This is a genomic window from Pseudomonas marginalis, from assembly GCF_024169655.1.
Lineage (GTDB): Bacteria > Pseudomonadota > Gammaproteobacteria > Pseudomonadales > Pseudomonadaceae > Aquipseudomonas > Aquipseudomonas paraveronii.
Map to the genome: position 1 here is coordinate 4,429,811 of NZ_JALJWV010000001.1, position 115,343 is coordinate 4,545,153.

At 60.9% G+C, this 115,343-nt stretch carries 104 protein-coding genes, 1 pseudogene and 1 riboswitch (2 of these 106 running past the window's edge); of the genes and pseudogenes, 42 read left to right on the top strand and 63 right to left on the bottom strand.

The genetic code is table 11. The annotated features are described in order from the left end of the window. The 12 genes from fliS to J2Y83_RS20295 form a co-directional block, all read right to left on the bottom strand. Positions 1-224 carry the 5' portion of a flagellar export chaperone FliS gene (gene fliS / locus J2Y83_RS20240; RefSeq protein WP_017845372.1) on the bottom strand. 166 nt of this gene lie to the left of the window's left edge, so 224 of the gene's 390 nt are visible here — the first part of the coding sequence; its start codon is at positions 222-224; the stop codon falls past the left edge of the window. A 139-nt stretch (positions 225-363) separates the two neighbouring features. Then, the gene (gene fliD / locus J2Y83_RS20245; protein ID WP_253397717.1) at positions 364-1,731 is read right to left on the bottom strand and encodes a flagellar filament capping protein FliD; all 1,368 of its coding nucleotides are present in this window, start codon (positions 1,729-1,731) and stop codon (positions 364-366) included. Between the two features lie 83 nt (positions 1,732-1,814). Further along, positions 1,815-2,159, bottom strand: coding sequence for a flagellar protein FlaG (locus J2Y83_RS20250; RefSeq protein WP_253397718.1), 345 nt, complete (start codon positions 2,157-2,159; stop codon positions 1,815-1,817). A gap of 76 nt (positions 2,160-2,235) precedes the next feature. Next, positions 2,236-3,933, bottom strand: a complete 1,698-nt coding sequence (locus J2Y83_RS20255; RefSeq protein WP_253397719.1) for a flagellin — start codon at positions 3,931-3,933, stop codon at positions 2,236-2,238. A gap of 277 nt (positions 3,934-4,210) precedes the next feature. Then, positions 4,211-5,140, bottom strand: coding sequence for a ketoacyl-ACP synthase III (locus tag J2Y83_RS20260; protein ID WP_198717162.1), 930 nt, complete (start codon positions 5,138-5,140; stop codon positions 4,211-4,213). Positions 5,141-5,419: 279 nt separating this feature from the next. Continuing rightward, entirely contained in the window at positions 5,420-7,015 is a 1,596-nt protein-coding gene (locus J2Y83_RS20265; protein WP_253397720.1) for a flagellar hook-associated protein 3, read from the bottom strand. Positions 7,016-7,029: 14 nt separating this feature from the next. Continuing rightward, positions 7,030-9,075, bottom strand: a complete 2,046-nt coding sequence (gene flgK, locus J2Y83_RS20270) for a flagellar hook-associated protein FlgK (RefSeq protein WP_253397721.1) — start codon at positions 9,073-9,075, stop codon at positions 7,030-7,032. 10 nt (positions 9,076-9,085) lie between these two features. Then, positions 9,086-10,351: a flagellar assembly peptidoglycan hydrolase FlgJ gene (gene flgJ, locus J2Y83_RS20275; protein ID WP_198717165.1), complete on the bottom strand. Its 1,266-nt coding sequence runs from the start codon at positions 10,349-10,351 to the stop codon at positions 9,086-9,088. A 4-nt stretch (positions 10,352-10,355) separates the two neighbouring features. Next, complete coding sequence (locus tag J2Y83_RS20280; RefSeq protein WP_164887039.1) at positions 10,356-11,444, bottom strand: flagellar basal body P-ring protein FlgI; 1,089 nt, start codon at positions 11,442-11,444, stop codon at positions 10,356-10,358. A gap of 27 nt (positions 11,445-11,471) precedes the next feature. Then, entirely contained in the window at positions 11,472-12,167 is a 696-nt protein-coding gene (gene flgH / locus J2Y83_RS20285) for a flagellar basal body L-ring protein FlgH (protein WP_198717166.1), read from the bottom strand. A 53-nt stretch (positions 12,168-12,220) separates the two neighbouring features. Beyond that, positions 12,221-13,006 (bottom strand): flagellar basal-body rod protein FlgG, encoded by a 786-nt coding sequence (gene flgG / locus J2Y83_RS20290; RefSeq protein WP_198717167.1) that lies wholly within the window; start codon positions 13,004-13,006, stop codon positions 12,221-12,223. A gap of 67 nt (positions 13,007-13,073) precedes the next feature. Next, positions 13,074-13,814, bottom strand: a complete 741-nt coding sequence (locus tag J2Y83_RS20295; protein WP_198717168.1) for a flagellar basal body rod protein FlgF — start codon at positions 13,812-13,814, stop codon at positions 13,074-13,076. Between the two features lie 598 nt (positions 13,815-14,412). On the opposite strand from J2Y83_RS20295, the gene J2Y83_RS20300 reads away from it, so the two are divergent. Then, positions 14,413-15,195 (top strand): hypothetical protein, encoded by a 783-nt coding sequence (locus J2Y83_RS20300; protein ID WP_253397722.1) that lies wholly within the window; start codon positions 14,413-14,415, stop codon positions 15,193-15,195. Between the two features lie 40 nt (positions 15,196-15,235). On the opposite strand, the gene J2Y83_RS20305 is transcribed toward J2Y83_RS20300, so the two are convergent. Then, positions 15,236-16,822, bottom strand: a complete 1,587-nt coding sequence (locus J2Y83_RS20305) for a sigma-54-dependent transcriptional regulator (RefSeq protein WP_253397723.1) — start codon at positions 16,820-16,822, stop codon at positions 15,236-15,238. Positions 16,823-17,078: 256 nt separating this feature from the next. Between J2Y83_RS20305 and phhA the strand changes: the two genes are divergently transcribed. The 3 genes from phhA (at position 17,079) to J2Y83_RS20320 (ending at position 19,528) form a co-directional block, all read left to right on the top strand. After that, complete coding sequence (gene phhA / locus J2Y83_RS20310) at positions 17,079-17,870, top strand: phenylalanine 4-monooxygenase (RefSeq protein WP_253397724.1); 792 nt, start codon at positions 17,079-17,081, stop codon at positions 17,868-17,870. Between the two features lie 105 nt (positions 17,871-17,975). Next, on the top strand, positions 17,976-18,332 hold the full coding sequence (locus tag J2Y83_RS20315; protein WP_198718042.1) for a 4a-hydroxytetrahydrobiopterin dehydratase: 357 nt from the start codon (positions 17,976-17,978) through the stop codon (positions 18,330-18,332). Then, positions 18,332-19,528, top strand: a complete 1,197-nt coding sequence (locus J2Y83_RS20320; protein ID WP_253397725.1) for an amino acid aminotransferase — start codon at positions 18,332-18,334, stop codon at positions 19,526-19,528. The genes J2Y83_RS20315 and J2Y83_RS20320 overlap by 1 nt, the downstream gene beginning before the upstream one ends. A 67-nt stretch (positions 19,529-19,595) precedes the next feature. On the opposite strand, the gene J2Y83_RS20325 is transcribed toward J2Y83_RS20320, so the two are convergent. Continuing rightward, a complete protein-coding gene (locus J2Y83_RS20325; protein WP_198718044.1) occupies positions 19,596-20,405 on the bottom strand; it encodes a UDP-2,3-diacylglucosamine diphosphatase in 810 nt (269 codons plus the stop codon). Between the two features lie 137 nt (positions 20,406-20,542). On the opposite strand from J2Y83_RS20325, the gene J2Y83_RS20330 reads away from it, so the two are divergent. From J2Y83_RS20330 to J2Y83_RS20340, 3 genes are all read left to right on the top strand, one after another. Beyond that, a complete protein-coding gene (locus J2Y83_RS20330; protein WP_253397726.1) occupies positions 20,543-21,295 on the top strand; it encodes an AraC family transcriptional regulator in 753 nt (250 codons plus the stop codon). Between the two features lie 96 nt (positions 21,296-21,391). Further along, complete coding sequence (locus J2Y83_RS20335) at positions 21,392-22,276, top strand: DMT family transporter (RefSeq protein ID WP_253397727.1); 885 nt, start codon at positions 21,392-21,394, stop codon at positions 22,274-22,276. Between the two features lie 127 nt (positions 22,277-22,403). After that, positions 22,404-22,685 (top strand): hypothetical protein, encoded by a 282-nt coding sequence (locus tag J2Y83_RS20340; protein ID WP_253397728.1) that lies wholly within the window; start codon positions 22,404-22,406, stop codon positions 22,683-22,685. A gap of 44 nt (positions 22,686-22,729) precedes the next feature. On the opposite strand, the gene J2Y83_RS20345 is transcribed toward J2Y83_RS20340, so the two are convergent. Continuing rightward, a complete protein-coding gene (locus J2Y83_RS20345) occupies positions 22,730-23,014 on the bottom strand; it encodes a SelT/SelW/SelH family protein (RefSeq protein WP_198718048.1) in 285 nt (94 codons plus the stop codon). Positions 23,015-23,098: 84 nt separating this feature from the next. Between J2Y83_RS20345 and J2Y83_RS20350 the strand changes: the two genes are divergently transcribed. Next, positions 23,099-25,288, top strand: coding sequence for a patatin-like phospholipase family protein (locus tag J2Y83_RS20350; protein ID WP_253400423.1), 2,190 nt, complete (start codon positions 23,099-23,101; stop codon positions 25,286-25,288). 83 nt (positions 25,289-25,371) lie between these two features. Here the strand turns inward: J2Y83_RS20350 and J2Y83_RS20355 are convergent, their stop codons facing one another. Then, entirely contained in the window at positions 25,372-25,806 is a 435-nt protein-coding gene (locus J2Y83_RS20355) for a MarR family transcriptional regulator (RefSeq protein ID WP_198718050.1), read from the bottom strand. Between the two features lie 121 nt (positions 25,807-25,927). Beyond that, the gene (gene recQ / locus J2Y83_RS20360) at positions 25,928-28,054 is read right to left on the bottom strand and encodes a DNA helicase RecQ (protein ID WP_198718051.1); all 2,127 of its coding nucleotides are present in this window, start codon (positions 28,052-28,054) and stop codon (positions 25,928-25,930) included. Positions 28,055-28,328: 274 nt separating this feature from the next. Between recQ and J2Y83_RS20365 the strand changes: the two genes are divergently transcribed. The 3 genes from J2Y83_RS20365 (at position 28,329) to J2Y83_RS20375 (ending at position 32,923) form a co-directional block, all read left to right on the top strand. Further along, on the top strand, positions 28,329-28,916 hold the full coding sequence (locus tag J2Y83_RS20365) for a YecA family protein (RefSeq protein WP_253397729.1): 588 nt from the start codon (positions 28,329-28,331) through the stop codon (positions 28,914-28,916). A 20-nt stretch (positions 28,917-28,936) separates the two neighbouring features. Then, the gene (locus tag J2Y83_RS20370; protein ID WP_198718053.1) at positions 28,937-29,320 is read left to right on the top strand and encodes a YbaN family protein; all 384 of its coding nucleotides are present in this window, start codon (positions 28,937-28,939) and stop codon (positions 29,318-29,320) included. 132 nt (positions 29,321-29,452) lie between these two features. Then, complete coding sequence (locus J2Y83_RS20375; protein WP_253397731.1) at positions 29,453-32,923, top strand: hybrid sensor histidine kinase/response regulator; 3,471 nt, start codon at positions 29,453-29,455, stop codon at positions 32,921-32,923. Between the two features lie 55 nt (positions 32,924-32,978). Here J2Y83_RS20375 and rmuC read toward each other — a convergent pair whose 3' ends face one another. After that, positions 32,979-34,343, bottom strand: coding sequence for a DNA recombination protein RmuC (gene rmuC, locus J2Y83_RS20380; RefSeq protein WP_198718061.1), 1,365 nt, complete (start codon positions 34,341-34,343; stop codon positions 32,979-32,981). Between the two features lie 175 nt (positions 34,344-34,518). Continuing rightward, complete coding sequence (locus tag J2Y83_RS20385) at positions 34,519-34,842, bottom strand: sel1 repeat family protein (RefSeq protein WP_253397733.1); 324 nt, start codon at positions 34,840-34,842, stop codon at positions 34,519-34,521. A 457-nt stretch (positions 34,843-35,299) separates the two neighbouring features. Here J2Y83_RS20385 and J2Y83_RS20390 point away from each other — a divergent pair, with 457 nt between their 5' ends. The 4 genes from J2Y83_RS20390 to J2Y83_RS20405 all read left to right on the top strand — a co-directional run bounded on the left by J2Y83_RS20390 (position 35,300) and on the right by J2Y83_RS20405 (position 38,453). Further along, positions 35,300-35,605, top strand: a complete 306-nt coding sequence (locus tag J2Y83_RS20390; RefSeq protein ID WP_253397735.1) for a hypothetical protein — start codon at positions 35,300-35,302, stop codon at positions 35,603-35,605. A 443-nt stretch (positions 35,606-36,048) separates the two neighbouring features. Further along, positions 36,049-36,273, top strand: coding sequence for a hypothetical protein (locus J2Y83_RS20395; protein WP_007898912.1), 225 nt, complete (start codon positions 36,049-36,051; stop codon positions 36,271-36,273). 280 nt (positions 36,274-36,553) lie between these two features. Next, positions 36,554-37,036, top strand: coding sequence for a hypothetical protein (locus J2Y83_RS20400; RefSeq protein ID WP_253397737.1), 483 nt, complete (start codon positions 36,554-36,556; stop codon positions 37,034-37,036). A 145-nt stretch (positions 37,037-37,181) separates the two neighbouring features. After that, positions 37,182-38,453, top strand: coding sequence for an OmpP1/FadL family transporter (locus tag J2Y83_RS20405; protein WP_253397739.1), 1,272 nt, complete (start codon positions 37,182-37,184; stop codon positions 38,451-38,453). A gap of 65 nt (positions 38,454-38,518) precedes the next feature. Here the strand turns inward: J2Y83_RS20405 and J2Y83_RS20410 are convergent, their stop codons facing one another. From J2Y83_RS20410 to cobO, 14 genes are all read right to left on the bottom strand, one after another. Beyond that, positions 38,519-39,070 (bottom strand): glutathione peroxidase, encoded by a 552-nt coding sequence (locus J2Y83_RS20410; RefSeq protein WP_198718059.1) that lies wholly within the window; start codon positions 39,068-39,070, stop codon positions 38,519-38,521. Between the two features lie 34 nt (positions 39,071-39,104). Beyond that, positions 39,105-39,227 carry a hypothetical protein gene (locus tag J2Y83_RS29625; protein WP_269816499.1) on the bottom strand — a complete coding sequence of 41 codons (123 nt, stop codon included), beginning with the start codon at positions 39,225-39,227 and terminating at the stop codon, positions 39,105-39,107. Continuing rightward, the gene (locus J2Y83_RS20415) at positions 39,224-40,423 is read right to left on the bottom strand and encodes an MFS transporter (RefSeq protein ID WP_253400424.1); all 1,200 of its coding nucleotides are present in this window, start codon (positions 40,421-40,423) and stop codon (positions 39,224-39,226) included. The genes J2Y83_RS29625 and J2Y83_RS20415 overlap by 4 nt, the downstream gene beginning before the upstream one ends. Positions 40,424-40,486: 63 nt before the next feature. Next, positions 40,487-40,891, bottom strand: coding sequence for a MarR family winged helix-turn-helix transcriptional regulator (locus J2Y83_RS20420; protein WP_247405041.1), 405 nt, complete (start codon positions 40,889-40,891; stop codon positions 40,487-40,489). Between the two features lie 42 nt (positions 40,892-40,933). Next, a complete protein-coding gene (locus J2Y83_RS20425) occupies positions 40,934-41,662 on the bottom strand; it encodes an adenosylcobinamide-GDP ribazoletransferase (RefSeq protein ID WP_253397741.1) in 729 nt (242 codons plus the stop codon). 2 nt (positions 41,663-41,664) lie between these two features. Next, a complete protein-coding gene (gene cobC, locus J2Y83_RS20430; RefSeq protein WP_253397743.1) occupies positions 41,665-42,240 on the bottom strand; it encodes an alpha-ribazole phosphatase family protein in 576 nt (191 codons plus the stop codon). After that, a complete protein-coding gene (cobT, locus tag J2Y83_RS20435) occupies positions 42,237-43,292 on the bottom strand; it encodes a nicotinate-nucleotide--dimethylbenzimidazole phosphoribosyltransferase (protein ID WP_253397745.1) in 1,056 nt (351 codons plus the stop codon). The genes cobC and cobT overlap by 4 nt, the downstream gene beginning before the upstream one ends. Then, positions 43,289-43,810 (bottom strand): bifunctional adenosylcobinamide kinase/adenosylcobinamide-phosphate guanylyltransferase, encoded by a 522-nt coding sequence (gene cobU, locus J2Y83_RS20440; RefSeq protein ID WP_253397747.1) that lies wholly within the window; start codon positions 43,808-43,810, stop codon positions 43,289-43,291. The genes cobT and cobU overlap by 4 nt, the downstream gene beginning before the upstream one ends. 85 nt (positions 43,811-43,895) lie before the next feature. Further along, positions 43,896-45,347: a cobyric acid synthase gene (locus J2Y83_RS20445; RefSeq protein WP_253397749.1), complete on the bottom strand. Its 1,452-nt coding sequence runs from the start codon at positions 45,345-45,347 to the stop codon at positions 43,896-43,898. Continuing rightward, positions 45,344-46,333, bottom strand: a complete 990-nt coding sequence (gene cobD / locus J2Y83_RS20450) for a threonine-phosphate decarboxylase CobD (RefSeq protein ID WP_253397751.1) — start codon at positions 46,331-46,333, stop codon at positions 45,344-45,346. The genes J2Y83_RS20445 and cobD overlap by 4 nt, the downstream gene beginning before the upstream one ends. Beyond that, positions 46,326-47,234, bottom strand: a complete 909-nt coding sequence (gene cbiB / locus J2Y83_RS20455; protein ID WP_253397754.1) for an adenosylcobinamide-phosphate synthase CbiB — start codon at positions 47,232-47,234, stop codon at positions 46,326-46,328. Before cbiB ends, cobD begins: the two co-directional genes overlap by 8 nt. Further along, entirely contained in the window at positions 47,231-47,881 is a 651-nt protein-coding gene (gene bluB / locus J2Y83_RS20460; protein WP_253397756.1) for a 5,6-dimethylbenzimidazole synthase, read from the bottom strand. The genes cbiB and bluB overlap by 4 nt, the downstream gene beginning before the upstream one ends. Further along, positions 47,878-49,245 carry a cobyrinate a,c-diamide synthase gene (locus tag J2Y83_RS20465; protein ID WP_253397757.1) on the bottom strand — a complete coding sequence of 456 codons (1,368 nt, stop codon included), beginning with the start codon at positions 49,243-49,245 and terminating at the stop codon, positions 47,878-47,880. Before J2Y83_RS20465 ends, bluB begins: the two co-directional genes overlap by 4 nt. After that, positions 49,242-49,853, bottom strand: a complete 612-nt coding sequence (gene cobO, locus J2Y83_RS20470; protein ID WP_253397759.1) for a cob(I)yrinic acid a,c-diamide adenosyltransferase — start codon at positions 49,851-49,853, stop codon at positions 49,242-49,244. Before cobO ends, J2Y83_RS20465 begins: the two co-directional genes overlap by 4 nt. Before the next feature lie 79 nt (positions 49,854-49,932). Further along, positions 49,933-50,176, bottom strand: a riboswitch (cobalamin riboswitch). 99 nt (positions 50,177-50,275) lie between these two features. On the opposite strand from cobO, the gene J2Y83_RS20475 reads away from it, so the two are divergent. Then, on the top strand, positions 50,276-51,589 hold the full coding sequence (locus J2Y83_RS20475; RefSeq protein ID WP_253397761.1) for a PQQ-dependent sugar dehydrogenase: 1,314 nt from the start codon (positions 50,276-50,278) through the stop codon (positions 51,587-51,589). A 77-nt stretch (positions 51,590-51,666) separates the two neighbouring features. Here J2Y83_RS20475 and J2Y83_RS20480 read toward each other — a convergent pair whose 3' ends face one another. The 5 genes from J2Y83_RS20480 to J2Y83_RS20500 all read right to left on the bottom strand — a co-directional run bounded on the left by J2Y83_RS20480 (position 51,667) and on the right by J2Y83_RS20500 (position 56,257). Continuing rightward, the gene (locus tag J2Y83_RS20480) at positions 51,667-52,203 is read right to left on the bottom strand and encodes a C40 family peptidase (protein ID WP_253397763.1); all 537 of its coding nucleotides are present in this window, start codon (positions 52,201-52,203) and stop codon (positions 51,667-51,669) included. A gap of 144 nt (positions 52,204-52,347) precedes the next feature. Next, on the bottom strand, positions 52,348-52,977 hold the full coding sequence (locus tag J2Y83_RS20485) for a C40 family peptidase (RefSeq protein WP_253397765.1): 630 nt from the start codon (positions 52,975-52,977) through the stop codon (positions 52,348-52,350). A 214-nt stretch (positions 52,978-53,191) separates the two neighbouring features. Further along, complete coding sequence (gene hda, locus J2Y83_RS20490; protein WP_247406650.1) at positions 53,192-53,896, bottom strand: DnaA regulatory inactivator Hda; 705 nt, start codon at positions 53,894-53,896, stop codon at positions 53,192-53,194. 203 nt (positions 53,897-54,099) lie between these two features. Beyond that, a complete protein-coding gene (locus J2Y83_RS20495; protein ID WP_253397767.1) occupies positions 54,100-55,173 on the bottom strand; it encodes an AI-2E family transporter in 1,074 nt (357 codons plus the stop codon). A 43-nt stretch (positions 55,174-55,216) separates the two neighbouring features. After that, positions 55,217-56,257 carry a DUF2066 domain-containing protein gene (locus tag J2Y83_RS20500; protein WP_253397769.1) on the bottom strand — a complete coding sequence of 347 codons (1,041 nt, stop codon included), beginning with the start codon at positions 56,255-56,257 and terminating at the stop codon, positions 55,217-55,219. Between the two features lie 356 nt (positions 56,258-56,613). On the opposite strand from J2Y83_RS20500, the gene purM reads away from it, so the two are divergent. The 4 genes from purM to J2Y83_RS20520 all read left to right on the top strand — a co-directional run bounded on the left by purM (position 56,614) and on the right by J2Y83_RS20520 (position 59,544). After that, a complete protein-coding gene (gene purM, locus J2Y83_RS20505) occupies positions 56,614-57,672 on the top strand; it encodes a phosphoribosylformylglycinamidine cyclo-ligase (protein ID WP_247397040.1) in 1,059 nt (352 codons plus the stop codon). After that, complete coding sequence (gene purN, locus J2Y83_RS20510; RefSeq protein ID WP_253397771.1) at positions 57,672-58,322, top strand: phosphoribosylglycinamide formyltransferase; 651 nt, start codon at positions 57,672-57,674, stop codon at positions 58,320-58,322. The genes purM and purN overlap by 1 nt, the downstream gene beginning before the upstream one ends. A gap of 8 nt (positions 58,323-58,330) precedes the next feature. Then, positions 58,331-59,044 carry a DUF3108 domain-containing protein gene (locus J2Y83_RS20515; RefSeq protein ID WP_253397773.1) on the top strand — a complete coding sequence of 238 codons (714 nt, stop codon included), beginning with the start codon at positions 58,331-58,333 and terminating at the stop codon, positions 59,042-59,044. A 311-nt stretch (positions 59,045-59,355) separates the two neighbouring features. Continuing rightward, complete coding sequence (locus J2Y83_RS20520) at positions 59,356-59,544, top strand: hypothetical protein (protein ID WP_247397035.1); 189 nt, start codon at positions 59,356-59,358, stop codon at positions 59,542-59,544. Between the two features lie 91 nt (positions 59,545-59,635). Here J2Y83_RS20520 and J2Y83_RS20525 read toward each other — a convergent pair whose 3' ends face one another. The 8 genes from J2Y83_RS20525 to J2Y83_RS20560 form a co-directional block, all read right to left on the bottom strand. Further along, positions 59,636-60,181 carry a DUF2058 domain-containing protein gene (locus tag J2Y83_RS20525; RefSeq protein ID WP_247397034.1) on the bottom strand — a complete coding sequence of 182 codons (546 nt, stop codon included), beginning with the start codon at positions 60,179-60,181 and terminating at the stop codon, positions 59,636-59,638. Between the two features lie 25 nt (positions 60,182-60,206). Continuing rightward, positions 60,207-61,040 carry a nucleoside triphosphate pyrophosphohydrolase gene (gene mazG, locus J2Y83_RS20530; protein WP_253397775.1) on the bottom strand — a complete coding sequence of 278 codons (834 nt, stop codon included), beginning with the start codon at positions 61,038-61,040 and terminating at the stop codon, positions 60,207-60,209. A gap of 153 nt (positions 61,041-61,193) precedes the next feature. Then, positions 61,194-63,437, bottom strand: coding sequence for a GTP diphosphokinase (gene relA, locus J2Y83_RS20535; RefSeq protein ID WP_253397777.1), 2,244 nt, complete (start codon positions 63,435-63,437; stop codon positions 61,194-61,196). Between the two features lie 134 nt (positions 63,438-63,571). Next, positions 63,572-64,924 (bottom strand): 23S rRNA (uracil(1939)-C(5))-methyltransferase RlmD, encoded by a 1,353-nt coding sequence (gene rlmD, locus J2Y83_RS20540; RefSeq protein WP_253397779.1) that lies wholly within the window; start codon positions 64,922-64,924, stop codon positions 63,572-63,574. Then, positions 64,924-65,826, bottom strand: coding sequence for a cysteine synthase CysM (gene cysM, locus J2Y83_RS20545; RefSeq protein ID WP_253397781.1), 903 nt, complete (start codon positions 65,824-65,826; stop codon positions 64,924-64,926). Before cysM ends, rlmD begins: the two co-directional genes overlap by 1 nt. A gap of 107 nt (positions 65,827-65,933) precedes the next feature. Further along, positions 65,934-71,801: an NEL-type E3 ubiquitin ligase domain-containing protein gene (locus J2Y83_RS20550; protein ID WP_253397783.1), complete on the bottom strand. Its 5,868-nt coding sequence runs from the start codon at positions 71,799-71,801 to the stop codon at positions 65,934-65,936. Positions 71,802-71,872: 71 nt separating this feature from the next. Further along, complete coding sequence (locus J2Y83_RS20555; RefSeq protein WP_253397785.1) at positions 71,873-72,463, bottom strand: tRNA-uridine aminocarboxypropyltransferase; 591 nt, start codon at positions 72,461-72,463, stop codon at positions 71,873-71,875. 6 nt (positions 72,464-72,469) lie between these two features. Then, the gene (locus tag J2Y83_RS20560; protein WP_253397787.1) at positions 72,470-73,363 is read right to left on the bottom strand and encodes a LysR family transcriptional regulator; all 894 of its coding nucleotides are present in this window, start codon (positions 73,361-73,363) and stop codon (positions 72,470-72,472) included. Between the two features lie 149 nt (positions 73,364-73,512). Between J2Y83_RS20560 and speB the strand changes: the two genes are divergently transcribed. From speB to J2Y83_RS20580, 4 genes are read left to right on the top strand one after another with little or no spacing between them, the layout of a single operon-like run. Continuing rightward, a complete protein-coding gene (gene speB, locus J2Y83_RS20565) occupies positions 73,513-74,463 on the top strand; it encodes an agmatinase (protein WP_253397789.1) in 951 nt (316 codons plus the stop codon). Then, positions 74,463-74,885, top strand: coding sequence for a YybH family protein (locus tag J2Y83_RS20570; protein WP_253397791.1), 423 nt, complete (start codon positions 74,463-74,465; stop codon positions 74,883-74,885). Before speB ends, J2Y83_RS20570 begins: the two co-directional genes overlap by 1 nt. Positions 74,886-74,906: 21 nt before the next feature. After that, on the top strand, positions 74,907-76,418 hold the full coding sequence (locus tag J2Y83_RS20575) for a purine-cytosine permease family protein (RefSeq protein ID WP_253397793.1): 1,512 nt from the start codon (positions 74,907-74,909) through the stop codon (positions 76,416-76,418). Between the two features lie 34 nt (positions 76,419-76,452). Further along, positions 76,453-77,835 (top strand): sodium:solute symporter, encoded by a 1,383-nt coding sequence (locus J2Y83_RS20580; RefSeq protein ID WP_253397794.1) that lies wholly within the window; start codon positions 76,453-76,455, stop codon positions 77,833-77,835. A 183-nt stretch (positions 77,836-78,018) separates the two neighbouring features. On the opposite strand, the gene J2Y83_RS29630 is transcribed toward J2Y83_RS20580, so the two are convergent. Both J2Y83_RS29630 and ptrR read right to left on the bottom strand, forming a co-directional pair. After that, positions 78,019-78,141, bottom strand: a complete 123-nt coding sequence (locus J2Y83_RS29630; protein ID WP_003193089.1) for a PA1414 family protein — start codon at positions 78,139-78,141, stop codon at positions 78,019-78,021. A 140-nt stretch (positions 78,142-78,281) separates the two neighbouring features. Continuing rightward, positions 78,282-79,175: a putrescine utilization regulator PtrR gene (gene ptrR / locus J2Y83_RS20585; RefSeq protein WP_253397796.1), complete on the bottom strand. Its 894-nt coding sequence runs from the start codon at positions 79,173-79,175 to the stop codon at positions 78,282-78,284. Between the two features lie 189 nt (positions 79,176-79,364). Between ptrR and J2Y83_RS20590 the strand changes: the two are divergent. Continuing rightward, positions 79,365-80,323 (top strand): annotated as a pseudogene (locus J2Y83_RS20590) (YbfB/YjiJ family MFS transporter); the annotation flags it as partial. Positions 80,324-80,408: 85 nt separating this feature from the next. On the opposite strand, the gene J2Y83_RS20595 reads toward J2Y83_RS20590, so the two are convergent. Both J2Y83_RS20595 and J2Y83_RS20600 read right to left on the bottom strand, forming a co-directional pair. Beyond that, complete coding sequence (locus J2Y83_RS20595) at positions 80,409-81,851, bottom strand: NCS1 family nucleobase:cation symporter-1 (RefSeq protein WP_253397798.1); 1,443 nt, start codon at positions 81,849-81,851, stop codon at positions 80,409-80,411. A gap of 372 nt (positions 81,852-82,223) precedes the next feature. Continuing rightward, positions 82,224-83,060 (bottom strand): CvfB family protein, encoded by an 837-nt coding sequence (locus J2Y83_RS20600; protein ID WP_253397801.1) that lies wholly within the window; start codon positions 83,058-83,060, stop codon positions 82,224-82,226. A 322-nt stretch (positions 83,061-83,382) separates the two neighbouring features. Here J2Y83_RS20600 and J2Y83_RS20605 point away from each other — a divergent pair, with 322 nt between their 5' ends. From J2Y83_RS20605 to J2Y83_RS20615, 3 genes are all read left to right on the top strand, one after another. Continuing rightward, entirely contained in the window at positions 83,383-83,562 is a 180-nt protein-coding gene (locus tag J2Y83_RS20605) for a hypothetical protein (RefSeq protein WP_003193095.1), read from the top strand. Between the two features lie 210 nt (positions 83,563-83,772). Further along, on the top strand, positions 83,773-84,495 hold the full coding sequence (locus J2Y83_RS20610) for a TorF family putative porin (protein ID WP_253397803.1): 723 nt from the start codon (positions 83,773-83,775) through the stop codon (positions 84,493-84,495). 65 nt (positions 84,496-84,560) lie between these two features. Continuing rightward, entirely contained in the window at positions 84,561-85,427 is an 867-nt protein-coding gene (locus tag J2Y83_RS20615) for a DUF6279 family lipoprotein (RefSeq protein WP_253397805.1), read from the top strand. A gap of 32 nt (positions 85,428-85,459) precedes the next feature. Here J2Y83_RS20615 and J2Y83_RS20620 read toward each other — a convergent pair whose 3' ends face one another. Together J2Y83_RS20620 and J2Y83_RS20625 are read right to left on the bottom strand one after the other, a co-directional pair. Continuing rightward, positions 85,460-85,849: a transcriptional regulator gene (locus J2Y83_RS20620; RefSeq protein WP_253397807.1), complete on the bottom strand. Its 390-nt coding sequence runs from the start codon at positions 85,847-85,849 to the stop codon at positions 85,460-85,462. A 211-nt stretch (positions 85,850-86,060) separates the two neighbouring features. Next, positions 86,061-87,407 (bottom strand): DEAD/DEAH box helicase, encoded by a 1,347-nt coding sequence (locus J2Y83_RS20625; protein WP_017845291.1) that lies wholly within the window; start codon positions 87,405-87,407, stop codon positions 86,061-86,063. A 193-nt stretch (positions 87,408-87,600) separates the two neighbouring features. Here J2Y83_RS20625 and J2Y83_RS20630 point away from each other — a divergent pair, with 193 nt between their 5' ends. The 6 genes from J2Y83_RS20630 (at position 87,601) to J2Y83_RS20655 (ending at position 93,977) form a co-directional block, all read left to right on the top strand. Beyond that, entirely contained in the window at positions 87,601-88,890 is a 1,290-nt protein-coding gene (locus J2Y83_RS20630) for a mechanosensitive ion channel family protein (protein ID WP_253397809.1), read from the top strand. A gap of 435 nt (positions 88,891-89,325) precedes the next feature. After that, positions 89,326-90,549 (top strand): iron-containing redox enzyme family protein, encoded by a 1,224-nt coding sequence (locus J2Y83_RS20635; protein WP_253397811.1) that lies wholly within the window; start codon positions 89,326-89,328, stop codon positions 90,547-90,549. Between the two features lie 12 nt (positions 90,550-90,561). Next, on the top strand, positions 90,562-90,876 hold the full coding sequence (locus tag J2Y83_RS20640; RefSeq protein WP_247397386.1) for a Rieske 2Fe-2S domain-containing protein: 315 nt from the start codon (positions 90,562-90,564) through the stop codon (positions 90,874-90,876). 8 nt (positions 90,877-90,884) lie between these two features. Further along, positions 90,885-92,066 (top strand): hypothetical protein, encoded by a 1,182-nt coding sequence (locus tag J2Y83_RS20645; RefSeq protein WP_253397813.1) that lies wholly within the window; start codon positions 90,885-90,887, stop codon positions 92,064-92,066. Between the two features lie 11 nt (positions 92,067-92,077). Beyond that, a complete protein-coding gene (locus tag J2Y83_RS20650) occupies positions 92,078-93,295 on the top strand; it encodes an ATP-grasp domain-containing protein (protein ID WP_253397814.1) in 1,218 nt (405 codons plus the stop codon). Positions 93,296-93,299: 4 nt separating this feature from the next. Continuing rightward, positions 93,300-93,977 carry a phenylalanine--tRNA ligase beta subunit-related protein gene (locus J2Y83_RS20655; protein WP_253397816.1) on the top strand — a complete coding sequence of 226 codons (678 nt, stop codon included), beginning with the start codon at positions 93,300-93,302 and terminating at the stop codon, positions 93,975-93,977. A gap of 37 nt (positions 93,978-94,014) precedes the next feature. Here the strand turns inward: J2Y83_RS20655 and J2Y83_RS20660 are convergent, their stop codons facing one another. The 4 genes from J2Y83_RS20660 to J2Y83_RS20675 form a co-directional block, all read right to left on the bottom strand. Beyond that, on the bottom strand, positions 94,015-94,431 hold the full coding sequence (locus J2Y83_RS20660) for an Lrp/AsnC family transcriptional regulator (RefSeq protein ID WP_253397818.1): 417 nt from the start codon (positions 94,429-94,431) through the stop codon (positions 94,015-94,017). A 68-nt stretch (positions 94,432-94,499) separates the two neighbouring features. Beyond that, the gene (locus J2Y83_RS20665) at positions 94,500-95,375 is read right to left on the bottom strand and encodes a carboxylate/amino acid/amine transporter (RefSeq protein WP_253397820.1); all 876 of its coding nucleotides are present in this window, start codon (positions 95,373-95,375) and stop codon (positions 94,500-94,502) included. 202 nt (positions 95,376-95,577) lie between these two features. Continuing rightward, positions 95,578-96,177 carry an FMN-dependent NADH-azoreductase gene (locus J2Y83_RS20670; RefSeq protein ID WP_253397822.1) on the bottom strand — a complete coding sequence of 200 codons (600 nt, stop codon included), beginning with the start codon at positions 96,175-96,177 and terminating at the stop codon, positions 95,578-95,580. A gap of 151 nt (positions 96,178-96,328) precedes the next feature. Beyond that, complete coding sequence (locus J2Y83_RS20675; RefSeq protein ID WP_247397373.1) at positions 96,329-96,643, bottom strand: 3-phosphoglycerate kinase; 315 nt, start codon at positions 96,641-96,643, stop codon at positions 96,329-96,331. A 49-nt stretch (positions 96,644-96,692) separates the two neighbouring features. On the opposite strand from J2Y83_RS20675, the gene J2Y83_RS20680 reads away from it, so the two are divergent. From J2Y83_RS20680 to aqpZ, 5 genes are all read left to right on the top strand, one after another. Further along, positions 96,693-97,616 carry a LysR family transcriptional regulator gene (locus J2Y83_RS20680; protein WP_253397824.1) on the top strand — a complete coding sequence of 308 codons (924 nt, stop codon included), beginning with the start codon at positions 96,693-96,695 and terminating at the stop codon, positions 97,614-97,616. 14 nt (positions 97,617-97,630) lie between these two features. Then, on the top strand, positions 97,631-98,434 hold the full coding sequence (locus J2Y83_RS20685; RefSeq protein WP_253397825.1) for an alpha/beta fold hydrolase: 804 nt from the start codon (positions 97,631-97,633) through the stop codon (positions 98,432-98,434). Positions 98,435-98,437: 3 nt separating this feature from the next. Further along, on the top strand, positions 98,438-99,001 hold the full coding sequence (locus J2Y83_RS20690) for a peptidylprolyl isomerase (protein ID WP_253397827.1): 564 nt from the start codon (positions 98,438-98,440) through the stop codon (positions 98,999-99,001). A gap of 83 nt (positions 99,002-99,084) precedes the next feature. After that, positions 99,085-100,917, top strand: coding sequence for an ABC transporter ATP-binding protein (locus J2Y83_RS20695; RefSeq protein ID WP_253397829.1), 1,833 nt, complete (start codon positions 99,085-99,087; stop codon positions 100,915-100,917). 145 nt (positions 100,918-101,062) lie between these two features. Then, the gene (gene aqpZ / locus J2Y83_RS20700) at positions 101,063-101,764 is read left to right on the top strand and encodes an aquaporin Z (protein WP_253397831.1); all 702 of its coding nucleotides are present in this window, start codon (positions 101,063-101,065) and stop codon (positions 101,762-101,764) included. Between the two features lie 12 nt (positions 101,765-101,776). Here aqpZ and J2Y83_RS20705 read toward each other — a convergent pair whose 3' ends face one another. Further along, on the bottom strand, positions 101,777-102,901 hold the full coding sequence (locus J2Y83_RS20705; RefSeq protein ID WP_253397833.1) for a GNAT family N-acetyltransferase: 1,125 nt from the start codon (positions 102,899-102,901) through the stop codon (positions 101,777-101,779). Between the two features lie 282 nt (positions 102,902-103,183). Here J2Y83_RS20705 and J2Y83_RS20710 point away from each other — a divergent pair, with 282 nt between their 5' ends. Continuing rightward, positions 103,184-104,506, top strand: a complete 1,323-nt coding sequence (locus J2Y83_RS20710) for a putative porin (RefSeq protein ID WP_253397835.1) — start codon at positions 103,184-103,186, stop codon at positions 104,504-104,506. 120 nt (positions 104,507-104,626) lie between these two features. On the opposite strand, the gene J2Y83_RS20715 is transcribed toward J2Y83_RS20710, so the two are convergent. From J2Y83_RS20715 to aceK, 5 genes are all read right to left on the bottom strand, one after another. Beyond that, complete coding sequence (locus J2Y83_RS20715; protein WP_253397837.1) at positions 104,627-104,860, bottom strand: zf-HC2 domain-containing protein; 234 nt, start codon at positions 104,858-104,860, stop codon at positions 104,627-104,629. Further along, on the bottom strand, positions 104,854-105,468 hold the full coding sequence (locus J2Y83_RS20720; protein WP_253397839.1) for an RNA polymerase sigma factor: 615 nt from the start codon (positions 105,466-105,468) through the stop codon (positions 104,854-104,856). Before J2Y83_RS20720 ends, J2Y83_RS20715 begins: the two co-directional genes overlap by 7 nt. Positions 105,469-105,554: 86 nt before the next feature. Next, on the bottom strand, positions 105,555-106,676 hold the full coding sequence (locus J2Y83_RS20725; protein WP_253397841.1) for a beta-ketoacyl-ACP synthase III: 1,122 nt from the start codon (positions 106,674-106,676) through the stop codon (positions 105,555-105,557). Positions 106,677-106,904: 228 nt separating this feature from the next. Further along, positions 106,905-110,816 carry an ATP-dependent RNA helicase HrpA gene (gene hrpA, locus J2Y83_RS20730; protein WP_253397843.1) on the bottom strand — a complete coding sequence of 1,304 codons (3,912 nt, stop codon included), beginning with the start codon at positions 110,814-110,816 and terminating at the stop codon, positions 106,905-106,907. A 70-nt stretch (positions 110,817-110,886) separates the two neighbouring features. Beyond that, positions 110,887-112,608, bottom strand: a complete 1,722-nt coding sequence (gene aceK, locus J2Y83_RS20735) for a bifunctional isocitrate dehydrogenase kinase/phosphatase (RefSeq protein WP_253397845.1) — start codon at positions 112,606-112,608, stop codon at positions 110,887-110,889. 256 nt (positions 112,609-112,864) lie between these two features. Between aceK and J2Y83_RS20740 the strand changes: the two genes are divergently transcribed. Next, positions 112,865-113,761, top strand: coding sequence for a DMT family transporter (locus tag J2Y83_RS20740; RefSeq protein ID WP_253397847.1), 897 nt, complete (start codon positions 112,865-112,867; stop codon positions 113,759-113,761). 31 nt (positions 113,762-113,792) lie between these two features. Here J2Y83_RS20740 and J2Y83_RS20745 read toward each other — a convergent pair whose 3' ends face one another. Next, positions 113,793-114,653, bottom strand: a complete 861-nt coding sequence (locus J2Y83_RS20745) for a DMT family transporter (protein ID WP_253397849.1) — start codon at positions 114,651-114,653, stop codon at positions 113,793-113,795. 432 nt (positions 114,654-115,085) lie between these two features. Here J2Y83_RS20745 and J2Y83_RS20750 point away from each other — a divergent pair, with 432 nt between their 5' ends. Beyond that, on the top strand, positions 115,086-115,343 hold the beginning of the coding sequence (locus tag J2Y83_RS20750; RefSeq protein ID WP_253397851.1) for a CPBP family intramembrane glutamic endopeptidase. 534 nt of this gene lie beyond the right edge of the window; the window shows 258 of its 792 coding nt (coding positions 1-258); the start codon lies at positions 115,086-115,088; the stop codon falls past the right edge of the window.

Here is a 115,343-nt window from a genome sequence, read left to right on the forward strand (position 1 = left end):
TCTGGCTCAAGCCCGTCGCGCAGGCCGGAGATGATTTCGATCGCCTTACCCAGCATCAGGCCCTTCTGGGCGATATCACCTCGGCTCAATGCGCCCTTGGCCTGCGCCATGCGGTCCAGACCGCCCTCCATCAGCATCTGCACCAGACGGTGCGGGCTGGCTTCGGAGACCTGAGCATGGGAACTGACCTTTTGGTACTGGCGAAGGGCTCTCATCGGGTTCATGTTGCTACCTCGTTACTGGCGACAATCTAAATAGGTTTGCTTAACCAGTTATTCGACTGCGCCGCGAAATTCTTTAATCCAGACGTCCAGCGTCAGACCACCGGCGAATCTTTAGCGGGGCGCCGAAACGCCCCGGCTATCAGCTCGACTTCGGATTGTTCAGCGAGTTGAGCGTGGTCATGATGCTGGAGCTGCTGGAGTTGATCTGCGCGATCATGGTGTCCATCGCGGTGTACTTGGCCGTCAGGGATTTCTGCAAGGCATCCATACGCCGCGTCAGGTCATCCGTCTCTTTGGTCAAGTCAGTCAACTTGTTGTTGAGATCGGTGGCACGGGTCGCCAGGGTGCCCGTGGTGCCCACGTAGCTGTTGGTCGCCTTGTTCATGCGCGTGATCAAGCCTGTGTCGCCGGTGAACAGCTTGGCGATATCGCCTGCACCCTTGACCACCGCTTTGTTCCACGCGGTGTCGTCCAGGCTCAGCAGCCCGGTTTTCTGGTCGGTGGTGATGCCCATCTGCGCCAGGCTGGTCATGGTGCCCGCACCGGAGCCGCTGGTCAGCTCGGAGCGCAGACTGTTCACCAATTGACGCATCGACGAATCACCCGTCAACGCACCGGCGGTGGTGGTGGACGCATCACCGGTGGCGGTGACTTTGGTCTGGGTATTAACGGCAGTCATCAGCGCGTTGTAGGCGGTGACGAAGGATTGCACCGAGGTTTTCAACGTGTCGGTGTTGCTCGCCACGGTGATGGTCGTCGGTTTGCTAGTGTCAACAGTGTCCAACAGATCCAAGGTCACGCCGCTGATTGCAGACGTAATCTTGTTGCTGGCGGATGACATCTCAACGTCATCGATGAAGTACTTGGCGTTGGTCGGCGCCGTGCCCTTGTCATACCCGGTGACCAGCTCCGAATCACCACTGAGGGTGATGTCGGTGCCTACGCCCATAGTGGACGAGGTCAGCACCAGGCGCGCGCCGTTGGAGTCACTCAGTACGTTGGCGCTGATCCCCTGGGACGAGAGCTGGGTATTGATCGATTCGCGCACCTGTTGCAGGGTCGCACCGCCAGGAATCACTACGTCGTAGTTGTTACCCGACTGGCTGATCGTCAGCGTCTGGTCTCCGTCGGTGCTGTTGGCCTTGCCCGTCGCGCCGTCCGTATTCACTGCCGTGGTAACTTTCGAAGCGGTCGCCAGGTTAGAGACTCTCAACACGTACTTGCCGCTGGATGCGCCGTCACCCAGGGTGACCTTGGCGTTCTTCTCTTCCGAAGAAGACGCCGCAAGCCCGTTGAATGCGGAGGCATTGTTCAACTTGGTGATCGCCGACTGGTAGGCTTCCAGCGCCGTCTTGACCGAACCAACCGCCGATAATTGGACGGTAGCTTTTTTTTGCTCGCTGGTGATCTGCTGCTGCTTGGGCGCTTGCTCAGCCCCCACCAACGCCTTGACGATAGCCTGCGTGTCGTAGCCCGAACCCGGGCCGGAAATCGTTGAACTAGCCATTTGCCATTCTCCTTGTCCTGCAGCGGCCGATTTTTTGGCGCTTGTGCGCTCTGACCGCAATCAGAAACATGTTTCGTGCCAACTCAAGCCTTGCTATCAAACAAAAGGCTGCTCGCATCGCTCAGGTTCTGCGCCAGCTTCAGCGCGGTCTCCGATGGAATTTGTCGAATCACTTCGCCACTGTCGGTGGCAATCACCTTGACCACCACTTTGCCGGTGGAGTCATCGATGGAAAAATCCAGGTTGCGCTGGGTTGCCTGCACAAACTCTCGTATATCAGTTACCGCCTGCTCCAACGCCACGCGCTGCGGCTCCTCAGCCTTGGCCGGTTCACTGCTGGCCGCAGGCTTGGCCTGCGGTGCAGGTGCGCTGCTGGCCTGGGTACTGCCAACCGGGTAAGACGTGCTCAGCTTTATGCTCATGTCCATGTCATCACCTCCAAACTGAAAAAACGGAAGGGCACGTCGTTAAACGCACCCTCCCGTTATTTAACCGCTGGCGCTATTACTGAAGCAGCTTCAGAACAGACGATGGCAGTTGGTTGGCCTGGGACAGGATCGCAGTGGAAGCCTGTTGCAGGGTTTGTTGCTTGGTCAGCTCAGCGGCTTCAGAAGCGAAGTCAGCGTCTTCTACGCGGCCTTTGGCTGCGGTGGAGTTCTGCGAAATGCTCTGCAGGTTGGCCACGGTGCTGGCGAAGCGGTTTTGTACGGCACCCAGCTGCGAACGCTGGCTGTCGATCTGCTGCATGGCGTCGTCCAGAGCCTGGATGGCCTGCTGCGAAGAAGCGGCAGACAGGATGTTCAGGTCGGAAACGGTAGTTTCCATGGTCACAGCGGTCTTGGTGCCAGCAGCGGCAACAGTGGTCAGACCCAGAGCAGCCAGGCCAGTACCGGCGCTGCCGTCCTTGACGGTGATGTCTTTGTCAGCGAACAGGTTCAGGGTGCCGTCAGTGTTTTTGCTGGCTTGAACACCGGTGCTGGCGCTGTTGATCGAAGAAACGATCGCGTCAGCGGTATCGCCTTTCTTGAACTTGACTTCAACACCGTTGAGGCTAATCGAGGTGTCTGCGGTCAGCTTGGCCTGAGTAGTACCGGCGGCCAGGCCCAACTGCGACAGCGAACCGCTGGTGTTGTTGGCCAGCTTGATGTCAGCACCCTGACCGGAGGTAACCTGGAAACGACCGTTGGTGAACGATGCAGCACCACCCGTACCGGCAGCGGTTGTCAGGCTAGTCACGACGCTCGCGATGGTGTCGTTTGCAGCCCAAGTCACGTTATTGCCGTTTACAGAAACGGAACCGGCAGCACCCAGGGTAGTCGGGGTAGCGGTGGCGGTGGTGCCAGCGGTCATGCCGAGAGCGGTTGGACCGGTAGCAGGAGTGGCACCAATAGTAATTGCACTGCTGGAAGACAAACTTACTACACCAGCGTTATTACTCGCAGTAACGCCAGTAGTGGCTGTTTGTGCGTTGATAGCTGTCACAGAAGCGGCTGCGGCTGCGGCGCCGGCAGCCACGGCACCAGAGGCCAGGGTGATCGAAGTACCGTTAATGGTGATCGCATCACCAGCAGCAAGAGCAGTAGCAGTACCACTACCTGTTACAGTCGCCTTATCACCGATCACCGAACCAGTGGCAGTAGCCGCCAGGCCAGTCATCGCAGCGCCGTTTACAGCAGCTTCTTTGTAGTTGCCTTTCAGCGCTGTAGAGCTGATGTCGGTCATACCGAACGAGATAGTCTCGTTGGCGTTGGCGCCGATCTGGAACGCTACGTTGTTGAACGAGCCGTCCAGCAGGTTACGACCACCGAAGGTGGTGGTGCTGGCGATACGGTTCAGCTCGCCCACTTTAGCGGTGAATTCTTGCTGCAGGGAAACACGGTCAGCGTCGCTTTTATCACCGTTCGCCGCTTGCAGGGCGAGTTCACGCAGACGCTGCAGGGTGTTGGTGGATTCTTGCATTGCGCCTTCAGCAGTCTGGGCGATGGAAACACCGTTGTTGGCGTTGGCGATCGCAACGTTCAGGCCTTTAACCTGGTTGTTCAGACGGTTGGCGATCTGCATGCCGGCAGCGTCGTCTTTGGCGCTGTTGATTTTCAGGCCGGAGGACAGACGGTTCATCGACTGGCTCAGAGCGTCGGAAGCTTTGTTCAGGTTCTTCTGGACACCCAAGGAAGTGATGTTGGTGTTTACTGATAATGCCATGACAAAATCCTCGTTGATTGGATACTGCGGCTTCCGGCCCTGGCAACCGCCGGGTGTGGCCTAGAGAACCTACGTAATAGTTATCGTCGTGGTAGCCAGTTGCTTGAGGGTTTTTTTGAAATTTTTTACTAGCACCGTGCCACCCCTTGTAATTCAAGGGTTTATGCAGGCAAAAAGGCCCGACTTCATTGGCTTTTCTGGCGCCAAATAAAAAACGCCGATGATCGTTCGATCATCGGCGTCTTCATGTTTGAAGCGCGTGCCGCCTATTGAAGTGTCACGGCCGATAGAGAATCGCCGAGCCCCAGGACAGGCCAACACCAAATCCGCTGATTGCCACGCGTTTCCAGGTGGAGTCCATCGCGTGTTTTTCCAGCAGCAACGGAATGCTCGATGACACGGTGTTGCCGGTCTCGACCATGTCCTTGATGAACTTGTCCACTGGCGCATCTTCAAAACGCCGCGCCACGGCGTCGACAATCGCCGCACTGCCCTGGTGAATGCAGAAGGCATCGATGTCGTCGGCCTTGAGGTCCGACTCATCGAGCAGCGCGTGCAAGTGCGCCGGCACTTTGAGCAAGGCGAAGTTGAACACCTGGCGGCCATTCATGAAGAACACACCGTTGCTGACCTTCAAGTGCGGTGCGCCGGAGCCGTCGGTGCCAAACTTGGCTTTGCCGAGCAGCCATGGGGCATCTTCGCCCATCCAGGTCGCAGTGGCGGCATCGCCGAACAGCATGGTGGTGTTGCGGTCTTCCGGGTCGACGATCTTCGAATACGGGTCGGAGGTGATCAGCAGGCCGTTTTTCAGACCGGCAGCTTCCATGAAGCCCTTCATCGCGTAGATGCCGTAGACGTAACCCGAGCAGCCCAGGGAGAGGTCAAAGGCGGCGACGTGAGTCGGCAGACCGAGCTTGTCCTGGACGATGGCGGCGGTGTGGGGCAGGCCCTCTTCATCGCCGTTCTGGGTGACGACGATCAGCGCGTCGATGGACTCGCGCTTCAACTGCGGGTTGTTGGCAAACAACGCGTTGGCCGCTTCGACACACAGATCAGAGGTTTCCTGCGTGGTTTCCTTGCGCGGCAGGAATGCCGACCCGATCTTGCCAATGATGAACTCTTCATCCTTGGCAAATTTGGCACCCTGGGCGTAGTTATCGATCCCGTCGGCCGGCACGTAACTGGCGATGCTTTTTATGCCAATCATTGTGGCTTCCCAATACTAAATAGCTGGAGAACACCCCGCGAACTGCCTCGCCGGGTGCTGACAATAAAGGGGATAACCCCGCAAAAACTCGCTGAAAGCCGCAACGCAAAGACCCTGCGACGACTTATCCTTTTCACACGATACAGTGAAGATGCGCTTTATGACTCACAGGTCACTCAATTTTCTGTGGTTTGTGCAAAACCTTTGAACAATTGAGTGCCAAAAACGGCAACGGCCCAGCCTGTTTCCAGGGTGAGCCGCTGCGTGACCGCCAGCTGATTACATCTTATTGAACAGGCTCAACTGGGAGATTTTCACGAACGCCAGTTGCGATGCCTGCAACATGGTTTGCTGCAAGCTCAGATTGATCGCGGCGTCAGCGAAGTCAACGTTACCCAACGCGTTCATGGTCGTGGAATTTGCCAGGCTCAGGCTGGTGTTCTCCTGAGTCTGGATATCCAGACCGTTCAGACGTGCGCCAATGGAACCACGCACTTGGTCAACCTGGCCGTAGGCATTGGCCAGGTTGCCGATGGAGCGGGCGACCACATCCTTGAGTTCCTTCTGCGCAGCCGGATTACCGTCCGACGGTGCTTCAAGGGTTCTGCGCAAATGGCTGAGGGTGTCGAGCACGTTTTCGTTCTTGTTGCTGGTGGCTCCGATCGTAAACTGGTCGCCATCAGCCGGCGCCGGCGCGGTGGTCACGTCAAACGTCACGCCTGCGGCCGTAATCGAGGTATCGCCAACGGCCAAGGTGCCGCTGGCGATGGACTTGCTGTCCGCCGTATACGGTTGTGCATAGACATCGTAGGCACCTGCCGCACCAAACTTGACGACCGCACCAGCGTTGGGAAAGGTGCTGGCGTAAGCCGTCTGGTTGGTCACCTGGCCGCCGCTCAATTGCGCCGTGGTCGGATTGCTTGGGGTACGCGAAACACTGAAGGTGTCCGGTTTGACCGACAGGCTGAACTCGCGATCCTTGACCAGTGCATCCGAGGGCGCACCCGGCGCCACGCCCTTGCCCAGGTCCAAGCCGATGTCGAACTTGACCCCGCGCAAGTTGATGGTCGAAGCACCTTCCTTGGTCGAGTCAAAAGTACCGTTGCCCGGAATCTCGGAGGTGATGTCGTTACCGGCACTGTCGCTCACGGTGTACTGGGTGCTGCTGGTGAACGTCAGCTTATATGGCTGGCCATCGGCAAAGCTGCTGTTGTAGGTGGCCCCGGAAGCAACCAGACCCGCCGACACCGTCACCTTGTTGTCATCGACCGCAGGCGGCACAAGCACGCGCGTCGACTGGGTACGACCGGTGTTCGCCGAGCTTTCGAGCATGGTTTTCGCGGTATCCCCCATCGATATCGACAGGTTTTCCGCCACTTTCAGGCTCAAGGGCGTGTCATCACCCTGGTAACTGTAGGTGCCATCGTTGTTGCGCAAATAAGGCGGCGTATCGGTCTTGCTCCCGGAAAACATGTAGTTACCGTTGGCATCCTTGGTATTGAGCAGACCCAGCACCTGGTCTTCAATCGAGCCAACCTCGGCGGCAATCGATTTACGGTCGGCATCACTGATCCCGACGTTACCGGCCTTCAGCGCCAACTCACTGGCCTTTTGCAGCGCAGTGTTAATATTTTCCAGTACGCCGTCTTCAGTGTTCAGCGAATTCTTCAACGTATCGATATTGCCATTGAACTGCCCCAGCATGTCTTTCTGCTGCTGCAGCATCAACAGCCGCGCCGCTGCCACCGGATCATCCGCTGCCGTTTGCACGCGCACGCCGGAGCTTGCCTGGTCCTGCGCCTTGACCACACTGGAATAGTTGTCCTGGTACTTGGCGGAGCTGGTCTCAAAATATTGCTGTGTAGAAATACGCATCGTCCCAGCCTCCTTTAAATGGCATTAATCAGTGTGGTAAAGGTCTCTTGCGCAACCTTGATGATCTGCGACGACGCGGTGTAGTACTGCTGAAACCTGATCATGTCGCCGGCCTCATCATCCAGGTTAACCCCGGACACCGAGTTGCGCGCTTCCTTGTTGGCACTGAGCAACGCGCCGGTGGCCGTTGTGTCGACGCCAGCCTGGCTCGCTTTGGAACCGACCTGCGACACGAGGCGACTGTTCGCCGCGACCAGACTCACGCCCGTGTTTCCGTCACCCATACCGACACTGGCCTTGGTCTGCAGGTCGAGCAGGGCCTGGGCGTTACGGCCGTCGGACTTACCACCACTGTTGAAGGCAAAGGTGGTGCTATCACCCTCAGCCGGAGAACCGTTGACCGTCGTGTCGAACTTGAAGCTCTTGCCCGGGATCGCAGCACCGGCGGCGTCACGCATCGGCACATCCACGGTGATCTTGTTGCCCTGCCCCGGAATGATGATGCCGGTGCCAATCGAATTGCCCTGCGCGTCATTCAGGGTATAAGGCTGAGTGCCATCGGCGGCCGCCTTGCCGAAGACCATTTTCACCGGCATCGAGTTCTCGATACCTGCACGCAACTGCGCCGTGTCGGCGCCGCCATGAATATCCAGCGGTACGGTCAAGGCGGGCTGGGTAAACGTACCCGTGCCGCTGTTGGTGTTGCTGCTGGTGCCCGCCAGTGGCCCGGCAAAGGCCAGCTTGTTCGCGTCGGTGAGCGCCACGCCAATGCCGCTTGCGCCAGTGGCGGTCGGGCTGACCTTGAAACTGTCTCCCAATGCCATCGGGCCCTTGCCGTCCAGCGACAGGGTGAAACCATCGATCGGTGTCGGCGGCGTGGCGGTGAGATCGACGACCCCCATGGACTTACCATCCGAGCGCAGCACCGTCACCTTGTTGAGGTTGGTGCTGTCGCTGAAGGTGACCTTGTAATCGAAGGTCGAGAGCTTGCTGCTGTCGCTGATCGACACATTCAGGTTACCTGAACCCGCACTATTCCCCGCAGCGCCCTGGCTGCGCGAAGCAACGGCGACCGCGCTGTTGACGTCATTGAACAATGACGCCCCAAAGTCACCGTTCAAATCCAGGCCTTGGCCCAGTTGATTGTTGAGGGTGTCCGCAGTCGCGATGGCGATACGTCCCAGGTCATTGATGGCCGGCATCAAGGCATCACTGCGATACCGCAGCAGGCCACCGATGCTTCCGCCGCTGACCACTGAACCCAGGTCCATGGCGGTGCCGCTCACATTCAGCTGGATGGTGTACTGACTGTTATCAGTGCTACTCGGCACAGCCGAAATAGTGTTGGAAATCCCCCCCTCCACCAGCGACTGGCCGCTGCCGGTGGTCACGCTGAACTGGCCGTTCTTCTCGGTGACCGTTACCCCGATCAACTCATTCAGCGAGCGAACCGCCTCGTTGCGCGAATCCAGCAGGTTGGCCGGCGCATTACCCGACGCACCCTGAACCTGGAAGATCTGTTTGTTGAGCGAGGCAATCGATGAGGTCAGTTGATTGACCTGATCACTCATGGTGCTCAACTGGCTGTTGATGGTTTCTTTCTGCTGAGTCAACTGGGTAGAGATTGAGTTGAAGCGATTGCTCAAGGTCTGGGCATTGCTGACCAGCAGTTGCCGGGCGGAAAGATCGTTGGGGTTGGACGATGCCGTCTGCAGGGTCGCAAAAAAGGAGCTGAGCACCGACGACAGGCCAGTGCTTTTGTCCGACAGGACCTTATCCACGGCACCGATCTGGTCCTGATAAGCCTTGGCGTCATTATTCAGCGCAGTACTGTTCTGGTAAGCCGTGTCCAGGTACTCGTTGTACACGCGCCGCACATCCGCCAGCGTGGTACCACTGCCGATGAATACGCCGCCAAACGCGTTCGAGGCGCTGGAGTTCTGAAGGGTCTGCTGACGTGAGTAGCCCGCGGTGTTAGCGTTGGCGATGTTGTTACTTAAGACCGACAACGATCCCTGAGCGGCGTTCAGCCCCGACATCCCGATATTGAGCAAACTCATGGTTCAGACCTTATAAATGTATGGTTGCGCCCGCGACAGCGTAGTTCTGGTAGCTGTTCATCGTTTTGGCAATCTGCGAAATCTTGCTGGCGTAATCCGGATCGGTGGCATAACCGGCTTTTTGCAACTCGCGCACAAACTGTTCCGGGTTGTCGGCTGACTTCACAACTTCTTTATAGCGATCATTGCTTTGCAACAACGTCACCAGGTCATGGAAGCTGTCCTGGTAGGAATCGTAGGAACGGAACTGCGCCGTTTCCTTGACCATCGCCCCATCGCGAAACTCGCTGGTGATCGCGCGGGCCTGGCCGCCCTGCCAGCTCTGGCCGGCCTTGATACCGAACAGGTTGTGACTGCTGCTGCCATCGCCGGCGCGCATTACCGATTTGCCCCAACCGGTTTCCAGGGCGGCCTGGGCCACCAGGTACTTCGGATCGACACCGATACGCGCCGCTGCGGCCTTGGCCATCGGCAACATGGTGGCGACAAATTCATCCTGGGAGCTGAAGGCTTTCTTCGCCGGTGCCAGCGGCGGCTGGGCCACGGCGCGACCGTAGACCTGCATGCGGCCGCTGGACACGGCCAAGCTGCGTGCGCTGCTGTTGATCACGCCGTCATCCGCGGCGCTGTTACGCAGTGGCGCGCGGTTGGCATCGATAGCGACCGGCGCAGTCGGCACGATGCCGGCGAGCAGTCGATCGGTCAGCTTGCTCGGCAAGGCGATACGGCGCTGGTTCATCAGCGCCACGTCGTTGGTGTGAGCGCTGGCGCCTTCGGCGACGGCCACACGGTAGGCCCACAGCGGTCGCTGGCCATTGGAGCGGCCCAACGGCCCAGCCGCTTGAGTGCCGGCGGCGATTTCAGTCGGCACATCGACTTTTTTCACCGGCTCAGCCGCCGCCGGCCCCTGCAAGGTGGCCGCCTGGGCGTCCACCGGTTTGTTCTTCTGCATCTGGCGCATCAGCACGTCGGCCAGGCCGATACCACCGCCCTCGCGGGACATCGAGACGGCCAGTTGCTGGTCGTACATTTCCTGGTACTGCTTGGCGGCCGGGGTGTTCAGCGGATTGTCCTTGCCCAGGGCATCGGTGGCCGAGCGCATGGACTTGAGCATCTCGCTCAGAAACAGCGACTCGAACTCCTGCGCCACTTTGCGCATGTTGCCGTCGCTGTTCTTGTCGGCACCGACCTTGAGCTGGTTAAGCCGGTTCAAGTCGGAATAAGACCCCGAGTCCGCCGTGCTGCTGATCCCGCTGTTGCGCATATCCATGGCCATGACCTCAGATCACGATCAGGTCGGCTTGCAAGGCGCCGGCCTGTTTCAAGGCTTCGAGGATCGCCATCAAGTCGCCGGGCGCTGCGCCCACCTGGTTCACCGCGCGGACAATCTCGTCCAGGGTGGTGCCGGGGCCGAACTTGAACATCGGCTTGGCTTCTTGCTGGGCATTCACCCGCGAACGCGGCACCACGGCGGTCTGGCCATTGGACAACGGCCCAGGCTGGCTGACGATCGGGTCTTCGGTGATGGTCACGGTCAGGCTGCCGTGAGTCACAGCGGCTGGCGAGACCTTGACGTTCTGGCCGATCACAATGGTGCCGGTGCGCGAGTTGATGATGACCTTGGCCACCGCCTGGCCTGGGTCGACTTCGAGGTTTTCCAGGATCGACAGGTAGTCCACACGCTGGCTCGGGTCCAGCGGCGCGGTAACCCGGATCGAGCCGCCGTCGATGGCCTGGGCCACGCCAGGGCCGAGCATGTCGTTGATCTTGTCGACCACACGCTTGGCGGTGGTGAAGTCGGAACGGTTGAGGTTCAGGGTCAGGCTGTTGCCCTGGTTGAAGCCGCTGGGCACGGTGCGTTCAACTGTGGCGCCGCCGGGGATGCGACCGGCCGAGGGCACGTTCACCGTAATCTTCGAACCGTCGCGACCTTCGGCATCAAATCCGCCCACCACCAGGTTGCCCTGGGCGATGGCGTAGACGTTGCCGTCGATACCTTTGAGCGGCGTCATCAACAGGGTGCCGCCGCGCAGGCTTTTCGAGTTACCGATGGACGACACGGTGATGTCCACTACCTGACCCGGCTTGGAGAACGCCGGCAAGTCGGCACTGATCGACACGGCCGCGACGTTTTTCAGTTGCACAGTGCCCGAGCCCGACGGCACCTTGATGCCGAACTGCGAGAGCATGTTGTTGAAGGTCTGCAGGGTGAACGGGGTCTGGGTGGTCTGGTCACCCGTACCGTTGAGCCCGACCACCAGGCCATAGCCGATCAACTGGTTGGAACGCACGCCGGAAATGCTGGCGATGTCTTTCAGGCGTTCGGCCTGGGCGACTGCGCTCAGGGACAGCAACAGTGCCGCCGCCATCAGCTGTTTGAATTTCAAAGTGGCCACCTAGAAAGGGAACAGCGGGCTAAGGAAGAAACGGTCGAACCAGCCCGGCTGACTCGCATCAGCAAACGAACCCGTACCCGAGTAGGTAATACGCGCATCGGCAATGCGCGTCGACGATACGGTGTTGTCGGTGGCAATGTCGTCGGCACGGACCATGCCGGCGATGCGCACCAGTTCATCACCACTGTTGAGGGTCATCCACTTCTCACCGCGCACGGCGATGATGCCGTTGGGCAATACATCGGCCACCGTCACGGTGATCGAACCGGTCAGGCTGTTGTTCTGTCCAGCGGAGCTCTTGCCGTTGGTGGCACGGTCACCGCTGTAGCCTGCGCTCAAGCTCAAGTCACCACTGCCCAAGGGGTTGTTGGTGTTCGGCACGGCACCAAACAACGAGGTCAGGCCAATACCGGTCTTGCTGGTCTTGTCCACTTGGGAGTTGGCGTTCTTGCTGGCCGTGGTTTTCTCGTTGAGGGTGATAGTGATGATGTCACCGACCCGGAACGCCTTGCGGTCGCTGTACAGGTTCTGTTCGAAACCGGCCTGATAGATCGAGCCATTGTTGGCCGCCGCCGGCAACGGCGTGCGCGGCAACACCGGCGCGTAGTACGGGTCATTGGGTTTTGGCGTCGGGGCGACACAGCCCGCGAGCACGGCAATCCCACTCAATGCCAGAACGGAAACATAGCGATTCATGACCCTAACCTCACGGTGTTGCAGGCGCCCTAAGGAGCGCCCCATAGACTTGATTACAGATTCTGCGTAACGAACGAAAGCATCTGATCGGCAGTGGAAATCACCTTGGAGTTCATCTCGTAGGCGCGCTGAGTGGTGATCATGTTGACCATCTCTTCCACGGTGCTGACGTTGGAGGTTTCCAGGGTGCTTTGCAGCGTGGTGCCGAAGCCGTTCAGGCCAGGGGTGCCGATTTGCGGTGCACCACTGGAGGCGGTTTCCAGGAACAGGTTGCCACCTATGGCTTGCAGGCCGGCCGGGTTGATGAAGTCGGCGGTTTGCAGGTTGCCGATCACTTGCGACGCCGGGTTGCCAGCCACGGTGATGGACACGGTGCCATCGTTGCCGACGGTGAAGGTCTGGGCATTGGCAGGCACGATGATGGCCGGCTCCAGGGCAAAACCGCTGGCCGTGACGACCTGGCCGTTGGAGTCCAGGTGGAAAGTACCATCACGACTGTAAGACGTAGTCCCGTCTGGTTGCAGGATCTGGAAGAACCCTTTGCCGTTGATCGCCATGTCCAGAGGCTGACCGGTCTGCTGCAGGTTACCGGCCGTGAAATTTTTCTGGGTACCGACGATCTGCACACCGGTACCCAATTGCAGGCCCGACGGCAGTTCGCTGTCCTGGGTCGACTGGGCACCTGGCTGGCGCTTGATCTGATAGAGCAAGTCCTGGAACTCGGCGCGATCACGTTTGAAACCCGTGGTCGAAACGTTCGCCAGGTTGTTGGAAATAGTGGTCAGGTTGGTGTCCTGGGCGGACAGACCTGTTTTGGCAACCCATAGAGCCGGAAGCATGCTGTTCTCCTTCGTGCGCCTGTTTGTTGGCGCTGCGCCGCAAAATTAGTATTCAGTGAAACCGCAATCAGCTCATCGCCAGAACGCGGGTCATGGCCTGGTCGTCTTCTTTAGCGCTGTTCATCATCTTGATGTGCAGCTCGAACTGCTTGGAAAGCGCCAGCACCGCGGTCATTTCTTCCACCGCATTGACGTTGCTCGCCTGCAGGAAACCCGAGGTCAGCTTGACGTTCGCGTCGACCTGGGCCGGCTGGCCGTCCTTGGTATGGATGGTGCCGTCCAGGCCTTTGGTCATGTTCTTGAGGTCGGGCTGGACCAGCTTGATCCGATCCACTTCAGCCATCACCCGTGGGCCTTCACCCATCGCACGGATGCTGACGGTGCCGTCGGCGCCCACCTCGATCTTCTGCTGCGGCGGCACGGCGATCGGGCCACCGTTGCCCATGATCGGCATACCATTGCCGGCCCGCAGCACGCCGAGCGCATCCACATTCATACTGGCGCTGCGCACGTAGGCTTCGCCGCCATCTGGGGTTTGCACGGCCATCCAGCCGTCACCGCTGACCGCCACATCGAGGTCACGACCGGTTTCGATCATGGCGCCCGGAGAGAAATCGGTGGCGGGCCGCTCGGTCAGGGCAAAGGCCCGCGCCGGAAAGCTGTCGCCGAACACCGGCATCGAGCGCGCCTGCTCCAGATCGCGCTGGAAGCCGTTGGTGGAAATGTTCGCCAGATTGTTGGCATGGGCCTTCTGCGCCAGAGCATTCTGGCTGGCGCCGGTCATTGCCACGTAAAGGTACTTGTCCACGCTCTATCCTCTTTCTGACGGACGCTTGCCGCCCACCGCTGTACTGATGAGACTTAAGCAATTTGCGAACCAACTTTCTAAAAGCGCAGAAAGTCCAGGCGGGGCAAGGGTTTGCGCCAAGGCGTCGAAAAAGGCCGGCCCAGGAGGAGTCGAAAAAACGGCGGAGTTATGCCGCTGACGGCAAAGGTTGGAGTCCTGCGGGCGTTTTCAAGTACTCAAGCGCTACGGCATTGGATGGTCGCGGACGAAGCCGAACCGCTGAAACACTTGGCAAGCCACTGGACACTTGCCCTCCCCCTTGGCCATCTCGAAACGACTGGCCCGAAGTTTTATTGTCCACTCATTACAAACCCCAAAAAAGCCGCATACCTGACGGCACCGCAAATGAGTGAGCGCATATGTAATTCTCTTGTTTTTTATAACCATCAGACAAACCCAACCCCAAACAAGAATACTCCGATAGCCTTTTACATTTACTGATCAAAACCCGCTTGGCGATTAAATGCAGCCCTCGTAACTTCACCCCATCGCAAAGCAGTCATGACTACTTTCCGATCATTCGTGCCCTACCAACTAATTAACGCTTAAGGATATTTAAATGTCTGGCATTTGTAACTCTCCCTGTATGCAAGAAGCGACAAACTGGCAAGCACACTTTTCTTATAACAAGCTTCTCGATATATTTGAGCCGCTAAGCGCCCGTCCTTCCGAACAACGGCGCCAATTTGAGACGGCCCCAGACTTAACCCCAAACAATTACGCGAAAAACACGGATTGGGAAAATAAGTTTGGCGCACAACTGCCCTGCTGCGACGTCAACCCAACGGTCTTCGCACTACAAAAACTGCTGCAGAGCCTCCCGAGCAGGACCTTTGAGATCGACTTTGGCGTGTCCGCTAATGATGTGCGCAGCGGCAAGTTCGGCCCCTTGTCGCGCAGCGCACTCAATGAACTGGAAAAACTGGATAAACACCAGGATTACCGAATGGTCTCAATCTCTAAAGAAGAGAATGAAATGATGAGTGGCGGAGTATTTTGGGTCCCGCAAAAAGGTGGCGCCGCCATCGAAATCGAAAGTCGCAAAGAAGGTAGATTATTTCCACCCCATGGTGCGGCGTTGCTCGAACACATCGACCTGTTAATGCTCGAACCCAAAAGCACCAATGAAGGGATATCTACCGACGAACTGAGATCCGGAAAGTACGGAGCGCTGTCCCCTGACATTACTAAGAGCCTTGAGGGACTGCCGAAAAACAAGAACTACAACCTGGGCGTACTCTTCCCCGAGACTCCGAATCAAGAACCTAATCTGGCCTGGATAGAAAAGGAGACGGGTAGCTCCGTCGTCATAGGCCCGGACAGGGGGTTCCTGGTGTTTTAACGCTGCCGGCCACCGCAGAACAACCTGAACATAGCGCCTTTCAAGTGCCGTGTTCAGGACTTTTGCCAGCACTTTCCTTGCTCATGCCATAGTCCCGCAGTTTATTCGCAATCGTTGTATGGGAAACGCCCAGGCGCTTACCCAACTGCCGACTGCTGGGATGTTCGGCATACAGACTTTCCAGCACGGCCTTTTCAAAACGGCCGACGATGGCTTCCAGGCCGCCCTCCAGGGAAAAATCGCCAAGGGGCTGACGCACGCCATAGTCCGGCAGGCGAATGTGTTCAGCCTTGACCGTCCCGCCCTCACATAACGACACCGCCTGAAACAGCACGTTTTCCAATTGCCGTACATTGCCCGGCCAGTGGTAATGGCTGAGCCGATCCATCGCCGCCGGGGCCAGTTTGGGCAACGGGCAACCGATCTGTCGGCTGGCCTGGTCGAGAAAGTGCTCCACCAGTGGCCCCAGACCATCGAGGCATTCGCGCAGAGGCGGGATATGCAGCGACAGCACGTTCAGGCGGTGATAAAGGTCCTGGCGGAATTCACCCCGCGCGCAGAGTTCCGAAAGGTCCACCTGGGTTGCGCAGATCACCCGCACGTCCAGGTACACCTCTTCATCACTGCCGACTCGGCGAAAGCAACCGTCTTGCAGGAAGCGCAGCAACTTCACCTGCAACCGCGCGCTCATTTCCCCGACACCATCAAGAAACAACGTACCGCCCGCTGTCAGCTCCAGCAGCCCCAGCTTGCCTTCGGCCCGTGCCCCCTCAAAAGCGCCGGGGCCGTAGCCAAACAGTTCGGTCTCGGCCATCGACTCCGGCAGGCCGGCACAATTGAGGGCCATCAACGGTGATTGGCCACGGGGGCTGGCCAGGTGACAGGCGCGGGCAAGCAGCTCCTTGCCGGTGCCGGTTTCGCCTTCTATTAATAGCGGCGCATCCAATGGCGCCATGCGCCGCGCTTCACGAACCACCGCAGCCATGACCTTGGAACTCTGGAAGATACTGTCGAAGCCACGCAGTTCCTGCTTGCGCACATTATAAATACGCTCACCGACGCGGTCGGCACGGTGCAAGGTCAACACCGCGCCGGCCATGGCTTCACTGTCGTCGTGTTCGGCCGACTGCAGCGGCGCGATGTCCGCCAGGAACACGTCACCCTTGACCTTGACCCGCAGGCCATTGATCCGCGATTTGCTCGCGCGCACCAGCTCCGGCAAGTCAAAATCCTCGGCGTAGCGCGACAGCGGAATGCCCGGCACCTCGTCCACCCGCACCCCGAGCAACTGCGCGGCCGCGCGGTTGGCGGCGACGATCGAGCCGCCCATATCAATGGACAGCACCGGAAACTCCAGGGCACCGAGCAGCGCATTGAGCTCCATGTGCCGACGCTCGCTTGGCATCAGCCCTACACGCTTTACACCAAACACCCCGGCAATCGCCTCGAACTGCGGGCGCAACGCCTGGAATTGCATGTTCACCAGGTTCGGGCAAAACAGGTAAATGGCGTTGCCATGCTCACCGCCGACCTCGCCCTTGGCGACGTTGACGCCGTACTCCACCAACAGGTTGAGAATGTCCCGCAGGATGCCAATGCGGTTCTGGCAATGCACTTTGATACGCATGAAAAGGCCCGAAGAAGGGTAGGCGCCGCGTCTTTTTGTCGCTGGGCGCAGATAGTCGTCAAGATTATGTGACACCTGGCGACCTTTTCACAGCCCAACCCATCGATTAGCGGCCCATCCGTAACGAATACTTTACGAATAGCAGTAAATTTTCCTACAACCTCCTCGCGTAGGCGGATGGAATCTCGCTCCAGCCGGGTTATCAATACGTACATCGCAGGACATAACAAGAACGAATGCCTAGCAGGAGAGCCGTATGAAGCAGACGCACTACGTGGCCCGCGAGCCCGATGCGCAAGGTTTTATCCACTACCCGCCGGAAGAACATGCGGTGTGGAACACCCTGATCACGCGCCAGTTGAAAGTGCTTGAGGGACGCGCCTGCCAGGAATACCTGGACGGCATCGACAAGCTCGGCCTGCCCCTGGATCGCATCCCGCAACTGAGCGAAATCAACACGGTGCTGGCCGAGACCACCGGCTGGCAAGTCACCCGCGTGCCAGCGCTGATTCCCTTCCAGACGTTTTTCGAATTACTCGCCAACAAGCAGTTTCCGGTGGCGACTTTTATTCGCACCCACGAAGAACTGGACTACCTGCAAGAGCCGGATATTTTCCACGAGATCTTCGGCCACTGCCCGCTGCTGACCAATCCCTGGTTCGCCGAATTCACCCACACCTACGGCAAGCTCGGCCTCGCGGCCACCAAGGAGCAGCGGGTGTACCTGGCGCGCCTGTATTGGATGACCATCGAATTTGGCCTGGTGGACACGCCCGCCGGTCGGCGCATCTATGGTGGCGGTATTTTGTCGTCGCCCAAGGAGACGGTGTACAGCCTGTCGTCCGAGCCCAAACATCAAGCCTTCGATCCGCTGGAAGCGATGCGCACGCCGTATCGCATCGACATCCTGCAACCGCTATATTTTGTCTTGCCCGAGCTCAAGCGCCTGTTCGACGTAGCGCAGGAAGACATCATGGGCATGGTCGAGCGTGGGATGCAGCTGGGTCTGCACGCACCGCTCTTCGCCCCCAAACCCAAAGCGGCGTGAACCGTAGGTTTTGATACCAGGTGAATCTGTTCCCTGGTCCCGCGTTGCTTTAGGGTGACGCCACTGACGACCGTTTTCCAAACACTCGAATTCAGGACACCCCACATGACGACCTTGAACCAAGCCCACTGCGAAGCCTGCCGCGCCGATGCCCCGCAAGTCAGCGATGAAGAACTACCGGTGCTGCTCAAACAGATCCCCGACTGGAACATTGAAGTGCGCGATGGCGTCATGCAGTTGGAGAAGGTTTTCCTGTTCAAGAACTTCAGGTTCGCCCTGGCCTTTACCAATTCCATGGGGGCAATCTCCGAAGCTGAAGGCCACCACCCAGGCCTGCTCACCGAGTGGGGCAAGGTCACGGTGACCTGGTGGAGCCACTCCATCAAAGGCCTGCACCGCAACGACTTCATCATGGCCGCGCGCACCGACGAAGTGGCCAAGGATGCCGAGGGCCGCAAGTAATGCATTTCGATGCGATTGGCCGCGTGCCCGGCGACCCGATCCTCGGGCTGATGGACCTGTATGCCCAGGATGCCAACCCGAACAAGTTCGACCTCGGCGTGGGCGTATACAAGGACGACCAGGGGCTGACACCGATTCCGCCTTCCGTGAAGCGCGCCGAGCAGCGCCTGGTGGAACGGCAAACCACCAAGACCTACATTGGCGGCCACGGCGACGCCGCGTTCGGCAAGTTGATCAGCGAGCTGGTGCTCGGCGCCGAGTCCGCGCTGCTGCGTGAACACCGCGCCGGCGCGACCCAGACCCCAGGCGGCACCGGGGCCCTGCGCCTGAGCGCCGACTTTATCGCCCACAGCCTGCCTGGCCGTGGCGTATGGCTGAGCAACCCAACCTGGCCGATCCACGAAAGCATCTTCGCCAAGGCCGGGATCAAGGTCGGTCACTACCCTTACGTCGGCGCGGACAATCGGCTGGATGTGAGCGCAATGCTGGCGACCTTGTCCACGGTGCCCGAGGGCGACGTGGTGCTGCTGCATGCCTGCTGCCATAACCCGACCGGTTTCGACCTGTCCCAGGAGGACTGGCGCCAGGTCTTGCAGATCGTGCGCGAGCGCCACCTGCTGCCGCTGATCGACTTCGCCTACCAGGGCTTTGGCGACGGCCTGGAGCAGGACGCCTGGGCGGTGCGGCTGTTCGCGGCCGAGCTGCCGGAAGTGCTGATCACCAGCTCCTGCTCGAAGAACTTCGGCCTGTATAGCGACCGTGTCGGCGCGCTGATCGTGTGTGCGGCGAATGCCGAGAAACTCACGGATGTACGCAGCCAGTTGGCAAATATCGCACGCAACCTGTGGTCAACCCCACCGGATCACGGCGCGGCAGTCGTCGCGACGATCCTCGGTGACGCCGAGCTGAAGGCGCAGTGGAGCGGCGAAGTCGAAGCGATGCGCGCGCGTATTGCGCAGTTGCGCTCCGGACTGGTCGAGGCCCTCGCGCCACACGGGCTGGCCGAGCAGTTTGCGCATATCGGCGCGCAACGTGGGATGTTTTCCTATACCGGCTTGAGTGCCGAGCAGGTCAAGCAACTGCGCGAGAAGCACAGCGTGTATATGGTCAGCTCGGGGCGGGCGAATGTGGCGGGGATCGACGCAACGCGATTGACCCTGCTGGCGCAAGCGATTGCCGATGTCTGCAAAGACTGACTGACGAAATCGGCCCCCCATGTGAGAGCGGGCTTGCTCGCGCCCACTTGTTGGGCCGAGCAAGGCCTTAACCCGCGACCCTCTCCAATTTCAGCTGCGCCTCTTTGGCCTGCGCATCCGCCAACCGATACAACTCGATACTCCCATCCCAGTGCTCGATCAACGCCGTACACGACTCCACCCAATCCCCGCAGTTGAGGTAGTCCACCTCGCCTACCTTGCGAATCTCCGCGTGGTGAATATGCCCGCACACCACCCCATGCAATTCGCGCCGGGTCACTTCATGGGCGATGGCTTCTTCGAAATCGCTGATAAAGCTCACCGCGGTCTTCACCTTGTGCTTCAGATACGCCGAGAGCGACCAGTAGCCGTAGCCATACCGCGCACGCCAGTGATTCAACCAACGGTTCAACGTCAGGGTGAACTCGTAGGCCGAGTCACCGAGGAACGCCAACCAGCGGTGATAGCGCGTGATCACATCGAACTGGTCGCCGTGGATCACCAGGAGATGGCGACCATCGGCGGTGACGTGAATGGCTTCGTCCACCAACTGGATGTTGCCCAGGATCAGCTTGGAGTAGCGGCGCAGGAATTCGTCGTGGTTGCCGGTGACGTAGATCACCTCCGTGCCGCGCTTGGCCATGGTCAACAGGCGGCGGATCACATTGGTGTGGGCCTGGGGCCAATACATGCCGCCGCGCAGTTTCCAGCCATCGATGATGTCGCCGACCAAGTACACCTTATCGGCGTGGTAGCCCTTGAGGAATTGCGACAAGTGTTCGGCCTGGCAATCCCGGGTGCCCAGATGCACATCGGAAATCCACAGGGTACGAACCCGTTGCTTGCGGCTGGGTGTGGCGAATTCGGCACGGGTCATGGGCATCCCTCGACGGTGTTTTCGCGAGCTTGCGCCCTGGCGATTAATAGCCCATGACAGCTATGCGTCAGTCTGATGACAGCGCCCGCCGACGGCGAAGCGTTGTAGACTGGCAACCTGCTGCCCAGGAGAACGCAATGAGCGCGTCCCTCACGCTACGCCATTACATCGAAGCGCCGATTGCGCACAGCCATGACCATGCGCAGTTGGTCTTCGGCCTGTCCGGGCACCTGGACCTTGAAGTGGATGGGCAGGGTAGCCAGGTCCGCGAGAGCAGCGTAATGGTGCTGCCCTTCTCGGCTCACCACACCTGCGGCAGTCGCGACGGCAGCCGATGCCTGGTGCTGGACGTGCCCACCGAACACTGGGTGCTGCAATCGCTGGGCGAGCATGCCGATGCCAGCCGCCGTCTGCTCGACCAACCGACGCGCCTGGCGCTGGATTCGCGGCAAAACCAGTTGGTGCAATGGCTGGCGCACAGCCCGGTGGATGACCCGCTGATCGTCCAGCAAGGGGCGGTGCTGCTGCTGGCCAGCCTCAATCATCCGCTGGCCGCCAGCGTGTCGGGCCGCCGCTTGCCCTACACCGCGTTCAATGCGCATATCGAACAGCATGTCGCCCACCCCCTGCAAGTCGCTGACCTGGCACGCATCGCCGACTTGTCCGTCGCACGCCTGCATGCGCGGTTTGTTGCCGAGTGTGGGCAGACGCCCATGGACTACATCCGCAGTCGCCGCCTGCATAAGGCCTTGGGCCTGTTGCGGGAAACGCCACTGCCCATCGGCGAGATTGCCGAGCGCGTCGGCTATGCCTCGCAAAGTGCGTTTGCCGCTGCAATGCTGCGCGAATTCGGCGCCGCGCCGAGCGCCCTGCGGCGCACGACAAAATAGCGAGTCCTGCGCTAAAAATCGCGAGCCAGGCGACAGACACTCACGCACCCAGCCTCTAGACTGCGAGCCTGTCACCCCGTTGGTACAAGGATCGCAATGACTCCCCGCTCAGCCCTCGGCGCCCTGCATATCGGCGCATTGATGTTTGGCCTCACCGGCGTATTCGGCAAGCTGGCGGCCGCCTCACCGGCCATCATCGTGTTCGGCCGCGCCGCGTTTGCGGTGATTGCCCTGGCGATCTTTGCGCGCTTCGCCAGCAACGCCCCCTGGAAACAGCTGCAAATGCGCGACTGGCGTCGGCTGGTGATCAGCGGTGTGTTGCTGGCGGCGCATTGGGTCACGTTCTTCATTGCGGTCAAAGTCGCCGGCGTGGCCGTCGCTACCCTGGGGTTTACCGCGTTTCCGGCATTTACCGTGATCCTCGAAGGCTTGATCTTCCGCGAGCGCATTCGCGCCAATGAAGTGTTGCTGGTGGCTCTGGTCACGGTCGGCCTGGTGCTGGTGACACCGGACTTCAACCTCGCCAGCCAAGCCACGGGCGGCCTGCTCTGGGGCATCGCCTCGGGGTTGCTGTTCTCCCTGCTGTCACTGAATAACCGCGCCAGCTCCGGGCGGATTCCAGCGGTGCAGGCGGCGTTGTGCCAGAACGTGGTGGTCGCGCTGTGCCTGTTGCCCGTGGCCGCGCCGGGGCTGGCGGATGTGCGCGCGCTCGACTGGCTGTGGATCGGCCTGCTCGGCGTGTTCTGTACCGGCCTGGCCCACAGCCTGTTTGTCGCCAGCCTCGCAGTGATCAAGGCCCGCACCGCTTCGGTGGTGTTCGCCATGGAACCGGTCTACGGCATCAGCGTCGCCTGGCTGTTGTTTGCCGAAACCCCAACCTTGCGCATGCTGCTGGGCGGCGCGCTGATCATCGTCGCCATCGTGCTGTCCGGCCTGATGGGCAGCGCCAGCCAGGCCAAACAGCCGGCTGCAGCGGCCTGATCTATACTCTGCCCATCCGCAACAGTGTGTCGTCGTCTACGGATAAAGACTCCTCGACGACAGCCAGGATGTATGAAGTTGCTGCAAGCGAGTGGTCACTCCATTAACGCTATGCAGGAGTTGCATCATGGAAATGTTTATCAGCTTGCTCGTTCAGATCATCAGCGGTGCCGTCGGCGGTAATTTGGCGGGGATGACCAAACAGAGCCTGGGCACCGGGCTCAATACCCTCCTCGGCGGCGTCGGTGGCCTGGTGTTGGGCCAGATCGTCTCGGCGCTGACGGGCACGCCCGGTGGCGAAGCGCTGGATGTCGCGACGGTCGGCAGCAATATTGTCGGCGGTGGCGTCGGCGGCCTGTTGCTGACGTGGGTCATCGGCTTCATCAAGAGCAAGATGGCCGCCAAGTAAGCACGTACCAACCGGTCACCGCCCTTGTGCGGCGGTGGCCTTCATTACTTACGATCGTTGTGCCCCAGGTCGCGCTGCGGGTCGATCTGGTCGCGCACACGTTGCTTGAGCACTTTGGCCTCCGGGAAACCGCCATCAGCCTTGCGCTCCCAGATCTGCACGCCGTCGCAGGTAATGCGAAACGCGCCGCCGGTCGCCGGTTCCAGCGCCACTTTGCCTAGGTCTTCAGCGAAGGTACTCAACAGTTCCTGGGCCAGCCACGCGGCGCGCAGCAACCACTGGCACTGGGTGCAATAGGTGATGACGATCTCGGGTTTATTCGGCGACATAATTTGACAGGTTCCTGGCGTAACGGGCTGGGAGGGTCGGGTGGCTATAATACCGGCCTTTATCGTCCAGCCCCGAGATTCATGATGCACCGCCTGCTGTCCTGCCTGTTGCTCTGCCTGCTGCCCCTTCTTGCCGAGGCGGTTGAAACGCCACGCCCGAAAATCGGCCTGGTGCTGTCCGGCGGTGCCGCGCGCGGGCTCGCCCATATCGGCGTGCTCAAGGCCCTGGAGGAACAGGGGATTCATATCGATGCGATTGCCGGCACCAGCATGGGCGCGGTGATCGGCGGGTTGTACGCGTCGGGCTACAAGATCGATGAGTTGGAAAAGCTCGCGCTGGGTATCGATTGGCAGCGGGCGCTCTCCGATGCGCCTCCTCGGGAAGATGTGCCGTTTCGACGCAAGCAGGATGACCGCGATTTCCTGGTCAAGCAGAAACTCAGTATCCGCGACGATGGCAGCCTCGGCCTGCCGCTGGGCGTCATCCAGGGCCAGAACCTGGCGCTGCTGCTGGAAAGCATGTTCGCCCACAGCAGCAACACGCGAAATTTCGACAAGCTGCCGATCCCCTTTCGCGCCGTCGCAACCGATATCACCACCGGCGAAAAAGTAGTCTTCAGCAAAGGCCACCTGCCCCAGGTAATCCGCGCGAGCATGTCGATCCCTGCCGTATTCGCGCCGGTGGAACTCGACGGCCGGCTGCTGGTGGACGGCGGGATGACCGATAACATCCCGCTGGACGTGGCGCGGGAGATGGGTGTCGACATTGCCATCGTGGTGGACATCGGCACGCCGCTGCGCTCACGCAAGCAACTGGCCACGGTGGTGGACGTGCTCAACCAGTCCATCACCCTGATGACCCGGCGCAATTCCGAAGAACAACTCAAGGCCCTGAACCCTAAAGATGTGCTGATCCAGCCGCCGCTGGCCGCCTATGGCGTCACGGACTTCGGCCGCGCCAAGGACATGATCGACGCCGGCTACCGCGCCACCCGCGCCCTCGATGTGCGCCTGGCCCACTTGCGCCCCGCCGAACCGATCAACCCGGAACTGGTGGCCGCGCGCACCCCGGGCGAACGGACCCCGATCATTACCGCGATCAGCGTGGAGAACGACTCGAAAGTCAGCGACGACGTGATCCGCTACTACATCCGCCAAACCCTGGGCGAGCCGCTGAACCTGGATCGCCTGCAAGTGGACATGGGCACCTTGTATGGCCTGGATTACTTCGAACAGGTGCAATACCGCGTGGTGAAAAAAGGCCACGACAACACCCTGGTGATCAGTGCCCGCGGCAAACGCAGCGGCACCGACTACCTGCGCCTGGGCCTGAACCTGTCGGACGATATGCGTGGCGACAGCGCCTTCAACCTCGGCGCGAGCTACCGCATGAATGGCATCAACCGCCTCGGCGCGGAATGGCTGACGCGGGTGCAGATCGGCGATCGGCAGGAGCTGTACAGCGAGTTCTACCAACCGATGGACACCGGCTCGCGCTACTTCGTCGCACCTTACCTCAAGGCCCAGGCGCAGAATGTGGAACTGATTCTGGACAACGACCCCATCTCCGAATACCGCCTGGAACGCTACGGTTTCGGCCTGAACGTGGGGCGCCAGATCGGCACCAGCGGCGAGATCCGCTTCGGCGTCGGCGAGGCCTGGGGCAAGGCCGATGTGCGCATCGGCGACCGTGACCTGCCAAGCGTGAGCTTCAGCGAAGGCTTCTACGAACTGAAGTACTCCTTCGACTCCCTGGACAACGTGTACTTCCCCCACACAGGCGAAGACATCGGCCTGGCTTTGCGCGAATTCGAACCGGGGTTGGGTTCGGATCAACGCTACCGACAATGGGAGTTCAAGCTGGACAAGGCCATGAGCCACGGTCCGGACACGCTCGTACTGGGCGGCCGTTACGGGCGCACCATGGATAATTCGGACGTGGTGATATCCAGCTTCCTGCTGGGCGGCGCACGGCAGCTGTCGGGTTTTCGCCAGGATGCGATCTCGGGGCAGAACGTCAGCTTGATGCGCGCCGTGTACTACCGCCGGCTGACGCCACGCTCGTACCTGCCATTGGATTTCCCGCTGTACCTGGGCGCGTCATTGGAACGCGGACGGGCGTGGAACAACGACAATGAGTTCGACAGCGGCTATATCAACGCCGCGAGCATTTTCCTGGGGTTTGACACACCGTTGGGACCGCTGAATTTCAGCTACGGGTTCAATGATGACAATCAGCAAGCGGTGTACCTGAACCTCGGCCAGACCTTCTAAAACGCCGACCGTAAAACCCAATGTGGGAGCTGGCTTGCAGTGGCAAGCCGACTCCCACATGTTGATCTGCCGTGTACTTGAGGTCAGGACTTTTCCAGATTCGCCAGAATGTGCCCATGCACGCGCATGCACACCCGCAGGTCCTCTTCATCCACGCCCACGAACAACTCATGGCGCAACGCAGTGGCGATGGTTTCAATCTGCTCGATCAACGGTCGGGCGGTGTCGCACAGCAGGATGCGCTTGGCCCGGCGATCTTCCACCACGGCCTGACGTTGAACCAGTCCTTGGCCTTCCAGGCTGTCGAGCAACCGCGCCAGGGTCGGCCCTTCAACGCCGACACTTTGTGCCAGTTCGCGCTGAGTCGGCGCTTCTTCGAAACGAGCCAGGTGCAGCAGCACCAGCCAGCGTGCCTGGGACAAGCCTAGCCCCGCCAAACGGCGGTCCAGTTCGGCGCGCCAACCTCGGGACATTTGCGCCAACTGCATGCCAAAACGGTGTTGATCGGTTAACGGCATAAAAAACTCATGGTTTAGACTGAAAACAAAGTATGGCTAATTATTAGTCAGCTAAGCATGAGCCATGTCAGTAGGCAAGCGCTCGTCTGTACTGATTCGTTACATTGTCGCAATTGGCACACTAAATTTCGAACTCAGACTGCAACGCAGCACGCACGCAGTACAAAACCCCCTCGGGAACCCGCCCGGTGAACAGCGGTGCGATCTCCGCAACTGGTGGCAATTCGCCCTCACCGTCCAGGAAGGCATCCTGGATTTCGCTGAGCAAATCTTCTGGTAAATCAAGAGCCTGCTCTAACGACAACTGTTGCTGACCGATGGATTCGGCCAACAGCGTATAGACGTTTTTCTCCGAGCATTGCAGTTGGCCAGCGATCTGGATCGGGGTCATGCCGGCCCGCGCCAGGCTGATCAATTCGTGGCGAATATCGGCGATTTCCTTCGGCGCTTCGGCCTGGCCACCGAGCACTTCGAGGAAGGCCTGGCCATAACGCTCCAGCTTGCGCGCCCCCACACCACTGACCCGGCCCATTTCGGCCAGGGTGGTCGGCTGCTCGCGCAACATCTCCAGCAAGGTCGAGTCGGGAAAAATAACGTAAGGCGGCACGCTGTGTTCCTGCGCCAGTTTGCGCCGCAGGGTACGCAGGGCTTCCCACTGTTCACGCTCCTCAAAGCGCACCAGTTGGCTGGCCTGGCTGGTACTGCTCTTGGCGGTGGTCTGCGGCTTGAGGTCGCGGCGCAGTTCCAGGCTGACTTCGCCCTTGAGCAACGGCCGGCAACTGTCGTTCAGGCGCAGGCCACCGTAGCCTTCAATGTCGATGTCTACCAAGCCGCGCGCGACCATCTGGCGGAACAGCGATCGCCATTCGCCTTCGGCACGGGCCTTGCCCACCCCGTAGACCGAGAGTTTCTCGTGGCCGAAGCTGCGCACCTTCTCGTTGTCCTTGCCCAGCAACACATCCACCAGATGGCCGACGCCATAACGCTGACCGGTGCGGTAGATCGCGGACAAGCCCTGGCGCGCCGGCTCAGTGGCATCCCAGGTTTGCACGCCGTCCACGCAGTTGTCGCAATGGCCGCAGGGTTCGGGCATGTCTTCGTCGAAATACGCCAGCAGGGTCTGGCGGCGGCAACGCGTCTCTTCGCAGAGTGACAGCATGGCGTCGAGCTTGTGCTGCTCCAGGCGTTTATGGCGCTCGTCACCTTCGGAGTTCTGCAGCATTTGCTTGAGCATCACCACGTCTTGCAGGCCGTAGACCATCCACGCATCGGCCGGCAGGCCATCACGGCCGGCACGCCCGGTTTCCTGGTAATAAGCCTCGAGGGACTTGGGCAGGTCCATATGAGCCACGAAGCGCACGTTGGACTTGTCGATGCCCATGCCGAACGCGATGGTTGCCACCATGATCAGGCCTTCCTCGTTGAGGAAGCGCTTCTGATGATAAGCACGCAATTCGTTGGGCAAGCCCGCGTGATAGGGCAACGCCGGATAACCCTGCTCGCACAGGAAGGCGGCCACTTCGTCGACCTTCTTGCGCGACAGGCAATAGACGATGCCTGCATCGCTGCGCCGCTCGGACAGGAACGCCAGCAACTGCTTGCGCGGCTGTTCTTTAGGCACGATACGGTAAAAAATATTCGGCCGGTCAAAGCTCGACAGGAAGCGCTCGGCGTTCTGCAAATGCAGGCGCTCGACGATTTCTTCGCGGGTACGCTTGTCGGCGGTGGCCGTCAGGGCGATACGCGGAACGTCGGGGAACAGTTCCGCCAACTGCCCCAACTGCAGGTATTCACGGCGGAAATCGTGACCCCATTGCGATACGCAGTGAGCTTCATCGATGGCGAACAGGGCGATTTCCAGGCTCTGCAGGAAGGCCAGCATGCGCGGCTGCACCAGGCGCTCGGGGGCCAGGTAGAGCATTTTCACTTCGCCGCGCTTGATACGCGCGGCCAGGTCGCGCTGCTGTTCGGCGCTGAGCGTGGAGTTCAACGCGGCGGCGGCAACACCAAGCTCTTCGAGGGTCGCCACCTGGTCGTCCATCAGCGCGATCAACGGCGACACCACCACGGCGAGACCGTTACGCAGCAACGCCGGCACCTGGAAACACAACGACTTGCCACCACCGGTGGGCATCAGGACGAGGGCATCACCGCCATTGGCCACGCGCTCAATGATCGCACCCTGGCGGCCACGAAAACTGTCGTAGCCGAAGATGTCCTTGAGGACGCGTTGAGCCTGCTCGAGCATGTAAAACTCCAAATATCGCCGAAATCCCTCTCTACAGGCTGGCCGAAAAAACGCTGTTCTACGGAAAATAATCCGTAAGCGAAGTTTTCTCGGGTTGGCACTGGCCTGCAGGGGCATCACAAAACGCGGCAGTATACCCGAGCGTCGGCCGGCAAAGGGCGCGGCTGACGAACAGCGGCCGCTATCGAAAACCGGCCAAATATGCAGTGTGGCTGGCCGGGGCGCTCAAGAAAGCCTAGAATTCAGCATCGTTTATTCCCAAGGTAGTCCTTCAATGTCCTTCGCTGAGCAACTAACCCGCCTGCAAGCCTTCCTCGACGCCGATGAGCTGCATGACGAGGCGCTGGACTACGTGGCCGCCCACGGCTACCTGACCGCCCTGTCGATTTCTTCCGACATCGTGCCGGACCGTGAGTGGATCGACGCCTTGTTCGCCGAAGAACCTCACTACGCTGACGCCACCCAGCGCGAAGAGATCGAAGCCACCCTGCTCGCCCTCAAGGCCCACATCGGTCGCCAACTGGCCTCCGATGAGGAATTCGAGCTGCCGTGCGACCTGGACCTGGGCGAAGATCCGGACGACTCCGACCTGCGCGGCTGGTGCATCGGCTTCATGGAAGGCGTGTTCCTGCGCGAAGCCGCCTGGTTCGAAACCGCCGAAGAAGAAGTCAGCGAAATGCTGCTGCCAATCATGGTCGGTTCAGGCCTGTTCGACGACCAGCCGGAGTTCTCCGACATCGCCACCGACGCCAACCTGATGGACGACATGATCGTACAGATCCCGGAAGCCCTGACCGCCCTGTACCTGCTGTGCAACGCCCCTGACGAAAAACCGGCGCTCCTCAAGCCCCGTCACCACTGAGTCGCCTGCCCGTGATACCCATGGGCAAGCGCTCGCCGCTCCTGCGTTATGCACTACTGGCCATCGGTTGGCTGAGCGTAGCGCTGGGAGTGATCGGTATTTTCCTGCCGGTATTGCCAACCACCCCCTTCCTGCTTCTTGCCGCCGCCTGCTTCGCGCGAAGCTCCCCACGTTTCTACGACTGGCTGGTGGAACATCCGCGCCTGGGCCCATGGATTCGTGACTACCTGGACGGCAATGGCATCCCGCTCAAGGGCAAGGTCTACGCCATCGGCCTGATGTGGCTGAGCATCGGTTTTTCCTGCTACCTGGTGCCTCTACCCTGGGCGCGGGGCTTCATGCTGACCAGTGCGGTGCTGGTGACGATCTACATCCTGCGCCAGAAAACCCTGCCGCCGCGCTGAGCCTCTTTAACACCAGCCCCTGCGACATTAGTGCTCACGAGACCTTGGTCGACACTGACTAATCCCCAGGCATCATGCGAGACTGTCCGACCGGGCTCGAAACGCCTGGGTGTGTTTATGTCCGGAGTTACCATGACGCTGTCCAGCGGGCTGATCGCCGCCGTTGCCTTGGCCTATATGGCCACTATGTTTGCCATCGCCTTTTACGGTGACCGCCGCCATGCGCCGCTGCCGCCGCGTATGCGTGCCTGGGTGTACAGCCTGTCGCTGGCCGTTTATTGCACCAGTTGGACCTTCTTCGGCGCCGTAGGCCAGGCGGCCGAACAACTGTGGGCGTTTATACCGATCTACCTGGGACCGGTGCTGTTGCTGGTATTGGCCCCTTGGGTCCTGCAAAAGATGATTCTGATCAGCAAGCAGGAAAACATCACCTCTATCGCTGACTTTATCGCCGCACGCTACGGCAAATCCCAATCGTTGGCGGTGGTGGTCGCGCTGATCTGCATGGTCGGCGTGCTGCCTTACATCGCCCTGCAACTCAAGGGCATCGTACTTGGGGTGAACCTGCTGATCGGCGCTGGCGCGGATGCTACCGGCACCCGAGCTCAGGACACGGCGCTGATCGTGTCGCTGGTGCTGGCGTTGTTCACCATTGTCTTCGGTACGCGCAACCTCGACGCCACCGAACACCACCGCGGCATGGTGCTGGCGATTGCCTTTGAATCGATCGTCAAGCTGTTCGCGTTTCTCGCGGTCGGTGCGTTTGTGACCTACGGCCTCTACGACGGTTTCGGCGATTTGTTCAGCCAGGCGATGCTGGCGCCACGGCTGGAGGAATACTGGAAAGAAACCGTCAACTGGCCAACGATGGTGGTACAGACCGGCGTCGCGATGATGGCGATCATCTGCCTGCCCCGGCAGTTTCACGTCACCGTCGTGGAAAACATCGACCCCCAGGATTTGCGCCTGGCCAAATGGGTGTTCCCTGCGTACCTGATCCTCGCAGCACTGTTTGTCGTGCCGATCGCCCTCGGCGGCAAAATGCTCTTGCCCGGCTCGGTGCCGCCCGATTCCTACGTGATCAGCCTGCCCTTGGCCGAGGCCCATCCGGCCCTCGCCTTGCTGGCGTTCATTGGTGGCGCATCGGCCGCCACCGGCATGGTGATTGTTGCGAGCATTGCGTTGTCGACCATGGTTTCCAACGACATGGTGCTGCCTTGGTTGTTGCGCCGTTCCAGCGCGGAACGGCCGTTTGAAGTGTTCCGCCATTGGTTGCTGTCGGTACGCCGCGTCAGCATCGTGATCATCCTGCTGCTGGCTTATGTCAGCTACCGATTGCTGGGCTCCAGCGCGAGCCTGGCGACTATCGGCCAGATCGCTTTCGCCGCAGTGACCCAACTGGCACCCGCCATGCTTGGCGCGCTGTATTGGAAACCGGCGAATCGGCGCGGCGTGTTTGCCGGCTTGGCGGCGGGCACGTTCCTGTGGTTCTACACCTTGGTCCTACCGGTTACCGCGAAAAGCCTGGGCTGGTCGCTCAGCCTTTTCCCGGGTCTGACCTGGTTGCATTCCCACCCGCTCGGCTTGCCCCTCACCTCGCTGACCCTGGGCACCGTGTTCTCCCTGGCGGGCAACTTCACGCTGTTCGTCTGGGTTTCGATGCTCTCGCGTACCCGGGTGTCCGAACACTGGCAGGCCGGACGCTTCATCGGCCAGGAAACCAGCCAACGCGCCAGCACTCGCTCCATGTTGTCGGTCCAGATCAGCGACCTGCTGAGCCTGGCCGCGCGCTTTGTCGGGGAAGAACGCGCCCAGCAAAGTTTTATCCGCTTCGCCTATCGCCAAGGCAAAGGCTTCAACCCCAACCAAAATGCCGATAACGATTGGATCGCGCATACCGAACGCCTGCTGGCGGGCGTACTCGGCGCCTCCTCGACTCGCGCCGTCGTAAAGGCCGCGATTGAAGGTAGGGACATGCTGCTGGAGGACGTAGTACGGATCGCCGACGAAGCCTCCGAAGTGCTGCAATTCAATCGAGCCCTGCTACAAGGCGCCATCGAAAACATCACCCAGGGCATCAGCGTGGTGGATCAGTCTCTCAAGTTAGTGGCGTGGAACCGCCGTTACCTGGAGCTGTTCAACTACCCCGAAGGCTTGATCAGCGTCGGCCGGCCGATTGCCGACATCATTCGCTACAACGCCGAGCGCGGCTTGTGCGGTCCGGGCGAGGCCGAAGTGCATGTGGCGCGACGCCTGCACTGGATGCGCCAAGGCCGCGCGCACACCTCCGAACGCCTGTTCCCGAATGGACGGGTGATCGAACTGATCGGCAACCCGATGCCCGGCGGCGGTTTCGTCATGAGCTTCACCGACATCACCGCGTTCCGCGAGGCCGAACACGCACTGACCGAGGCGAACGAGGGCTTGGAACGACGGGTCACCGAGCGTACACACGAGCTGTCGCAGCTCAACGTGGCGCTCACCGATGCCAAGGGCGTGGCCGAGTCCGCAAACCAATCGAAGACCCGCTTTCTCGCAGCGGTCAGCCATGACCTGATGCAACCGCTGAACGCTGCACGCCTGTTCTCCTCCGCCCTCTCTCACCAGAACGATGGCCTGTCGAGCGAAGCCCGGCAACTGGTGCAACACCTGGACAGCTCGCTGCGTTCCGCCGAAGACCTGATCAGCGACCTGCTGGACATCTCGCGCCTGGAAAACGGCAAGATCAACCCGCAACGCCAGCCGTTCGTGCTCAACGAACTGTTCGACACACTCGGTGCCGAATTCAAGGCACTGGCCCAGGAACAAGGCTTGCGCTTCCGCTTGCGCGGCAGTCATTTGCGGGTCGACAGTGACATCAAGTTGCTGCGGCGCATTTTGCAGAACTTTCTGACGAATGCATTCCGCTATGCCGACGGCCCGGTGCTGCTGGGCGTACGCCGACACGAGGGCGAGCTGAGCCTGGAAGTATGGGATCGCGGTCCTGGCATCCCGCAGGATAAACAGAAGGTGATTTTCGAGGAGTTCAAGCGTCTGGACAGCCACCAGACCCGCGCTGAAAAAGGCCTCGGCCTCGGCCTGGCGATCGCCGATGGCCTGTGCCGCGTATTGGACCATCACCTGAGCGTGCGTTCATGGCCGGGCAAGGGCAGCGTGTTCAGCGTGCGCGTGCCGCTGGCTCGCAACCAGACCAGCCCGCCGATCAAGACCGTGCAGGAAAATGGTCTGCCCCTGAGTGGCGCGCAGGTGCTGTGTGTGGATAACGAAGAAAGCATCCTGATAGGCATGCGCAGCCTGCTGACGCGTTGGGGCTGCGAAGTATGGACCGCCACCGACCAGGCGCAGTGCGCCGCGCTGCTGGCCGACGGCGTGCGCCCACAACTGGCGCTGGTGGATTACCACCTGGACCACGGCGAAACCGGCACGGAGCTGATGGCTTGGCTGCGCACGCAGTTGGCTGAGCCGATCCCCGGCGTGGTCATCAGCGCCGACGGCCGTCCGGAGATGGTGGCGCAAGTGCATGCCGCGGGGCTGGATTATCTGGCCAAGCCGGTGAAGCCCGCGGCGTTGCGGGCGTTGCTCAGTCGGCATCTACCGCTTTAATCAGGCTGAACTCAATCCATTGCCGAGGCTCGATAGCTCCGACATTGACCCGACTCTATTCGGGTAAGTGCGCCACACCGTCGGCATCGGTCATTGCCCGCTCCAGCAGATCGGCGGGCAGGCTCTTGCTGGCGCGGGCGCCGAGCAACCTTAATTGTTCGGTGCGGCTGACCAGATTACCGCGACCATCTGTCAGCTTATTCCGCGCGGCGCTGTAAGCCTTATCCAACTGCTGCAGACGGTTGCCCACTTCATCCAGATCCTGGATAAACAGCACGAACTTGTCGTACAGCCAGCCGGCGCGCTCGGCGATTTCCCGGGCGTTCTGGCTCTGACGCTCCTGTTTCCAAAGACTGTCGATGACCCGCAGGGTGGCGAGCAAGGTGGTGGGGCTGACAATGACGATATGGCGGTCGAACGCTTCCTGGAACAGATTGGGCTCGGCCTGCAAGGCTGCGGAAAAAGCGGCTTCAATCGGCACGAACAGCAACACGAAATCCAGGCTGTGCAAGCCCTCCAGGCGCTTGTAGTCCTTACCGGCCAGGCCCTTGACGTGATTGCGCAGGGACAGCACGTGCTGTTTGAGCGCGGCCTGGCCGATCACATCATCGTCCGCCGCCACATACTGTTGATAGGCGGTCAGGCTGACTTTGGAGTCCACCACCACCTGTTTGTCATCGGGCAACATAATCAGCACGTCCGGCTGGAAGCGCTCACCGTCCGGGCCTTTCAGGCTGACCTGGGTTTGGTACTCGCGGCCCTTCTCCAGGCCGGCGTGTTCCAGCACACGCTCAAGGATCAGCTCGCCCCAGTTGCCCTGGGTCTTCTGGCCCTTGAGCGCGCGGGTCAAGTTCGTGGCTTCGTCCGACAGACGCAGGTTCAGTTGCTGCAGGCGTTCAAGCTCCTTGCCCAGGGAAAAGCGTTCGCGAGCTTCGTTCTGATAGCTTTCTTCGACACGCTTTTCGAAAGACTGGATGCGTTCTTTCAAGGGATCAAGCAACTGCCCGAGGCGCTCCTGGCTGGTTTCGGCAAAGCGCTGTTCACGCTCGTCGAAAATCTTCCCGGCCAGTTCGGCGAACTGCGCCCGCAACTCGTCCCGCGCGCCCTGCAGGTCAGCGAGGCGTTGTTGATGGCTTTCCTGTTGCTCGCGCAGCTCCGCACGCAAGGCCGCCGACAACGCGTCAAGGCGGCGCAGTTCGGCTTCCTTGGCGCTGCGGTCGAGGTTCCAGGCGTGAGCCGCGTCGCGGGCGTTGTCGCGATCGATCTGCAGCAATTCGACTTCGCGACGCACGGCGGCCAAGTCAGCCTGCTTGGCGGCATTGGCCTGGCTGAGGTCGCTGATCTCGTCACGACTGGCGTCCAGTTGGGCAGCCAAACCTTCCTGGGCCAGTTGCGCAGTGGCCAGGCGCTCTTCAAGCAACTCCCAGCCGGCCATGCGCGCGGCCAAGCGCCGCTGAAGCTGCCAGCACACGGCCAATAACGGCACTGCCGCGCCAGCAAGTCCCAGGGCAATACTGGTCCAGTCAAAAGCCATAGCCATGTCTGCCATCACCGAAAAAGAGCAAGGTTAACCAAGCAAGGGAGTTGAGGACAGCTCAGTCTTCGACCTGGCCCAATTCACGCTGGGCGCGGCGGTCGCCAGCGCGAGCGGCCAGGCGCAGGAGGTCGTGGCCGATACGGCGGTCGCGGGCATTACCACATTCGCGGCACATCAATTGGCCGAGTCGGCTTTGCGCGGCGACAACGCCGTCACGGGCCGGCTGTTTGAGCAAGCGCCCGGCAAAATGTTTGACGTTGGTGCTGTGGCCTAGGCGCGGGCTGTCGAGCAACCACAATGCGACTTTCAAGGAGAAGCGCTTGGGTGGGGTAACAGCCGGAGGGGTGTCGGTAGCAGAAGGTGACACTGAGCGAAACTTCATAAAGCACTGCGGGACAGAACGGAAGGCGCGCCACTCTACTCTTTTTTTCGTACAGGTAAAGCCGAAAAAAACCTGCACGCCCGTGCTAGAGCAAGCGCTTGGGACAATCCACAGAAGCTGTGGATAACTCAGTGGACAACCCTCCTTTAACTCGCGCAAAGCCCCATGGAATGGGGGCCGCAGTCAAACTGACGATTTTTTCACCAATAAAAAAAAGCGATATTTTTCATTGACTTAAATTTTCATTGCAGGCAAACGGAGCCAATTCGAAACACTTGACAGGCCGGTGACACATACTGTGAACAATGTGTACAAGCCCCTCTTCCCTGGTTATATCGCCGGTGTTTTTTGATCCGACACTGCTTGAATATGTTACCGGCACGGCCAGGCAGGGACTTTTCAAATTCAGTGCAGGTCGCCACACTGCCCCACCTACAACGCAACCACGTGCGGGTCGATGAAAGGAATTCTGTTATTCACTGTGTTGCTGCTGGCTATCTGCGCGACCTCCCTGGGAGTCAATGCCGCACTACCCTCGCCCGACGGCGCATTGTTCGCCATCGCGATCCTGCTCTCTGCGGCATTCACTGCCATCAGCCTGAGCATTGAGTTGGGCGAAGGCAGGATCAACGACATGGGCGATGTGATAAAAGTGGTCGAGACCGGCCAGTCCCTGCGACTGACCCTGGCCGCGTATGCACTGGGCTGTTCATTGGCGGCAGCCGTCACGGTACTGGTGTATCACGGGCTGCTGGACGGCTGATTGAAGTTTTTTTGTTAGCACGCTTTCATTCATCGCTTCAATCCGTTATCATCGGCAGTGTTAGTACCAAGCTGAAAGTCAATTCTGGTCGAACAACTCCCCTGAACAACACGGGATCGACCACCTCGATGGTTTCCAGGTATCACTTGCGACGACACAGCCTTTGAACAAGCAAAGGGTGTCGCGAAGTATCAATACTCTGACCGAACCAACCTGCCAATTGATCAGGATCTTCACCCTGGGCCCAGAACCTTTGCCCCTGTTGTGTTGCCTGCCCTCCTAAGTACCTACCTGCCAGCCCAAGCGCGCCTAAACTATTAGCGCTTCAAACTGGCTGCTTTGTTCCAGTCGGGTTCTTCGTTCGATCAATGGTGATCAACGTCACTGGAACGTTTTAACGTTGCGCGGTTCTTAACCGTGTTATTTGTAGGAACACCAATAATATGTCCACTCAAATCCATACTCAGGATGCCATTCGCACCCTCACCAACGCTTTTGCACCAATGAACTGTCTGATCATGGCCGCTCGCAAAGGCTGCTTCAGCTTCACCCTGGTCAACGAACACGGTATCGCTCGTCACAGCGAACGCCTGTACCCCGATCAATACTCCAGCGCAGAACCGCTGCAGGCCGTGATCGAGCGTACCCGTCAGGCACTGGTTGCCTGATCGACCCGAGCTGCTGAAACACAAAAACCCTGTTTAAAACGCAGGGTTTTTTATTGCCTGATATTCAGGATTTGAATGTTTTCACTCAGCACAAATAGATATAAACGTTATAACTGATTAAAGAAGATGTTTTAAAAACAGTCCTTTACACCACGAATATGACACTACACTTCAACTCAAGCGGCTTGATCCGCTTCCGACGGGCCTGAGATCCGATCCACCGCTGCCAAGCCCCCACCCGCTCAGGCTTCGTCGACCACTTTCACGGATTGAGGCGAGTATGGGTATCGCTGCCAGCGAATTGTGTCGTTATGTGATCAAGCCGACGCTTATTTACCTCGGGCGCCACGACCAGACGGCTGAATCTCTGTTGCTGGGCATCGCCGCCAGCCAGTCGGAACTTGGCTCCGCCTTGCACGACCGTCGCGGCCACGGCCTGTATAGCATCACCGAACCACGCCACCGCGCCCTATGGGACACCTACCTGGCGCTGGACCCGGAACGCGCCAGCCTGGTGCGCGGCCTGGCCAGCCAGCATGCTTTCCTCAGCGCGCCCCAGCTTGAGCTGACCGTTAACCTGCGTTACGCCACGGCCATCGCCTGGCTGCTGGTGGAACAACAGCGCCTCGTCTTGCCCGCACCGGGAGATGTATTGGCCATGGCGCGTATCTGGAAAGAAATATTTCACCCTCAAGGCCGCCTTCGCGATTTCACCCATGCCTGGAAATCCTGTGTTTCATCCATGAATCAGGTGGCTTGCTGATCGGGAAATTTGCAATATTCGCTAAAAAGCCGCGATTTTGGTAGGATTGTCCTACAAAACCGCTCTATCTCCAGTGTTACAGCCTATAGCGTGATGTGTAATTTGTTGATACTTTCCGCTGCGGTGATCACACGGAGTTCTAATAATGAAAAAAGTAATGCTCAAGACCACACTTAGCCTCGCCGTTGCCATGGCATCCTCCCAACTGTTCGCAAGCGGTTTTGCACTCAACGAACAGAGCGTCAGCGGGATGGGTACGGGTTTCGCAGGTCGCTCCTCCTCTGCCGATGATGCAAGCACTGTCTACGGTAACCCTGCCGGCATGTCTCGCCTGAACGGCCAGCAAATCACTGGTGGCGTTGCAGCCATTGATGCATCGACCGATATCAAAGACACCAGCGGCACCGCGCGCGGAACCAACAAAGGCGACATGGTTCCATTTATCGCCGTTCCGTTCGGCTTCTACACCAACAAACTCAACGATCAGTGGTCAGTCGGCTTCGGTGTCTACGCACCGTTCGGCCTGGTGACCGATTATGAACGCGGCTATCAGGGCAAGGGCTACGGCAGCAAAAGCGAAGTCAAGGTCATGACCTTCCAGCCGACTGTCAGCTATGCGTTCAATGACAAGGTGTCCATCGGTTTCGGCCCGACCATCAACCGGATTTCCGGTGTGCTTGAGTCGGACAAAACCCTCAACCCGAATGTTGCAGACACCAACGTCAAGATCAAGGGTGACGACACCGCGCTGGGCTTCAACGTCGGCGTGTTGGTCCAGGCGACCGATACCACCCGAGTCGGCTTGACCTACCACTCGAAGGTCAACTACAAGCTCGAAGGCCACACCACAATCAGCGGCCCGGCCCAGACCCAAGCGGTCCTGCGCAACAACCGTTACGACGCTTCGCTGAAGATCGAGACGCCTGAGTCCTACGACCTGTCGGTGACTCAGGACCTGACCGATGCCTGGAAACTCTACGGCGGTGCCACCTGGACACGCTGGAGTCGCCTGAAAGAAATCACCGTCAACAACCAAGGCGTGACCAGTGCCGGCGGCATCGCCGCGCCGAGCCAACTCACCAGCATCAGCGAGCCGCAAAACTGGCACGACACCTGGGCTTACGCTGTGGGCACCTCGTATCAGTTGACCAAGCAGGTCGTGCTGCGTACCGGCCTGTCCTTCGACCAGTCGCCGACCAACAACACCGATCGTTCGCCACGTATCCCGACCGGTGACCGCACGATCTTCAGTATGGGCTTGGGCTACAAAGTCATGGATAACATGACCGTCGACCTGGCTTACTCCTACCTGAAGGAAGAGAAGGTCAATATTGATCGCAGCACCGCGCCGAGCTACCACGCCAAATACGACAACAGTGCCAACGGTTTCGGCCTGGGCATGACTTACACCTTCTGATTCAGACCGGTGAAAAAAAGCCCCGCTCTCCTGCAAAGGAGGCGGGGCTTTTCAATGGGTAACGATCAGGGTTTCGACGCTAACGCCTCTTCCACCGCTTTGAGCAAGTCCGGGCTGTCCGGCTTGGTCAGGCTGGAAAAATTGGCGATCACCTTGCCCTGGCGATCCACCACGTACTTGTAGAAATTCCACTTTGGCGCGCTGCTCTGCTGCGCCAGTATCTTGAACAGATGCACGGCATCCGGCCCCTTGACCGTCTGCGGCTCGGTCATGGTGAAGGTAACGCCATAATTCACGTAGCAAACCTTGGCGGTTTCCTCACCGGTCTTGGCTTCCTGCTTGAAGTCATCGGAAGGCACGCCAATCACTTCCAGGCCCTGGCCCTTGTAGCGCTGGTATAACGCCTCGAGGCCTTTGAATTGCGGCGCAAACCCACAGAAGCTGGCGGTATTGACGATCACCAGAGGCTTACCGGCAAAGCGCTGGCACAGGTCGATGGATTCCTTGGCGCGCAACTTGGGCAACTGCCCCTCCAGCAACGGCGGGCAACTGGCAGCCATGGCCGCACCGCCAAAAGCAGCCATCAGGACGGGTACTGCAAGCCAGCGCATCTGCATATCGTGTGTCCTTCAAAGGAGTCAGACCACGAACTTAACAGATCGACATACCCAGTTGCATCAACGCCAGCCCACCGCGCTGCCAGCCCCACCACGCCAGAAGCAGCAGAAGCGTTGCCGCCCCTGCCCCAACCAGCCAATAGCCATTGGAACTCATGCTACCTCCATCTGCGTCTGCAACCGCGCCACCGGCCGCTCACGCACCGGCCAGTTCAGAGCGGCGGCGAGCAGGCTCAAGAGAATCGCCACTTGCCAGATCAAATCGTAGTTGCCGGTTCGATCATAGACCACCCCACCCAACCAGCCGCCGAGGAACGAACCGAGCTGGTGGAACAGGAACACGATCCCACCGAGCATCGAGAGGTTTCGCACACCAAACAGCGTCGCGACCGTACCATTGGTCAGCGGTACTGTGGACAACCACAAGAAGCCCATCGCCATACCGAACAGGTAGGCCGAGACTTCAGTCACCGGCGCCCACAGGAACAGCCCGATCACCACCGCCCGCAACAGGTACAGGCCGGTCAGCAGGCGCGGCTTGGACATGCGCCCGCCGAGCCAGCCGGCGGTGTAGGTGCCGGCGATATTAAACAGGCCGATCAAGGCCAAGACGGTGGTGCCGGTAGTCGCCGGCAAATGCTGATCGATCAGGTAAGCCGGCAGATGCACGCCGATAAACACCACTTGGAAACCGCAGACGAAAAAACCGAACGCCAGTAGCCAGAACCCGGAGTGGGAGCAGGCTTCCTTCAGCGCTTCACGTAAGGTTTGCTGCCCGGCCATGACAGGCAGCGGCCGATCCTTGAGCATGCTCACCAGCGGCAGAATCAGCGCCACCATCAAGCCCAGCGCCAGCAGTGCCGCCGACCAACCCAGCCAACTGATCAAGCCCAGGGTGCCCGGCACCATGGCGAACTGGCCGAAAGAACCGGCGGCACTCGCAATGCCCATGGCGATGCTGCGTTTTTCCGGTGGCACGGCACGGCCGACCACGCCCAGAATCACCGAAAACGAGGTGCCGGACAGGCCAATACCAATCAACAAACCGGCGCTCAACGATAACGACCACGCCGAATCGGACATCCCCATCAGCACCAGGCCGACGGCGTACAACACACCGCCAACCAACACCGCCTTGCTCGCCCCAAAGCGGTCGGCCAGGGCGCCGGTGAACGGCTGCGCCAGGCCCCAGATCAGGTTCTGCAAAGCAATGGCAAAGGCAAACGTCTCACGTCCCCAGCCGAATTCGGCGCTCATCGGCGCCAGGAACAGCCCGAAGCCATGCCGCACACCCAGGGACAACGCCAGGATCAGCGCACTCCCCACAAGAATCCAGCCACTGGTGCGCCACATCGAAGTCATTTCTTATTCTCCATTTACGGGTATATACCCGCTTGTAGTCGAACAAACCCCCGTTCAGGCGAGTTCATCCAGCAAGGCCAACAGGGTTTCGCGTTTTTCCGCGCCCAACCGATCAATCAATTTCTGCTGCGCCGCCTCCCAGGCCGGCAAGGCCGCTGCCAATCGCGCCGCGCCGGCTTCGGTCAACAGCACCAGGCGGTTGCGCAGATCGTCGCCCTCGACCAACCGCACCAGGCCTTCGCCTTCCAGTACACGCAGGTTGCGCCCCAACGTACTGCGATCCAGGCCCATGGCGTCGGCCAGGCTGGAAATACTCGGCTGATCGAGACGCTGCAGATTACACAGCAAAGAATACTGGGCGACGTTGATCCCGAAGCCGTCGAGAGCGCCGTCGTAATGCCTGCTGACGCCACGGGCGGCACGTCGCAGGTTGGTGCATAAACATTGGGAGGCAAGCATGGAACGTGTATATACCCGCGATTCAGCAAATGCAAGCAAGTGTTACAGCGCCAGACCGACCAGAACCGCCACTTCCAGCAGCTCCAGCAGCGCGCCGGCGGTGTCGCCCGTGGTGCCGCCGAGGCGCTTGACCATCAGGTGGCGCAGGCCGATAAAGCACAGCGCCGCGAGCAGGACCGCGATCCCGCCGCTGAAACCACCGATCAGCAGGCAGGCCAGACCGCTGAGGATCAGCACCTGCTGGCCGACAATCCTCGGTAAGTGATCCGACAATGCCTGGCCCAATCCTCCGGCACGCACATAGCGTGTAGTGAGAAACAGCGCGAGCATCGACGCACGCCCGATCAGCGGCGCGAGGATCAGCGCTGCGCCATTGTGCTGCTCGATCAGCGCCACCAGCGCGGTGAACTTGAGCAGCAATACCAGGCCGAGGGTGACCACGGCGATCGGCCCGCTACGTGGGTCTTTCATGATGGTCAGGGTGCGTTCGCGATCGCCGAACCCACCGAGCCAGGCGTCCGCGCTGTCCGCCAGCCCGTCCAGGTGCAAGCCGCCGCTGAGCAACACCCAGGCCGTCAGTAACAACGCGGCGTGCAGCAACAACGGCGCGCCCGCCAACGCGAGGTTCAGGCCCCACAACAGCAGGCCGAACAACAGGCCCACCAGCGGATAAAACAGCAGTGAGCGCCCCAGTTCCTGCGGTTGCGGCATGCCCGACAGACGAATCGGCAGGCTGCTCAGGAACTGCAGGGCGATCCAGAACGGCAGCATGTTCAGCGCCCTTCCTTCAACACGCCGTCGGCCGCGACCTGCAGGCTGAACAGCGCGCCATGGCCGACTTCGACATTCAGCAACTGCGCTCGGGGCAAACCGCGCGCCCGGGCCAGCAGCAGACGCATCACGCCACCGTGGCTGATCAACAACACACGCTGGCCGGCATAAGCCTGATGCAAGCGTGAGACCGCGCCGAGGACCCGATCGGAAAAGTCGCTGACACGTTCACCGTCAGGTGGCGTGAAGCTATAGGGGTCGGCCCAGAACGCGCCCAGCCCTTCGGCGTCGGTCTCCATCAACGCCGCCGCGCTCTGCCCTTCCCAGGCACCGAAGTGCAATTCCTGCAGAGCCTTTTCCAGGCTCACTGGCACGTTGAGTGTTGCGCCGAGCTCTTGCGCAAACCGCGCGCACCGTTGCAGCGGCGAACTGATCAGGCGATCCCACGGGCCCTGCTCGGCCACGGCAGCGCGCATTTGCGCCCAGCCGTTTGCGGTGAGCGCATCGTCGAGGCTGCCGCGCAGGCCACCGCCCAATTCGGTTTCGCCGTGGCGCAACAGGTCCAGGTGCAAGGTCATGCCGGGCGGTCCGCCACGGCGGCTTCGGCGAATGTGGCCATCTGCCCGTGCAGCGCACAGGCCAGGCGCAGCAGCGGCACCGCCAGGGCCGCGCCGCTGCCTTCGCCGAGTCGCAGACCGAGTTCGAGCAACGGTTGTGCGTCGAGGCTGTGCAGTACGTGGCGATGGCCCGGCTCGGCGCCGCGATGGCCGAACACCAGCCACTCACGGCATGCCGGGTTCAGCCGCGTGGCGACCAACGCCGCGACGCTGCAGATAAAGCCGTCCACCAGCACCACAATGCCATCCTGGGCGCAGGCCAGATAGGCACCGACCAACGCTGCAATCTCCAACCCGCCGAGGTTGAACAGGGTTTGCAACGCGTCACCGCGTTGCGCGGCGTGCACGGCCAGCGCACGTTCGATGACCGCGACTTTGTGGCTGACGCCCTGGGCATCCAAGCCGGTGCCCGGCCCGGTCAAATCACTGACCGGGCAATCGAGCAAGGCACACGCCAACGCGCTGGCGGCGGTGGTGTTGCCGATCCCCATCTCGCCGCCGATAAACAACTGCGCGCCGCTCGCCAACGCACGGCGCGCGCTGTCGCGACCGGCCTGCAGCGCCAGCCGCCCTTGTGCTTCGGTCATCGCCGGGGCGTTGACGAAGTTGGCGGTGCCCGCTGCGATATTCAGGTGACGCACACCGGGCAGGTTCAGCGACGGCGTCACCGTGCCGAGGTCGATCACTTCCAACTGCGCCGTCAGTTGCTGCGCCAATACGCTGATGGCCGCACCGCCGGAGACAAAGTTATGCAGCATCTGCGCGGTGACTGCCTGGGGATACGCCGACACGCCTTCGGCCACCACGCCGTGGTCGCCGGCAAAGATGGCGATCCACACCTGCTCCAGCGTAGGTTTGACCCGACCTTGCAAGCCGGCCAACTGCACCGCCAACGCTTCCAACTGGCCGAGGGAGCCGGCCGGCTTGGTCAATTGCTGTTGGCGCGCCAAGGCCTGTTGATACGCCAAAGCGTCGCTGGCCTTGCACGGGTTGAGCCACCAGGTTTCCGTCATAACGCAGTACCTTTCAAAGTCAGGGGCAGGCCGGCAACGGTCAGGACAACACGCTGACACCGTTCGGCCAAGGCTTGATGCAGCCAACCGGCTTCATCCACATAGCGGCGAGTCAATTCGCCCAGCGGCACGACACCCAAACCGGTCTCGTTGCTGACAAACAGGATTTCACCGGGCAATGAGGCCAGGCTTTCCAGTAATTGGTCACGCTCAAAAGCCAGGCGCTCGGGGTTATCGAGCAGCAACAGATTGGTCAGCCAGAGCGTGAGGCAATCCACCAGCAGGCAGCGCTCGGGCGCGGCGTTTTCACGCAGCACCCGTGCCAGTTCGATCGGTTCTTCGATCAGGCCCCAGGCATCTGGGCGACGCTGGCGATGCAGGGCGACGCGCTGGTTCATCTCGCCGTCCAGCGGTTGGCTGGTGGCGATATAAATGACGGGCAACGCGCTGTCGCCGGCAAGTTTTTCGGCGAGGCGGCTTTTGCCGGAACGGGCGCCGCCGAGGATCAGTTGGAGCATGGGAGGGCACCTCGCTGCCTCAGGGAAATCCGATTGATGCCATCGCAGGCAAGCCAGCTCCCACCGTTTGAGCGCATGTACACCGTCAAACCCCACACAATGTGCGCAACAGCGCGGTATCCAGATGGTTGTCCACCAGGTCGGCCAAGCGCTCGATATCGCGCTCACGCAGGGCGTGGTAATCCACCTCCTGTACCGCCTGCAAACCGGCCCAGCGCAACAAGGCGCTGCACGCGGCAGGGGTTTCGAACAAGCCGTGCAGGTAGGTGCCGAAGATCTGCCCGTCGGGGCTCTGCGCGCCATCGCTGCGGCCGTCGTCCAGCAACACGGCCGCGTTCGACAAGGCCGCGCCGGACGTCACCCCTGCGTGGATCTCATAACCACTGACCTCGGCGTCCTCCAGCAGCAGGCGCCCACGCACATTGCGCAGTTGCTTGTGCTCCTCCAGCGTCGTACTGAACGCCAGCCAGCCCAGGCCTGCACTCGACCCGGCCGGCCCCTCGAGCCCGAGCGGGTCATGCACCTGCTCGCCGAGCATCTGCAACCCGCCGCAAATCCCCAGCACCTTGCCGCCGTAGCGCAAGTGCCGCGCCACCGCCGTGTCCCAGCCATTGGCACGCAGGTACGCGAGGTCACTGCGCACGCTTTTCGAGCCCGGCAAGATAATCAGGTCGGCGCCAGGAATCGGCTGGCCCGGGCCGATGAACTGCAAGTCCACCTGGGGATGCAGGCGCAGCGGGTCGAAGTCGGTGTGATTGCTGATGCGCGGCAATACCGGGACGACCACCTTGAGCACCTGGGCAGCCTTGTCGATCTGGCGCTGGTCGATGCCGTCTTCGGCTTCCAGATGCAGGTCCATCACGTAGGGCAATACGCCGACCACCGGCTTGCCGGTGCGTGCTTCCAGCCAATCCAGCCCCGGCTGCAACAAGGCGATATCGCCGCGAAAGCGGTTGATGATGAAGCCCTTGACCCGCGCCTGCTCGCTGGCCGAAAGCAATTCGAGGGTGCCGACCAGATGCGCGAACACGCCGCCGCGATTGATGTCGGCGATCAGCAGCACCGGGCAGTCCACGGCTTCGGCGAAGCCCATGTTGGCAATGTCATTGGCGCGCAGGTTGATCTCCGCCGGGGAGCCTGCGCCTTCCACCATCACCACCGGGTAGGCTTCGCTCAAACGCGCGTGGGACGCCAGCACCGCGTGCATCGCGATGGCTTTGTAGTCGTGATAGGCCACCGCGTTCATGCTGGTCACGGCACGGCCATGGATGATCACTTGGGAGCCGGTATCGCTGTTGGGTTTGAGCAGCACCGGGTTCATGTCGGTGTGCGGCGCCAGGTTGGCGGCCTGGGCCTGCACCGCCTGGGCGCGGCCAATTTCGCCGCCTTCGGCCGTTACCGCGCTGTTGAGCGCCATGTTCTGCGGTTTGAACGGCACCACCGCCACGCCCTGGCGCACCAGCCAGCGACACAGGGCGGTGACCAGGGTGCTTTTACCGGCATCGGACGTCGTGCCTTGCACCATCAGCGTACTCATGGCGCTTCCTTGTAGGCGATCAGCGCCTGTTCAAGGCGCAGCCAGTCGGCATCGGTGTCGGGCAGGCCAAAACGCAGGCTGCTGTCGTGGACAAACAGGCGCAGCAGAATGCCGCGCTGGGCCATGAAGTTGTGCATGCGTTCGGCGTGAGGGGTGATCAGCCATTGGAACAGGGCGCAGCCGCCCTGGGGTTGAAAGCCTTGGCGTTCCAGCAATTCGAACAAGCGCTGGCCGGCTTCCAGGCAACGATTACGTTGCCGGGTGTGCCCGGCGGTATCGCGCAGACACACTTGGCCGATCACCCGCGTCGGCCCGCTGACCGCCCATGGCCCAACCTGTTCGGCCAACAGCTTGAGCAACCGGCGCTCCGCCAACACAAATCCCAGGCGCACACCGGCCAGGCCGAAGAACTTGCCGAACGAACGCAGCACGATCAGGCCGACCTGATGGGCCTGGCCGGCCAGGCTCAGGTGCGGCGTGACGTCCATGAACGCTTCGTCCACCACCAACCAGCCACCGCGCTGGGCCAGCCGCGCGTGCCAATCCAGCAGGCGTTGCGGGGTCAGGCTCAGGCCGGTCGGGTTATTCGGGTTGACCACCACCAGCACGTCCAGGCTGTCGAGAAAGAAGTCGACTTCCTGCTCCTGCACTTCGCGCACCACGTAGCCGGCGCGGCGCCAAGCCTCAGCGTGCTCGGCGTAACAAGGTGACAGCACACCGACCTTGCCACCCCGACGCAGACGCGGCAGCAGTTGGATCGCCGCCTGGGAACCGGGCACCGGCAATAAATGCGCGGTGCCGTAATACTCGCTGGCGGCTTGTTCGAGGCCATCGTCGGTTTCCGGCAGGCGCGCCCAGGCGCGCAACGGAATCTCGGGGACCGGCCACGGCCAGGGCGCCAGGCCGCTGGACAGGTCGAGCCATTCGGCTTCGGCAATCCCGTATTCAATCGCCGCCTTGCGCAGGCGGCCACCGTGCTCAAGCATACAATTGCCCCCCGATGCATAGAATCAGCAGCCACAACCATACGCCGCGCTGCACCAGTTGCCAGCCGCGGTCGATGGCGTCTGCATCCGCCGCCGGGCCTTCGCCCAGTGGCGGGCGCTGGTGCAGCTCACCGTGGTAGATCGCGGCACCGCCCAACTCGACGCCCAAGGCACCTGCCCCCGCCGCCATCACCGGACCGGCGTTGGGGCTATCCCAGGTCGGACCCTGGCGGCGCCAGCATTTGATCGCCAGCCGGGTTTTACCGAGTACGGCGTAGGTCAACGCCACCAGGCGTGCCGGAATATAGTTCAGTACGTCGTCGATCTTGGCCGCCGCCCAACCGAAGCGCTCAAAGCGTGCGTTGCGATAGCCCCACATCGCGTCGAGGGTGTTGCTCAAGCGGTAAAGCACCACGCCCGGCACACCCGCGACGACAAACCAGAACAGCGCGGCAAAGACCGCGTCACTGCCGTTCTCCAGCACCGATTCAGTGGCGGCGCGGGCCACTTCAGTGCGATCCAGCTCACTGGTCTGGCGACTCACCAGGTAACTCACGCGTCGACGGGCTTCGTCCAGGTCATCGCTGCGCAAGGCCTGGGCCACCGGGATCACATGTTCGCCGAGGCTGCGCATGCCGAGGGCACAGTACAACGCGAGGATCTCCAGCACCCAACCGATATAAGGCGCCCACGACAACGCAGTGGCCAGCAGCGTCAGCGGCACCACCGCAATAAACCACGCGGTCACACCATGGCTGCGCCAGCCACGGCCACCGCTGTTGAAACGCTGCTCGATACGCGCGGCAAAATTGCCGAACGCCACCAGCGGATGCCCGCGCCTGGGCTCGCCCAGCAGCGCATCCAGCGCCACCGCAGCGACACACAGCAAGGCCACACTCATTGACGCACTCCCCAGGTATTCTCATACAACATGTCACTCAGCGGCCGCGGTTCGGCCCAGCCTTCGAGCTGCAACATCGGTGCCGGGTAGAACGCCTCGACCGGCCCCAGGCACAACACCGCCAGGGGTTTCGCGCCGGGCGGCAAGCCCAGCAGGTCGGCCAGGGCCTGCGGCTCGAACAGCGAGACCCAGCCCATGCCCAAGCCTTCGACACGCGCCGCCAGCCACAGATTCTGGATCGCGCAGGACAACGAGGCCATGTCCATTTCCGGCAAAGTGCGTCGGCCGAAGATATGCCGCTCGCGGTCATCCATCAGCGCCGCCACCAGCACTTCGGCGCAGTCGTGGATGCCTTCGACCTTGAGCTTCATAAATGTATCGGAACGCTCGCCCAACGCTTCGGCGGTGCGTATGCGTTCTTCCTCCACCAACTGTTGAATCCGGCTACGCAGTTGGCGGTCACTGATGCGGATAAACCGCCACGGCTGCATCAAGCCAACGCTCGGCGCCTGGTGTGCGGCCTGGAGCAAACGGTGCAGCAGTTCGGGAGCCACATCGCCGCCGCTGAAGTGACGCATGTCACGGCGCTCGGCTATGGCGCGGTAGACGGCCTGGCGCTCGGCTTCGGGGAAGGCGTTGTCGGTCATGAGCCTATCGCGGGCAAGCCCGCTCCCGCAGTGGATTCGTGGTGTTTAGCCGAGTGCGATTTGCCTTCGCCGGGCGCAAACAGCGCAGCAACGGCGCGGGGGTTGGAAGGGAAATAGAAGTGGACGTAGGACGCGGTCAGCCGCCCCTGCCGATACACCGCCTCGGCCCCGCGCCCACCATTGGGGCTCACGCCACGGGCAACGGGCTGCCATTCGGTGCTGGTCAGCGAGTGGTGATAGGTATGACCGCGCAACACACCCTCGGGCAATTCGACGCTTTGCAGGGCCAGGGCCGCGAGCTTTTTTTGCATCACCGCATCGCCCTGCAGCAGGCCGACCAGCTCGGCGCGGATGCCGTCGACATCAGTGAGCGAGTCCAACAGATAAAGCATCCCGCCACACTCGGCGAGCAGCGGTTTGCCGGCAGCGTGATGGGCACGGATCGCATCCAGCATCGCGGTGTTTTCCGACAGCGCCTGGTGATGCAATTCGGGGTAACCGCCCGGCAGATAGAGGCTGTCGGCATCGGGCAATTGGCGATCGTGGATCGGCGAGAAGAAGCTCAACTCAGCGCCCATCGCCCGCAGCAGATCGAGGCTCGCACCGTAGGTGAAGGCGAAGGCTTCGTCACGGGCGATGGCAATACGCACGCCGGCCAGCAACGGTTCGGCGCGGGTCACGGGCGGTGCGGCAAAGGTCACCGGCGGCGGTAACGCGACCTCGCAACTGCTGCCCAACGCCTGGGCGGCAGCGTCCAGGCGCAGGTCGAGGTCATTCAGTTCGCTGGCTTGCACCAGGCCCAGGTGGCGACTGGGCAATTCGATAGCGGTCTCGCGGGACAGCGCGCCATACCAGCGCAGGCCTTCGGTGAGGCTGCCTTCAAGCAGTTGTGCATGGCGCAGGGTGCCGACGCGGTTGGCCAGCACCCCGGCGAACGGCAAGTCCGGCTGGTAGCGTGCCAGGCCGAGGGCCAGGGCGCCGAAGGTCTGCGCCATGGCCGTGCCATCGATCACGCCGAGCACCGGGACACCGAAGTGTCGCGCCAGGTCAGCGCTGGAAGGCGTGCCGTCGAACAGGCCCATCACGCCTTCGATCAGGATCAGGTCCGCCTCCCCCGCTGCTTCCCACAGCAAGCGACGACTTTCCTGCTCGCCCACCATCCACATATCCAATTGATACACCGGCGCACCGCTGGCGCGCTCGTGAATCATCGGGTCGAGGAAGTCCGGGCCGCATTTGAACACGCGCACCTTACGCCCCAGGTTGCGGTGCAAACGGGCCAGCGCGGCGGTGACCGTGGTTTTGCCCTGGCCGGACGCCGGTGCGGCGATCAAGACGGCCGGGCAATGACGGGGCTGATTCAAAGTTCGACGCCTTTCTGTGCCTTGATACCGGCCTGGAACGCGTGCTTGAGCATGCCCATCTCGGTGACGGTGTCGCCCATTTCGATCAGCTCGGGCTTGGCGCCACGGCCGGTGACGACCACGTGCTGCATCGGCGGGCGGGCTTGCAGATCGCCAAGGACTTGATCCAGGTCGAGATAGCCGTGCTTGAGCGCGATGTTCAGCTCATCCAGCACCACCAGACCGATGGACGGGTCTTGCAGCAATTGGCGGGACACCGCCCAGGCGGCTTCGGCGGCCGCGATATCACGCTGGCGGTCCTGGGTTTCCCAGGTAAAGCCCTCGCCCATCACATGGAAACGCACTTGCTCGGGGAAGCGGCGGAAGAACAGTTCTTCGCCGGTGCTGTTGCGCCCCTTGATGAACTGCACCACACCGCACTGCATGCCATGGCCCATGGCGCGGGCCAGCATGCCAAATGCCGAGCTGCTCTTGCCTTTGCCGTTGCCGGTCAGCACCAGCAGCAAGCCGCATTCGTTCGGGGAATTGGCGATGCGCTCATCGATCACGGCTTTTTTACGCAGCATGCGCGCCAGGTGGCGTTCGTCGCGCTCGGGGGAATCAGTCATGGCAGCTCTCCGTTGGGGCTGGACAAAAACGGCGGGCAGGAAAAATCAAAAACAGACAGCCAAGCATCGCCCACCGTGATGCTGTTGGATGATCCGGGCCGGTCTCCGGGCTCATGAGTGGCGCGCTAGAGCGCACGCCGACGGCGCGCCTTCCCATATCGCGAGCGATACAGTGGCAAACAGCACCGTTTTGACTCATTTACCGTTGCGGGGGCAGCGCCGGAATCGCGGCAGCACTGTGTACAAGTGCGCTCACTCACCGGCTTCCCTGTTTCACTCAGTCGACCCGTAGGTCACAGAGCACCTGGAACAAGCCGCGAAGGTTAGTGGGTTGGGGGTGGAGCGTCAATTAAAGCTGGCCTTGTACTTGAACCATCGCCGCAACGCACACCTCTACCCTTACAGGCATCCAGGAGAAAACCATGCATAAAACAAGACTCGCCTTACTGATCATGCTCGCGGGCAGCCTTGCCGCCTGCGGCGAAAGCTCGACCCTGAAGGTATCCGACGGCACCGGGCCCTCGCCGCGATTGCCGGAACCGAACAAGACGCTGATCCCCACGGTGAACATCGCCCCGGCCATTGGCTGGCCGGCGGGCACCCAGCCCACGGCCGCCGCCGGCACCCAGGTGGCGGCCTTCGCCGAAGGCCTGGACCACCCGCGCTGGCTGTACGTATTACCCAACGGCGATGTGCTGGTGGCGCAAACCAACGCGCCGCCCAAGCCGGATGACTCCAAAGGCATTCGTGGCTGGGTGATGGAGAAAGTCATGGGCCGCGCCGGCGCCGGTGTGCCGAGCCCAAACCGCATCACCCTGCTGCGCGATGCCGACCATGATGGGGTCGCGGAGACCCGCACGGTATTCCTGGAAAACCTCAACTCGCCCTTCGGCATGACGCTGGTGGGCAATGACCTGTACGTGGCCGATTCGGACAAGCTGCTGCGCTTTGCCTATCAGACGGGCGAAACCGCGATCAAGACCGCCGGCAGCAAGGTCATCGACCTGCCAGCGGGCAGCATCAACCATCACTGGACGAAAAACGTGGTGGCCAGCAAGGACGGCAGCAAGTTGTATGTGAGCGTCGGTTCCAACAGCAACGTCGCCGAGAACGGCCTGGAGGCGGAACAAGGCCGCGCGGCGATCTGGGAAGTCGACCGCGCCAGCGGCCAACACCGCATCTTCGCCTCCGGCCTGCGCAACCCCAACGGCATGGCCTGGGAACCGCAGAGCGGCAAGCTGTGGACGGCGGTGAACGAGCGCGATGAGATCGGCAGCGACCTGGTGCCGGACTACATCACCTCGGTCCAGGATGGCGCCTTTTATGGCTGGCCCTTCAGCTACTACGGGCAGCACGTGGATGTACGCGTCACGCCGCAAAACCTGGATATGGTGGCCAAAGCCATTGCGCCGGACTACGCCGTAGGCCCACACACCGCCTCGCTAGGCCTGACCTTCGCCGAGGGCAGCAAACTGCCAGCTCCCTTTATCAACGGCGCGTTTATCGGCCAGCACGGTTCGTGGAACCGCAAGCCGCACAGCGGCTACAAGGTGATCTTCGTACCGTTCGAGGGCGGCAAGCCGAAGGGGCCACCGGTCGACGTGCTGACCGGGTTCCTCAACAGCGACGGGCAAGCCATGGGACGACCGGTTGGCGTGGTCATCGACAAGCAGGGCGGTTTGCTGGTGGCGGATGATGTGGGGAATAAGGTGTGGCGGGTTTCTGCGGCTAAGTAACTATTCTCAAGACCGCCACAAAACAAATGTGGGAGGGAGGGAGCAAGCTCCCTCCCACATTGGGATCCTGGTTTGACTTAAGGGTTACGCGCCAGATTTTCAGCCGGCAACACACGCTTGGCACTCAGGTAGGCATTCTGCCAATAGGCTTTGGACAAGGTGTCCAGCTTCACCGTACCGCCCGTTTGCGGCGCATGCACAAAGCGCCCTTCGCCGACATAGATCCCGGCGTGGCTGACCTGCGAGCCACCGCCCGTGGCGAAGAACAACAGGTCACCGGTTTGCAGGTTCTGCTCGCTGACGTCCTGGCCACGCATCACGATCAGTTCGCGCGTGGTGCGCGGCAGGGAGATGCCGGCGGCATCACGGTAGACAAACCCGATCAGCCCGCTGCAATCGAACCCCGAGTCTGGCGTGTTGCCACCCCAACGATAAGGCGTACCGACCAGGCCCAGCGCTCGGAAGAGCACGTCTTCGGCGGCTGGCGAGAAACTCTGGCTGGTGTTGAACACCGGTTTAGGCTTGGCCGCTACGGGCGCAGGCTGCGGTCGGCTTGCGCAGGCGCTGATCAGCGCGGCGCAAACAATAAGAATCAGGCGGGCCGAGGTCGACATGTGCAGAACAATCCTGGTCTGGATGCGGCTTTCGCTGCCGAACGCTGAAAACCAGAACGCGCAAGCAAGGCTTGCGCGAACGGATTACAACAATATTCAAGGATTCTAGCGCTTACACGTCAAACTTCAAGTATCACTTTAACTTTACTTGCTGGCGGTAATCGTCGTCGGGGCCATGGCGAGTGCGCGTTTGGCTTCGATGAAGGTTTTGCTCCAGTAGCTGTCGCCCAGGCTGTCGACTCGAACACCACCGCTGCGGCGGCTGCTGGAGTGGATAAACTGGTTATCGCCCAGGTAGATACCGGCGTGACTGACGCGACCACGACCACTGGTACTGAAGAAAAGCAGATCACCCGGCTTGAGGTTGTTACGCGCGACCAACGGTGCATTCACGTTGATCATTTCGCGAGTGGAGCGTGGCAGGTTCATGCCAGCTTCTTCACGAAACAGGTAACCGATAAAACCGCTGCAATCGAAACCGGCTTCGGAAGTACCGCCGAAACGGTAACGGGTACCGATCAGGGACATGCCGCGCTCGAGAATGCTGTCGGCCAGAACGGGAAGCTGATAAGGCTTGTTGCCAGCGAAGGCGGCCAGTTCTTTTTCGGTTGCCAGCTCTTCCTCATAAACAGTGGAAGACTGCGCAGCAACGAATTTTGCCTGATTTTTATACTGTTGAGCGTGCTGCTCGGCCACTTGTTGAGGGTGGGAGGCGCAACCAAACAACAGAGCTACAAGTGCGAGAGGCACGAGGGGTGCGAAGCGATTTAGCATGGGCACGACCGTGGCAAATGTGTAAAGAAGTCGAGACTATGCCTTCTATCACATCGATTTGCAAATTCAATCGTGACCTATGTGACTTATTGTTTGCGCTATGACATCTAAGCCCTTAATACCCTATGCACGTGTTTTGCGTGGCCAAGCCGGCCCAAACGCAGGTTTTCTGGCGCCTGAAATCTGCTGAAGCCCTACGAAATACAAGGGTTTGCTACCAGCCAAGGGTTTCCTTGAGGAAGGGAATCGTCAGCTTGCGCTGGGCCTGCAAAGAGGCCTGATCGAGCTGTTCGAGCAAATCAAACAACGCGCTCATGCTGCGGGTGCCACGGGTGAGAATAAAGTGCCCGACCTCGTCGGTGAGGTGCAGGCCGCGACGGGACGCACGCAATTGCAGGGCACGCAATTTGTCCTCGTCGGACAATGGGCGCATCTGGAAGATCAGCGCCAGGGTCAGGCGCGACTTGAGGTCGGCCAGCTTGACCGGCAACTCACGGGGCGAGGTCGAAGCCGCGATCAACAGGCGGCGGCCGCTGTCGCGCAGGCGGTTGAACAGATGAAACAGCGCCTCTTCCCAATCCGCCTTGCCGGCGATGGCCTGCAGATCATCCAGGCACACCAGTTCGTATTGTTCGAGGTTGTCGAAAATCCCGATCCCGCGATCCATCAACTCGGCCAACGGCAGGTAAACCGCCGGTTCGCCCATTTGTTCGAAGCGCAGGCACGCGGCCTGCAACAGGTGGGTGCGCCCCACGCCCTGCTTGCCCCACAGATAGATCAGGCTTTCAGTCCACCCGGCGTCGGCTTCGCAGAGCCGCTCGACATAGCCGAGTGCAGCGGCATTGGCGCCTGGGTAGTAATTGATAAAGGTGGCGTCGTCACGCAGACGCACACCTAAGGGCAGCTGAATCGGTTTCATGCTGACTGAACGGCTCCGATCGAACCGTTAGTGGCCTCTGTGAAAAGTTTGCAAAGTTTATACCCGTGACGCTGGGCGCACAATGCAGCAGACCACAAGCAAAATCAAAGGTTTGCGTTAACTTGCTGGATTTACGCGAATTGTTTGACGCGACAGTGCCAGAAACAACAAACCCGGCCTGAGCCGGGTTTGTGACACCGCGATTACAAGTCGGGGTCTTCGACACCCGTATACACATCCGAATCCTTGTACAGATCGTGTACATGACGCACCAGCACCATGATCACCGCCGCCACCGGCAGCGCAAGCAGGATGCCGGTAAAGCCGAACAACTCACCGCCGGCCAAGATCGCAAAGATCACCGCGACCGGGTGCAGGCCGATGCGGTCGCCCACCAGCAGCGGGGTCAGCACCATGCCTTCGAGGGCCTGGCCGACCATAAACACCGCGACAATCCCAAGCATCGGGTACAGGTCACCGCCAAACTGGAACAGCCCGGCGACCAGCGCAGCACCGATGCCAATCACAAAGCCCATGTACGGCACGATGGCTGCCAGGCCGGCAATCAAGCCGATCAACAGGCCCAACTCCAGACCGATCGCCATCAAGCCGGCGGCATAGATAATTCCCAGGGCCAGCATCACCAGTAATTGGCCACGCACGAACGCCCCCAGTACCTCATGACACTCCCCGGCCAGGGACACAATGCGCGCCTCACGGGCGCGCGGCAGCAGGCTGCGAATCTTGGCCATCATGATGTCCCAGTCCCGCAACAGGTAGAACGCCACCACCGGGATCAACACCAGGTTAGTCAACCAGCCGATCAGCGCCAGGCTGGATGCCGTGGCCTGACTGAGAACCACGCCGACGATGTCGGTGGTCTGGCCCATATGCTCGCTGATCGCGGCCTTGACCTTGTCGAACTTCCAGAAGCCATCCGCCAGCCCCAGCTTGGCCTGGGCCCACGGCATCGCCGTATGCTGCAGCCAGTCGAGCATTTGCGGCGCCAGCTCATACAGACGGAACAATTGCTTGGCCAGCATCGGCACCAGCACCAGCACCAGCGCCGTGATGATCAGCGTAAACAGCGCAAACACCGTGACCACGCCCAAGGTCCGTGACAGGCCGGCTTTCTCCAGGCGATCCACCACGGGATCGAACAGATAGGCGAGCAACAGCGCTATCAGGAACGGCGTCAGGATCGAATGCAGCAAGAACACAAAAATGCACAGCAGGGCGATCCCGCCAAGCCAAACCCAACGACGCGTATCCGCCATACACCACTCCATCTTTTATCGGCTGCTATATAAAGCAGAACATTTACCAACGAAAACGCAGTTGCGCCTGCGGCTCAGGGGCGGCGGCCGGCTGCGTGCCGTCCACTGGCGGTTGCGCAGCCAGTGCTTCACCCGCGGGAATCTCCTGCAACCTGGCCAGGCTCAGTTGAGTACGCAACTGATCGGCGCTGCCATTGACGCGATACACAATACGATTGCCATCCACACGCTGCGGCTGGCCGCCAAACGGCTCGAGCAAGTGGCCCAGCGCCGCATAGCGTTCCAGGGTCATGCCCTGCACTTCCAGCAATTGCTCGGTGCTCACGCCCGGCTTGACGGCAAAGCGGGGCGCCAGTTTTTGGCTGACGGCCAGCATCACGGCATCGGCCACGGCGGCGGTGTCGGCCCCTTGCGCGGTGCCCTGCTCGCTCTTGTCGCCCAGCCACAGGCGCCATTTGGCCTGCCATTGGCTGCCTTCCTGGCGCGCATGCACCGCGAGCATCGCATCGGCGCCGTAGCGTTCCGAGGCCGCACGCAACGGCGTGGCGTCCGCGCTTTCCAGATTCGGCGCAGTGGCGACCACCTGTTCATCCAGATCCCCCAACGGCAGGCGCAGCGGCAAGCCACGGTGTTGCGCCGCACGACGCAGCGCCTGGGCGACGGCCTGGCCATCCCCTACCAGGTTGCTGCCGTCGGTGGAGTCGTTCAGCCACCAACCGAGGATCGACGGCCGATTGCTGCCCCAGATCGACAAGCCCGCCCCACGCAACGCGCGATCGGTGCTGACCGGATCGAAATCCACTTGCAGACTTTCCGGTGGCCCGGCGTCGTAGCCGTATTGGCTGATGATTTGTTGCGGGTCCTTGCGCACCGCCGCCAGGCCAGGGCCATCGGCGGCCTTGGCGTCGCCAGTCAGGCGGAGCACCAGGGTTTGAACGGCGCGCTGGGTCGCCTGGTCGCGTTCTTGCGGGGACTGGCTGCTGACCGGTTCGAGTACTTGATAAAGACCATTGAGGGTTTCGGCATGACTCGCCAGGCTGACCAACGACAAGCAGCCTACAAAAAAGACATTACACAGACGCATGGAAGATTCCCGAACGACAAAATTAGCGACTGGAACAGACCGCGTGATCTCGGTTTGCCAAGGCTGTGACCCCAGCGACCGGTAAAACATTCACGGAGTCTCGGTAAGTTTTCCTACTGTCATAACGATAGCGGGTTCAAGGCTATACCTTAATACGCACCGAAGCAGACCCGATTAGCATTTTTTTAATCGGCTTTTTTAATCTATATGGCCCTGCCCGTCGGCCCGAGGATGGCCGCTGCCCCTCAAGCCTGATAAAATCGCGCGCCTTCGCAGACCGTCAGCGGCTGGGCCTTTTCACAAGCGCCCTTGCCCACTCGGTCGTTACCCCTGAATCCCCCCTAAAGGCCTGGATCATGAGCAAGCAACCCTCCCTGAGCTACAAGGACGCCGGTGTAGACATCGACGCCGGTGAAGCATTGGTCGAACGCATCAAGAGCGTCGCCAAGCGCACTGCGCGCCCCGAAGTCATGGGCGGCCTGGGCGGTTTTGGCGCCCTCTGCGAAATCCCGGCCGGCTACAAACAGCCGGTGCTGGTCTCCGGCACCGACGGCGTGGGCACCAAGCTGCGCCTGGCACTGAACCTGAACAAACACGACAGCATCGGCATCGACCTGGTCGCCATGTGCGTCAACGACCTGGTGGTGTGCGGCGCCGAGCCGTTGTTCTTCCTTGACTACTACGCCACCGGCAAGCTCAACGTCGAGACCGCCACCCAGGTGGTCACCGGTATCGGCGCCGGCTGTGAATTGTCGGGTTGCTCCCTGGTTGGCGGCGAAACCGCTGAAATGCCGGGCATGTACGAAGGCGAAGACTACGACCTGGCCGGTTTCTGCGTCGGCGTAGTCGAAAAAGCCGAGATCATCGACGGCTCCAAAGTCGCTGCCGGCGACGCCCTGCTTGCCCTGCCATCGTCCGGCCCGCACTCCAACGGTTACTCGCTGATCCGCAAGATCATCGAAGTGTCCGGCGCCGACATCGAAAACATCCAGCTCGACGGCAAGCCACTGACCGACCTGCTGATGGCCCCGACGCGCATCTACGTCAAGCCACTGCTCAAGCTGATCAAGGACACGGGCGCGGTCAAAGCCATGGCCCACATCACCGGCGGCGGCCTGCTGGACAACATCCCGCGCGTCCTGCCAAAAGGCGCCCAGGCGATTGTCGACGTGGCCAGTTGGCAACGTCCTGCGGTATTCGACTGGCTGCAAGAGAAAGGCAACGTCAACGAAACCGAAATGCACCGCGTGCTGAACTGCGGCGTGGGCATGGTGATCTGCGTGGCGCAAGAGCACGTGGAAACTGCGTTGAACGTACTGCGCGAAGCCGGCGAGCAGCCTTGGGTCATCGGCCAGATCGCCGCCGCTGCTGAAGGCGCGGCTCAGGTTGAACTGAAGAACCTTAAGGCGCACTGATGCCTGCAACCTGTGATGTCGTGGTGCTGCTCTCCGGCACCGGCAGTAATTTGCAGGCCCTGATCGACAGCACGCGCACCGGCGACAGCCCGGCGCGCATCGCTGCGGTGATCTCCAACCGCAGCGACGCCTATGGCCTGCAACGCGCCAGGGACGCCGGCATTGCCACGCGCACCCTGGATCACAAGGCTTTCGAAGGTCGCGAGGCCTTCGACAGCGCCTTGATCGAACTGATCGACACCTTTAACCCCAAACTCGTGGTACTGGCCGGCTTCATGCGCATCCTCAGCGCGGATTTCGTGCGGCACTACGCAGGGCGGCTGCTGAATATCCACCCTTCCCTGCTGCCCAAGTACAAAGGCATGCACACCCATCAGCGCGCCCTCGACGCGGGCGACAGCGAGCATGGCTGCAGCGTGCATTTTGTGACGGAGGAACTCGATGGCGGGCCTCTGGTCGTACAGGCAGTGGTTCCGGTAGAGTCTGACGACTCGGCGCAGACGCTTGCGCAACGGGTTCATACCCAGGAACACAGGATTTACCCGCTGGCTGTTCGCTGGTTTGCCGAGGGACGGTTGATTCTTGGTAAACAGGGTGCATTATTGGACGGCCAGTTACTCGCGGCCAGCGGCCACTTGATTCGAACCTAGGAGTTTTTATGCGTCGCGCCTTGCTCTTCGCTTTTGCGCTGTTCGCCTTGCCTGCGGTGCAAGCAGCAGATTTACATCCTTTCTCCGCCAGCTATACCGCCGACTGGAAACAGTTGCCCATGAGCGGCTCGGCCGAGCGCAGCCTGACCCACAATGGCGACGGCACCTGGACCTTGAATTTCAAGGCGTCCATGATGATCGCCAGCCTCACCGAAACCAGCGTGCTCCACTTCGACAAGGACGCCCTGCAACCGAAGAGCTATACCTTCGAACGCGGCGGCCTGGGCAAGGCGAAGAAGATCAACCTGGACTTCGACCAGACGGCCAAGAAAGTCACCGGCTTTGAAAACAAAGATCCGGTCAACGTTGCCCTGCAAAGCGGCATGCTCGACAAGTCGACCTACCAGTTGGCGCTGCAGCGCGATGTCGCGGCTGGCAAGAAGAGCATGAGCTACAACGTGGTTGAAGGCACCGACGTCGACACCTACGACTTCCGCGTGATCGGCCCGGAAAAGGTCCAGACCAAAGCCGGCTCCATCGACGCGATCAAGGTCGAGCGCGTGCGCGATCCGACTCAAAGCAAGCGCATCACCCAGATGTGGTTTGCCAAGGACTGGGGCGGCATCCTGGTTGCTCTGCGTCAGGTGGAAACCGACGGCAAGGAATACAACATCATGCTGCAAGACGGTACGGTTGACGGTCAGTCTGTCAAAGGTAGCTGATAGCGCCGATGAGTTAAAAAGAGCCTCGCGCAATGCGGGGCTTTTTTTCGCCCGGGATTTTTTAGGCAAGGCCACTATCGCCATCGCGAACAACGCCAATCCAATGCCAAAGCCTTACGCCAAGATGAAACTTTTGTCATAAAACTCAGCAGCCTGCGGCGCAATGTCGCAGCTTACGCGGCCTGCGGGATTGTTGCGAATACTGCAAAGAACTGTTGCAGGAAAAATCAGTTTACCTAGCAAGCTAACAAAACATATAACAAAAGCCTGCGACGACTTGCCGCAGATCAACCAGAGATTGGAGCAAGCAGATGACTGTAAAAGTAACTGAACGCGACGACGAACATATGTCCCACGAAGCATTGGGCCATGGGATTCACATCTGGGATGTACACCAACAAGACCTGCTGGTCGGCATGTTTCATAACGAGAGCGACGCTCATAATTATAAGAACGAGCTCGAAAGCCTTGAGATGAAACGCCAGGCACAAAGCGTCTGAATATTCGCAAGACTCAGGCGCCAGGCCTACGCAGCTTGGTTGCCTGAAAACAAAAACCCGCCTTTGAGCGGGTTTTGTTGGCTCTACAGCCTCACCACATCAGATCATCCGGGATCTGGTAGGCGGCGTATGGATCATCCTCATCCGGCACCTGGCTTTCCGTCAGGATATTGAGCTGGACGATACGCTCCGGCGCACGCTCCTGGATCTTCAGCGCCGCTTCGCGCGGGATCACCTCGTAACTGCCAGCGTGATGCACGATCGCCAGGGAACCGTTGCTCAGCTTGTTACGCATCAGCGTGTTGACCGACAGGCGCTTGACCTTCTTGTCATCCACGAAGTTGTAGTAGTCCTCGGTGGTCAGCTTGGGCAGGCGCGAGGTCTCGATCAGTTGCTTGACCTGGGCCGTGCGGGCCTTGGCCTCGGCTTTTTCCTGCTGCTGGCGGTTCAGCTCCTGGTCGCGCTTGACCTTCTCGGCCATCGCTTCCTGGGCCAGGCGTGCCTGGGTGTCATCGGCCTCGGCCTGGCCCTTGTGGACCAGACGTTGCTGTTTCTGTTTGTCTTTGCCGACCTGCTTGGCCTGCTTTTGGTTGACCAGACCTGCTTTGAGCAACTGGTCGCGAAGGGAAAGGCTCATGGTGCTTACTCACTTAGGCAACTGCTCAACCGCAGCTGGACACATTCTTTTCCTGGCGTTTGGCTTCGCCCCACAGGGCGTCCAACTCTTCGAGGGTGCAATCTTCCATGGATTGGCGCGTATCGCGCAATGCCTGTTCGATAAATCGGAAACGTCGCTCGAACTTGGCATTGGCACCGCGCAAGGCAGTTTCCGGGTCGACCTTAAGGTGCCGGGCCAAGTTGACCGCGGCAAACAGCAGGTCACCGACTTCATCGGCGATGGCCACGGCATCGTTATCGGCCATGGCTTCGAGCACTTCATCCAGCTCTTCGCGGACGTTATCCACCACCGGCAAAGCAGCGGGCCAGTCGAAACCGACCTGGCTGGCGCGCTTTTGCAATTTGGCGGCACGGGACAGGGACGGTAAAGCGGTGGGCACATCGTCAAGTAGGGAAAGCTGCTCGGGGGCATCGGACTTTTCCGCACGCTCCTCGGCCTTGATCTGCTCCCAGCGCGCCTTGACCTGCTCCTCGCTCAGTTGCGGGACATCCAGCGGCGCGTACAGATCGCCGGTGGGGAATACATGGGGATGACGTCGAATCAGCTTGCGGGTGATGCTGTCGATCACTCCCGCGAACTCGAAGCGCCCTTCTTCGCGCGCCAGTTGGCTGTAATACACCACTTGAAACAGCAGGTCGCCCAGCTCGCCTTGCAGGTGATCGAAGTCGCCGCGCTCGATGGCGTCGGCGACTTCGTAGGCCTCTTCCAGGGTGTGCGGGACGATGCTCGCGTAGGTTTGCTTGATGTCCCACGGGCACCCGTACTTCGGGTCGCGCAGGCGGCTCATCAGGTGCAGCAGGTCTTCAAGTGAATACATCGATCTCTATCCGATCAGTTCAGAACGCCGCCGATCTAATGTGGGAGGGGGCTTGCCCCCGATTGCGGTGGGTCAACCAAGAATCGGGTACCTGACACTCCGCTTTCGGGGCCAAGCCGCCTCCCACCTTTCAGACTGTGTTCATCCAGATGTTCATGGCGTGCGGTTGCGCCGGGTTTCGATGATGTTCGGCAACTGGGAAATCCGCCCCAGCAACCGCCCCAACGCGTCCAGCCCCGGAATCTCGATGGTCAGGGACATCAACGCGGTGTTGTCCTCCTTGTTCGAGCGGGTATTGACGGCCAGCACGTTGATCCGCTCATTGAGCAGCACTTGCGACACGTCACGCAGCAGGCCGGAACGGTCGTAGGCACGGATGATGATGTCCACCGGATAGGTGAGCACCGGCACCGGCCCCCAACTGACCTGGATGATCCGCTCCGGCTCGCGCCCGCCCAACTGCAGCACCGAGGCGCAGTCCTGGCGGTGAATGCTCACGCCACGGCCCTGGGTGATGTAGCCGACAATGGCGTCGCCCGGCAGCGGCTGGCAGCAACCGGCAATTTGCGTCATCAGGTTGCCGACGCCCTGGATCTGGATATCGCCACGCTTGCCAGGCTTGTAGCCGGTGGCTTTGCGCGGGATCAACTCCAGTTGTTCGTTGCCCCGCTCCGGCTCCACCAGTTGCTGGGCCAGGTTGACCAGTTGCGCCAGACGCAGGTCGCCGGCACCGAGGGCGGCGAACATGTCTTCGGCGATCTTCATGTTGGCTTTTTCGGCCAACTTGTCGAAGTCCACCTGGGGCAGGCCCAGGCGCGCCAGTTCGCGTTCGAGCAGGGTTTTGCCGGCGGCGACATTCTGATCGCGCGCCTGCAGCTTGAACCAGTGGACGATCTTCGCCCGCGCCCGCGACGTGGTGATGTAACCCAGGTTCGGGTTCAGCCAGTCGCGGCTCGGCGTGCCGTGCTTGCTGGTGATGATCTCGACCTGTTCGCCGGTCTGCAGGCTGTAGTTGAGCGGCACGATGCGCCCGTTGATCTTGGCGCCCCGGCAGTTGTGGCCGATTTCGGTGTGGACGCGGTAGGCAAAGTCCAGCGGTGTGGCGCCCTTGGGCAAGTCGATAGCGTGGCCGTCGGGGGTGAAGATGTAGACCCGGTCCGGTTCGATATCCACCCGCAGTTGTTCGGCCAGGCCGCCGATGTCGCCGAGTTCTTCGTGCCATTCCAGCACTTGGCGCAGCCAGGAGATTTTCTCTTCGTACTGGTTGGACCCGGCCTTGACGTCGGTGCCCTTGTAGCGCCAGTGCGCACACACCCCCAACTCCGCCTCTTCGTGCATCGCGTGGGTGCGGATCTGCACTTCCAACACCTTGCCCTCGGGGCCGATCACCGCAGTGTGCAGCGAGCGATAGCCGTTTTCCTTGGGATTGGCGATGTAGTCGTCGAATTCCTTGGGGATGTGCCGCCACAGGGTGTGGACGATACCGAGCGCGGTGTAGCAGTCGCGCACTTCCGGCACCAGCACGCGCACGGCGCGCACGTCGTAGATCTGGCTGAACGCCAGGCCTTTGCGCTGCATTTTGCGCCAGATCGAATAGATGTGCTTGGCGCGGCCGCTGATGTCGGCGTCAACACCGGTGGCCTGCAGCTCGGCACGCAACTGGCCCATCACGTCGGTGATGAAACGCTCACGGTCGAGCCGGCGCTCATGCAGCAGCGTGGCAATCTGTTTGTATTGGTCGGGTTCGAGGTAGCGGAAGGACAAGTCCTCCAGCTCCCACTTGATATGGCCGATACCCAGGCGGTGCGCCAGGGGTGCGTAGATGTCGAAGACTTCGCGGGCGACGCGGTTGCGCTTTTCGTCGTCGGCGGTCTTCACCGCACGAATCGCGCAGGTGCGTTCGGCCAGCTTGATCAAGGCGACGCGCACGTCGTCGACCATCGCCACCAGCATCTTGCGCAGGTTTTCCACCTGGCCCTGGGTGCCCAGTACCATGGACTGGCGCGGGCTGAGGCTGGCGCTGATGGCGGCCATGCGCAGCACGCCGTCGATCAGCTTGGCCACCAGCGTGCCAAAACGCTGGCTGACCAGCGGCAAGGCAATATGCCCTTCCCGCACGCCGCGATAGAGCACGGCGGCGATCAGTGAATCCTGGTCCAGCTTGAGATCCGCGAGGATCTCAGCGATTTCCAACCCGGTACGAAAGCTTGAAGTGCCCTCCGCCCACAGGTTCTTGGCCGCATTGTCTTGCTGTTCAGACTCACGAGCGAACTCGCAGGCTGCTTTCAAGGCTTCACGGTCCAGTGCCGGGTCGACACTGACGGCATGATCCAGCCATGCCTCGAGATTGATACTACCGTCGGTGTTGATCGGCTGGTGTGCTCTCACCTGTACCATCTTGCTTACCTTCCCTACGACGCACCTTTGATGCGCCAAAAATCATCGCTGACCTGCTTTATCACTAAAGCTCACACACTCCCAGGCAGATCACGGCCCAGGAGAATGCAGGCCAGTCGGATTAAACGGGCATCCTAGCCCGCTTCAAATAACGCCATCGCCTCGACATGCGCAGTTTGCGGAAACATGTCGAGAATCCCGGCACGTTTTAGCCGGTAGCCCTGCTTGACCAGCTCAACCGTGTCCCGCGCCAGCGTTGCCGGGTTGCAGGACACGTACACCAGGCGCTTGGCTCCCAGAGTGGCGAGCTTGCGCACAACCTCCAGGGCACCATCGCGGGGTGGGTCCAAGAGTACCGCAGAAAAGCCCTGTTTGGCCCATTCCGCGTCAGTCAACGACTGGGTTAAATCGGCCTGAAAAAACTGCACATTATGCAAATTATTGCTGATGGCATTGAGCCCCGCGCGCTCGACCATGGTCTGTACACCTTCCACCGCCACCACTTCACGCACCTGGCGAGCGAGTGGCAGCGCGAAGTTGCCCAGGCCGCAAAACAGGTCCAGCACCCGCTCATCGGCTTGCGGCGCCAGCCATTCGAGGGCCTGGGCGACCATCGCCGCGTTGACCCCGGCGTTGACCTGGACAAAATCGCCCGGCCGATACGCCAGTTCCAGATCCCACTGTTCCAACCGATAACCGAGGGCCTGGTCAGGCGCGACCGGTTCGGGCTGGCCCTCGCCATGCAGCCACAACTGGGCCTCATGGAAGGCGCAAAATTCGTTGAGGATCTGCAGGTCGGCGTCCGACAACGGCGCCATATGCCGCAACAACACGGCGATGGACGACCCGCTGAACAGCTCCACATGCCCCAATGCCTGCGGTTTGCTCAAGCGCCGCAGCATGCCGGGCAAGCGCTGCATGATCGGTTGCAAGGCCTGTACCAGCACCGGGCAATCGTCGATGGCGACGATGTCCTGGCTGGCCACGGCGCGGAAACCGACTTCCAGTTTCTTGGCCTTGGCATCCCAGCGCACGGCCACACGGGCGCGACGCCGATAGCCAAACTCCGGCCCGCTCAACGGCGCGGCCCACGCTTGCGGTTCGACCCCCGCCACACGCGACAACTGCTCGGCGAGCATGCGCTGTTTCAGGGCAAGTTGTTCAGCATGGGGCAGGTGCTGCACGCTGCAACCGCCACAACGGCCGAAGTGCGCGCACGGTGCCGGGCGGCGCAGCTCGCTGGCCTTGAACACCCGCTCGGTGCGCGCCTCGACCACTTTGCCGTGGGCGCCCAACACCCGTGCTTCCACCTCTTCGCCGGCCAGCGCACCGTTGACGAACCAGGTGCGGCCTTCGAAGAACACGATGCCTCGACCGTCATTGGCCAGGCGCTCGATGGTCAGGCGTTGCTTCTTGCCCACCGGAATCTGTGGGGTACGGCTGCCGCCCGTCGGCTGGAAGCGCAGGCCTCTCTCGTGCTTGGCCATCAGTTGGGTTCGTCGAAAATGCCGGTCGACAAGTAACGGTCGCCACGGTCACAGATGATCGCGACGATCACTGCGTTTTCCACTTCCTTGGACAATCGCAACATGCCGGCCACGGCGCCGCCGGAGGACACGCCGCAGAAGATGCCTTCTTCACGGGCCAGGCGGCGCGTGGTGTCTTCGGCTTCACGCTGGGCCATGTCGATGATGCGATCCACACGCGTGGCGTTGTAGATCTTCGGCAAATACTCTTCAGGCCAGCGACGAATCCCGGGGATCGACGCGCCTTCCATTGGTTGCAGGCCGACGATCTGGATCGCCGGGTTCTGCTCCTTCAGGTAGCGCGAGTTGCCCATGATGGTGCCGGTGGTGCCCATGGAGCTGACGAAATGGGTAATCGTGCCCTGGGTCTGGCGCCAGATTTCCGGGCCGGTGGTGGTGTAGTGCGCCTCGGGGTTGTCGCCGTTGGCGAACTGATCCAGCACCTGGCCACGGCCTTCGGCGGCCATGCGCTCGGCGAGGTCGCGGGCGCCTTCCATGCCTTCTTCCTGGGTGACCAGGACCAATTCGGCACCGTAGGCGGTCATCGCGGCCTTGCGCTCGGCACTGCCATTGTCGGGCATGATCAGCACCATCTTGTAACCCTTGATCGCCGCAGCCATGGCCAGGGCGATCCCGGTGTTGCCGGAGGTGGCTTCGATCAGGGTGTCGCCGGGCTTGATCTGCCCGCGCAGCTCGGCGCGGGTGATCATCGACAGCGCCGGACGGTCCTTCACGGAACCGGCCGGGTTGTTCCCTTCGAGCTTGAGCAACAGGGTATTGCTGGTTTCACCCGCCATGCGTTGCAAGCGGACCAGGGGCGTGTTGCCGACGCAATCGGCGATTGTAGGGTACTGCAAGGTCATGGCGTATTCGCAATCCAGACTGCGGGGGCGAACATCATACCGGGAAAGCCTGGCGCGCCATATCACGCAAAGTGCGGTGCTTATGGCTTAAAGGCATAAGCACGCAATCAGCCGGTCACGAAGCGGGTCCATTCCTCGCGTGTCAGTTGATCAATCAATTGCTCCTCGTCGCGTGTCCTCATGACTTGAATCTGACGCACCCGCCGCAGATACGCGCCTTCGCTCATCTCCCCGCTTTCGACGCCCTCCTGCGCACGCTCCATTTCTCGATCGTAACGCCCAAGTTGCGCGTCGAACCGCGCGTGGTATTTACGCATGAGAAATTGCCTCCAGTAGTCCTCTTGCGCGAATAAAGCCGGCCAGTCGACATCCGCCTCGGCGGCCACGATGAAGCCGTGCGTCGTGGCGATGAAGTCTGCGTTGGGGCCTGGCATTGTCCTGGCCAAACGCTCGTCGAATCCCAGGGGTAAATCCAGGCTGTGCGCCAACGCGATGCGGCAGGCAAGAATAATGCTGCTCTGCGCCTCCGGCTCTGGAGTGACATGGGAACGCTCCACAATCACATCAATGATCCGGAACCGGTGCATCGCTCGAAAATAGTTCAGGAGTGGCGCGGCATCCCCGTCCGCGTCGCGGGCGAGCAGTTCGATCGGTAGGAACTTAAGCTCCAGCGCGTTGAGTGATAACAGCCAGCCATCCACCCCGCGATTGAGCTCGAAGCGGTGCTGAAACAGGATCACGGCCAGTTGCTCGTTATGGATCGCACTCTCGATCAACTGCCACACACGGTACGTCAGATCGTTCCGTAGCGCCCGAAAGCCGGGAGCGACGAGCGGAGGATAGGCAGCGATACGTTCCAGCAGCGCAAAAAAATCTTCCGCCATCTGGCGTTTCTGCAGTTGTTTCCAGAGTTCTTTATAGCGGGGAACCTCATCGAAAGGCAGCACCACCAACCATCTGTCGGAGCCCGTGGGGGCCGCTGTGGGCTGGGTGTCCAGGCCAAAATCGATATCCGATTGGCCTGGGACCTCACGGTAGCGGCGTATCACTTGCAAGGAGCCCTGTGAAAGCGGGTTACCTTGCAAATTCATCGCGCGATAGACGTTCGGGAAAATAAACAAATCGAGGCTGGTCAGGACCGATATTCGATTGTCACGCAAATCAAAGCGCTCCAGCGATCGCAAGCTGGTGGCGCCAAGGGGCAGGCTTTCAATTTGCGTATTGCGCAGGTTAAGCACACGCAACTTCTTCAACTGATGCAGCTTCAAGCGTTGCCCCTGCCGCAATGGGTTTACCGATAAATCCAGCTTGACCAGGCTGGTCATGTCCGCGAGCCGCTCCACGTCCCCCAGTCGAAACCTGAGCTGATTGTTCGAGAGGTTGAGCAGCGATAAATAGCCCAGCTGTGTCAACCCGACGGGAAAGCGCTGCAGATGATTGCCATTGAAAAAAGCCCAGCGCACTTGCGGGAAACACCTGAGGAAACTCGCGGGAATGGCCTGCAGCCGATTATTTTTCAGGCTCAACACTTCGACATGGCCGAAATAGGCGCCCAGCGTCGGCAAGTCACTCAATGCCAAGTCATCCAGGACGAGTTCATACGGTATCCCGCGAATGGAGTCTTCTTTAGCCCAGCAACGCCGAATGCGCGCAGCCGCCTCACGTTGTGCGGACAAGTGCTCGGGCTTCCCCAGCAGGCACCATCGGTCAAGGTTGTCATTCAAGACGGCGCGCTCTTTGAACATGAAGTTGATCGAGGCTTCCCGCTCCTGAACGGAATCACTCAGGTTATTGAGCAGCTCGAAGGCCTGCTCATCGGTTTTCGTTGGAAACAACTGCCGCAGCCGGGCGACCTGTTCACGGTCCACCGGTCCCCAATGCTCACCGCCGCTCAGCGGGTAACCCACGCGCCCATCCGCCAGGCGCTGCGGCGGGATGTACCAGGGGCGTCGCTGTGGGTCGAACCGGCTGAGCGTGTGTTGCGAACGCTGTTCGATCTCCTGGCGCAGCGCATCGTGGGTGTAGTGCAGGGCGTCACGTTCAATCGACGGTAATGCGTCCAGCAGCACAGCCAGGAACGCCCCAGGACGCCCCGTCGGTTGCCGCTCACCGTTCGCGAGAAGAATGTAGGCCTGATAATCCACGTCGACCGGTTCCAGTATCCGTCTGAGCGCAGCGTCGACCGGGCCGATCCTATCGATCAGGCGACCGCGCTCCCACACCTCGACCCGCAGGTGGCTCGGCCATCCGTCGATGTCCGGCAATGTATGCAGGATCAGTCTTGAGGTCTCTTCACTTGCTGCAGCCGGCAGATACAATCCCTGCAGCGCCCTGATCTTGCGCGCCGCACTCACCCGCCAACGCACGGCCGACATCAGGCTCAAGGGGATGCGGTCGGCCTGCAGGCTGAGGCGCTCCTGCGCGGTGATGTCGCGCACCAGTTCTTCGGCCAGTGCCGCCGTCAAACTGGGAAAATCGCGCTGCAGCACCTGCGCCAACGGATCGCTCGATGGCGCCTGTTTTGGGCTCAGCGCCTTGAAAAACAGGCGCTCCATGTGGGGCCGGTCGCGCGCCACCTTGGCCTCGATCAGCGCGACTTGCTCGACACGGCTGCCCCCCGCCTGCCCCACCAACGCCTCGGCGCTTTCGTTGCCGACCTCACCGAGCACCCTGTCGAAAAAGTCCCGCCCCGCATCCACGCCGCTGCTGACCCGTTGATGAAGCGTGAACCGCTCAAGGGTTTCCAGCACGGCCACCGGCGGGCGTTCATTGCCTGTATGTATCCGGCGCAGGATGTCCGCTGTCACCCCGCTGATCCGCTGAATCTGCTCGATGGCATCCGCCGGCAACGCGCGGGCAAACGGGCCAAGACGCTGGAACGCCTTGTGCCCGTCCCACGTCAGCGGGTTTTCCCATTCATGCCGCCAGGCGCCGGCGCCGTTGTGGCTCAACAATGGGGAATACGCATCGTTCAGGGACGGGTGTACGATGCGCCATGGCTGCTCCGCCACCTTGAAATAGGCATCGTCCAGCCGCAGGTAGCGCTCCGTCCCCTGACGGTAAAGGCCAAGGGCATCGGGCTCTGCGGCGATATGGGCCGTATCGACGTGACTGACGTAGTGCGCGATGTCGCGCCGGTCGGGATAAAACGAGCCGTCCGGCGCACGATGGCGCAACAGGGCGCGAGCGACCTGATTGCGAAAATCGGCGACGCGGTGCTGCGCATCCAACCCGAGTCGACGCTGCTCATCGTCGGACAACTGACGCATGATCGCCAGATAGAAAGCGTTGGCGCCGCTCAGCATGGCGCCGGTGCGCGACTCACGGTGGTAATACGGTGAAAATCGTCCTTGGTCCTGATCAATGACCACCACGCTGCGGTCTTGCGCCCCCTGCGAAACATAGGGCACCGCTTGCGTGGCCGGGCTGACCAGCAACGCCTGGGCGCTGCCGTCGCGCAGCACGCAGTGGGCGAAATGCGCGGCCCAGTCCTGGGTTTGCCGGGCATACCGGCGCGGATGAAACAGACCATCGACGATGGCTTCGCGGCGCGCCACCTGGCGCGCGGCGCGCAATGCGTCGTAAAGCGCCTCGGGTTGCAGTTGCGACTGCAGCAATTGGGTCTGCTGATGCGCCGATAACGGGTGTTCGCGCAACACCTCCAGCAGCCGCGCCAGGCTCAATTCGGGGTGCAAGGTCCGTAGTTGGGCAATCACCGCCGGTACGGGCTGATCGAGGTTGACACGCTCGGGCAACAAGCTGAGCACCGACGCACTCGCGCCCGCTGCGTCAGCACGCCGGGTCTGGGCAAACCGCGTGAGCGCGTCAAACAGGTCGATCCTCAAGGCCCTGGCTTTAGTCGCCAATTGCTGGCACAGCACCTGCACGCCCCCTGAAACAAGCGTCGGCAACAACGCCACGATAGCCTGTGCCGGATGGGCGGTGAAGCGGCGCGGCGTGGCATAGGCGAACGCATGGTTTTCCAGCGCGGTCAGCGTGACCACCGCGGTTGTCGCGCGCGTTGCCTGTTTGCTGTAGCGACGCACCTCCAGGCCCTGATGGTTTTCAATGCTCAAGCAGGTCTCCACCGGCCAACCCTGCAGTTGGGTGAGCAGCGGCGCCATGACGTCCAGCGCGTCGATCGGCGCGGGGCGTTCGGGGTCGGCCGTGGCCACCCAATCGATCAGCCGGTCGGCGCGCAACCGATGCACCGCGTCGACCAGGGACGCCGACGCGGGCGCGCCCTCCCATACCTGGCTCAAGGTCTGCACCGAGGTAGCGCTCGTTTCGAGGACAACCTCAATGTCCCGTAGCGGTACGTCCTGACTGCCGAGCATTCTTTCGAGCACCTGCGGGCTCGTCAGCTGCCGATGCTCGGGCCCTGCACCGTGCTGCCGGGACAAGCGTTGATACAAGTGCTGATGGCGACGCTGCACGCTGCGCGCCAAACGAGTATGCAATCGGCCACTGATCAGCAAATCGGCAAGGTCGGCAAACCCCTGGACCAACTCGACCGGCTCACCCAGCAGCGCCCGCTGCCCACCTTCGACCAGCGCTTGCTCCATCGCCACGAACATCGCAAAGGCCCTTACCCGCCCCAACCCTTTCAACGCCCCCGGCACCGGGATCAACAGCACATCGAGAATTTCACTGATGAGGGTCTGGAACAGCTCAAGCATCGTGGACATAAACCCGGGCGTCTGGTGGGCCAGCTCCTGCAGATTGGCGCGACTGCGCTTGAGATAGAAATCGTTCAAGCTCACCGGCGGGACCTTTTGCACGGCGTTGCGCACATAGCCGACCTTGTCGACGATATCGACTTTCGGAATCGCTCGGGCCAGCCAGTCGACCAGCTTTTCCAAGCCCTCAAGGTCGCGACGCGGCTGCGCGGTCTGGGCGATTTGCTTGAGCCGCGCACAGTCACTCAGACACATGATCTGGTACAGCCAACCGGTCTGCCCCTCGCGGTAGGCCGAATGAAACTGCGCATGAAACACCTCGCAGGCTTCCCGATGGCTGTCGTGATGACGCAGAGACCCGCCGGGGCGATTCGGGATAAAACTGAAGGCCCCCTTGCAACCGCTGACGGAGAACACGATGTGGGGAATGCTCAAGCTGTCGCCGGGAGGCTTGCCGACGTACTGCCCGACAAAGCCGATCGATTGTGGCAGCCAACTGACGTTGTCCGTCCCATGGGGCACGAACAACAGCATTTCCTCTACGTGCTCCCAGCGCGCCTCTCCCGCCAACGCACGTTTCACCTGCTGGTATTTGTCCCGGTCGACGCGGCTGGCTTTGGTGTCCCTCAAGGCGTCGATGAGGGCAAACGCAAACTCGGCATTGGCTAACCGCATGATGCCGCTGCCCAGCGAAGCGTTGGCCTGCAGCGCCTGGTCGAGATGGTCGCGCAGTTGCCCGCCGAGATCGAGCCGGCGCACCAGCGCAATGAAATCGCTGGCGGTCGCATTGACGCCCTGGTCGAGGTAACTGGCATCGGCCAGGCCGGTGCGGCCGGGGTAGCTCCAACCGGTCAGGCCGTCATAGTTCATACAGGCGGCGTCCCATAGGGTCACGTGCGAGACCAGGATCTCATCGCCTTTAAATTCGCGCCGGACTCGACCGGACGGCTTGAGGTAACGGGTATGGATCTTCGCTACCGTAGGGTCGATGTCCTGGCCGGTCAGGGCTTTCAATTCACTGCGCAACGACGCCATGGCGTGTTCTTCGAACGCAACGGTGAATTGGCGAATGTCGCGCTCCAGGGTGTGCTGGGCATCGATCCAGGCCCTTTGCAGGCTCACGTACTCGCGTTGTTCTGCGAGGTTTAGCACGCCCAGAAGGCCATCGAACTCGGTTCTCAAGGCATCCAGGGCTTGCAAGGCCGACCACTCCGGGCCAGCCATCAAGGGCGCGCGCTGCTGCGCGATAAAATCGGTCAGTTCGTTCTGCGGCGCGGGGTTAATCGGCTCGCCCATGGTGTCGCTCCTGAAAAGCTCAGCCTAGCGCCTCGCCGTCAGCCTCTCAGGTAGTTATGTAGCGCCATGGATCAGCCGTGGTTCTTGTCGAAAACCGCCGGCCCCATCGCCGCGATCTGGCCCTCGATCAACGCATCGAAGGGGTTGAGCAACGGCTCGAACGATGTCGGCGCCTCCAGCACCTGCAACGCCTGCACAATCGCCTCTACCGTCGACAACGCACCGGGGCCCGGCGCCTTGCGCAGGCGGTAGCGCGAGACGGCGCCCGCGGCCAGCGTCACCCTGGGCAGCGCCGCCAGCAGCGGGTTGAGGTGCAACAGCTTGCGCGCCTTGCGCCAGGTGCCGTCGGGCACCACCAGCAACACCGGCTCGTCACCCGGCCCATACGCCTGCAGCGGTTGGGCATCGTCAGCCGGAAACAACAGGCGCGCCTGATAACCAGGCGGGTTCAACAAGCTCGGCAGATCATCGAATACCTCGCCCACCACCAACTGCGCATTCTTCAAGCCCAACGCCGCCAGCCGCGCGGTATTGAGCGCATGGTTGACCTCGCTCGGGTGCTGCAGCAGTAACACGCGGGTGCGGCTGTCGAGGCTGGGGATCAGCGCGCACAGGCAATGGCTGGCGGGCCGCAGGCAACGGGAGCATTGGGGTCTGGACATGGTTTTTCAGGCCTGGTTGAGCTGGGTTTTGAGCAAGTCGCGAAAGGTCTGGATCAGCGGTTCACGGCTACGGCCACGGCGCATGATCATCGAGAACGGCGCCTGGTAGCCGAAGGTCGCCGGCAGCAGCACGCGCAGGTCGCCCTTGTCGGCCCAGGCCTGGGCGTAGTGCTCGGGCAGGTAGCCGATGTAGGCGCCGGACAACACCAGGATCAGTTGCGCCTCCATACTTTCCACGGTGGCGGCGCTGTGCTTGAAGCCATGGCGTGCCAGCTCCGCCTGGCTCCAGTAGCCGCGTCCGACCATGCGTTGTTGGGTGATCACCTGTTCAGGGATGCGCCGCTCATTGAACAGCGGGTGCCGGGTGCTGCAATACAACCAGTGCTGCTCGCGGTACAGCGGCATATAGATCAGCCCGCTCATGCGATTGGAAAACGCGCCGATGGCCAGGTCCAGGCGGTTGTCCTGCACGCCCAGTTGCAGTTCGTAAGGGCTCAGCACCGACAAATGCAAATGCACCGCCGGGTGTTCCAGGCTGTAGGCGCCGATCACCTCGGCGAACGGCAGGGCCTTGTCGCTGACGGTGGAATCGAGCACGCCGAGCTTGAGCGTGCCACGCAGTTCGCCTTTGAGCGCGGCGGCGTATTGCTCGAAGCCTTCGAGCTCGCCCAGTAGCCGCAGGGTTTCCTGATGGAACAGCTCGCCCTTGCTGGTCAGGCTGAACCCGCCCCGGCCACGGTGGCACAGCACCAGGCCCAACGCCGATTCGAGCTGGCTCATATAGGTGCTGATCGCCGAGGTCGAGAGGTTGAGTTCGTGCTGCGCATTGGCGAACCCCTGGTGGCGCACGATGCTGACGAAGATGCGCAGGAGTTTCAGGTCGGGCAAGGCGTTGGCCATGGTCGGCTCCGGGGAGGTGATCGCAGCAGTCTACCTGTCGGCATTAGTTTAGAAAAATCTGAACTAAGTATTTACCCCTAGCGATTCTTCCTACCCCGGGCTTTTCGCAGAATCGGCCACTAATAAACACAACACGATGAGGCAATCCCGTGGACAAGATTTTCCACCAACCACTGGGCGGCAACGAAATGCCGCGCTTCGCCGGCATCGCCACCATGATGCGTCTTCCCCATTTGCAATCGGCCAAGGGCCTGGACGCGGCCTTTATCGGCGTGCCGCTGGACATCGGCACCTCGCTGCGCGCCGGCACCCGCTTCGGCCCGCGGGAAATCCGCGCCGAATCGGTGATGATCCGCCCGTACAACATGGCCACCGGTGCCGCACCGTTCGACTCGCTGTCGGTGGCCGACATCGGCGACGTGGCGATCAACACCTTCAACCTGCTCGACGCCGTGCGCATCATTGAAGAAGCCTACGACGAGATCCTCGAGCACAACGTGATCCCCATGACCCTGGGCGGCGACCACACCATCACCCTGCCGATCCTGCGGGCGATCCACAAGAAACACGGCAAGGTCGGGCTGGTACACATCGATGCCCATGCCGACGTCAACGACCATATGTTCGGCGAGAAAATCGCCCACGGCACCACCTTCCGCCGCGCGGTGGAAGAAGGCTTGCTCGATTGCGACCGCGTGGTACAGATCGGCCTGCGCGCCCAGGGCTATACCGCCGAAGACTTCAACTGGAGCCGCAAGCAAGGCTTTCGCGTGGTGCAGGCCGAAGAATGCTGGCACCACTCCCTCGCGCCGTTGATGGCCGAAGTGCGCGAAAAAGTCGGTGGCGGCCCGGTGTACCTGAGCTTTGACATCGACGGCATCGACCCGGCCTGGGCGCCCGGCACCGGCACCCCGGAAATCGGCGGGCTGACCACTATCCAGGCGATCGAAATCATCCGCGGCTGCCAAGGCCTCGACCTGATTGGTTGCGACCTGGTAGAAGTTTCGCCGCCTTACGACACCACCGGCAACACCTCGCTGCTGGGCGCCAACCTGCTGTACGAAATGCTTTGCGTACTGCCCGGTGTGGTGCACCGCTGATGAGCACCCATGAGGTGTTGAAAGCGGCGGCCGACCTAGTGTCGGCCTTCGCACGCAACGACCGCGAGGCTTACTTCGGCGCATTCAGCGCCGACGCCAGCTTCGTGTTCTACACCCTGCCCCAGCCGCTGCTCAGTCGCGATGCCTACCAGGCGTTGTGGGACAGCTGGCGCCGGGACGAGGGGTTCGAGGTGCTGTCCTGCATCTCGAGCAACGCCGTTGTCAGCCTGCAGGGTGATGTGGCGATTTTTATGCATGACGTGGCCACCGAGCTGCGCATGAACGGGGAGCAATTCAATAGCCAGGAACGCGAGACCATTGTCTTCACACGACAAGGGTTGGACGTACAACAAAAACAAGGCCTGTGGCTGGCCTGTCACGAACATTTGTCCGCTATGCCGGAAGGGCTGCCGCCCCCTTAGCCAATGTGATCGGAGCTGATCATGAATAATAAAAACAACGAAAACAGTATTCGCAAGATAGAAACCAACGGGGTCGAACAGATCCCGGACCACGAACGTAGCGCCGGGCCCAAGGATCTGTTTCGCCTGATCTTCGGCGGCGCCAATACCTTTGCCACGGCGGTGCTGGGCGCCTTTCCGGTGCTGTTCGGCCTGTCGTTCCAGGCCGGCGTCTGGGCGATTGTGCTGGGCGTGCTGGTGGGTGCGCTGATCCTGGCGCCCATGGGCCTGTTCGGGCCGATCAATGGCACCAATAATGCCGTGTCGTCCGGGGCGCACTTCGGTGTGCATGGGCGGATTGTCGGCTCGTTTCTGTCATTGCTGACGGCGATTGCCTTCTTCTCACTGTCGGTGTGGAGTTCGGGCGATGCACTGGTCGGCGGTGCGAAGCGGCTGATCGGCCTGCCGGAAACCGACCTGACCCTGGGCCTGGCCTACGGCGTGTTTGCGATTCTGGTGCTGACGGTGTGTATCTACGGCTTTCGCTTCATGCTGTGGGTCAACCGCATCGCGGTATGGGCGGCGAGCCTGCTGTTTCTGTTGGGGATCTTCGCGTTCGCGCCGACCTTCGACAGCCACTTCGCCGGCAGCGTGGCCCTCGGCCAGAGCGGCTTCTGGGCCGCGTTTATCGGCGCGGCGCTGGTGGCGATGAGTAACCCGATCTCCTTCGGCGCGTTTCTCGGTGACTGGTCGCGCTATATCCCGCGTGAAACACCGAAAATTCGCATCATGCTCGCAGTGGTCGCGGCACAGATCGCCACCTTGATCCCGTTCTTGTTTGGCCTAGCCACCGCGACCATCGTCGCGGTCAAGGCACCGGACTACATCGCGGCCAACAACTACGTCGGCGGTCTGCTGGCGGTGGCGCCGAGCTGGTTCTTCCTGCCGGTGTGCCTGATCGCGGTGATCGGCGGCATGTCCACCGGCACCACGTCGCTGTATGGCACGGGGTTGGACATGTCCAGCGTGTTCCCGCGCGCGCTGTCGCGGGTCAAGGCCACGCTGCTGATCGGGCTGATGTCGATTGCCTTCATCTTTATCGGACGTTTCGCCGCCAACCTGGTGCAGAGCGTGTCGACCTTCGCGGTGCTGATCATCACCTGCACCACCCCGTGGATGGTGATGATGATCATCGGTCTGATCGTGCGTCGCGGCTTCTACTGCCCGGACGACCTGCAAGTATTTACCCGCGGCGAACGCGGCGGGCGCTACTGGTTCAGCCACGGCTGGAACTGGCGCGGCCTGGGGGCCTGGATTCCGAGCGCGTTGGTGGGGCTGTGCTTCGTCAACCTGCCGGGGCAGTTTGTCGGGCCATTGGGCAACCTCGCCGAGGGCATCGATATCAGCCTGCCGGTGACCTTGGGGCTGGCCTCGGTGGTGTACCTGAGCTTGCTGCGCCTGTTCCCGGAACCGGCTGCCGTGTACGGCCCTACCGATCCGCGCAGCGAACGCACGGACGTGCGCGCTGAACCGGCGCTGCAAAAAGCCGCCTGATTTCCATAAAAAAGATAATCGGAGACCCGCCATCATGGCTTTGGATTTATTCGTCGTACTCCTCTACGCCGCCGGCATGCTCGTGCTCGGCTATTACGGCATGCGCCGCGCCAAGACCCACGAAGACTACCTGGTCGCCGGGCGCAATCTCGGCCCGTCGCTGTACATGGGCACCATGGCCGCCACGGTATTGGGCGGTGCGTCCACCGTCGGCACCGTGCGCCTGGGGTATGTGCACGGCATCTCCGGCTTCTGGCTGTGCGCAGCGCTGGGCATGGGGATCATTGCGCTGAACCTGTTCCTGGCCAAACCGTTGCTGAAGCTGAAAATCTTCACCGTCACCCAGGTCCTGGAAAAACGCTACAACCCCATGGCCCGCCAGGCGAGTGCGGTGATCATGCTGGCCTACGCGCTGATGATCGGCGTGACCTCGATCCTGGCCATCGGCACCGTGCTGCAGGTGCTGTTCGGCCTGCCCTTCTGGATTTCGGTGCTGCTCGGCGGTGGCGTGGTGGTGGTGTACTCGACCATCGGCGGCATGTGGTCGCTGACCCTGACCGACATCGTGCAGTTCGTGATCAAGACCGTCGGCCTGATGTTTATCCTGCTGCCGATCTGCCTGTACCGTGTCGGCGGCTGGGACGAACTGGTGGCCAAGCTGCCAGCGTCGAGCTTCAGCTTCACCGCGATCGGCTGGGACACAATCATCACCTACTTCATGATCTACTTTTTCGGCATCCTGATCGGCCAGGACATCTGGCAACGGGTGTTCACCGCCCGTGACGAAAAAGTCGCCCAGTACGCAGGCACCTTCGCCGGTTTCTACTGCATTCTCTACGGCCTGGCCTGTGCGTTGATCGGCATGGCGGCCCATGTGCTGATCCCCGATCTGGATAACGTCAACAACGCGTTCGCCGCGATCGTTAAAATGTCGCTGCCCGATGGGATTCGTGGGTTGGTGATTGCGGCAGCGTTGGCGGCGATGATGTCGACGGCCAGCGCCGGCTTGCTGGCGGCGTCCACCGTGTTGACCGAAGACCTGCTGCCACGTTTGCGCGGCGGCAAGCAGTCGAGCCTGAACATCAACCGCCTGTTCACGATGCTGACTGGTATCGCGGTACTGGGCATCGCCCTGGTGGTGAACGATGTGATCAGCGCCCTGACCCTGGCTTACAACCTGTTGGTGGGGGGCATGCTGATCCCGCTGATCGGGGCGATTTTCTGGAAGCGCGCGACGACCTCAGGGGCGATTACGTCCATGACCCTGGGCTTTGTGACCGCGTTGGTGTTCATGTTCAAGGATGGCTTGGACGCGAACACGCCGATCTACTACAGTCTGGCGGTGGCGTTGGTGAGTTTTGTCGGAGTGAGCCTGTTGTCGCGCCGGCCTGAAACGGTGCCAGCTCGGGCGGCCTGAACAAACACCTGGCCTATCACGTTTTCTTCAGCGGGTGCGACGTCGGATGTCGTACCCGTTTTTTTTGCGTGGCGTACAAGACAGGGTGGGGGCGGGTTTGCTCGCTCCTACACAAGCCCGCGCCTACATTAATTCTGCGGCATTACAGCGGCTGCAATTCTGCGGCATTACAGCGGCTGCGGTTTACCGCCGACGTGGACGACGTTGCTCATCATCCGTGCGAATGGGCACCGGCTGCAGCGGGGGCTCGATCAGACCCAGCGCAACGCCAAGGTCGTGGAGCCAGTTTTGGATTTTCTCTTTCATGATTGCCCCCTTTGAGGGTAGTGCCGGTCGGCGGGAATTCGTTCGCCTCTTCCTACAGATAGTAGCCCTAACTCCTACGTATTGCTTCAACGAAACCACAACGAACTATTACTGAATTGATTCAAATGCCGACGGATCGTTCAGGCAATCGCACAGGCATCTTGCGGCGACTCTGCCTGACCTTCGCGCTGCAGTTCGATCCATGCGTTGAGATTAGCGCCGAGCATACCCTTTCGCCACATCAGCCAGGTGGTCGCAGTGGCAAAAGGCCCAGATAGGGGATGAACGGACACACTGTCCTTGCCTGGCAGGCTGTCGAGCATGGATTCGGACATCAGGGCCACGCCGGAACCGGCGATCACACAGGCGAGCATGCCCTGATAAGACTCAATCTCAATGGCGCGGCCCATGGCCACGCGCTCGTGGGAAAACCACGTCTCCAAACGCCGGCGATAGGAACAACTGCGTCGGAAGGTGAACACCGCACGGCCGGCCACATCCTGGGGACCGTGTACCGGTGGGTGGTCGGCTTCGCAAATCAGCACCAGCTTTTCGTCGCACAAGGGCACACCGTCCAGCGTCGCGAGGGTCAGCGGGCCGTCGACCAGCGCAGCGTCAAGACGCCCGGTGATCAAGCCTTCCAGCAGCTCCCCGCTGGGCGCCGACTGCACCTGCAAATTCACCAGCGGATACGCCTTGTGGTAGCGCGCCAACAGTTTCGGTAAGTGAATCGCGGCGGTGCTGTACATGCTGCCCAGCACAAAGTCGCCGGCCGGTTGCCCGCCTTGCACGGCACCGTGGGCTTCGTCGTGCAGCGCCAGCAGACGGGTGCTGTAGTCCAGCAACACTTTGCCCGCCGGGGAAAGCTGCAGGCGTTGACGTTCACGGACGAACAACTCGACGCCCAGTTGTTCCTCCATCTGCTTGAGCCGGGTCGACAGGTTCGACGGCACGCGGTGCAAACGCTCGGCAGCGCGGGTGATGGAGCCCTCTTCCGCCACGGCCTGGAAAATGCGCAATTGACTGAACTCCATACCTTTCTCCAAAACTGAACAAGTTGATCACTATTATTCAATTTTACAGAACATCAATCCACCTTAGCCTGCACGTCATTCGCTTTCCCGCAGGAAACCTTGCACATGTCGCCGTTGACTCGCCTCCTCGCCAGCTTTATTGCCTTGATGATGGCCATGGGCATTGGCCGCTTCGCCCTCACCCCGCAAATGCCGCATTTGCTGAGCGAAGGACAGATCGACCTGACAGGTGCCGGGCTGATCGCTGCCGCCAACTACCTGGGCTACTTCGTCGGTGCGGTGGATTCAACTTTTGCCCGCAGCCATCGCCATGTGCGCGCCCGTTTGTACGGCGGGTTGTGGTTGTGCGTGCTGCTGACCCTGGCGTCGTACTGGGCCCATGGGTTCTGGCCGCACCTGTTGTTGCGCTTCGGCACCGGCGTGGCCAGCGCCTGGGCACTGGTGATGATCACCAGCCTCAGCCAACCGCTGGCGATTGCCGCCGGGCGGCCACGCTTGGGCGCCCTGGTGTTTGCCGGGCCGGGCCTGGGGATTCTGTTGACCGGCCTGCTGGCGCTAGGCTCGAACCTGCTACGGCAAAGCTCCGCAACACTGTGGCTGGTCTATGGCGGGGTGGCGCTGCTGATGCTGTTGGCGATCCTGCCTTTCCTGCCTCGACCGAGCCTCACTGACGCGCCCATCAGCGGCGCGGACAGCAATGCGAGCATCGCGCACCTGGGCTGGATTTATTTTCTGTTCGGCCTTGGCTACATCATTCCGGCGACCTTTCTGTCACAGATGGCCAGCGCGCAGTTCAAGGGCGCCTGGCAGGCAGACCTGTTCTGGCCATGCTTTGGCCTGGCGGCTGCGCTCGGTGTGGTCGTGGCGAGCCTGCGCCGCAAGGCCGCGAACACAACCCGTCGCTGGCTGATGACAACCTTATGGCTGCAAGCGGCGGGCGTGTTTGCCTGCTTGCTCGGCAACGGCTGGGTCTGGCGCTGGGCGTGTTGCTGTGCGGCGGGCCTTTTCTGGCGTGTATGCAGTTGGTGATGGCGCGCTTGCGGGAGGTGGCGCCTCACGGCTATCAGCGCAACACCGGAGTGCTGACTGCCTGCTTTGCCATCGGTCAACTGAGCGGCCCGTTGCTCGCATCGGTGAGCAATCACCTGAGCGACGGCCTGCAACCGGCGCTGGTAATTGCCGGTTGCGGGCTGTTATTGGCGGGCGCGGGGTTGCTGCGCCCCGCTACGACGGTCAGCCAGCAATCAGCGGCGTTGGCACGCGAGCTTGTTCGCGTCGAGCGAGCACCAGCAAAAACAGCCCACCCAGGAAACAGCCGGTAAACCAGGCGAAGTTGGCCATGCCCTGCAATGCCGGGGTGAACGTGATCGCGACGCCCACCAGCGTCGCCGGCACCAGAGCCTTGACCGCCATCCAGTTCACGCCACCGTCGAAGTAGTAGCGCCCGCTCGGGCTGTCGTCGAACAGCGCGTCTACGTCGATCTGCTGTTTTTTGATCAGGTAGAAGTCCACCAGCAGAATCCCGAACAACGGCCCGATAAACGCGGCGAGTATGTCCAGGGTGTAGTGGATCATCAGCGGGTTGTTGAACAGGTTCCACGGGGTGATAAAGATTGAAGCCACCGCAGCAATCATGCCGCCGGCGCGCCAACTGATTTTGCTCGGCGCAACGTTGGCGAAGTCAAACGCCGGGGACACGAAGTTGGCGACGATATTGATGCCGATCGTGGCCGTGACAAAGGCAAAGGCGCCCAGCAACACGGCCACGCTGTTGTCGATACGCGACACGGTGGCGATCGGATCGTGGAGCATTTCGCCGAATACCGGCAAGGTGCCCGAGACGATCACCACAGTCACCAAAGAGAACGCCAGAAAATTCACCGGCAGCCCCCAGAAATTACCGCGACGCACGTCCTGCATACTGCGGCAGTAGCGGCTGAAATCACCGAAATTCAGCGTCGGTCCGGAGAAGTAAGACACCACCAACGCCGTCGCCACGATCACCTGGCCAAAAGCCTGCCAGCCCGACAGGGATTTTTCCGCCAGGGTAAAGCTGATATTCGCCCAACCCGCCTTCCACACGATCCAGCCGGCCAGGGCGAACATCACCGCATAGACCACCGGCCCGGCCCAGTCGATAAAGCGCCGGATAGACTCCATGCCCGCCCAGAATACGGCCGCCTGCAACACCCACAAGCTGAGGAAACCAAACCAGCCCAGGTAGGACAGGCCCGCGAAGTGCGGCTCTGCATACACGGCCATCTGTGGGAAAAAGCGCAGCACCACGATGATCAGCGCACTCGACGCCAGATACGTCTGAATCCCGTACCACGCCACCGCGATCAAGCCACGTATCACCGCCGGAATATTCGCACCGAACACCCCAAACGCCAGTCGGCAGATCACCGGGTACGGTACGGCCGCTTGCTGGCTCGGCTTGGCCACCAGGTTGGCGATCAATTGCACGATGCAAATGCCCGCGAGCAATGCAATCAGCACCTGCCAACTGGCCAGCCCGAGGGCGAACAGGCTGGCAGCGAAGACGTAACCGCCGACGCTGTGGACGTCGCTCATCCAGAAGGCAAAGATGTTGTACCAGGTCCACTTTTGCGGCAGTGGGCCCAGGTCCTGGTTGTACAGGCGCGGGCTGTAGCCTTTAGGCAATTGTTCGGTCATCGCTGGGCTCCTCGAAATACCCGCCTGCGCTGCCGTAACGGGATGCATACGGAAGGCGGCACGGTTTGTATACGAGAGAGTCAGCAGAATGCGCGCCAATGGCACACAATCCCCACGGGACGGGGTGCCAAAGGATGTATCGAGAGTTAGATCGGTGTATACCGCTCAGCAACGGTGCACGCCTTAATCCTGTACACAATCACTTGCACACCCGTTGTGCACACAGGTGCCTGACTGTGCACTAGGCGGCGCTGAGGAATGTGGCCACGTTGCTCAGGTCATCTGCGCCGTAGGCCGACAGAACAAGGATTTACGGGTCATCGGCACAGCTTCTGTAGGAGCGATTTGCGCCTACAGAAGAGCAAACCGCACTCAGCTCAGTTCAATGCGATCGGCATGAATCACAATCTGGCCCTGCTTGTAGAGCGCACCAATGGCCTTCTTGAAGTTGCCTTTGCTGACGCCGAACAAGTTGCTGATCACCGCCGGGTCGCTTTTATCGCTGACCGGCAAGCTGCCGTTGTTTTCACGCAACTTGGCGAGGATCTTCGAGTTGAGGCTGGAGGCCGCTTCCTGGCCAACCGGCTGCAGGCTCAGGCTGATATTGCCGTCGGCGCGGATTTCCTTGATAAAGCCTTTCTCTTCCTTGCCCGGGCGCAGGAACTTGAACACTTCGTTCTTGTGGATCAGGCCCCAGTGCTTGTTGTTGATGATCGCCTTGAAGCCCATGTCCGTGGCCTCGGCCACCAGCAGGTCGACTTCCTGGCCCACCTCGTAGTTGGCGGGCGTCTTGTCGAGGTAGCGGTCAAGACGCGCGGTGGCGGTGATGCGCTTGGTGTGTTTGTCGAGATAGACATGCACCACGCAATATTCGCCAGCGGTCAATTGACGTTTTTCTTCCGAATACGGCAGCAACAGATCCTTGGGCAAACCCCAATCGAGGAAAACACCAATGCTGTTGACTTCGACGACTTTCAAACTGGCAAATTCGCCAACTTGAACTTTGGGTTTTTCAGTGGTGGCGATAAGTTTGTCATCGCTGTCCAAGTAAATGAATACGTTAAGCCAGTCTTCATCTTCACTGGGAATATCTTTGGGGATATACCGATTAGGCAAGAGGATTTCACCGTCTTGCGCACCATCCAGGTACAAACCAAAGTTAGTGTGTTTAACCACTTGCAAACTGTTGTAGCGCCCGACTAAAGCCATTTCCAATACCCTCATTGCGTGGGCGGCATTCTACCCGAGTTGCGCCCTGCACGCGCGCGCGCCTGAAAAATCGCGGGCTCGCATGGCGTTCTACTGGCTGCGCCCCGCTCGTCTGATCAGTCGGCTGAATTTTGCAGCGCTTGCGGCGCCCGGCAGGCCGCGTGGTTTCGAGTTAAAACAGCAAGTTAGGGGCTTATTTCGACGACAAACTTTGCGTGTTTCGGCCATCACAGCAAATACCAGAGGATATTTACCAAGCAATTGTCAAGCATTTCCTGTACTATGCCTGGCCAAGTTAATTTTCTACAGGTTAGTGGCCGCCATGCGCGTAAAAGCATCCAATAGCAAAGCAAAGCCAGCTCCCGCCGTCGAAACCAGCGAGTCGATCAACAGCCAGATCGCTGCGTTCCTCAAGTCCGGTGGCGAAATCCAGCAGATTGCCAAGGGCGTGAGCGGCCAGACTTTCGGCCCGTCCAAGCAGATCAGCCTGGGCAAGAAGTAAGCTGACGGCGCAATACACCTGGTCCCTAAGCGTCTTGCCAGCAAGGCGCTAGGACTAGAGTCCGAAACACCCTCTTGCTTCACCCCCTGCGCCACAAAATCGACGAACGGGCCTCAGCGCCTGGCATTCGCCGGTATGCTTGCACGCGTCTAGCACGGGCATCCGCCTGATTTCTTCCGTTACTGCTCCTCGCTTTTCATGGAGTGAAGCATGCTCAAACCGATTATTTTCCTGCTCAGTGCCCTCGCCGCGAGCCCACTGGCCGAAGCGCAAATTTTCCAGCGCGAATTGGGCGACTTCGATCTGAAATTGGGCACCACGCCCAGCCGCAGCATGGCCCAGGGCCTGGTCAAGCCGACCTCGCCGGGCAGCGACGCCTTCCACGGCGGCCTCGACCTGAGCCACGACAGCGGCCTGTACGTCGGCCAGTTCTCACCGAACATGGGCCTGTCTTCGGCGAGCAACCTTGAAATCGACTCGTACCTGGGGTTCAAACACCCCTTCGACCAGACGCTGGGCTACGAAGTGGGACTGATCCACTACAGCTATCCCTCGCTCAGCCCCCTCGACAGCCAGGAGTTCTATGGCGGCCTGAACCTGCTGGGCAATCGCTTCGGCGCGTCCTTCAGCAATGACCCCGACCGCCAGGACAGCACCCTGTTCGCCGACCTTGGCGGTACACAACCGTTCGGCATCGGCGTCAGCATGAAGTACACCACGCATCAACTGGGCAGCCCGGTCTCGGTGGACGGCGGTTCGATCCGCAGTTTCAGCGACTGGTCGGTGCAATTCTCGAGGGCGTGGATGGGCGTTGACCTCGACCTGATCTACAGCGACTCCAGCCTCAATGGCGGCGACTGCTCGGCCTACTCCGGACACAATTCGCAATGCGATGGGTTGTTGACCCTGAAGGCTGCGCGGACGTTTTATTGATGGGCTGAACTGTCGCACCCAGCGCGGGTTCACATGCATCACCCCCTCTGCGCAAGGACCTGCCCATGTTGCATCGGCTCACATTTCTGCTGGTATTCGTGATCGCGAGCCTGGTGCTTGGCGGCTGCAACCGTGTGGGTTTGGCCTATCGCAATCTCGATGTGATCATCCCGTGGACCCTCAATGATTACCTGGACATGAACGCCGGGCAGAAGCGCTGGTTCAACGACACACTCCAGCAACACCTGGCCTGGCATTGCACCACGCAGTTGCCAGGCTATCTGGACTGGCTCGACCGCCTGCAACAGATGGTCGACAACCATCAGGTCAGCGACAGCGCCTTGCAGAGCCGTACCGGCGAAGCCAAACAGGCGGTTAACGAGATCGCACGCGCGATCACCCCGTCGGCGGTCCACTTGCTGCGCGGGCTGGACGACCAGCAGGTCAAGGACATGAACGACGCCCTGGCCAAAGACCTGCGCAAGCGCCAGGACGAATACCTGAAACCGCCCCTGCCGCGACAGATCCAGGCGCGTGCCGAGCGTATGAGCAAGCGCCTCGATACGTGGATCGGGCCGCTCAGCGCCAGCCAGCAGCAACGCGTGACGGCTTGGTCTGCGGAGCTGGGTGACCAGAACCAACAGTGGATCGGCAACCGCGCCCGCTGGCAGGCGCAGTTCATCGACGCCGTGCAACAACGCCACGACGCCGACTTTGCGCAGAAAATGCAACAATTGTTGGTGGACCGGGAACGTGCATGGACCCCGGAATACAGGGAGGCTGATGCCCAGACAGAAACAGCAGCGCGCAGCCTGATCGTGGATCTAATGGCGCAAAGCAGCGTACAACAACGCCAGAAATTGACGCACAAAATCGCAGGCGTGCGCAGCGATTTCAAGGCGCTCAAATGCCTCAACGCCGCCGCTGACTAGAACGTGGGAGCAAGACTGCTCCCACATGCTCTTCAGGCAATCGCCGCCTTGGACGCCACGTCATCAAACGTCACCGGTTCCAGCGCATCCACCTGCTCATCCAGCACCTCACGCGGGTGAGCGTTGCCCGGTATTGAGCTGTCGATCAAGGCCAGCAATTGGGCACCTCGCGGCGTCAGAACAAAGTTCTCACCACTGCCACCCTCGTCCTCTGGCCGCGACTCGATAAACCCGCGCTTGAACAACAGCGCTTCGTAATCCGCAGCGGTCTTTTTCAGCGCATCCAGATTGCCGGTGGACTCGCCCGCCGTGGCCTTATCAGCGGCTTCCTCCTCGGCGTATTTGCGCGGGGCAAAGCTGCCCTCGCCATTCTGCACTTCATGCAGCAGACGCTCGATCAGATCCCAGTTGTAAGTCGTCATCCTGATTCCTCCTGCGGGCCAAAGGAAAGTAACCCGTCTAGAGGTGTGACACGCGACGTCACTGGCCGTTCAGCCGAATGGACAGGCGTCATTGCGCTGAACTTTCCAGACGTTCGCCGCCTCACCTGAGCGGAAAGAAGCTGCGACCAATGCAAAAACCGAAGGCAATAAAAAACCGGACAACGTCCGGTTTTTTTGTAGCGGCCCGGCCTTACTCGGCAGCTGGCGCTTCCGGCTTGCGGCGCTTGAGTGGCGCCATGCCGTCCTTGCTGACCAACGACAGGTTGTCGGTCTTCGGCCGGTTGGCGATCTTGCGCTTGGTCGGCGACTTGGCGCCGGCTTTTTTCTTGTCACCCTTGCCGTCGACTTTTTTCTTCTTCACGCCCACGGCCTTGCCCGACGCCTTGACCTTCTTCGGCCCGGTGTAGGTGCCTTTGACTTCCTTGATGGTGCGGCGCTCGAACGACTGCTTGAGATAGCGCTCGATGCTCGACATCAGGTTCCAGTCGCCGTGGCAGATCAGTGAGATCGCCAGGCCATCGTTGCCGGCACGCCCGGTGCGGCCGATACGGTGGACGTATTCGTCGCCGCTGCGGGGCATGTCGAAGTTGATGACCATGTCCAGGCCGTCGACGTCCAGGCCGCGCGCGGCGACGTCGGTGGCGACCAGGATCTTCACCCCACCTTGCTTGAGGCGGTCGATCGCCAGCTTGCGGTCCTTCTGGTCTTTCTCGCCGTGCAGGACGAACGCTTTGTAATCCTGCGCCACCAGGCGGCCGTAGATGCGATCGGCCGCAGCCCGGGTGTTGGTGAACACGATGGCCTTCTGATAGGTCTCGTTGGCCAACAGCCAGTTGAGGATCTGTTCTTTGTGGACGTTATGGTCAGCGGTGATGATCTGCTGGCGCGTGGTCGCGTTCAGGTCGCTGACGTTGTTGACCTGCAGGTGCTCGGGGTTGTTCAGGACCTTGGCAACCATGTCGCGCAGGGTCGAACCGCCAGTGGTGGCGGAGAACAGCATGGTCTGCTGGCGATTCACACATTCAGCCACCAGGCGCTGCACGTCATCGGCAAAGCCCATGTCGAGCATGCGGTCGGCTTCGTCGAGCACCAGCACTTCGACTTCCTTGAGGTCGAGGTTGCCGGCGTTGAGTTGCTCGATCATGCGGCCCGGGGTGCCGATGAGGATGTCCGGGACCTTGCGCAGCATGGCGGCCTGGACCTTGAAGTCTTCGCCGCCGGTGATCAGGCCGGACTTGATGAAGGTGAACTGCGAGAAACGTTCGACTTCTTTCAGGGTCTGCTGGGCCAGCTCGCGGGTCGGCAGCAGGATCAGGGTCTTGATGCTGACGCGGACTTTGGCCGGGCCGATCAGGCGGTTAAGAATCGGCAGGACGAAAGCGGCCGTCTTGCCACTCCCGGTTTGAGCCGTCACCCGCAGGTCACGCCCTTCGAGCGCGAGCGGGATGGCCGCTGCCTGCACAGGCGTAGGCTCGACAAATTTAAGCTCGGCCACGGCTTTGAGCAGGCGTTCGTGCAGGGCGAATTGGGAAAACACGGGTGCTACCTCGAAGAATTACAAAATATCAGCTGCATAGGGTAACGGTTTCGGGCGTCCAAACCGAGTTTCTTTACGCGAACAGGGCTAATCAGCTGCTTTTTTGTTAAGGCGTTTGTCCGTAACGCCAATGTTGCGGCACTTAAATGCTCTAATCGCCCGGTCTTGTCTTACAGAAGAATCGGTTTCACCCATGGATATCAAACAGCTCTGGCTCAACGTCAAAGACCTTTGGAGCGCCCTCGACGAACATCCCCTGCTGCATTCCAGCCTGGGCTTGCTGGTGCTGCTGGTGGTGGCCCTGTTGCTCGGACGGGCGGCGCGTTACCTCATCCTGCATGCGGTCAAATTGCTCGGGCGGCAACCGGCCCTGCACTGGCTCAACGACCTGCGCCACAACAAAGTCTTCCACCGCCTGGCGCAGATGACCCCGTCGCTGGTGATCCAGTTCGGCCTGCACCTGGTGCCGGACCTGAGCAAGACCGCAACGCTGTTCATCGGCAACGTGGCGTTGGCGTTCACCATCCTGTTCATGGTGCTGGCCATGAGCGCGCTGCTCAACGCCCTGCTCGACATCTATGCGCGCACCGAACACGCGCGTACCCGCTCGATCAAGGGTTATGTGCAGTTGGCGAAGATGGTGCTGTTCGTGTTTGGCGCGATCATCATCGTCGCCACCCTGATCGACCGCTCGCCACTGTTGCTGCTGTCCGGCCTGGGTGCGATGTCGGCGGTGATCTTGTTGGTGTACAAGGACACCCTGCTGTCGTTCGTCGCCAGCGTGCAGTTGACCAGCAACGACATGCTGCGGGTGGGCGACTGGATCGAAATGCCCCAGGTCGGCGCCGACGGTGACGTGGTGGACATCACCCTGCATACGGTCAAGGTGCAGAACTTCGACAAGACCATCGTCTCGATTCCGACTTGGCGCCTGATGTCCGAGTCGTTCAAGAACTGGCGCGGCATGCAGGCGTCCGGCGGGCGTCGGATCAAGCGCAGCCTGTTCATCGACGCCAGCGCCGTGCGCTTTCTGCGCGACGATGAAGAAGTCCGCATGACCCAGGTCCACCTGCTCACCGACTACATCAGCCGCAAGCAGGCCGAACTCAAGGCCTGGAACGAAGCCCAGGGCCAAAGCGCGCAGTTGTCGGCCAATCGCCGGCGCATGACCAACCTCGGCACCTTCCGCGCGTATGCCCTGGCTTACCTGAAAAGCCACCCGGACATCCAGCCGAACATGACCTGCATGGTGCGTCAGATGCAAACCACCGCCCAGGGCGTGCCGCTGGAAATCTACTGCTTCACCCGCACCACGGCGTGGTCGGATTACGAGCGGATTCAAGGGGATATCTTCGATTACCTGCTGGCGGTGCTGCCGGAATTCGGTTTGAGCCTGTACCAACAGCCAAGCGGCACTGACCTGCGCAGCGGGCTGTTTGCAATGACGCAGAACGCCACCGCCGCGCAAGCGCTGGAGAACTGACACCGCGCACGGTGAGGGGCTCGCTTGCCCCTTGCCTGTTGGATCGCCCCCCAGCGCCAAATCAGGCCTTGCGCTACAGGCCAAGCCTGCCCGGCAAATAGCTGACGAACATGTTTAGTTGCCACCCTCCGCAAAATCAAACCCACGTAGCAACAAAGAAAACTTCACCTATACATTTAGTGAATTTCACTATCCAGGCGCCCGATTTTTAATCTGTTTTTAGAAAAACCAAAGCTATAGCATCTGGCCATCGAACAACTCTGTGAGAAGGCGTTACTTATGTTATGGACAACTAAGCTTTCAGATGATGCGGCACACTTTGTATTAAGTTCGGATGCGGAAGCGCTGACTCACTACTGCAGTGCAACTGGCTTTTCTCAACCTCGCGACTTTTATACCGACAGCCCTTACCAGCGACCTTCAAGGCCGCAGGACGTGACCGATGCAATTATCAGCACCCGCCTGACAAGCGACCAACTTTCACACAGCCAGCATCTTTTGGCGCAACGCTTGTTATTGAACATCTATGAACAAGACTTGGTCTTTTTACCCAAGCCGCCCATGGCACTGGATCTCAAGGCATTCAAGAATTTTTATGATCCGCAGCATGCCGCGTCCGGTAAAAAGATTCGTCCGCTACTGGAGCAATACCTCTACAACTGGCTCAAGGAAGAGGTTCACATCAACGGTCCCTGGTGCCTGGACTCCTTCGTCGCCCACACCGACAAGGTATTGGACGATGTGGCCCGGTCCGACTCCAAGCTCCATGAAGTCCTGACCACCAGCCGCCATCCCGAACGTGCTGCGCGGTTTTTCATGACGCAATGCGCCGGCGACTTCCTCAGTGAAGCCTCGGCCATGGCGCGCAATGTGCTGGGTAACTGCGGCGTGTACACCAGTGAGCTGTTCAAGATCCTGATCGACGAATACGGCTACGGCATCGACAAGAAGAAGCACAGCACCATTTTTGAAGACATGCTCAAGGACATGAACATGTCCCATCACGTGCATCACTACTGGCAGTTCTATACCCCCGCCTCGCTGTCGCTCACCAACTACTTCCATTACGTGTCGGCCAACCATGGCGAGCTGTTCCGCTATATCGGCGCCATGTACTACACCGAAGCCACACTGGCCCTGACCACCCAGCATCAGTCACGCGCTATCAAGACGATCTTCAACGGCGCGGTCTCCACCGAATACTTCGATGAGCACTCACACATCGATGTGCATCACGGAAGAATGGCCCTGCAACGCCTGATCCTGCCGATGATCAAACAATTCGGCAACGCGATCATCCCCGACCTTATCCGTGGGTTTGAGGAGTTCCGGTTACTGCAGGACATCGCCGACGATGAGCTTTATGCCCATATCAAGTGGCATGACGAGATGGATGAACACCGCGCCCACGCCAGCGCCCTCCATGGCCGCAAGCCGGTGGACCTGACGATCACCGAGCCTGAACACGAGCTTTCGGTGCTGCACACCCACCCCAATGACGAACTGTTCTGGGTCGAATCCGGCGAGCTGGATTTTGTCGCCAGCCCCGAACTGACCGTGCGGCTCAAAGCCGGGGAAGGCGTGGTGATTCCCAAGGGCATGCTGCATGGCACCTGCATCGTCAGCCCCTCCTGCACCTACACCGTCACGGCCATTTGAGGACCCCGCCCCATGAAAGCCATCAGCCTGAACCTCAGCCATACCCACTATGTGGCGGTGGACGGGAAAACCTACTTTCTCAAGCGTCATGCGCATTCGACTCAACTGCTGCCGACAGCCTGCCCCCATCGCGGCGGCCCGCTGCACATGGGGGAAGTGACGGGTGACGGGCAAAGCGTGATCTGCCCCTGGCACGACAACGCCTACAAGGTCTGCAACCTGGAAAAGAAGTCGCTGCCCACCGTTCGCGTCAGAAACCAGATCAGTACCGTCATCGGTGACACCGAGCGATGCGTACCTCTCCTTAAACTCTCTCGTTACGACTGATGGTGCCCATGAATAATAAATCGACCCTTGCTGCGTTTTATTCGATCGTGACCCTCTTCACCGGCCTGGACATGGCGATTGTGATCGCTATGGTCTGGTTCGGGCTGGAGACCACCGGCTCGACGTTCCTGGTGGGCGCCACCTTATGCGTAGCGACCGTAGTGCCGTATTTGTGCGAACAGTACATCGGCAAGTTCTTCACCATTGAACTGAGCATGAAACGACTGCTGTACATTCGCCTGACCGCGTTCGCCGCCGTGCTGGGGCTGTCGTTTACCGACGCGGCGCTGTTGCCGATCGGTTTCCTGGCGATTGCCTTCGTGGTGGGAGTCACCGACTACTTCACCATCAGTACCCTGGAATCGAAAAACACCAAGCTGGTGCTGGCCGGGCTGACCAACAGCGACACCTCGGCGCGCTTGATGCAAACCTCCATCCAGATCGGGGCCTTTGGCGGTGCGCTGCTGGGCGGCGTGATTGTGGATGTGTTCAGCGTCAACCAGACCCTGCAGATCATCAGCCTGGGGGCGATCCTGTCATTGGCGGCGATTCTTTTTGTGGCGCCAACCCCCGTCGCCGATACCCCCGAGCAGGCCGCCGACGGCCACACGGCGCAGCCTCTGCACCTGCCGCGCAACCTGTACATCCTGATCATCGTGTTGAGCATGATCGGCTTCCATATCGGCGCCTTCAACAGCCTGGTGCCCATCGTGTTCCAGAAGCTCAACGAATGGAACGCCACCCTGTTTGGCGTCGCCAGCGGCCTGGCCGGCCTGGGTGCCTTCAGCGCCGCAGTGCTGCCACGGATCAAGCTCAACAGCTACAGCGCGATCCTGCTGGTGATACTGGCCGACGTAGCAATCGTCTATTTCCATAACCTCTACGTGATGATGGGCGCCGCCTTCCTGCTGGGTTTCTGCATCAACAGCCTGCGCATCCAATTGCGTAAAACCCTGATTGAGTCGGCGTCCAACGCACGGATCGCCGACGTGATCGCCGCCAAAAGCTCGCTCTACTACCTGCTGGTCAGTGGCTCGGCGCCGATGATCCTGACGTTTTTCACCACCGCTGCCTTCCTCGGGCTCGAAGGTGCGCGCGTGCTGATGATCGTCTCCGCCGCGCTGTTGGCCGCTGCCGTACTGGCGTGGAACCTCACCCCTGCCGTCGCGGCCACCGCCACCACCGAATAGGAGTACCTGCTTTGGAAACCGTACTGATCGTTGACCCGTTCTCCACAGGCAAACTCTACGCGCCCTTGCTCAAGGCTCAGGGCGTAAGGTGCATTGCCGTGATTTCCACCGACAGCTTGCCCAAGCATTTCACCGATGACCTGATCAGAGAAAACTTCGACGCGGTCTACCACTGGGAAGAGGGTTTGCTGGAGATCCTCGAACCGCTGTCGCTGAGCGCCGTGATCGCGGGTTGCGAAACCGCGATCTACCTGACCGACTACCTCACCGAAGTCCTGCGTATTCCCGGCAATAGCCGCATCACCAGCGACCTGCGTCGCAACAAGTTCTCGATGCAGCATGCCCTGAAAAAACACGGGCTGGCGAACATTGAGTCGCAACTGCTGAGCTCGCCGACGCGCATCGCAGAGGTGGTTGCCACGCTGAAGGACACCGCCACCTATGTAGTCAAGCCGCTCAATTCCGCCGCCACCGAAGGCGTGGTGTTTGCCCAAGGCCGGGCGGGCGTCGAAAGTGCCTTGAAGAATGCGGCCTGGCAGCGCAAAAACGACCTGGGGGAAATCAACCTCGGCTTCATCGTGCAGCCGTTCGTCTCAGGCCCGGAATATGTGGTGGATATGGTCGCCTTTGACGGCGTGTACATCATTGCCTCGGTGTGCAGATACACCAAGGTCCAGAAAAACGGCAGCATGTTTGTCTACGAAAGCCTGGACACCCTCGATCCCCGCGCCGAGGAACTGCAGCCGCTGACCGACTACGCCCGCCAGGCCGCTGCGGCGCTGAGCATCGAGGTCGGCCCGATTCATATGGAAATCATCTGGTCTGCAGACGGCCCGGTGATGATTGAAGCCGGCGGCCGCTTGCATGGCGGCATCGCACCGCTGTTGTTTCAACAGGTGTACCACCCCGACTTGCTGTCGCTGGCCATCGACAGCTACCTCGGCCGCCCACGCCCCCGCACGGATGCGGTCAGCCAGATCAGCCACGGCCGGATCGGGTTCTTCTGCTCCGATGAACAACGCACCTTCGCCACCCCCTCGTCGCAGGCCTTGCAGAGCGTGATGGAGGACGAGGCCTATTGCGGCCACCGCTACTTCATCGACGCCGGCGATACCACGCCGATCACGATCGACTTCGCCACCTGTCCGGGGCTGTTCTGGCTGCAACACCTTTCGGCACCGCAACTGGACATCAGTACCGCCAATCTACGTAAAAAACTGTGGTGTTAAGGCAATGAAAAGTCGTTTAATCATCCGAAAATCAGCCAGTGATCTGGGCATCAACAATGCGTGCGCGGCGGTTATCGAAGACATTACCGTGTCGGACGACCAGAGCTTCGTCAGCGTCCTGCAAAGTAACCTCAATCACGTTGCGTCCCACCTCAACGAACTGGACTCCAACGTCATTTACGACGGCTTTGCCAAGCAACTCAAAAAGCTCGGCTACGAAAACACCGTCAGCGCCAACGAGAAACTGTTGCGGCGCTTCATCGCCAAAGGCGTCCACCCCATCAACAACATCGTCGATGCCTATAACGCCGTGGCGATCCGGCATGGGGTCAGCATCGGCGTACACACCTATCATCAGCGGGATGATATTTACGTCATGCGCTCGCAGGCCCCCAGGGCTTTCCGACCATTGTTCGCGAAGAAGGACATTACGATTCCGGCGGGCGACATCGTCTATACCTGCGGTGACGTGCCCCTGGCGAGCATCGGCAAGGTCGACGCCGACGCCCATGACTTCAGGCTGACGAAGGACTCGTCCAGCCTGCTGGTGGTGGTGCTGGGGCACGACGACACGACGTTTGCCTTCAACCAGGCCGTCATCGAAGAGTTCGTCGACACCCTGCGCCAGCGAATGCCGGCCTTGAGTCATCACTTTCTCGAGACCGTACACGATCACGCCTGAGGCTGATGCCGCGTAGCCGTTGCCGAAACAGCAGCGGCTAGCGCCAGGCCTTGAGCACCGGGTTGACCACCACCTCGCGCACATGCTCGATCTTCAGCAGGTTGTCCTTGAACACCATCAGCTCTTCGAAGTTGCGGTATTTGACCTCGAGCATCATGTCGACGTCGCCGAACAGCGAGTAAGCCTGAACCACTTCGCGAAACTGGTAGATCTTCGGAAACACCAGGTGACAGTTGCTGCCATTGAGCATGAGCATCAGAAACGCCGACTGCTGGGCTTCTTCATCTTCAGCGACGTTGATGGTGAAGCCGAGGATAATGCCCTTTTCGATCAGTTTTTGAACCCGCGATTCGACGGCGGTTCGAGACTTGTGAACTTGTCGCGCCAACTGCGCCAGGCTGACCCGGGCGTCGTCCTTCAAGGCCGCTATGATCTGTTCGTCAACCTTGTCCACTCTGCCGCCCCCACACTTTTCTTTTCGATAACAGACTTTCATTCCCGCTCACGCATGCCCAGGGCCTATTACCCCGCAGACTGTACGCCTGCTTCGGGTTTTATGCCCAACCGACTGATCCACACCGCGCCCAGAATCACCAAGCCGCCCAGCGCCAGGCGGCCCAGCGGCTCGTGCTGGTTCCAGATCAACAGGTTCAATAGCAGCCCCACCGGCACATGCAGGTTGTTCATCACCGCCAGGGTGCCGCCGTTGACCAGGCACGCGCCCTTGTTCCACCAGTACATGCCCAGGGCCGTGCTGACCAGCCCGAGGAACACCAGCACGCCCCACTGCAGCGGCGCTTCGGGCAGGAAATCGGCCTTGCCGAACACCAGGAACGCCGGCAACACCACCAGCAACGCGCCGAGGTAGAAGTAGCCGAAGCGCCGGTAGTGCGGCAGATCACTGGGGTAGCGCGCCACCAGATGCTTGTACATCACTTGCCCGGCGGCGTAGGTGAAGTTGGCCAGTTGCAGCAGCAGGAAGCCCATGAGGAAGTGCGGGGTGATTTGATCGAAACGAATGAGCGCCGCGCCCGCCACCGCGACCAGGGCGGCGACCAGTGCCCAGGGGTTGAAGCGCCGGTTGAGGGCGTCTTCGATCAGGGTCACATGCAACGGCGTAAGGATGGTGAACAGCAGCACCTCGGGCACCGTGAGCACGCGAAAGCTCAGGTACAGGCACACGTAGGTCACACCGAATTGCAGCGCACCAATGAACAGCATGCCGCGCATGAAGGTCGGCTCCACCGAGCGCCAGCGCGTCAGCGGAATGAACACCAGCCCGGCCAACAGCACGCGCACCAGCACCGCGAAGTAGCTGTCGACGTGACCGGCAAGGTATTCGCCGATCAAGCTGAAGGAAAATGCCTGTATCAGGGTGACAACCAGTAAGTAGCCCATGCGCGCCTCGTATCGAATGGGCGGGACATTAAAGGTTTTCGGCGGTTCACGAAACTCGGGGCAAAAAAAACCCGACCTCGCTAGAGCGGCAGTCGGGCAGGAGCACTCAGGAGCAACAAGTGCAAAGGGAGGTTTTTACGCGGACTTGAAGGGTTTGCGTGGGGAGATATAAACACCCCGCGATTATCTGACGATTAAAGGATCACGCGACTTGCGCCAGCAACGCCTTGGCGTGGTTGATGCCTTTTTCCTGGAAGTCGCCGCTCAGGTTCACCCCTTCGGCGTGAATGAACGTCACGTCATGAATCCCGATAAACGCCATCACCTGACGCAGGTAAGGTTCCTGGTGATCGGAGCTTGCACCGGTGTGAATCCCGCCCCGGGCGGTGAGCACGATGGCCCGCTTACCGATCAACAAACCCTGGGGGCCGGTGGCGGTGTACTTGAAGGTCACACCCGCGCGCAACACATGATCCAGCCAGGCTTTGAGGGTGCTGGGGATGGCGAAGTTGTACATCGGCGCCGCCATCACCAACACGTCGGCGGCGAGCAATTCGTCGGTCAATTCGTTGGAGCGATCCAGAGAGGCCTGCTCGCTGGCGTTGCGCTGATCCGCCGGTTTCATCCAGCCGCCGAGCAGGTTGGCGTCCAGGTGCGGGAGCGGGTTGAGCGCCACGTCGCGCACAGTGATCTGATCCGCCGGGTGAGCCGCCTGCCACTGGCTGATGAACTGCCGAGTCAGTTGGCGGGAGATCGAATCCTGCTGGCGGGCGCTGCTTTCGATGATCAGAACGTTGGACATGGCTGCGTAGGCTCCATCTGTAATTGCTGTAAGTCGATGGAGGAAAGATTAACCAGAGCCAATTCGATAAAAAAGCGCAAAAAACTGCTACAACCCATCTAGAAATTTGTTTATAAGCGGAGTATTCCTGTAGACATGCTCCGCTGCTGCTTTATTTCGGGGCACAGGCCAGGGCGATACGCATCTTGATGATTGCGCGGTTGAACTTGGCGGTGGTGTTGGTGCTCTTGCCCGCCGGCACGCTGACAGTACGGCGACGTGGCGCTTCCGGGCCATTGGTGAAGGTGACGGAACACACCGCGTCGTTGGTCCCGTAGTTGTTCAGTTGGATCGAACTGATGTCACCGTCCACGTCGGACGCGGTGTAATCCACGCTCACGCCGTCGATTTTTTTTGTCACGTCGATCGGGTAGGCAAACGCGCTTAACGGCAGCAGCGCCAGCAACACACAACATAATTTTCTCATTCGGCAGTCTCCAATAAGGACTGTCAGCTTAGGACAAGAGGAGCTCATCTTGAAAGCGCCCCGCGTTACCCTCGATCAATGGCGCACACTGCAAGCCGTGGTCGACCATGGCGGCTTCGCCCAGGCGGCCGAAGCGCTGCACCGTTCACAGTCCTCGGTGAGCTACACCGTGGCCCGCATGCAAGACCAGCTCGGGGTGCCGCTGCTGCGCATCGACGGGCGCAAGGCCGTGCTCACCGACGCCGGCGAAGTGCTGTTGCGCCGCTCCCGGCAACTGGTGAAAAACGCCAGCCAACTCGAAGACCTCGCCCATCATATGGAACAAGGCTGGGAAGCCGAGGTGCGCCTGGTGGTCGATGCCGCCTACCCGAATGCGCGCCTGGTGCGCGCCCTGACCGCCTTTATGCCGCAGAGCCGCGGCTGTCGCGTGCGCCTGCGCGAGGAGGTGCTGTCGGGCGTTGAAGAGCTGTTGATCGAAGGCGTGGCCGACCTGGCGATCAGCGGCTTCAGCATCCCCGGTTACCTCGGCACGGAGATGAGCAACGTGGAGTTTGTCGCCGTCGCTCACCCCGAGCATGCCCTGCACCGTATGAATCGCGAACTGAGCTTCCAGGACCTGGAAAGCCAGATGCAAGTGGTGATCCGCGACTCCGGGCGCCAGCAGCCGCGCGATGTCGGCTGGCTCGGCGCGGAACAGCGCTGGACCGTCGGCAGCCTCGCCACGGCGAGCAGTTTCGTCGGCAGCGGCCTGGGTTTTGCCTGGTTGCCGCGACACATGATCGAGCGCGAACTCGCCGAAGGCGTGCTCAAGCAGCTACCCTTGGAACAGGGCGGCAGCCGCCACCCCACGTTCTACCTGTACTCGAACAAGGACAAACCCCTGGGGCCGGCGACGCAGATCCTCGTGGAGCTGCTGCGCACATTTGACACCGCGCCCCTGGATGCGCCTTTCGCCGCCCCGCAGCAAGCCTGAAACGGAGTTCATGCATGGCCTGGTTCGAACATGAAGGGTGCAGCCTGCATTACGAGGAATATGGCCACGGCGCCCCACTGATTTTGATCCACGGCCTGGGCTCCAGCAGCCAGGATTGGGAGTTGCAGATTCCGGTGCTGGCCCGGCATTACCGGCTGATCGTGGTGGATGTGCGCGGCCACGGGCGCTCGGACAAACCCCGGGAGCGCTACAGCATCAAAGGTTTCACCTTCGACCTGATCGCCCTGATCGAACACCTGGACCTGCCTCCCGCCCATGTGGTGGGCTTGTCCATGGGCGGCATGATCGCGTTTCAACTGGCGGTGGACGAACCGGCGCGGGTCAAGAGCCTGTGCATCGTCAACAGCGCGCCCGAGGTCAAGGTGCGCAGCGCCGACGATTACTGGCAGTGGGCCAAGCGCTGGACCCTGGCACGCGTCCTCAGCCTGGGCACCATCGGCAAGGCCCTGGGCGACCGCCTGTTTCCCAAACCGCAGCAGGCCGACCTGCGCCGCAAGATGGCCGAGCGCTGGGCAAAAAACGACAAACGTGCTTATCTCGCCAGCTTCGATGCGATTGTGGGCTGGGGCGTGCAGGAACAACTTTGCAGAATTACCTGTCCAACCCTGGTCATCAGCGCCGACCACGACTACACCCCTGTGGCACAGAAAGAAATCTATGTAAAACTGCTGCCCGATGCGCGGCTGGTGGTGATCGAAGATTCCCGCCATGCCACGCCCTTGGATCAACCCGAAGTCTTTAACGCTACCCTTCTCGATTTTCTAAAGACAGTCGAAATCACTACCCAGGATCACTGACCCATGCTGAAAAAAATCGCCTTCTTTGCCGGTTCCGTGCTGTTCGCTGCCAACCTGATGGCGGCCGAGCCTGCCAAGGCGCCCCACGTATTGATCTCCACCACCAACGGCGACATTGAAATCGAACTGGACCCGGTCAAGGCGCCGATCAGTACCAAGAACTTCCTGGCCTACGTCGACAAGGGTTTCTACACCAACACGATTTTCCACCGTGTGATCCCGGGCTTCATGGTCCAGGGCGGCGGGTTCACCACGCAGATGGCGCAAAAAGACACCAATCCGCCGATCAAAAACGAAGCCAGCAACGGCCTGCATAACGTGCGGGGCACGCTGTCGATGGCGCGCACCTCGAACCCGGATTCGGCCACCAGCCAATTCTTCATCAACGTCGCGGACAATGCCTTCCTCGACCCAGGTCGCGATGCCGGTTATGCCGTGTTCGCCAAAGTGGTCAAGGGCATGGACGTGGTCGACATCATCGTCAACTCGCAGACCACCACCAAACAAGGCATGCAAAACGTGCCCATCGATCCTGTCCTGATCAAGTCGGCCAAGCGCATCGACTGAGGTCCGCAGGTAGTTCCGCGCGGCGCTCACAAGGCGTCGCGCGCCTTTGAACAGGAGAGCCCGCCGGGCGGGCGTCAACCCTAATGCTCTATCGTCGTTTCGAACAACTGATCGATATTTTCCGCGACGCGCCCAGCGCCGCCCCTCCCGACAAAGTCCTGCCCTTCTACCTCTACTACTTGCGTCAGGTGTGGCCGTGTTTCGCCGCCCTGTTGGTGGTGGGCCTGATCGGCGCACTGATCGAAGTCGCGCTGTTCAGCTACCTGAGCCGCATCATCGACCTGGCCCAGGGCACACCGCCGGCGAATTTCTTCCAGGTTCACAGCACCGAGCTGATCTGGATGGCCGTGGTCGCCCTGCTGCTGCGTCCGATCTTCGGCGCCCTGCATGACCTGCTGGTCCACCAGACCATCAGCCCCGGCATGACCAGCCTGATCCGTTGGCAGAACCACAGCTACGTGCTCAAGCAGAGCCTGAATTTCTTCCAGAACGACTTCGCCGGGCGCATCGCCCAGCGCATCATGCAAACCGGCAACTCCCTGCGCGACTCCGCCGTGGCGGCCGTGGATGCGATCTGGCACGTGGCGATCTACGCCATCAGTTCCCTGGTGCTGTTTGCCGAAGCCGACTGGCGCCTGATGATCCCGTTGGTGACCTGGATCGTCTGCTACAGCCTGGCATTGGGCTACTTCGTGCCACGGGTGAAAGCGCGTTCGGTGATTTCCTCCGAGGCGCGCTCCAAGTTGATGGGGCGCATCGTCGATGGCTACACCAACATCACCACCTTGAAGCTGTTCGCCCATACCCAGTCCGAGCAGGAATATGCCAAGGAAGCGATCATCGAGCAGACCGAAAAAACCCAGTTGGCCAGCCGTGTGGTGACCAGCATGGACGTGGTGATCACCACCATGAACGGCCTGCTGATCGTCACCACCACCGGCCTGGCCCTGTGGCTGTGGACCCACTCGCTGATTTCCGTGGGCGCGATTGCCCTGGCGACCGGCCTGGTGATTCGCATCGTCAACATGTCCGGTTGGATCATGTGGGTGGTCAATGGCATTTTCGAAAACATCGGCATGGTGCAGGACGGCCTGAAAACCATCGCCCAGCCGCTGGCCGTGGTCGACCGCGACAACGCTCCACGCCTGACCGTACCCCATGGCGAAGTACGCTTCGAGCAGGTGGATTTCCACTACGGCAAGAAGAGCGGGATCATTGGCGGCCTGAACCTGAACATCAAGGCCGGTGAAAAAATCGGCCTGATCGGCCCCTCCGGCGCGGGCAAATCGACCCTGGTCAACCTGCTGCTGCGCCTGTACGACCTGCAAGGCGGGCGCATTTTGATCGACGGCCAGAACATCGCCGAGGTCGCCCAGGAAAGCCTGCGCGAACAGATCGGCATGATCACCCAGGACACCTCGCTGCTGCACCGCTCGATCCGCGAGAACCTGTTGTATGGCAAGCCGGACGCCAGCGACGAAGAACTCTGGGCCGCCATACACAAGGCGCGTGCCGATGAGTTCATCCCGCTGCTGTCGGACGCCGAAGGCCGCACCGGGCTGGATGCCCATGTGGGCGAGCGCGGGGTCAAACTGTCCGGCGGGCAACGCCAGCGCATCGCCATCGCGCGGGTGCTGCTCAAGGATGCGCCGATCCTGATCATGGACGAAGCCACCTCGGCGCTGGACTCGGAAGTCGAAGCGGCGATCCAGGAAAGCCTGGAAACCCTGATGCAAGGCAAAACGGTGATTGCGATTGCGCACCGGTTGTCGACCATTGCGCGGATGGACCGCCTGGTGGTGCTGGAGAAAGGCCAGATCGCCGAGACCGGCAGCCATGCCCAGTTGCTCGCCCACGGCGGGCTGTATGCGCGGCTGTGGCAGCACCAGACCGGAGGTTTTGTCGGCATCGACTGAACAACTCAACATGTGGGAGGGGTGGCCTGGATTTGTGTCACAACCCTGCTGTAATCAGTGCAGTGCCCAGACGGGCGCTGAAGTAAATCGCAGGGAGCATCATTGATTTACTGATTCGGTAGAGCGATCTATCAAGGACGGGTGCATGTCTTTGTTCAAGCGTTCAGTCACAGAAGGTTTAGGTACGTTTTGGCTGGTGCTGGGCGGTTGCGGGAGTGCGGTGTTGGCCGCGGCGTTTCCCGCAGTCGGTATCGGGTTGTTGGGGGTGGCCCTGGCGTTCGGGCTCACGGTGCTGACCATGGCGGTCGCCATCGGGCACATCAGCGGTTGTCACCTCAACCCGGCGGTATCGGTGGGGCTGGTCGTGGGCGGCAGGTTTCCGGCCAGGGAGTTACCGGCGTACATCGTGGCCCAGGTCATTGGTGGCATTGTCGCGGCTGCGCTGCTGTATGTGATAGCCAGCGGCAAACCGGGGTTTGAACTGGCGTCAGGCCTGGCGTCCAACGGCTATGGCGAGCATTCGCCTGGCGGTTATTCATTGGCAGCGGGGTTCGTCTGTGAGCTGGTGATGACGGCGATGTTCGTGCTGATCATCCTCGGCGCCACCGACCACCGTGCCCCGAAGGGCCTCGCGCCCGTCGCCATCGGCCTGGCCCTGACGTTGATCCACCTGATCTCGATTCCCGTGACCAACACCTCGGTCAACCCGGCCCGCAGTACGGGACCGGCGCTGATCGTGGGCGGGTGGGCGATCCAGCAATTGTGGATGTTCTGGCTCGCGCCGATTCTTGGCGCGGTGATCGGCGGCGTGGTCTATCGATGGCTGGGCAAGGAGGAGCCGGCCTGAGGTAACACGGGGTCAGCCCTGCCGATACGGCAGGGCTGCCCTCGCCTCTTCGGCATACGTCAGAATCCCCACCCGCTCGCGCGCCAGGAAATCCTCAACCGCATTCTTCAACCCCGGATGGCGCAGGTAGTGCCACGACCGGGTGATCACCGGTTCGAACCCGCGAATCAATTTATGCTCGCCCTGGGCGCCGGCATCGAAGCGTTGCAAGCCGTGGGCAATGGCGTAATCCATGCCTTGGTAGAAACAGGTTTCGAAATGCAGGCGGTCGAATTCCGCCAGGCAGCCCCAGTAACGACCATAGAAGCTGTCGCCGCCGATCAGGCTGAACGCCATGGCCACCGGGCGTGTGCCTTGCTTAGCCAGCACCACGCGGATCGCTTCGGGCATACGTTCGGCCAGCAGGCTGAAAAACGCGCGGGTCAGGTACGGCGCTTGGCGGCGCACCGCGTAAGTGTTGGCGTAGCAGGCGTAGACAAAATCCCACTGCGCCTCGCTGAGTTCATGGCCTTGCAACCATTCGAACTCGATGCCCTGCCCCGCCACCTGTTCGCGTTCCTTGCGCATCTGTTTACGCTTGCGCGAACTCAAGGCGTCGAGGAAGTCCTGAAAGTCTCGGTAGCCACGGTTCTGCCAGTGAAACTGATAGCCCAGGCGCTGCAACCAACCCGGCTGTTGGGCCAGGGCGTCATCCGCCAGCGGATCGGTGAAGTTGATGTGCGCACTGGAGAGCCCTTCGATTTCCAGGTAACCCGGCAGGCTGTTGAGCAGCTCGAAACCGTCTTCAGCGCTGGCGGCCAGCAAGCGCGGGCCGCTGACCGGGCTGAACGGCACGGCGACCAACAGCTTGGGGTAGTAATCGATACCCGCCCGCTGGCAGGCATCCGCCCAACCGTGGTCGAAGACGTACTCGCCGGAGGAATGCCACTTGCGATAACCGGGCAAAGCCGCCACCAGCCGATCACCTTCCCAGTGCAGTAAATGCTCGGGCTGCCAGCCCGAATGCGGGCCTAGGCTGGCGCTGTCTTCCAGTGCGCTCAGGAACGCGTGTCGCACAAAGGGCTGGGCCTGCGGCACCAGGGCGTCCCAGACCTGCGGGGCGATTTCGGACAGGCTGTCCAGGCGTTGCAGCGGCATCGGCATCCTCACTACTTCAGGGCGTGAAAGCCTCGCGAGTATCGCTTATCGCCGCCCCCGACACACCCTCGAATCGCCGGACAAGGCTCTAAATCAATAGTTCCATTCTAAATAAATTGTCATCTACCTGACATCATTTCGCCACTGCGCAGTCATAAACGATCGCGATACTGACGCCTGTTTTTAGCGCGCCTGGTTCTACCCCGGCGGTTATTTTCCGTCCGTCATCGGTCGGTTGTGTCCTGGATGGTTTGCCATCCCTCCTCACTTTCGGAGATTGATATGCGTCTTGCTTCCACTAAAACTGCGGCGGCCCTCTGTGGCGGCTTGTTGCTGGCCCTGAGCGTTCCGGCCAGCGCTGCAGTCGACGCTAAATTGCTCGACATGCTCAAGGCCAACGGTCAGATCACCGGTTCGCAGTACACTGAACTGCAAGCTGAGCTGGCCAAGGATCAGAAAGAAAAGCAGATCGCACAGCAAGCTCAACAAGAGACCAACGAACAGATCGCGGCCACCGCGAAAAAAACCAACGACCTGAGCGTGTTCGACCAGAAACTCGCCTGGGCCGCCAAGACCCAGTTCAAGGGTGACGTGCGTTTCCGCCAGGAAACCGTGAAGATCCAGGGCGAATCCAACAACGGTGGCCGTGACAAGGACCGTCAACGCATCCGTGCCCGCCTGGGTGCCTACACCGAGATCAACAACCAGGTCGACACCGGCATTCGTATCTCCACCGGCAGCAGCGACGACGCACGCTCCACCAACCAGGACCAAGACAACTACTTCGACAAGAAGTCGATCTGGCTGGACCTTGGCTACATCGACTACCACCCGGACCAGATCAAGAACCTGCACGTCATCGGCGGCAAGATGCTCCAGCCGTGGGTAAGCATGGGCGACGTGATCTGGGATGGCGATATCAACCCGGAAGGTCTGGCACTGACCTACAAATACCCGCTGGGTAGCAGCGCCGAGCTGTTCGGCAGCCTCGGTAACTACAACCTCAAGGACAACGTCGACGGCGACGGCGTGCAATTTCGCAACGACCTGCGCCTGACTTCCGGCCAGTTGGGTACACGTTTCTCGGTGACCGACAACCTGAAAATGACCCTGGGCGGCAGCATCTACGCCTACCAGAACGACGAAAACAGCACCTGTACGAGCAGCACCACGCCTTGCGCACTGGCGGTCAACGGCAACTCGGCGAACGAAGAATTCCGTCTGTACGAGGGTTTTGCCCAAGCTGACATCGGTGGCCTGGCTGTGCCGCTGGCGTTCTACGGTCAATACGTGAAGAACAACGATGCGTCCAACGACCAGGACACCGCCTGGTTGCTGGGTGCCAAGTCCAAGGTGTTCGGTTTCAACCTGGACTACAACTACCGCGATACGCAACGTAACGCTGTAGTCGGCGCCTTCACCGATTCGGACTTCGCCAACGGCACCACCGGTTCGCGCGGCCATAAGATGAAGGTCAGCTACGACATCGACAAGAACTTCGCCGTCGGCGCCACGTACTACCTGACCAAGGCTGACTATGCCAGCCGCACGCAGCGTGATGCCAACACCAACACCCTGCAGTTGGATGCTGAAGCCAAGTTCTAAATGTAAGTGCGACACGCCTTGGGCCAGGACGGCCCAGGGTGGCTTTAACAGCCTGGCGTGGGTGAATCGGTCCCCATCATCCGTCCGATTCCCCCACGCGAGTCTGCCTTCCCCCCGCCGTTACTGATCCTTGCGCCGCTCGGCGGCCAGCCGTTCAGCCAAGGCATCCACATCCTGTACCGGTGCCTGCGGCATGATCCGCAATGTGGCCTGCATCAGGCGCATCTGACGGATAAAACGCCGGCAATTGGGGCAGAACATCAAGTGATGACGCATCAGCAGCCGCTCGCGAAAGGTCAACAGACCATCGAGAAAGTCACTGGAACGCGCCACTTGCTCTTTACACGTCAACATTCGCCGGTCTCCTCAAAATGCTCCACCGTGGCGAAGACTTTAAGCCGCGCACGATGCAACAGCACCCGCACATTGGAGAGCGAAAGCGTCAAAAGATTACAAATTTCCTCCAACTCCAGGCCCTGGCGTTCACGCAGCACCAGGACGCTGCTTTGCAATTCCGACAAATTCAGCAACGTATGCTCCAGGCATTTGCGCAGTTCATCCTCAGTGAGCAGGGCTTCCGGGGTGTCCTGGTGCCAGGCAAAGGGGGCGACAGCCCAGTGGCCATCATCCGGCGTGAAGCGTTCATCGCCGATCGTGCCGTGGGGCGAGGGCAAATCATCGAGCAATACTTCGCGACGATTCTGCTTGTAGCGGCCCTTGGCGGCATTGGCGGTGATGGTCAGCAGCCAGGTCTTGAGGCTGGAGCGCCCTTCGAACTTGGCCAGGTTGCGTACCACTGACAGCCAGGCGTCCTGCACCACTTCGTCGGCATGGCGCTGGCCGACAATCGCATAAGCCACCGCGCGCATTGCGCTTTGGTATTGCGTGACCAATTCCTTGTAGGCCCGCTGCTCGCCCTTGAGCAAGCGTTCAAGCAGGTGCGCGTCGTCCGCTGCTGCCATTCGAGACCTCGGTTTCCAAGTGAGAACGCGATCTGTGTGGGGGCTGGCTTGCCAGCGCCCACATTTGACCGCGGCGCGCCGCAGAATCAGCGTTTGCGCAGAATCACGCTGCCGATCGAGTAGCCCGCGCCGAACGAGCTGAGTACCGCGACGGCGCCTTTGGGCAAGTCGTCCTGGTAAGTGTGGAACGCAATCACCGAACCCGCCGAGCTGGTGTTGGCGTAGGTGTCGAGAATCACCGGCGCTTCTTCCAGCGTGGCTTCACGCCCCAGCAGCTTCTTCACGATCAGGTGGTTCATGCTCAGGTTGGCCTGGTGCAGCCAGAAGCGCTTCACGTCGTCGACGTTCAACTGGTTTTCCGCCAAATGCGCGCCGATCAACTCAGCGACCATCGGGCAGACATCACGGAAGACTTTGCGGCCTTCCTGCACGAACAGTTTGTCGGGCGCGCCGATGCCCTCTTCCGCCGCGCGGTTGAGGAAGCCGAAGTTGTTGCGGATGGTATTCGAGAACTTGGTCAGCAGCTTGGTGCTCACCACGTCGAACTGGTGCTCGGAGGTCGCCAGGTCAGCGCGTTCGAGGATCACCGCAGTGGCCGCGTCACCGAAAATGAAGTGGCTGTCGCGGTCGCGGAAGTTCAAGTGGCCGGTGCAGACTTCCGGGTTGACCATCAGTATCGCCCGCGCCTGGCCCAGCTTGATGCTGTTGGCGGCGTTCTGGATGCCGAAGGTTGCCGAGGAACACGCCACGTTCATGTCGAAACCGAAACCTGCGATGCCGAGGGCTTCCTGGACTTCGATGGCGATGGCCGGGTAGGCACGTTGCAGGTTGGAGCAGGCGACGATCACACCGTCGATGTCGGCGGCGGTCTTGCCGGCGCGCTGCAGCGCCTGTTCGGCGGCGCCGACGGCCATCTGGCAGAGCACCGACCATTCGTCGTTGCTGCGCTCGGGCAGGCGCGGGGTCATGCGCTGCGGGTCAAGGATGCCGTCCTTGTCCATCACAAATCGGCTCTTGATGCCCGACGCCTTCTCGATGAAGGCCGCGCTGGACTCGGTCAGCGCCTGCACGTCACCGCGTTCGATGGCAGCGGCGTTCTCCGTGTTGAACTGCTGCACGTAGGTATTGAAAGACTGCACCAGCTCTTCGTTGGAGATGCTGTTGGCCGGGGTGTACAGGCCAGTGCCGCTGATGACGACGTTATGCACGGTCGTTCCTCTAAATCTGTCAGGCAGAAGATATTGGTACCGTCGTACCAAACTGTAGGTCGTTTGATGCCATCCAGCGGGCATCAAACTGGCAACGCTTTATTCCATCGCGCCGCGGCTGCACACCAGCCCATCACGACGATCCCGGCATTTATAACCGCGAAGTTTGCCACAACCCTGGGGATTTGGCGCCATATCCCGGATAAGCGCCATTGCCCATTGGTGTGATTACGCTTCGACCAGGCTCCATTGCTTGCTCAGGCGCTTGTCCGAAATCGGTACCTTGGTGCCCAACTGCTGGGCAAACAACGACACCCGATATTCCTCCAACCACCAGCGATAGAGCGCTAGCTGGGGGTCGTGCTTGCCTTCCTGGGCATGCTTGTTCAAACGGTTCTGGTACTGCGCCCACAGGCCCGCCAGCTCGCCGCTCCACACCCGATCTTTTTGCACCTGGCTGGGCAGTTTTTCCAGACGCAGCTCGATCGCCTTGAGGAAACGCGGCAACTCCTTGAACCACAGCGCCGGAGTTTCACGCACAAAGCCGGGATAAACCAGATTGCTCAGTTGCAGCTTGATATCGTTCAAGGCCACCGCCTGGGCCAGGTCGATCTTGCCTTTGAAGCGCTTTTGCAGGCCGTGCCAGAGTTTCAGCACGTCCAGGGTCAAGCGCGCCAGGCGCTCGGCGTGTTCGGTCCAACCGCCACGCTTGCGCTCGGCCAGCGCCGCCAGCCCGGCGCCGTCACGCGGCAGGTTGGCTTCGCCGTCCAGCACGCAAGTGTCGAGGCTGGCCAGCAGGATGTCTTCCACCAGTGCGTCGATGCGTCCCAGCTCGCGGTACATCAGGCCCAGTTCGGTCAGGCCGGGCAATTTGCCACGCAGGAATTTTGCCGGCTCGGCCAATTGCTGCATCAGCAGGCGCTGCAAGGCGCGTCGGTGCTGGAATTCGGCCTCGGCGGCGGTGGAGAATCGGCCTTCCTTGACCGTGCCGTTTTCTTCCACCAGCGCCGGATACACCGTCATCGACAACCCGGCGATCTTTTGTTGGGTCTTCTCGGCTACCGCCGCAAACCCCTTGGCCTCCACCGGCTGTTGGCTTTTCGCCGTTTGCGGCACGGCCAACGCGGCCTGGCTGGCCTCGGCAAAGCGTGCGGTCAGCTCGGCCAGGTCGCGGCCTTCGCCGAGAAACTTGCCCTGGCCGTCGACCACTTCCAGGTTCATCTTCAGGTGGCTTTCCACCTGCTGCGCGGCCTCAGCCCAGGCTTCATCGCTGACGCGTGCGCCGGTCATGCGCAGCAACTCGCGCCCCAGCGCCTGGGGCAGCGAACCCTGGGCGAATTCGATACGTTGCAGGGCGGCCCTGACGAAGTCCGGCACCGGCACGAAATTCTTGCGCAGGGCCTTGGGCAGGTTACGCACCAGGGCGATGCACTTGGCTTCGATCACCCCCGGCACCAGCCATTCCAGGCGCTCGGCGGGCAAGGCCGGCAGCAGCGGCGCCGGTACGCGCAGGGTCACGCCGTCACGCGGATGGTTGGGTTCGAAGTGGTAACTCAAAGCCAGCGCCAGGTCGCCCAGGTGCAGGGTGTCCGGGTAATGCGCAGCGGTGACTTCGCTGGCGTCGCGGGCCAGTACGTCTTCCTCGCGCATGATCAGCAATTGCGGGTCTTTCTGGCTGTTGACCTTGTACCAGCTGTCGAACGTCGCGGTCTGGTGGATCTCCGCCGGCAAGCGCGCATCGTAGAACGCATACAGCGTCTCTTCGTCGGCAAGGATATCGCGCCGACGCGCCTTGGCTTCCAGTTCGTCGAGCTGCTCCAGCAACTGCTGATTGGCGGTCAGGCACTTGGCCCGGGACTGGATTTCGCCGCGCACCAGGCCTTCGCGGATAAACAGCTCACGCGACACCACCGGGTCAATCGGCCCGTAATGCACGGGCCGGCGCCCGACCACGATCAGCCCGAACAGGGTGATCTGCTCGAACGCCACCACTTGGCCGCGCTTCTTCTCCCAGTGCGGTTCGAAGTGGTTTTTCTTGATCAGGTGCCCGGCCAACGGCTCGATCCAGTCGGCATCGATCTTCGCCACCATGCGCGCATACAGCTTGGTGGTCTCCACCAGTTCGGCGGCCATCAGCCATTGCGGACGTTTCTTGCCGATGCCCGACGACGGGTGAATCCAGAAGCGCCGCTGACGTGCGCCGAGGTAATCGCCGTCTTCGGTTTTCTGCCCGATCTGGCTGAGCAGGCCGGACAGCACGGCTTTGTGCAATTTGGCGAAGTCCGCCGGTTCCTTGTTGAGGCTCAACTGCATGTCGCGGCAGATCAGGCTCAACTGGCGATGGGAATCGCGCCACTCACGCAGGCGCAGGTAGTTGAGGAAGTTCTTGCGACACCAGTTGCGCAGCGGGCTGGCGGTCAATGCCTGGCGCTGCTCTTCAAAGCCGCGCCACAGATTGACCAGCCCGGCGAAGTCCGAATCGACGTCCTTCCATTGCGCGTGGGCCTGGTCGGCGGCTTGTTGACGCTCCGGCGGGCGCTCGCGCGGGTCCTGGATCGACATGGCGCTGGCCACGATCAGCACTTCCTGCAAGCTGCCCAGCTTGGCGGCTTCGAGCAGCATGCGGCCCATGCGCGGGTCCACCGGCAGGCGCGCCAACTGGCGGCCCAGCGGGGTCAGTTGGCTGTTGCGGTCAACCGCCGACAGCTCTTGCAGCAGGTTGAAACCGTCGCTGATGGCCTTGCCATCCGGCGGTTCGATAAACGGGAAATCGGTGATTTCGCCCAGGCGCAGGTGCAGCATCTGCAGGATTACGGCGGCCAGGTTGGTGCGCAGGATCTCCGGGTCGGTAAATTCCGGGCGACCGATAAAGTCTTCTTCGCTGTACAGGCGGATGCAAATCCCCGGTTCGACCCGGCCGCACCGGCCTTTACGCTGGTTGGCGCTGGCCTGGGAGATCGCCTCGATGGGCAGTCGCTGCACCTTGGCGCGGTAGCTGTAGCGGCTGATGCGCGCGGTGCCGCTGTCGATCACATAACGAATGCCCGGTACGGTCAGCGAGGTTTCCGCGACGTTGGTCGCCAGCACCACGCGCCGACCGGGGTGGGACTGGAAAATGCGCTGCTGTTCGGCCGGTGACAGGCGCGCGTACAGCGGCAAAATCTCGGTGTGCTTGAGCTGGGCCTTGCGCAGCATGTCGGCGGCGTCGCGAATCTCGCGCTCGCCCGGCAGGAACACCAGCACGTCGCCAGGGCTGCGCCGTTCGCTGCGTTCATAGGCGGCGATTTCATCGAGGGTGGCGAGGATCGCCTGGTCGACGGTCAAGTCGTCCTCGACGCGGTTGCCCTCCTCGTCCTGTTCCAGGGTCAGCGGGCGGTACCAGGTGTCCACCGGGAAGGTACGCCCCGACACCTCGACAATCGGCGCATCGTCGAAATGCTTGGAGAAGCGTTCCAGGTCGATGGTCGCCGAGGTGATGATGACTTTCAGGTCCGGGCGACGCGGCAGCAGGGTTTTCAGGTAGCCGAGCAGGAAGTCGATGTTCAGGCTGCGTTCGTGGGCTTCGTCGACGATGATCGTGTCGTAGCGTTCGAGGTAGCGGTCGTTCTGGGTTTCCGCCAGCAGAATGCCGTCGGTCATCAGCTTGATCAGGGTGTTGGAATCGCTCTGGTCTTCGAAGCGCACCTGGTAACCGACCAGTGCGCCGAGCGGCGTGGCCAACTCTTCGGCGACCCGGCTGGCGACGCTGCGCGCCGCGATCCGGCGCGGCTGGGTATGACCGATCAGGCCGTATTGGCCGCGACCGATCTCCAGGCAGATTTTCGGCAACTGGGTGGTCTTACCCGAGCCGGTCTCGCCGGCAATGATCAGCACCTGATGCTTGAGCAACGCCGCCTTGATTTCGTCACGCTTGGCGGCGATCGGCAGGCTGTCGTCGTAGCGGATCAGCGGCAGGCTGGCGCGCCGCGCCGTAACCTGGGTGCAGGACGCCTGCATGCGCGTCACCCACTGCGCCAGCTTCTCCTCATCGGGCTTCTTGCGCAGCTCGAGCAACTGCCGCCGCAAACGGTGGCGGTCGGCGAGCATGGCGTGATCGAGATTTTTCAGCAGTTGGTCGATAGCAGGCGCTTGGTCAGTCATCAGGTGCGTTTTGGTCGTCTATTTATGCAGGGGGCGGATTGTCGCAGAAAACCGCCGGCACGCGCGCCCCTCATTCGTTATCGCGTTCCTTGCGCCGATACGGAAACACGTCGATGACCTTTCCGGCACGAATCGCGTCCTGCAGGCCCTTCCAATAGTCGGCGTTGTACAACTCGCCGTGCAGTTGATCGAACAACTTGCGCTGGCCGGCGTCGGCGAACAGGAACGGTGGGAACTCTTCGGGGAACACATCCAGCGGGCCGATGGAGTACCAGGGCTCCGAGGCCATTTCATCCTCTGGCGTGCGGGGTGCGGGGATGTGGCGGAAGTTGGCTTCGGTGAGGTAGCAGATCTCGTCGTAGTCGTAGAACACCACGCGGCCATGGCGGGTGACGCCGAAGTTTTTCAGCAGCATGTCGCCGGGGAAAATGTTCGCCGCCGCCAGTTGCTTGATCGCCAGGCCATAGTCTTCCAGGGCTTCGCGTTCCTGGGCGGGGTTGGCGTTTTCAAGGTAGAGGTTGAGCGGGGTCATGCGCCGTTCGGTCCAGCAGTGGCGGATCAGCACGCTGTCGCCTTCGACTTGAACCGTGCTGGCCGCCACGTCGAGCAATTCGGCCAGGCACTCGGGTTCGAACTTGCTCAACGGAAAGCGAAAATCAGCGAACTCCTGGGTATCGGCCATGCGCCCGACGCGGTCGACGCTTTTGACCAGGCGGTACTTCTCGATCACGGTGGCGCGGCTGACGTTTTTCGACGGCGAGAAGCGGTCCTTGATGATCTTGAACACCGTGTTGAAGCCCGGCAACGTAAACACGCTCATGACCATGCCGCGTATACCGGGCGCCATGATGAACTGATCATCGGTGGTGGCCAGATGGTTGATCAGGGCGCGATAGAATTCCGACTTGCCGTGCTTGTAGAAGCCGATCGAGGTGTACAGCTCGGCAATGTGCTTGCCCGGCAGGATGCGCTTGAGGAAGCCGATGAACTCCGCCGGCACCGGCACGTCGACCATGAAGTAGGAGCGGGTAAAAGAAAAAATGATCGACACATCGGCTTCGTCGGTGATCAGTGCGTCGATCTGGATACCCTGCCCTTCGCGGTGCAGCAGCGGGACGACTAGCGGCCACTGCTCGTCGTGGGTGTAGATACGCCCGACAAGGTAGGCGCCCTTGTTGCGGTAGAGCACCGAGGAAAACAGCTCGACCTTCAGCTCAGGGTCCTTGCACACCCAGTCCGGCAGGTTCTCGCGCAGTTGCACTTCGAGGCGGCGCAGGTCGGCCGGCAGATCCGCGTAGGGCTCGCTGAAGCTGTAATCCGCGAAAATCTGCGCCAGCATGTCGGAGATTTTCCCGACAGGCGTGTAGATCCGGGTTTGCGCCGCCCTCGCCCGGCGCAGGCTCGGCCGGGTGGTATGGACGAACATGCAGCCGTCGCTGATCAGGTCATGGCTGAACAGGCCGCAGAAGATCGAGTTGTACCAGGTCTCGGACAGCTCATCGTCAAAGCGCAGGTCGATCAGGCCGATGTAGGCGCTTTTCACCAACGGCCAGGCCTCGATGTCCATCAGGGTGGCGTCATCGAAGCTCGCCCGCAGGCGGGTCGTCACTTCGCTGACTTTCTCCTCATACAGGTTGATACGCGCCGCCGAGGCTGCCTGGCCCTGCTGCCACTGGGCCTTTTCAAAACGTTCACGGGCGCCATCGGTGATCTGGCGGAAGTGCTCGCGGTAATCGTCAAAGCCATCAAGGATCATCTGGGCGATAGCGAGGGCGGGTGTGCGCTGCGACATGCGGGAAACCTCGAACGGGCATCTGGAAGCCCAGAGCTTAGCCAGTCAAGGGAGCCAGGAGAAGCAGTCATTTAGCATGCTTGTTTGTGGACTTTCGTTCATTTCGCAGATTTATGGGCGTTATTGGAAACATTCACTGCGGCCAATGCGCAAATCGGCCAGCACAGGCCGGTGACGCGGGTTGTCCTGTAATCAGTGATTGTGTCGAGCCAGTCGCTGGGCAACACTCGCCGCCTTATTGATCTAGGAGTTTTCTGTGAGACCTGTCGACACCCTGTACCTGCTGGGGCTGGCCGCGATCTGGGGCGCGAGTTTTCTGTTCATGCGCATTATCGCGCCGGAAATCGGCACGCTGCCGACCGCGTTTTTTCGCGTGTCGATTGCCGCCGCCGGCTTGCTGGTGATGCTGGCAGTGATGCGCGTGAACTGGGACTTCCAGGGCAAGTTCAAGACCATCCTGCTGCTAGGCGTGATCAACTCCGGCATACCCGCGACCCTGTACGCCGTGGCCGCCCAGGTACTGCCGGCGGGTTACTCGGCGATCTTCAATGCCACCACGCCGTTAATGGGCGTGCTGATTGGCGGATTGTTTTTCAGCGAGCGCCTGACGCCATCGAAAGTCGCCGGGGTGTGCCTGGGCCTGTTTGGCGTGGGCGTACTGACCCGCGCCGGGCCGGTGGCATTTGACTTGGAATTGTTGATGGGCGCGCTGGCCTGCCTGTTGGCCACCACGTGCTATGGCTTTGCCGGTTTTCTCGCGCGGCGCTGGCTGGATCAGCGCGGTGGGCTCGACAGTCGGCTCGCGGCCCTGGGCAGCATGCTCGGCGCGACCTTGTTCCTGCTGCCGCTGTTTGCCTACAGCGCCATCCGCCATCCGCCGGCAAGCTGGGGCGGCTGGCACGTGTGGTTGTCGCTGCTCGGGTTGGGGCTGATGTGTACGGCGTTTGCCTACGTCCTGTACTTTCGCCTGCTGACGGCCATTGGCCCGGTGAAGTCGATGACCACCACCTTCCTGATTCCGCCGTTCGGGGTACTGTGGGGAGCGTTGCTGCTGGATGAGCCATTGTCGATGGCACATCTGTATGGCGGGGTGTTGATTGCGGGGGCGTTATGGTTGGTGTTGCGGCCGGGGAAATTGGCCAAAGCGCTGTAGGGGCGCCTTGCCCCTACAGCGTGCTCAGACGTCAGCTTTTACGGAATACAAACACCAGACCAATGATGATCAACCCCATCCCCAGCAGGCTCAATAACGCGAGCCGATTGCCGAAGATCAGGTAATCCATCACCGCCGTCACTGCCGGCACCAGGTAGAACAGGCTGGTGACATTGACCAGGTTGCCGCGGGCGATCAGGCGGTACAGCAACAACGTCGCCAGCAGCGACACCACCAGGCCCATCCACAGCACCGGCAGGTAAAAGCTGGCGCTGTGCTCAAAGTGGAACGGCTGGAACGGCACAAACACCGAGCACAGCAGCAACCCCGCCAGGTACTGCACGGGTAGCGTGCCCAACGGGTTATCGGTGATGCGCTTCTGCATGATCGAGCCGAAGGTCATGCTTGCCAGGGCCAACAAACCGAAGAGCATCCCGGTCAGGGACATCCCCGACAGCCCGATGCCTTGGTAGACCACCATGATCAACCCCGCCAACCCCAACCCCAGACCGAACATCCGGCGCAAGGACCGTTGGCGCTCCATCAGCACCACGGTGAGAATCGGCTGCACCCCCATGATGGTTGCCATCACCCCTGGGGTGACTTTGAGGTCCAGGGCCAGCAGATAGAAAATCTGGTACGCCCCCAACAACACCAGCCCCGTCGCCGCCGCATACAGCAGCGGCTTGCCGGGTTGCGGCAGTTTCAGCTTGAGGATCGGTACCAGAATCACCAATCCCGCAAGGGCGATGGCAAAACGGATCAGCAAAAAGGCGAAGGGCGACGCATGGGCCAGGCCCAACTTGGAGAAAATCGCCCCGCTGCTCCATAGCAATACAAACAGGCTCGTCGAGGCCGCCGCGGCCACGGATTGTTTCGAAATAACAGACATGGTTACCACCTGTAATCAGGCAAAAAGCCGATTCAGCAAAAGCTAAAACGCGTAGGTTCAGCTCAGTAGGTTTTTTTCAGGCGGGCATACGGGAACAGCAATCAGCTGATCAGCCCGAAATGCCAACACCCGGCGGTGATACGACTGCGTACACCGGCGTGCTACTGACAGGTGGGGGGTAGTGACTGATCTGCGCAGGCTGCAGGTTCCCGCACGGCACGACCACAGCGCTGGACGCTGAATCGACTACCGCTATGCACAGGAATGCAGGCATGGGCTGATCTTTTGAGGAGATGAAGACGCGATGACTATAACCAGCCGCCGACATATTTTGCAATCGCTCCAGCAGAACCGCTTTCGCGTGATGGCTTTTTCATCTTGCCGCGCAGGCCGCCCGTTATACTACCGCCCAGTTTTTTCCAAGGATTTCACATGACCGCTTTGCCTTGGCTGTACCTCGCCCTCCTGTCCATCGGCTATGCCATGGCCTTGGTTTACGGCCAACTGGGGGTGCTGGCGGCAATCTCCGTGGCCCTGCTGCTGATCGCCGGGTATGCGGTACGCCAGCAACGGACCCCTTGGGGGCGTTACGTCGGCCACGGGTTGTTCATCGTATTGGCCTTGGGCCTTGCAATGCACTGGCTGCCGGGGTTCTACAACGGGCGCGGTATCGCACCCCAGCGTTTCAGC

Bases quoted from the DNA above. Each gene is read 5' to 3' on its own strand.
- fliD (WP_253397717.1), bottom strand. From the start codon at position 1,731: ATGGCTAGTTCAACGATTTCCGGCCCGGGTTCGGGCTACGACACGCAG.
- J2Y83_RS20250 (WP_253397718.1), bottom strand. From the start codon at position 2,159: ATGGACATGAGCATAAAGCTGAGCACGTCTTACCCGGTTGGCAGTACC.
- J2Y83_RS20255 (WP_253397719.1), bottom strand. From the start codon at position 3,933: ATGGCATTATCAGTAAACACCAACATCACTTCCTTGGGTGTCCAGAAG.
- J2Y83_RS20260 (WP_198717162.1), bottom strand. From the start codon at position 5,140: ATGATTGGCATAAAAAGCATCGCCAGTTACGTGCCGGCCGACGGGATC.
- J2Y83_RS20265 (WP_253397720.1), bottom strand. From the start codon at position 7,015: ATGCGTATTTCTACACAGCAATATTTTGAGACCAGCTCCGCCAAGTAC.
- flgK (WP_253397721.1), bottom strand. From the start codon at position 9,075: ATGAGTTTGCTCAATATCGGGATGTCGGGGCTGAACGCCGCTCAGGGA.
- flgJ (WP_198717165.1), bottom strand. From the start codon at position 10,351: ATGGCCATGGATATGCGCAACAGCGGGATCAGCAGCACGGCGGACTCG.
- J2Y83_RS20280 (WP_164887039.1), bottom strand. From the start codon at position 11,444: ATGGCGGCGGCACTGTTGCTGTCCCTGAGCGCAGTCGCCCAGGCCGAA.
- flgH (WP_198717166.1), bottom strand. From the start codon at position 12,167: ATGAATCGCTATGTTTCCGTTCTGGCATTGAGTGGGATTGCCGTGCTC.
- flgG (WP_198717167.1), bottom strand. From the start codon at position 13,006: ATGCTTCCGGCTCTATGGGTTGCCAAAACAGGTCTGTCCGCCCAGGAC.
- J2Y83_RS20300 (WP_253397722.1), top strand. From the start codon at position 14,413: ATGTCTGGCATTTGTAACTCTCCCTGTATGCAAGAAGCGACAAACTGG.
- J2Y83_RS20305 (WP_253397723.1), bottom strand. From the start codon at position 16,822: ATGCGTATCAAAGTGCATTGCCAGAACCGCATTGGCATCCTGCGGGAC.
- phhA (WP_253397724.1), top strand. From the start codon at position 17,079: ATGAAGCAGACGCACTACGTGGCCCGCGAGCCCGATGCGCAAGGTTTT.
- J2Y83_RS20315 (WP_198718042.1), top strand. From the start codon at position 17,976: ATGACGACCTTGAACCAAGCCCACTGCGAAGCCTGCCGCGCCGATGCC.
- J2Y83_RS20320 (WP_253397725.1), top strand. From the start codon at position 18,332: ATGCATTTCGATGCGATTGGCCGCGTGCCCGGCGACCCGATCCTCGGG.
- J2Y83_RS20325 (WP_198718044.1), bottom strand. From the start codon at position 20,405: ATGACCCGTGCCGAATTCGCCACACCCAGCCGCAAGCAACGGGTTCGT.
- J2Y83_RS20330 (WP_253397726.1), top strand. From the start codon at position 20,543: ATGAGCGCGTCCCTCACGCTACGCCATTACATCGAAGCGCCGATTGCG.
- J2Y83_RS20335 (WP_253397727.1), top strand. From the start codon at position 21,392: ATGACTCCCCGCTCAGCCCTCGGCGCCCTGCATATCGGCGCATTGATG.
- J2Y83_RS20340 (WP_253397728.1), top strand. From the start codon at position 22,404: ATGGAAATGTTTATCAGCTTGCTCGTTCAGATCATCAGCGGTGCCGTC.
- J2Y83_RS20345 (WP_198718048.1), bottom strand. From the start codon at position 23,014: ATGTCGCCGAATAAACCCGAGATCGTCATCACCTATTGCACCCAGTGC.
- J2Y83_RS20350 (WP_253400423.1), top strand. From the start codon at position 23,099: ATGCACCGCCTGCTGTCCTGCCTGTTGCTCTGCCTGCTGCCCCTTCTT.
- J2Y83_RS20355 (WP_198718050.1), bottom strand. From the start codon at position 25,806: ATGCCGTTAACCGATCAACACCGTTTTGGCATGCAGTTGGCGCAAATG.
- recQ (WP_198718051.1), bottom strand. From the start codon at position 28,054: ATGCTCGAGCAGGCTCAACGCGTCCTCAAGGACATCTTCGGCTACGAC.
- J2Y83_RS20365 (WP_253397729.1), top strand. From the start codon at position 28,329: ATGTCCTTCGCTGAGCAACTAACCCGCCTGCAAGCCTTCCTCGACGCC.
- J2Y83_RS20370 (WP_198718053.1), top strand. From the start codon at position 28,937: ATGGGCAAGCGCTCGCCGCTCCTGCGTTATGCACTACTGGCCATCGGT.
- J2Y83_RS20375 (WP_253397731.1), top strand. From the start codon at position 29,453: ATGACGCTGTCCAGCGGGCTGATCGCCGCCGTTGCCTTGGCCTATATG.
- J2Y83_RS20385 (WP_253397733.1), bottom strand. From the start codon at position 34,842: ATGAAGTTTCGCTCAGTGTCACCTTCTGCTACCGACACCCCTCCGGCT.
- J2Y83_RS20390 (WP_253397735.1), top strand. From the start codon at position 35,300: ATGAAAGGAATTCTGTTATTCACTGTGTTGCTGCTGGCTATCTGCGCG.
- J2Y83_RS20395 (WP_007898912.1), top strand. From the start codon at position 36,049: ATGTCCACTCAAATCCATACTCAGGATGCCATTCGCACCCTCACCAAC.
- J2Y83_RS20400 (WP_253397737.1), top strand. From the start codon at position 36,554: ATGGGTATCGCTGCCAGCGAATTGTGTCGTTATGTGATCAAGCCGACG.
- J2Y83_RS20405 (WP_253397739.1), top strand. From the start codon at position 37,182: ATGAAAAAAGTAATGCTCAAGACCACACTTAGCCTCGCCGTTGCCATG.
- J2Y83_RS20410 (WP_198718059.1), bottom strand. From the start codon at position 39,070: ATGCAGATGCGCTGGCTTGCAGTACCCGTCCTGATGGCTGCTTTTGGC.
- J2Y83_RS29625 (WP_269816499.1), bottom strand. From the start codon at position 39,227: ATGAGTTCCAATGGCTATTGGCTGGTTGGGGCAGGGGCGGCAACGCTT.
- J2Y83_RS20415 (WP_253400424.1), bottom strand. From the start codon at position 40,423: ATGTGGCGCACCAGTGGCTGGATTCTTGTGGGGAGTGCGCTGATCCTG.
- J2Y83_RS20420 (WP_247405041.1), bottom strand. From the start codon at position 40,891: ATGCTTGCCTCCCAATGTTTATGCACCAACCTGCGACGTGCCGCCCGT.
- J2Y83_RS20425 (WP_253397741.1), bottom strand. From the start codon at position 41,662: ATGCTGCCGTTCTGGATCGCCCTGCAGTTCCTGAGCAGCCTGCCGATT.
- cobC (WP_253397743.1), bottom strand. From the start codon at position 42,240: ATGACCTTGCACCTGGACCTGTTGCGCCACGGCGAAACCGAATTGGGC.
- cobT (WP_253397745.1), bottom strand. From the start codon at position 43,292: ATGACGGAAACCTGGTGGCTCAACCCGTGCAAGGCCAGCGACGCTTTG.
- cobU (WP_253397747.1), bottom strand. From the start codon at position 43,810: ATGCTCCAACTGATCCTCGGCGGCGCCCGTTCCGGCAAAAGCCGCCTC.
- J2Y83_RS20445 (WP_253397749.1), bottom strand. From the start codon at position 45,347: ATGAGTACGCTGATGGTGCAAGGCACGACGTCCGATGCCGGTAAAAGC.
- cobD (WP_253397751.1), bottom strand. From the start codon at position 46,333: ATGCTTGAGCACGGTGGCCGCCTGCGCAAGGCGGCGATTGAATACGGG.
- cbiB (WP_253397754.1), bottom strand. From the start codon at position 47,234: ATGAGTGTGGCCTTGCTGTGTGTCGCTGCGGTGGCGCTGGATGCGCTG.
- bluB (WP_253397756.1), bottom strand. From the start codon at position 47,881: ATGACCGACAACGCCTTCCCCGAAGCCGAGCGCCAGGCCGTCTACCGC.
- cobO (WP_253397759.1), bottom strand. From the start codon at position 49,853: ATGACTGATTCCCCCGAGCGCGACGAACGCCACCTGGCGCGCATGCTG.
- J2Y83_RS20475 (WP_253397761.1), top strand. From the start codon at position 50,276: ATGCATAAAACAAGACTCGCCTTACTGATCATGCTCGCGGGCAGCCTT.
- J2Y83_RS20480 (WP_253397763.1), bottom strand. From the start codon at position 52,203: ATGTCGACCTCGGCCCGCCTGATTCTTATTGTTTGCGCCGCGCTGATC.
- J2Y83_RS20485 (WP_253397765.1), bottom strand. From the start codon at position 52,977: ATGCTAAATCGCTTCGCACCCCTCGTGCCTCTCGCACTTGTAGCTCTG.
- hda (WP_247406650.1), bottom strand. From the start codon at position 53,896: ATGAAACCGATTCAGCTGCCCTTAGGTGTGCGTCTGCGTGACGACGCC.
- J2Y83_RS20495 (WP_253397767.1), bottom strand. From the start codon at position 55,173: ATGGCGGATACGCGTCGTTGGGTTTGGCTTGGCGGGATCGCCCTGCTG.
- J2Y83_RS20500 (WP_253397769.1), bottom strand. From the start codon at position 56,257: ATGCGTCTGTGTAATGTCTTTTTTGTAGGCTGCTTGTCGTTGGTCAGC.
- purM (WP_247397040.1), top strand. From the start codon at position 56,614: ATGAGCAAGCAACCCTCCCTGAGCTACAAGGACGCCGGTGTAGACATC.
- purN (WP_253397771.1), top strand. From the start codon at position 57,672: ATGCCTGCAACCTGTGATGTCGTGGTGCTGCTCTCCGGCACCGGCAGT.
- J2Y83_RS20515 (WP_253397773.1), top strand. From the start codon at position 58,331: ATGCGTCGCGCCTTGCTCTTCGCTTTTGCGCTGTTCGCCTTGCCTGCG.
- J2Y83_RS20520 (WP_247397035.1), top strand. From the start codon at position 59,356: ATGACTGTAAAAGTAACTGAACGCGACGACGAACATATGTCCCACGAA.
- J2Y83_RS20525 (WP_247397034.1), bottom strand. From the start codon at position 60,181: ATGAGCCTTTCCCTTCGCGACCAGTTGCTCAAAGCAGGTCTGGTCAAC.
- mazG (WP_253397775.1), bottom strand. From the start codon at position 61,040: ATGTATTCACTTGAAGACCTGCTGCACCTGATGAGCCGCCTGCGCGAC.
- relA (WP_253397777.1), bottom strand. From the start codon at position 63,437: ATGGTACAGGTGAGAGCACACCAGCCGATCAACACCGACGGTAGTATC.
- rlmD (WP_253397779.1), bottom strand. From the start codon at position 64,924: ATGGCCAAGCACGAGAGAGGCCTGCGCTTCCAGCCGACGGGCGGCAGC.
- cysM (WP_253397781.1), bottom strand. From the start codon at position 65,826: ATGACCTTGCAGTACCCTACAATCGCCGATTGCGTCGGCAACACGCCC.
- J2Y83_RS20550 (WP_253397783.1), bottom strand. From the start codon at position 71,801: ATGGGCGAGCCGATTAACCCCGCGCCGCAGAACGAACTGACCGATTTT.
- J2Y83_RS20555 (WP_253397785.1), bottom strand. From the start codon at position 72,463: ATGTCCAGACCCCAATGCTCCCGTTGCCTGCGGCCCGCCAGCCATTGC.
- J2Y83_RS20560 (WP_253397787.1), bottom strand. From the start codon at position 73,363: ATGGCCAACGCCTTGCCCGACCTGAAACTCCTGCGCATCTTCGTCAGC.
- J2Y83_RS20570 (WP_253397791.1), top strand. From the start codon at position 74,463: ATGAGCACCCATGAGGTGTTGAAAGCGGCGGCCGACCTAGTGTCGGCC.
- J2Y83_RS20575 (WP_253397793.1), top strand. From the start codon at position 74,907: ATGAATAATAAAAACAACGAAAACAGTATTCGCAAGATAGAAACCAAC.
- J2Y83_RS20580 (WP_253397794.1), top strand. From the start codon at position 76,453: ATGGCTTTGGATTTATTCGTCGTACTCCTCTACGCCGCCGGCATGCTC.
- J2Y83_RS29630 (WP_003193089.1), bottom strand. From the start codon at position 78,141: ATGAAAGAGAAAATCCAAAACTGGCTCCACGACCTTGGCGTTGCGCTG.
- ptrR (WP_253397796.1), bottom strand. From the start codon at position 79,175: ATGGAGTTCAGTCAATTGCGCATTTTCCAGGCCGTGGCGGAAGAGGGC.
- J2Y83_RS20595 (WP_253397798.1), bottom strand. From the start codon at position 81,851: ATGACCGAACAATTGCCTAAAGGCTACAGCCCGCGCCTGTACAACCAG.
- J2Y83_RS20600 (WP_253397801.1), bottom strand. From the start codon at position 83,060: ATGGCTTTAGTCGGGCGCTACAACAGTTTGCAAGTGGTTAAACACACT.
- J2Y83_RS20605 (WP_003193095.1), top strand. From the start codon at position 83,383: ATGCGCGTAAAAGCATCCAATAGCAAAGCAAAGCCAGCTCCCGCCGTC.
- J2Y83_RS20610 (WP_253397803.1), top strand. From the start codon at position 83,773: ATGCTCAAACCGATTATTTTCCTGCTCAGTGCCCTCGCCGCGAGCCCA.
- J2Y83_RS20615 (WP_253397805.1), top strand. From the start codon at position 84,561: ATGTTGCATCGGCTCACATTTCTGCTGGTATTCGTGATCGCGAGCCTG.
- J2Y83_RS20620 (WP_253397807.1), bottom strand. From the start codon at position 85,849: ATGACGACTTACAACTGGGATCTGATCGAGCGTCTGCTGCATGAAGTG.
- J2Y83_RS20630 (WP_253397809.1), top strand. From the start codon at position 87,601: ATGGATATCAAACAGCTCTGGCTCAACGTCAAAGACCTTTGGAGCGCC.
- J2Y83_RS20640 (WP_247397386.1), top strand. From the start codon at position 90,562: ATGAAAGCCATCAGCCTGAACCTCAGCCATACCCACTATGTGGCGGTG.
- J2Y83_RS20645 (WP_253397813.1), top strand. From the start codon at position 90,885: ATGAATAATAAATCGACCCTTGCTGCGTTTTATTCGATCGTGACCCTC.
- J2Y83_RS20655 (WP_253397816.1), top strand. From the start codon at position 93,300: ATGAAAAGTCGTTTAATCATCCGAAAATCAGCCAGTGATCTGGGCATC.
- J2Y83_RS20665 (WP_253397820.1), bottom strand. From the start codon at position 95,375: ATGGGCTACTTACTGGTTGTCACCCTGATACAGGCATTTTCCTTCAGC.
- J2Y83_RS20670 (WP_253397822.1), bottom strand. From the start codon at position 96,177: ATGTCCAACGTTCTGATCATCGAAAGCAGCGCCCGCCAGCAGGATTCG.
- J2Y83_RS20675 (WP_247397373.1), bottom strand. From the start codon at position 96,643: ATGAGAAAATTATGTTGTGTGTTGCTGGCGCTGCTGCCGTTAAGCGCG.
- J2Y83_RS20685 (WP_253397825.1), top strand. From the start codon at position 97,631: ATGGCCTGGTTCGAACATGAAGGGTGCAGCCTGCATTACGAGGAATAT.
- J2Y83_RS20690 (WP_253397827.1), top strand. From the start codon at position 98,438: ATGCTGAAAAAAATCGCCTTCTTTGCCGGTTCCGTGCTGTTCGCTGCC.
- J2Y83_RS20695 (WP_253397829.1), top strand. From the start codon at position 99,085: ATGCTCTATCGTCGTTTCGAACAACTGATCGATATTTTCCGCGACGCG.
- aqpZ (WP_253397831.1), top strand. From the start codon at position 101,063: ATGTCTTTGTTCAAGCGTTCAGTCACAGAAGGTTTAGGTACGTTTTGG.
- J2Y83_RS20705 (WP_253397833.1), bottom strand. From the start codon at position 102,901: ATGCCGCTGCAACGCCTGGACAGCCTGTCCGAAATCGCCCCGCAGGTC.
- J2Y83_RS20710 (WP_253397835.1), top strand. From the start codon at position 103,184: ATGCGTCTTGCTTCCACTAAAACTGCGGCGGCCCTCTGTGGCGGCTTG.
- J2Y83_RS20715 (WP_253397837.1), bottom strand. From the start codon at position 104,860: ATGTTGACGTGTAAAGAGCAAGTGGCGCGTTCCAGTGACTTTCTCGAT.
- J2Y83_RS20720 (WP_253397839.1), bottom strand. From the start codon at position 105,468: ATGGCAGCAGCGGACGACGCGCACCTGCTTGAACGCTTGCTCAAGGGC.
- hrpA (WP_253397843.1), bottom strand. From the start codon at position 110,816: ATGACTGACCAAGCGCCTGCTATCGACCAACTGCTGAAAAATCTCGAT.
- aceK (WP_253397845.1), bottom strand. From the start codon at position 112,608: ATGTCGCAGCGCACACCCGCCCTCGCTATCGCCCAGATGATCCTTGAT.
- J2Y83_RS20745 (WP_253397849.1), bottom strand. From the start codon at position 114,653: ATGTCTGTTATTTCGAAACAATCCGTGGCCGCGGCGGCCTCGACGAGC.